The sequence below is a fragment of the Streptomyces wuyuanensis genome (genome assembly GCF_900103455.1).
GTDB classification, from domain to species: domain Bacteria; phylum Actinomycetota; class Actinomycetes; order Streptomycetales; family Streptomycetaceae; genus Streptomyces; species Streptomyces wuyuanensis.
In genome coordinates, this window is record NZ_FNHI01000028.1 from 1 (window position 1) to 111,528 (window position 111,528).

A 111,528-nucleotide genomic window follows, 5' to 3' on the forward strand; every position below is an offset into this window, starting at 1 on the left:
CCACAACCGCCAGGTCCGCCCCATGGGCGCCGGCCTCGAACTCCACGGCCTCCGCAAGGACGGCACCGAATTCCCCGTCGAGATCAGCCTCAGCCCCCTCGAAACCGCCGACGGACTCCTCGTCTCCGCCGCCGTCCGCGACGTCAGCGAACGAAAAGCCGCCGAGGAACGCTTCCAGGCCCTGTACGAGCAGCAGCGGCACGTCGCACTGACCCTGCAGCGCAGCCTGATGGGCACCCCGCCGGCCGTACCCGGGCTGGACACCGCCAGCCGCTATCTGCCCGCCACCCAGGGCGCGGGCGTCGGCGGCGACTGGTTCGACCTCGTGCCCCTCGGTGCCGGACGGGTCGGCATCCTGATCGGCGACGTCATGGGGCGGGGCCTGGAGGCGGCCGCGATCATGGGGCAGCTGCGGTCCGCGGCGCACGCCCTCGCCAAGACCGGGATGCAGCCCCGGCAGCTGATGCACGCGCTCGACTCGATCGTCGCCGAGCTCGACGGGCCCGACCAACTGGTGACCTGCTGCTATCTGGTCGTGGCGCCGGACGCGGGCGAGGTGACCGTCTGCTCGGCCGGTCATCTGCCGGCTCTCGTCGCCGAGCCCGGCGGGGGCGTACGGTCCCTGGACGCGCCGGTCAGCGTGCCCCTGGGCGTGGGAGAACATCTGCACCAGCAGACGACGGTGGCCGTGGCTCCCGGGTCGAGCCTGATCCTCTTCACGGACGGCCTGATAGAGACACCGGCGGGAGACATCGAGGAACAGCTCGACGCGCTCATCGACGCACTTGACTCGGCGTTCGCCTCGGCGCACGACCTGGAGGCGGTGGTGGACAAGGTCCTGTCGTCGGTCCTGCCCGCCACCGAGGACCACCACGACGATGTGACGCTGCTCCTGGCCCAGTTGCCGGCGGCCCCGCTGGCCTCGACTGCGACGGAGTTGCCGGCCACCCCGGCGTCGGTGTCCCGGGCGCGTACCTTCCTCGCCAAGTCCCTGGTCGACTGGGGCTGCGCCCAGGTCGCCGACGACGCGCAGCTGCTGGTGTCCGAGGTGGTCACCAACGCGATCCAGCACGGGCAGGGCCCGGTGCGCCTGCTGATCCGGCGCAACAGCACCGAGCTCACCGTGGAGGTGAGCGACCACAGCCACCACCTGCCCCAGCCCCGGCTCGCAGCCGCCGACGACGAGTCGGGGCGGGGCCTGATCCTCGTCGAGACCCTGGCGGGCAGCTGGGGCGTGCGGCCGACGGACGACGGCAAGACGACGTGGTTCACGCTGCTGCTGGGGCCGGTGTAGCGGGTCCCAGCCCGGCACGCCCGGCCGTACGCACGCGCCGGGGCGGTGCTGGCGGTGCCCCTGCGACCGGGGCCGCCGTGGCGGCCCCCTGCCCGGCACACGGGCCGTGCGCACGCGCTTCCGCCGGGGCGCAAAGACCGAGGGCGGCACCCCTGGATCCAGGGGTGCCGCCCTCGGTTTCAGGACGGTCGATCAACCTTCAGGTCGATCTAGAAGTCCATGTCACCGCCCGGCATGCCGCCCGGAGCGGCCGCGGCGGCCTTCTCCGGCTTGTCGGCGATGACGGCCTCGGTGGTGAGGAACAGCGCGGCGATCGACGCGGCGTTCTGCAGCGCGGAACGGGTCACCTTCGCCGGGTCGATGATGCCCTCGGCGATGAGGTCGACGTACTCGCCGGTCGCGGCGTTCAGGCCGTGGCCCGGGGTCAGGTTGCGCACCTTCTCCACCACGACGCCGCCCTCGAGGCCGGCGTTGACCGCGATCTGCTTCAGCGGGGCCTCCAGGGCCAGCTTCACAGCGGCGGCACCGGTGGCCTCGTCGCCGTCGAGCTCGAGCTTCTCGAACACCTGGGAGGCCTGGAGCAGGGCCACGCCACCACCGGCGACGATGCCCTCCTCGACGGCCGCCTTCGCGTTGCGGACGGCGTCCTCGATGCGGTGCTTGCGCTCCTTGAGCTCGACCTCGGTCGCGGCACCGGCCTTGATGACGGCCACGCCGCCGGCCAGCTTCGCGAGGCGCTCCTGCAGCTTCTCGCGGTCGTAGTCCGAGTCGGAGTTCTCGATCTCGGCGCGGATCTGGTTGACCCGGCCCTGGACCTGGTCGCTGTCACCGGCACCGTCGACGATCGTGGTCTCGTCCTTGGTGATGACGACCTTGCGAGCGCGGCCCAGCAGGTCCAGGCCCGCGTTCTCGAGCTTGAGGCCGACCTCCTCGGAGATGACCGTGCCACCGGTGAGGATGGCGATGTCGCCGAGCATGGCCTTGCGGCGGTCGCCGAAGCCCGGGGCCTTGACGGCGACGGACTTGAAGGTGCCGCGGATCTTGTTGACGACCAGGGTCGACAGGGCCTCGCCCTCGACGTCCTCGGCGATGATCAGCAGCGGCTTGCCCGACTGCATGACCTTCTCCAGCAGCGGCAGCAGGTCCTTCACCGAGGAGACCTTGCCGTTGTAGATGAGGATGTACGGGTCCTCGAGGCCGGCCTCCATGCGCTCCATGTCGGTCGCGAAGTACGCCGAGATGTAGCCCTTGTCGAAGCGCATACCCTCGGTGAGCTCCAGCTCCAGACCGAAGGTCTGGGACTCCTCGACGGTGATGACGCCTTCCTTGCCGACCTTGTCCATCGCCTCGGCGATGAGCTCGCCGATCTGGGTGTCGGCGGCGGAGATGGAGGCGGTGGAGGCGATCTGCTCCTTGGTCTCGACCTCCTTGGCCTGGTCGAGCAGCGCACCGGAGACGGCCTCGACGGCCTTCTCGATGCCGCGCTTCAGGGCCATCGGGTTGGCACCGGCCGCCACGTTGCGCAGGCCCTCGCGGACCAGCGCCTGGGCGAGGACGGTCGCGGTGGTCGTACCGTCACCGGCGACGTCGTCCGTCTTCTTGGCGACTTCCTTGACCAGCTCGGCGCCGATCTTCTCGTACGGGTCCTCGAGCTCGATCTCCTTGGCGATGGAGACACCATCGTTGGTGATCGTGGGGGCGCCCCACTTCTTCTCGAGGACGACGTTCCGGCCCTTGGGGCCAAGGGTGACCTTGACGGCGTCGGCGAGCTGGTTCATCCCGCGCTCGAGACCGCGCCGTGCCTCCTCGTCGAACGCGATGATCTTGGCCATGTGAAGTGGTCCTCCCGGACTGGGGTGGATTGCTCCGGACCGCGCTGGTGCCCGCGACGGACGGCCTGCACGCCTTGTGGTTCCTTGCCCCACCCGGCCTGCGGACCTCACCGACCCGGTCCTTAGTTGTCACTCTCACTCGTAGAGTGCTAACGCCAATGATTAGCACTCGGACCCGGCGAGTGCAAGGCGCGACCGCGACTCGGGCGTCCGTTCCGGACGTCCGGCGCGTGCGGGCCCGGTCACGGCGGTGGCACGCGCCGGGGCTCAGCGAGTCGCGTCCGGACACGGCGGAGGGTCCGTGCCCCTGGCACGGACCCTCCGTCACGTTGCTGCAGTCAGTCGGCGCTCAGCCGGCTACGCGGACCATGTCCGCCTGCGGCCCCTTCTGGCCCTGCGAGATCTCGAACTCGACTCGCTGACCCTCCTCCAGGGTGCGGTATCCGTCCATCTGGATCGCGCTGTAGTGGACGAAAACATCCGCACCACCGTCGACCGCGATGAAGCCATACCCCTTCTCCGCGTTGAACCACTTGACGGTGCCCTGAGCCATGCCTAACTCCCCTATTACTGGCCCTTGCACAGGACCGCACTTCGCGGACCCGGGTCAGACCTCACCCAGCGGCGTTCCCGGTGCCCGGAGGGGCACGGGGAGGACCATGGGCGTGCGCCGGAACGCGTCGACCGCGGCTGAATGTATCTGTCCAACTGCCGTCTGCAACAGGTCAATCGGACGAGAATTCCGGGCAGGACCGAAAGGATGACTTATAGGAAATGCGAGCATTCTTGGGCAAGTCGGGCCGGACAAAGCGCACTTACTGCGCATCATGCTCAAGCACTTTGGCTGTTTCTTGTCGTGCGCGAACGCATTCTCATATGCGCCTGGCACACGCGATGGAGGGGCCTTCCCCAACTCTATCGCGGTCAACCATGCGGAAATGCCCCCTCCGGCGAGCTTGCGGAGGGGGCACTTCTGCTGACTCTGCGTGGCGATCAGCCGCCCGCCACCGCGGGGATGATCGACACTCCGGCGCCGTGCGGCGTCGCCGTCTCCAGGCCCTGCTCGAAGCGCACGTCGTCGTCGTTGACGTACACGTTCACGAACCGGCGCAGCTTGCCCTGGTCGTCCAGCACCCGGGCCGCGATGCCCGTGTGGTTCTTCTCCAGGTCGGCGATGACCTCGGCGAGGGTGGCGCCCTCGGCCGGGACCTCGGCCTGCCCGCCCGTGTAGGTGCGGAGGATGGTGGGGATGCGGACGTTGACGCTCATGCGAGACCAGCCTCTCGGAAGGAGTCCAGGTTGGGACGGATGACTGCGGACATACCCGTGGTCGGGGCCACCGCGTCGAGGGTCTTGAGGCCGTCACCCGTGTTGACGACCACCGTGGTCAGGGACGGGTCGATCACCCCGGCCTCGATCAGCTTCCTCGCCACGCCGAGGGTGGTGCCGCCCGCGGTCTCGGTGAAGATGCCCTCGGTACGGGCCAGCAGCTTGATCGCGTCCACGATCTCCTCGTCGGTGACGTCCTCCACGGCACCACCGGTGCGCCGGCAGATGTCCAGCACGTACGGGCCGTCCGCCGGGTTGCCGATCGCCAGGGACTTGGCGATGGTGTCCGGCTTCTGCGGCCTGACGACGTCGTGGCCCGCCTTGAAGGCCGCGGACACCGGGGAGCAGCCCTCCGCCTGGGCGCCGAAGATCTTGTAGGGCCGGTCCTCGACCAGACCCAGCTTGACCAGCTCCTGGAGTCCCTTGTCGATCTTGGTGAGCTGGGAGCCGGAGGCGATGGGGATGACGATCTGGTCCGGCAGCCGCCAGCCGAGCTGCTCGCAGATCTCGTACGCCAGCGTCTTGGAGCCCTCGGCGTAGTACGGGCGGAGATTGACGTTGACGAAGCCCCAGCCCTCGCCCGCCGGGTCGCCGATGAGCTCGGAGCAGAAGCGGTTGACGTCGTCGTAGTTGCCCTCGATGCCGACCAGCTCGCCCCCGTAGACGGCGGCCATGACGACCTTGCCCTGCTCCAGGTCGTGCGGGATGAACACGCAGGAGCGGAAGCCGGCCCGCGCGGCGGCGGCGCCGACCGCACCGGCCAGGTTGCCGGTGGAGGAGCAGGAGAGCGTCGTGAAGCCGAAGGCGCGGGCGGCCTCGATCGCCTGGGCGACGACCCGGTCCTTGAACGAGTGGGTCGGGTTGCCGGAGTCGTCCTTGACCCACAGACCGCCGGTGACGCCCAGCTCGCGGGCGAGGTTGTCGGCCTGAACGAGCTTGGTGAAGCCCGGGTTCAGATTCGGCTTGCTCGCCACGTCGGCGGGCACGGGCAGCAGCGGCGCGTAGCGCCAGATGTTCTCCGGACCGCTCTCGATCCGCTTGCGCAGGTCCTCGGGGTCGCCGCTCGGCAGGTCGTAGGCGACTTCGAGCGGCCCGAAACAGGCTTCGCAGGCGAAGATCGGGCCGAGGGCGAAGCGCTCGCCGCACTCGCGGCAGGCGAGCGCGGACGCGGGGCCCAGATCGACGGTGTCGGCAGAATCGGTGGTGGTGGCAACGGTCTGCACAGCCATGGAGGCGAGGCCCTTTCTCCTCATCTTCCCCGCGGTGCGTTTCACCGCGAGACGGAATTGGCACCTTCCCTAGCCGTGAGCCTCGGCCGCGGAGCGCGACGAGATCGGCTGGAGGGTTGCCGGGGCTTCAACGGGCCGTGTCCCTCTGCCCCTCTGGATGAGCGGTATTCGATTGTGTCCGCGCGGCGACCCCGACATGCATCGGCGGTCCGCGTTGTTCAAGACTGTAACCGAACCCCCGGACGCTTGAGATGGTCGTCCGATCCGCGAGATGGAGATCACGTGCTGGAAGAGGTGGAGCGCTGGCTGACCCGGCGGTCCTGGTCGGTGGCGGACCGGCCGCTGGACCGGCTGCTGTCCGCCAAGCAGGACACCACCGTCAGTGTGGTGCTCCCCGCACTGAACGAGGAGGCGACGGTCGGGGAGATCGTCACCGTCATCCGGCGCGAACTGATGACCGACGCGGTGCCGCTCGTGGACGAGCTGGTCGTCGTCGACTCGGCGTCGACGGACCGCACCGCCGAGGTCGCGGCACGGGCCGGCGCCCGCGTGGTGCACCGGGACGCGATACTCCCGCGCCTCCCGGCCGTGCCCGGCAAGGGCGAGGTGCTCTGGCGATCCCTCCTGGCGACCGGCGGCGACATCGTCTGCTTCGTGGACGCCGACCTGAAGGAGTTCTCCGCGGACTTCGTCTCCGGGATCGTCGGCCCGCTGCTGACCGACCCGGCCGTGCAGTTCGTCAAGGCGATGTACGACCGGCCGCTCGGGGACGCGCCCGGCCAGGGCGGCAGGGTGACCGAGCTGGTCGCGCGGCCACTGCTCAATCTGCACTGGCCGCAGCTCGCGGGGTTCGTCCAGCCGCTCGGCGGGGAGTACGCGGCGCGGCGTTCGCTGCTGGAGCGGCTGCCGTTCCCGGTCGGCTACGGGGTGGAGCTGGGCCTGCTGGTGGACGCGCTGCACACGGTGGGCCTTGACGCGCTGGCGCAGGTGGACGTGGGCGTACGGCTGCACCGCCACCAGGACGGGCAGGCGCTCGGCCGGATGGCGGCGGCGATCTACCGGACCGCCCAACTGCGGCTCTCCCGGGGGCACTTGGTCCGGCCCGCGCTGACCCAGTTCGAGCGCGGCGAGGGCGGGTTCGTGCCGCGGACCCACGCGGTGGACACGGAGGAGCGTCCGCCGATGGCGGACGTCGCCGAGTACGCGACCCGGGCGGGACGGCGCAACACGGGCGCGGCGTAACACGGCCCAGCCGGGATGATTGTCTACATTTCGGACTTATGGGCAATGCAAGATCAGAGGGCGCTCGGGTCTTCCGTCCGGTTCCGGCCGTGCCCGGCCGGGGCCGGACGACGGGCCGCGGGCGCGGCAGAGGCAATCGGTCCCGGTTCCCCGGGGCCCTGGCGGTCGCAGCGGGTGCCGCGGCCGCCACGACGGGCTTCGGGCCGGCGGCTTCCGCCCTGTCGGCGCCGACCCCCGATCTGGAGATCACCAAGACGGCGTCGGCGAAGAGGGTCGCCCTCGGGGACACCCTCACCTTCACCATCAGGGCGACGAACAACGGCGAGCGGGACCTCCCCGACGTGCGCTTCACCGACGATCTCGGCGGCACCATCGACGACGCCGTCTACGACCGCAACGCCCGGGCCACCTTCGGCCGGGTCGCGTACGACGAGCCCGTGCTCTCGTACTCCGGTGCCATCCCGGCCGGCCGGACGGCGACCGTCACCTATTCGGTCACCGTCGGGGGCGAGGACGGCGGCGACGGTGGCGACGGCCGGCTCGGCGGCGGCCTGGAGGTCCAGACCCCGCGGTCCAACTGCGCCGGCGGCACCAGGGACGCCCGGTGCGCGGCGACCCCGGTCGCCGAGGAGGTCGGGGAGCTCGGGGCTCCGCGGTCCGACTTCGGCGACGAGGAGAGCCACGACGACAGCCTCGAGCAGGGCCACGAGGACGGCCTGGACGAGGAGACCGCGGAGGACGGCCACCCGGAGGGGTCGGGTGTGCCGCCGGCCCTCGGCGGCCCCGGCAGCGCGGCGGGCGCCGGGCACGCGGGTCCCCCGGGCCACGGCAGCGGCAGCGGCAGCGGCAGCGGGGCCGTCGGCCAGATCGCGGCGGCCGGCCACGACAGCGAGCGGCTCTGGCTGCTCGGCGGGGTGGCCCTGGCGCTCTCGGCCGCAGGCGCCATCGCGCTCGCGGCGACGCGCGACCGGGGCAACCATTGATCAGGTGAGCCCGCCGCCGGTCCCGGCCGTCGGCCCCGGGCGGCGGGCCGGGCTCCGGCTGCTGGCCGGAACTGCACGCGGTGGGTCCCGGGCCGGCGGTCCGACGGCCGCGGGCCGGTCTCCGGCAGTCTCCGGCCACGGAGTCCGGCCGTACGTTTGAGCGGTTGCAGGAAGGGCTAGGTTTCGCGACATGGTCTCTGAGCACGAGCACGCCGCACGAGTTCTCGTCGCCTCCAACCGGGGCCCCGTCTCGTACGCCTTCCGGGAGGACGGAACGCTCGACGCGAGGCGCGGCGGCGGCGGACTGGTGTCCGGATTGTCGGCCATCGGCCCCGAGACGGACGCCCTGTGGGTGTGCTCCGCCCTCGGCGACGGGGACCGCGAGGCGGTCCGGCGCGGGATCGGCGAACCGGGCGTACGGATGCTGGACATCGACGCCGCCGTGCACGCCGACGCGTACAACGGCATCGCGAACTCGGTGCTGTGGTTCGTCCACCACATGCTCTACCAGACACCGCTGGAGCCCGTCTTCGACGCCGGGTTCCGGCGCCAGTGGGTGGCCTACGAGGCGTACAACCAGGCGTTCGCGCAGGCCCTTGCCGAGTCGGCGGCCCCGGACGCGGCCGTGCTGGTGCAGGACTACCACCTCGCGCTGGTACCGGGCATGCTCCGGGACCTGCGGCCCGATCTGCGCATCGGCCACTTCTCGCACACTCCGTGGGCCCCGCCGGACTACTTCCGGATGCTCCCGGACGACATCGCCGAGCAGTTGCTCCTCGGGATGCTCGGGGCGAACCGGCTGGGCTTCCTGACCCAGCGGTGGCTCGGCGCCTTCCAGAGCTGCTGCCGCCGGGTGCTGGCCGACCACGACGTGGACCCGCACTGGCCGAAGGACGGCCCGCCCAGCCTCGAGTACCGGCTGCGGGGGCACCGCCGCCGGCGTACGGAGCTCGGGGTGCACGGCCTGGGCGCCGACGCGGACTTCCTGCGGGAGCGGTCGCGGAGGGCGGACGTGGAGGAGCGGATGGCCGCGCTGCGCGAGCAGATCGGCGGCGAGGAGCGTGGACCGGGCCGCCGGAAGACGATCGTGCGGGTGGACCGGACCGAGCTGTCGAAGAACATCGTGCGCGGACTTCTCGCGTACCGCACCCTGCTGGACGAGCACCCGGAGTGGCGCGAGCGGGTCGTGCACATCGCCTTCGCCTACCCCTCGCGGCAGGACCTGGCCGTCTACCGCGACTACACGGCCGAGGTCTCCCGGGTCGCGGAGGAGATCAACGCCCGTTACGGGACACCGGACTGGACCCCCGTGCTCCTGCACGTCAAGGACGACTTCGCCCGCTCGCTGGCCGCGTACCGGATGGCGGACGTCGCCCTCGTGAACCCCATCCGCGACGGGATGAACCTCGTCGCCAAGGAGATCCCGGTCGTCTCGGAGGCGGGCTGCGCGCTGGTGCTCTCCCGCGAGGCCGGCGCATGCGCGGAACTCGGCGACGATGCGCTGGTGGTGAACCCGTACGACGTGACGGGCACGGCCGACGCCCTCCACCAGGCGCTGTCCATGCCGGAGGCCGAACGCGCGGAGCGCAGCAAGCGCCTGGCCACCGCCGCGACCGCACTGCCGCCGCAGCAGTGGTTCCTGGACCAGCTGCACGCCCTGGAGGCGCTGGACGAGGGCATCACGGAAGCGGACTGACACGGGGCGGGCGGGCCCGGCGGCACGTGGCGCCCCGCGCCCTCAGGCGCGGCGCTCGATGCGGTCCGCGAGGTCGGCGAGGAACGCGACGACGGCGGCGGGGCCGGGCAGCGGGAGGTCGGCGCGCTCGGCGAGTTCGGGGACCTCGCTGCCGCTGCAGACGAGCAGTCCCGGCACCCCGTCCGAGCGGAGCTTCTCCACGGCGGCGAAGGCGGCCAGATCGCCGAGGTCGTCGCCCGCGTAGACGACCGCGGAGGCGCTCACCTCGCGGACGTACTCGGCGAGCGCGATGCCCTTGTCGACGCCCGGCGGGCGCACTTCGAGGACGAGGCGGCCCGGCTCCACGATCAGCCCGTGACGCGCGGCCAGATCGGCGACCGGCTCGCGCAGCGCCTCGAACGCGGCTCGCGGGTCCTCGGCGCGGCGGGTGTGCACGGCGACCGCGCGGCCCTTCTCCTCGATCCAGGTGCCCTGCCAGACCCCCATCGAGTCGAGGAGGCCGGGCAGCTCGGCCCGGACCGCGGCGACGCCCGGGTGCTCGGGCTGGGCGTGGACGGTGCCGCTGACGGCGTCCCACCGCTCGGCGCCGTAGTGCCCCAGGACGACGAGGTGCTCCAGCCCTTCGACACCGGCGAACCCGCCGTACCGTACGGCGACCCCGGCCGGCCTGCCGGTCACCACGACGACCGACTTCACCAGCGGCGCCAGTCGGGCCAGTGCCGGCACCGTCGCGGGATGCGCCCTCGCCTGCTCGGGGTCCGGGACGATCTCCGCCAGCGTCCCGTCGAAGTCCAGTGCGACCACGCTCTCCGACGGCCGTTCGAGGACTGCGGCGAGCCCCTCACGACCGGTGGCGGTGGTCGGTTCCGGCAGTGCGTGCGAGTAGCTGCCCATGCTCCGACCCTATCGACGCGGCCCCCGCTCAGCTACGGCGCACGGCGATCTCCCCGCGCGTCACCGTCGCGCCCGCTGCGCCTCCCGGACGCGCCGCAGACGGTTCACCGTCACGGGGTCGTGGGCGAGAGCGCGCGGGTCGTCCAGGAGGGCGTTGAGGAGCTGGTGGTAGCGGGTCGGCGAGATGCCGAGCTCTTCCCGTATCGCCCGCTCCTTGGCACCGGGCCCGGCCCACGACGCCCGCTCGAAGGCGAGCACGGCGCGGTCGCGCACGGAGAGATCGTCGACGTCGTCGGTCATATCAGCAACATAACCGTCCCCCCGGACAGCGCAGTGCCCACCGGCGAACGGGTGATTCCGGCCAGGTCCCCGCCCGCCGGGCGCACGCCAGGCGTGCCACCGGGCGCCGTCGGAGCGCGCCCGGCGTGCGCGGCAGCCGGGGGCCTGCTCCGGCCCGGAGCAGCCGGCGGCCCGCCACCGCCGCCCGGCGCGCTACCGCCTGTCCGCTTCGCTCTCCGCCTTCGCCGCGTCGTTCGCGATCCGGGTCAGGACCGCCGCCGGATCACCCTTCGGCGCGACCGCGTCGCCGATGTTCCGCTTCACGCTCGCGCTGACCTTCGCCCAGGACACCTCACCGGAGGGGTACAGCTCGGACGTCGGCAGCGCCTCGAGGAACTTCCACAGGCGCTTGTGCTCGTCGTCCGCCGCCATCGCCTCGCTCGCGCTGACCGTCACCGGCAGGATGTCGTAGCGGTCGGAGAACTCCAGGACGTTCTCGTCGCTGTAGGCGAAGTCGAGGAAGCGCCCGATCTCCCTGCGGTGGCCGTTCTGCCGGAACGCCATCATCCAGTCCGCCACGCCCATCGAGGCCCGGGCCTCGCCGTCCACGCCCGGCATCGGGACCATGCCGACCTCGATGCCCTTCTCCTCGGCCCGCTGCATCAGCGTGGGATGACCGCTGAGCATGCCGACCTCGCCGCGGGTGAACGCCTCGAAGGCCTGGGCGCGGTCCAGCTTCCCGGGCGCGACGGGGCCGGTGAGCCCGGGGCCCACGAGCTTGTCCCTCAGCCAGGTGAAGGTGCCGATGTTCCGCTCGGAGTCGATCTCGTAGGAACCGCCGTTCCGGTCGCGGTAGCCGCCGCCCCCGCTCAGCATCCAGATCATGGCCTCCGCCTGGGACTCCTCGGAGCCGAGCGGCAGCGCGAAGGGGTACTTCACCCCGCGCGCCTTCAGCCGCTCCGCCGCGGCGCGGAGCTGCGACCAGTCCTGCGGGGGCTCGATGCCGGCGTCGGTGAACAGTTCCTCGTTGAAGAACAGCAGTCGCGTGCTGGCCGCGAACGGCAGACCGTACTGCACCCGCTCGGTCTGGCCCGCCTCGCTCAGCTCCGGCAGGAAGTTGGCCTGCGTGGGGATCTTGACGAGCTCGTCGACGGGGTACAGCCGGTCCTGCTCGGCATAGTCGGCGTACGCGCCGATCTGGGCGATGTCCGGAGCGTTGCCCTCGGCCACCATCTCGGCGACCTTGCGGTCGACGTCCTTCCAGGAGTGGACCTCGACGTCGACCGTGATGCCGGGGTTGCCCGCCTCGAACGCGTCGGCGAGTTCGTCCCAGTACTTCTGCGAGGAGTTCTCCGCGCCGTTCCCGTAGTCGGCGGCGACCAGCCGGAGGTTCACACCGTCCGATCCCGCGGTGTTGCCGCACCCCGTCAGGGCGATCGTCGTACCGAGTGCGACCCCCGCCGCCACCAGAGAGATGTAGCGCCGCTGCACGCTCTGTTCCCCACCTTGTTGTGCTTGATCCTTAAAGGTAGAGGTCTACACCACCTCGCGGACGATTGCGAAACGGGACCGGTCACCACTTTGTATACGTGCGCAACAATCCGAGCAGTGGACTAGACCTTTTCCCGTTCAACGCGCGAGACTGTACGCGTGAGACACGTCATCGCCCTCGATGTGGGCGGCACCGGGATGAAGGCCGCCCTCGTCGGGGCGGACGGCACTCTGCTGTACGAGTCACGCAGAGCGACCGGCAGGGAACGCGGGCCCGAGGCCGTCGTCGAGGACATCCTCGGCTTCGCCGCCGAACTGCGCGCCCACGGCGAGGAGCGGTACGGCCGGAGCGCGGCGGCGGCGGGCGTCGCGGTGCCCGGCATCGTCGACACCGCGAACGGCATCGCCGTCTACGCGGCCAACCTCGGCTGGCGCGACGTCCCCCTGCGCGCACTCCTCGGGGAACGGCTCGGCGGGGTGCCCGTCGCCCTCGGCCACGACGTCCGCACCGGCGGCCTCGCCGAGGGGCGCATCGGGGCGGGCCGCGGCACGGACCGCTTCCTGTTCGTCCCGCTCGGCACGGGCATCGCCGGGGCCATCGGCATCGGCGGCGCGATCGAGGAGGGCGCGCACGGCTGCGCCGGCGAGATCGGCCACGTCGTCGTCCGGTCCGGCGGCCCGGAGTGCGGCTGCGGACAGCGCGGCTGTCTGGAGACCCTCGCCTCGGCCTCCGCCGTGTCCCGCGCATGGGCGGCCGCGAGCGGCGACCCCGACGCGGACGCAGCCGACTGCGCCAAGGCCGTCGTCTCCGGGGACGAGACCGCGGCGCGCGTGTGGCAGGAAGCCGTCGACGCCCTCGCCGACGGGCTGGTCACCGCCCTCACCCTGCTGGACCCCCGCACGCTGATCATCGGTGGCGGGCTCGCGGAGGCCGGAGAAACCTTGTTCACACCGCTGCGGGCCGCGGTGGAGGCACGGGTCACGTTCCAGAAGCTGCCCGCGATCGTCCCGGCGGCCCTCGGCGACACCGCCGGCTGCCTCGGCGCCGGGCTCCTCGCCTGGGACCTGCTCGACACATCCGACACACTCACCACGGAGGTAACCGGCTGATGGCCGACCGGATGGTTCTCACGGGCGCCCGGGTGGTGCTGCCCACCGGGGTCGTCGAGAACGGGCGGGTGACCGTCGAGGGGACCCGGATCGCCGGGCACGCACCCGCCGACGCCCCCTCCGTCGACCTGTCCGGCCACTGGCTGGTCCCCGGCTTCGTGGACATGCACAACCACGGCGGCGGAGGGGCCTCCTTCACCTCCGGGTCGGCCGAGGACGTCCTCACCGGCGTGCGCACCCACCACGAGCACGGCACCACGACGATGGTCGCCTCCACCGTGACCGGCGACATGGACTTCCTCACCCACCGCGCCGGGTTCCTCTCCGAGCTGGTGGAGCAGGGCGACCTGGCCGGCATCCACTTCGAGGGCCCGTTCATCTCGCCCTGCCGCAAGGGCGCGCACAGCGAGGAGCTGCTGCGCGACCCCGACCCCGCCGAGGTGCGCAAGCTGCTCGACGCCGCCCGCGGCACCGCGCGGATGGTCACCCTCGCCACCGAACTGCCCGGCGGCATCGAGTCCGTACGGCTGCTCGCCGAGCACGGCGTGATCGCCGCGATCGGCCACACCGACGCCACGTACGAGCAGACCGTCCAGGCGATCGACGCGGGCGCCACGGTCGCCACGCACCTCTTCAACGCGATGCCCGCCCTCGGCCACCGGGCCCCCGGCCCGATCGCGGCGCTGCTGGAGGACGAGCGGGTCACCGTCGAGCTGATCAACGACGGTACGCATCTGCACCCGGCGGCTCTGGAGCTGGCCTTCCACCGCGCGGGCGCGGCCCGGGTCGCGTTCATCACGGACGCGATGGACGCGGCGGGCTTCGGCGACGGTGTCTACCACCTGGGGCCGCTGGCGGTCGAGGTCAAGGAGGGCGTCGCCCGGCTCGTGGAGGGCGGCTCGATCGCCGGCTCCACCCTCACCCTGGACACCGCGTTCCGCCGGGCCGCGACCGTCGACGGGCTGCCCGTCGAGGACATCGTCCGGGCGATCTCCCTGAACCCGGCCCGGCTGCTGGGCCTCCACGACAGGGTGGGCTCGATCGAGGCGGGCAAGGACGCCGACCTCGTCGTGCTGGACTCCGGCTTCCGGCTCAAGGGTGTGATGCGCAAGGGCGCGTGGGTGGTCGAGCCGTAGCGCGCCCGGAGCGCGGCGGGTTGGGGCGGTTGGCCTACGGGGGGCTGGGCCAACCGCCCGGTTTTTGGCATGATCAGGACCCGTCCGGCGAAGACGAACGCATGCTCAGGGGGTGTCACGGTGATCCTCACGGTCACGCTGAACACCGCCCTCGACCTGACCTACCGCGTTCCCGCCCTCGTCCCGCACAGCTCCCACCGCGTCTCCGAGGTCGGTGAACGGCCCGGCGGCAAGGGACTGAACGTCGCCCGGGTGCTGGGGGCGCTCGGCCACGAGGCGGTCGTCACCGGATTCGCGGGAGGCCCCAACGGCGAGACCCTGCGCGACCGGCTGGCCGGACTCCCCTTGCGGGACGCGCTCGTGCCGGTCGCCGGGAACACCCGTCGCACGCTCGCCGTGGTCGACGCCGCCACGGGTGACACCACCCAGTTCAACGAGCCGGGCCCGACCGTCACGCCCGAGGAATGGGCCGCGTTCCTCACGACGTACGAGTCGCTGCTGCGCGAGGCCGAAGTGGTCGCGCTGTGCGGCAGCCTCCCGCCGGGCATCCACGTCGGGGCCTATGCCGAGCTGGTCCGCCGGGCCCGCGCCGCCGGCGTCCCGACGCTGCTGGACACCAGTGGGGAACCGCTGCGCCGCGGCATCGCGGCCCGCCCCGACCTGGTCAAGCCGAACGCCGACGAGCTGGCCCAGCTCACCGGCTCCCGCGAGCCGCTGCGCGCCACGCACGCGGCCCGTCGCCGCGGCGCCCGCACGGTGGTCTCCTCCCTCGGCCCGGACGGCATCCTCGCGGCCACACCCGAGGGCATCTGGCAGGCCACCCCGCCCGGGAAGGTCCTCGGCAACCCGACCGGCGCCGGCGACTCGGCCGTCGCCGGGCTGCTCTCGGGCCTCGTCGATGCCCTTCCCTGGCCGGACCGCCTCGTCCGCGCCGTGGCCCTCGCCACGGCCACCGTCCTCTCCCCGACGGCCGGCGACTTCGACCGCGCCTCCTACGAGGATCTGCTCCCCCGGATCACGGTCACGGAGCACGCCCCGGCGGCGTGACGCCTTGACACCGCCCGTCCCCGGCCCGGTCGGCAGAGGCAGAGGCAGAGGCAGAGGCAGAGGCAGGGAGAACGACGAAGCGCCCCGGCGGAAGCGGATTCCGTCCGGGGCGCGACTCACGACGCGGCGGCGATCAGTTCGGCGCGCCGGTCCTGACCTCGAGGTAGTCGAGGATCGCGTCGCACTGGTTGCCCTGCTCGCACGAGAGCTTGATCTCGTTCTGGCCCTTCTTCAGGTTCACGGGCGCCCAGGTGGTCTGCCAGTTCTTCTCCCAGTTCGGGTCCTTGGAGCCGATGAAGTTCTTCAGACCGATGGGGTTGCTGTTCGCCTTGCCGTTGACCGAGAGGGTCGCGTTGGCGTCCTTGGCGGGGATGGCGTACCGCACGTAGAGGCGGTACTGGCCCTCCTGCTCGATGTTCGCGTTCCACGTCACCGAGGCGCCGACCGCGTTGAAGCCGGTCACATAGGCGCCGTCGGCGCCCTCCGCGCCCTTGATGTCCTTGGCGAGTACCGCCGGCGGGCCGAGGCGCAGCGTCGCCGCGTCCTGCTTCGGCAGCTCGACCGGCTTCTCCCCGTCGTCCTTCCCGGGGTCGTCGCTCGGGCCGACCTCGTCCGCGGGAGCGGTGTTGTTCTGGCCGGCCCGGGGGTTCTCGGTCTTGTCGTCACCGTTCGTCATCAGCGCCACGGTGATACCGATCACCACCACGGCCACGACCGCGACGGCGCCGATGAGCAGGCCCCTGGTGTTCGGCCCGCGACCCCGGCCGTTCCCGCCGCCCGAGGGCATCGGGACCTGGCGGGTCGGGGCGCCGCCGGGGTAGGTCTCGGGCGCCGCGTACTGGGGGCTGGGCTGCTGGCCGTACTGGGCCTGGTGCGGGACCTGGCCGTACTGCTGCCCGGCCTGCGACTGCTGGCCGTACTGGCGCTCGCCGACCGTTCTGACCTGGTTGTACGACGTCCTGGGCACACCGGGCTGGGCGGCCGGACCGGGGTAGCCGTAGCCGCCCTGGCGGGGAGTCGAGGTGCCGCCCGCCTGCTGCCCGTCCGCGTACAGGTAGCCGAACGGATCGTCGTCCTCGGGCTTGCTCGCGCCGTTGTTCCCGGCCGTCATCCCTGGGTCACTCCTATCCTTGCTCGCCAGCCGTCGCCGACCGGCCGAGCCTACCCCGTCTGAGCTACTCCAAGGACGGCGCTCGGGGCCCGAACGGTTCCCCCGCTTCCATGGTCCGGCGCATGCGCGGACCCCTATCCGGCGCGTCTGTGGACCTTGGCCCGTGACCGCTTCTCGATGTACATCCGCTGGTCGGCGGACTGCAGCACCTCTTCGACGGACATGCCGCAGACCGCCCAACCGATTCCGAAACTCGCGCCGACCCGGACCGCCCGTCCGTCCACCCGGATCGGCGGAATGATCGCGTTCCGGAGGCGAACGGCCAGGTCGGCGGCGTCGGCGGCGCCGAGGCCGTCGGCGAGGACGACGAATTCGTCACCTCCGAGCCGGGCGACGGTGTCCCCGTCCCGCACACCGGTGGTGAGCCGGCGCGCGACCTCGATGAGGACGGCGTCGCCGGTGTTGTGGCCGAAGCGGTCGTTGATCGACTTGAAGCCGTCCAGGTCGCAGAAGAGGACGGCGAGGCCCTTGGTGCCGTCGTCGACCCCGCCGTCCGTGGCGGGCGCGACGGCATGCACATGGTGGTCGTACGGGATGCCGGGCCCGTCGAAGTCGAAGCCGTCCGCGCGGAAGCCGTTCTCGGCGTCGCCCTCGTCGTATCCACCCGCGTAGCCGCTCTCGCCGTAGCCCCCGTCCGCGTAGTCGCCGTAGGGGCAGTCGGGCACGTCCAGGGTCCGGCCGGCCTCCTGCCGCACGCCCTGGGGCCGTTCGCACAGCCGGGCGCTGAGCCGGGCGCGCAGCTCGGCGTTGTTGGGCAGCCCGGTCAGCGCGTCGTGGCTGGCCCGGTGCGCGAGGTGGAGCTCGTGCCGCTTGCGCTCCTCGATGTCCTCCACGTGCGTGAGCAGGAAGCGGGGGCCGTCCGCGGCGTCGGCGACGACGGAGTTGCGCAGCGAGACCCAGACGTACGTGCCGTCGCGGCGGCCGAGGCGCAGCTCGGCGCGGCCGCCCTCGGCGGAGGTCCGCAGCAGCGTGCCGATGTCCTCGGGGTGGACGAGATCGGCGAAGGAGTACCGGCGCATCGCAGACGCGGGGCGGCCGAGCAGCCGGCAGAGGGCGTCGTTGGTGCGGAGCAGCCGGCCGTGCTGGTCGCCGCCCATCTCCGCGATGGCCATGCCGCTCGGCGCGTACTCGAACGCCTGCCGGAACGACTCCTCGCTGGCGCGCAGGGCCTGCTGCTCGCGTTCCAGGCGGACCAGCGCGCGCTGCATGTTTGCTCGGAGCCGGGCGTTGCTGATCGCAATCGCCGCCTGGGACGCGTACATCTGGAGCGCTTCCTGGCCCCAGGCACCCGGGCGGCGCCCGTTGCGGGGCTTGTCGACCGAGATGACGCCGAGCAGCTCGCGTCCGCCGCCCGAGGCGTACATCGGCGCGTAGAGCCGGTCCTGGGGGTGCCACTCACCTTCGAAGCGCGGCTCCGGACCCTCCGTGTACCACTGCGGAACGTCGTCCTCCAGAAGCACCCAGCCCTCGGTGTGCGGTATGAAGCGCAGCTCGCCCCATGCCTCGCCCATGCCGAGCCGGCGCTCCCAGGAGGCACGGGAGCCGACTCGCCCCGTGATCAGGGCTTCCGCCGCGGTGTTCCCGGCGAACGCGGCGACGACGAGATCCCCGTCAGGGCGTACGAGATTGACGCATGCCAGCTCGTACCCCAGCCCGGCCACGATGCCGTCGGCGACGGTCTGCAGCGTGTCCGCCAGGCTGCGGGCCGTGTTGAGGTTCGCCACGACCTGATGCAGCTGCCTCAGGGTCGCAAGACGGACGTACGGCTCCGACTCGGTCTCCATCGCTCGCTCTCCCCGAGACCCTCGAACAGCTGACTCCAGGTTTCTCATCGGCTCCACTGGTGCACCCTTTTGGCGCAGCGTCCCCGCCACTGAATCACAGCGAGCTGTACACCCGGTACACAGGGTCAACAAATACTGGGCTCTGTGACCCAAGTCACAACAGATAATGATGGGGATCGCGTGCGCCGCAGGGGCGTTCCATCCTTCTTGAACGCAAATTCGGACAGGTTCCGGACCGACCGGACAGCATCCGTACGGGAACCGGCCAGGAACCGGACAGCGATTCGGACAGGAGTCCGACCGCCGGCCGCACGAGCGGGCCTCCCCGGCCCGGAGTCCTAGGACCCGGCTGGTCCTCTGGCCCGATGTGGCGGAGCGCGGGGCGCGGTTAGCGTGCGGCCGTGCCCCAGACGAGTCCCACCCCGAGTACCGCGACCATCCCCCATGCTGAGGGGGTGAGCGACGACGAGTTCCGTGCCGCCATGTCCCGGCTGGCCGCCGGCGTGGTGCTGATCACGGCGCACGAGCCGCCACTGACGGAGGACGGGCCGCGCGGGGAGGACGTCGGCATGACGGCGACGGCGTTCACGTCGGTCTCGCTCGACCCCCCGCTCGTGCTCGTGAGCCTGCGCAACGGCTCACGCATGGACGACCTGCTGGCCGAACAGCCCACGTGGGGCGCGTCGGTGCTCTCCGAGAGCCAGCGGCACATCGCCGGCCGGTTCGCCATGAAGGGGCGCATCAGCGACCGGCTCCTCTTCGAGGACATCGCGTACACCCGCGGGGAGGTGTGCGGCGCGCCCCTGATTGGCGGGGCGCTGGCGGTCCTCGAATGCCGAACCGAACAGCGCGTCGAGGCGGGCGACCACACCCTCGTGATCGGCCGCGTCCTCAAGGCGGGCCTCCCCGGCTCGGACGCCGGCCCCCTGACCTACTTCCGCGGGCGCTACCGGCACTTGGGCTGAGGCACTGCGAGGTCCCGCGATCCCGGCGGGGGACGGAGCGGAGGGGGCGGTCCGGGCCGCCCCACCCCGCGGCGACCGCGCTCGGCCCGGCGACGGGCCCGGAGGCCGTCCCGCCGCGGTCCGGGTCGGCACCGGGAGCGGCACGGGGTCCGCGGCGACCGGCCCGTACCGCCGGACTCACCAGTCGCGGGCGCTGCGGCCGCGCTTGGTCTCTCCCCGGCGCTTCTTCTCGCGCAGGCGGCGTTCGTTGATGCCGCGTGGGATCTTCGTCGGCCGGCGCGGCCGCGGGGGCGGAGCGGTGGCCTCCGCGAGCAGCGCGGCCAGACGCACCGCCGCCGCCTCCCGGTTGCGCCACTGCGAGCGGTGCTCGGACGACCGGACACTGATCACGCCGTCGTTCAGCCGGGACGCCAGGCGCTCCAGCGCCCGCTCCTTCCACACGGCGGGCAGTGCCTCCGTCGCCGCGAGGTCGAAGCGCAGCTCCACCTGGGAGTCGCTCGTGTTGACGTGCTGGCCGCCGGGACCCGACGACCGCGAGAAACGCCAGATGAGCTCGGCCTCCGGCAGGGAGACCGAGCCGCGGATGAGATAGGGCCCGGACATACGTCCCATGGTCGCGTCCACGGACGACCCGCGTCACGTTCTTTTCACGGACGGCGGGGAACCTGGTGGCACTCGGTCCGCGTTAAGGACGGTGACGGTAGCTTCGGGAAGCACGAAGCCCGACCGCACTGCACTCGACCAGGAAAGGGACCTCCCCATGGCTGTAAGCCTGTCCAAGGGCGGCAACGTCTCGCTCACCAAGGAGGCACCGGGCCTGACCGCCGTCACGGTGGGCCTCGGCTGGGACGTCCGCACGACCACCGGCACCGACTTCGACCTCGACGCCTCCGCGATCGCGGTCAACAACGGCGGGAAGGTCGTCTCCGACGGCCACTTCGTCTTCTTCAACAACAAGTCCACGCCGGACCAGTCCATCGTCCACACCGGTGACAACCGCACCGGCGAGGGCGGCGGCGACGACGAGCAGATCAACGTCAACCTGGCCGGGCTCGCGGCGGACGTCGACAAGATCGTCTTCCCGGTCTCCATCTACGACGCCGAGAACCGCAGCCAGAACTTCGGTCAGGTGCGCAACGCCTACATCCGCATCGTGAACCAGGCGGGCGGCGCGGAGATCGCCCGGTACGACCTGAGCGAGGACGCCGCCACCGAGACCGCCATGGTCTTCGGCGAGCTGTACCGCAGCGGCGCCGAGTGGAAGTTCCGTGCGGTCGGCCAGGGTTACGCCTCCGGCCTGGTCGGCATCGCCCAGGACTTCGGCGTCAACGTCTGACGCACGCGCCCCGAAGGTCCCGGCCGCCGTCCCGGCCGGGACCTTCGGCACATCTCCACGGGCACGGGCACAGCCGCCGCCCACGGAATCCGCCGTCGCCACGAGCCACGGCCCCGCCCGGACACATCCGTCGCCGGCGGCCGGATACGACGCGGGCTACGGCTTCGCGGGCCTGCCGTCGCCGTACAACCAGACGTCCCACAGCCCGGTCAGGTCCTCGCCGGTCTTCTCCTCCACATAGGCGGTGAAGTCCTCGGTGGACGCGTTGCCGTGCCGGTGCTCCTGCGGCCAGCCCTTCAGAAGGGCGAAGAACGCGTCGTCGCCGACGGCCTGCCGGACCTTGTGGAGGACCATCGCGCCGCGCCCGTACACCGGCGCGCCCAGCAGGTCGTCCGTCGGCGGTTCGGCGGGCGGGAAGGCCCAGTTGCCGTCGTCCTCGAATTCCTTCTCGAAGCGCTTCTGCGCCGGGACGCCCCGGAAGTCCTCGTCGTAGAGCCACTCCGCGTAGGTCGCGAAGGCCTCGTTCAGCCACACGTCCTTCCACGCCTTGGGCGAGACCGAGTTGCCGTACCACTGGTGGGCCAGCTCATGGACGAGGAACTCCTCGTTGAACGCGCCGGCCGGGTACACGGGCCGCGTCTGCGTCTCCAGCGCGTAGTTCACGTCGTCCGCGCGTTCGACGATCGCCCCGGTGGACGAGAAGGGGTACGGGCCGAAGTTCTCCTGCGCCCACTCCAGCACCTCCGGGATACGGGCGCGCACCTTCTCGCTCTGCGCGGAGACGGTCCTGTCCACGGCCGTGAACTCGGGCACGCCTCTCGCGGGGCGTGAGGTCTTCACGTCGTACTCGCCGATGCCGACGGTCGCGAGATAGCTCGCCATCGGCTCGGGCGAGTGCCATGCGAAGGCGGTCCTGCTGCCGCCCGCCACCGGCCGCTGGGACCTCAGCTCCCCGTTGGAAACCGCGGTGAGCCCCTTCGGCACGGTGACGGAGATGTCGTACGCGGCCTTGTCGCTGGGGTGGTGGTTGCCGGGGAACCACGCCATCGAGCCCTGCGGCTCGCCGAGCGCGAGGGCCCCGTCCTCGGTCCTCAGCCAGCCCTCCTCGGAGCCGTCCGGGTCCTTCACGGTCCTCGGGCTGCCGGAGTACCTGACGACGGTCTTGAAGGTGCTGCCGTCGGCGATCGCCTCGCGCGGGCGGACGCCCACCTCGTTTCCCGCGCGGTCGACCGCGGCCGGGGCGCCGTTCACGGTCACGCCGTCGACGGTCAGACCGTGCAGGTCGAGGTTGAAGGCGCTGAGGTCCTGGGTGGCACGAGCGGTGAGGGTCGCGGTGCCGCGCAGCCGGTTCGGCTTCGGGTCGTAGTCGAGGGCCAGGTCGTAGTGCTGTACGTCGTAGCCGCCGTTGCCCAGTTCGGGGAAGTAGGGATCGCGCAGCCCCGCCGCTCCGGGGCTTCCGCCGGCGCCGGCCCCGTCGCCGCTCTCCGTGCAGGCCGAGGCCGTGAGCACGAGGAGGGCGGCGACGGGCGCCAGGGCACGGAGGAGAGATCGCTGGTCCACATGGCGATCCTATGTGCGGAATGTCCGACTCCGTCGGGCGGTGCGGTGATCTCCCGCACGGCGGCGCAGCGGGCCCTCGGGGCGAGGAGGGCGGCGCTCCTCCGCCGGGGAGGGGCGCGCCTCCGCTCGGGCAGAGCTTCCCGGCACGCCCGGCCCGGGGAGGAGGGGCCGGCGCCGCGCTACCCGGCGAGGGCGGCGACACCGGCCCGGGCGAACCTCTCGTCGAGGTCACCGCTCGGGGCGCCCGCGACCCCGATGCCCGCGATCGGGGCACCCTTCGACCGGACCGGGGCACCGCCACCGAGGAACAGCGTGCCGGGGATGTCCTTCAGGTTCGGCGTCTGCCGGAGCCGCTCCGCGAGCTCGGAGGTGGGCGCGTTCCACGAGACCGCGGTGTACGCCTTGCGCTCGGCGGACTCGTACGACTGCGGTCCCGCGCCGTCGCCGCGAAGGACGACCACGGTGTTGCCGTTGCGGTCGACCACGGCCACGGTCACGCGCTGGTTCTCGTCCCGCGCGGCCTCCAGCACCGCCTGGGCGGCCCTGGTGGCCGCCGCGACGGTCAGGTGCGTGGTCTGGTGCAGATCGCCGTTCGCGGCATCGGCCTTCACCGCGGCCGGTACGGCGGCGGCCGGGGCGGAGGCGTTCGCGGCGACAGCGCCGACGGTGCCGGCGCCGAGCGCGGCGACGGCGACGGCACCGGTCAGGACTCGGGTGAGCGGCGAGAACTTCTTCATGGGACAACTCCTCAACGGGCGAACAGCCGGCCGGCCGAAGGCCGTGCGCACGGACACGCAGGCACACAGGGCACACGGGCACAGACATCCGCATCCGGTCGACGGCCGCCTGGCGCGGTCGGCCGACCGGCCGCAGGCAGCCGGCTGGGTCGGCGGGGCCACGGGCGTCGCCCCGCCATCGATCCTCAGGCCGGGCACGGCCCCTCACGGTCGACGGAGCGGATGCGTCCGGCCGCCGTGACGGACGACGGACGGGTCGGCCGATCGGCTGATGCGCCCCCGGCCCCGCGGGGTCACCATGGGGACATCCGTGCAGGTCGGCGAGGAGTGGTGGACGGTGTACCAGACCCCCGGCGAGCTCCGGTCCCCTGCTCGGGACCCCGACGCCCGATGGCTCGCACGCGTCATGCACGCCGCGTTCTTCCTGCTGCTCGGCGCCTCACTCGTGCGCTATCTGCTGCGGCACCCCTGGGAGGACCGCTCCCCCTGGATCGTGGGACTCTCGGCGGCGCTCGCGGGGCTGTACGTCCTGGGCCCGGTCCTCGGTTCCCGGGCCACGCCCCGCCGCCTCGCCTGGCTCGGCTCCGTCGTCGCCGTCTGGATGGTCCTCGTCGTGCTCGCGCCGAGCTTCGCCTGGTGCGCCGTGCCCCTCTTCTACACCGGCCTGCGCACCCTCCCGCCGCGCGCCGCGCTCGTGCTCGTCGCGCTGCTCACCTCCTTCGTCGTGGCCGCGCAGCTCGAGCTCGCGGACGGCGGCTTCGACCCGAACCTGGTCATCGCACCGCCGGCGGTCGCCGCCATCGCGACCGCAGTGTTCGTCCACGCGGAACGTCTCTCCGCCCGGCAGCGCGCGCTGATCGACGATCTGCTCAGGACCCGTCGTGAACTGGCCGCCACCGAGCGCCGCGAGGGCACGCTCGCCGAGCGCCAGCGGCTGTCCATGGAGATCCACGACACCCTCGCCCAGGGACTGTCCAGCCAGCAGATGCTGCTGCAGGCCGCGGACCGCGTCTGGGACGGGGACCCGGCGACCGCGCGGCGCCATGTCCGTACAGCCGAGTCCATCGCGGAGCGCAGTCTCGCCGAGGCACGCCGCTTCGTCCACGACCTCGCACCGGTCGACCTCGCGGAGGGCGGCGGCCTGGAGGAGGCTCTGCGGACGCTCGCCGAGCGGGAGTCCGCGGGCCTCCGGGTCGACGGCGCGGCGGTCCCGCTGCCCGACCGTGTCCAGTCGGCGCTGCTGCGCATCGCCCAGGGCGCCCTGGCCAACGTCCGTGAGCACGCCGGAGCGGGCACCGCCGCGCTGACCCTCACCTACCTCGGCGACCAGGTCGTCCTCGACATCGCGGACGACGGCCGGGGATTCGAACCCGCGGACGTGCAGCGGGGGGTCCGCGGCCACGGACTGCCCGCGATGCGCGCGCGGGCGCGGCAGCTCGGTGGCACGCTGACCGTCGAGTCCGCGCCCGGGGAGGGCACGGTGCTCTCGGCCGCCATCCCGCTGGCGCCCCCGATGGACCCGAAGCCGCCGAAGACCCCGGAGTCGCCATGACCGTGCGGATCCTGCTCTGCGACGACCACGCCGTCGTACGGGCCGGGCTGCTCGCGCTGCTCGGCAGCGAGCCCGGCATCGAGGTCGTCGGCGAGGCGGGCAGCGGTGAGGAGGCGGTCGCCATGGCGGCGAAGCTGCTGCCGGACGTGGTGCTGATGGACCTCCAGCTGGGCCCGGGCATGGACGGCGTGGAGGCCACCCGCCGCATCACCGCGCTGCCCGGCGTGCACGTCCTGGTCCTGACGACGTACGACACGGACGCCGACGTCATCCGGGCCATCGAGGCGGGCGCGACCGGCTATCTGCTGAAGGCCGAACGCCCCGAGGAGCTCTTCGCCGCGATCCACTCCTCCGCCCGAGGCCGCACCGCGCTCTCGGCGCCGGTCGCCGGCCGGGTGATGGACCACATGCGCGGCACCGCCCGCCCCGCGCTGACGGCACGTGAACTCGACATCCTGGGCCAGCTCGCCCAGGGCCTGGGAAACCGCGAGATCGCCCGTGCGCTGTTCATCAGCGAGGCGACGGTGAAGACCCATCTGGGCCGCATCTACGCCAAGCTGGGCGTCGACACCCGGGCGGGCGCGGTGGCGGTGGCGAAGGAGCGGCGACTGCTCCCCTGAGCGCCCGCGGTGCGCGGACGACGGCCCCTCCCCCTGCGCCGCGGCGCCCTCGGAACCTGCCGGTGTCGAGGTCGAAGGCGAGTGGCTCGGGGAGCGGGACGGCCTCGGAGAGCCTGTACGTCGCCTGGCTCCGGTAGTCGTCCCCGGAAGGCCGTGTGCTCGCCGTCGGCGGGAGGCGTCACGTGGATCTCCCCTTCTTCGATCAACTCCACGCGCCACCCCTCGGGGGCGGCCGCACCGAACACGTCGAAGGCTTCCTCCGCGGTCGTGCCGGGGATCTTGTTCCTCGCCGACATGACGAGGGACGCATAGTCGGGCGTGTCGTCCTGGGAGTCGTACGGCTCGTGCTCGGGAACTGGCAGTGCCACGGCGGGCCTCCCTCGCGCGGAGCGGCACTCCCAGCCCAGAGGGCGGCTCCCGCCCGGAATCCGTCGGCGATCACCCGAACGTGCGAACGAGCCGCTTCGCCGTGACACCATCGGAGCGTGCTCGACATCGGCTACTCCCTCTCCCGGCGCTTCCCGGACCCTCCGCAGACCGACTACCGGACCGCGGACGTCCACGCCCTGCGCCACGACCTCTTCTGCGGCGACGTCTACCTCGCCGACACCAAGGCCGACCGTGAGGTGTCCACGGCCTGGGGATGGGTGCCGGTGCTCGACTTCGCTTGGGCACTGTGCGACATCGTGGAGCGGCTGGACCGGGACCCGAAGGGCAGCCGGGCCGCGCAGCCGCAGTACGCGGAGATCGACTTCACCGAGTCGGCCGACCGCATGCTCTTCGAGCGCCGCTTCGGCTGGGTGGACGTCGAAGCCGACTGGATGCCCGGAGACGAGGCCCCGCTCACCTTCAGCCACGGCGAACTGCGCCGCGAGGCACGGGACTTCCTGCACGACCTCGTCGCCGACCTCACCGACATGCACGAGGGGCTCGCCGACAACCCCGTCGTCTGGGACCTCCAGGCCCGCTTCCCGCGCCTGCCCTGAGGCCCCGGCTCCCCCTCTCCCCCGGGCGCCCCGCCGCCGGCAGGCGTCCGCCCCGAAGCCCGCCCGCGGCACCCCGTCGCGCTCAGTCCTCCACGCGCACCCCCGCCTGCGCAGCGAACGCAGGTGCCAGGTCGAGCAGTTGGGCCGTACTGATCACCGCTCCCGACAGCCCTTCAACTCCTCGGGCGAGAACGAGCTCCGTCACCTGCCGCAGGTCGACGTCCCGCATCCGGGCGCCGCTGAAGTCCGCCCCGCGCAGCGCGCAGTCACGGAACTCCACCCGCTCCAGCCGCGCGGCACCGAAGTCCGGCTCGGACAGCACGCACCCCTCGAACACCACGTCCTTCAACCGGGCGTTGCGGAGGTTCAGGTAGTCGATCTTCCCGCCCCGCACCACGACGCGCTCCAGCTCCGCGCCGTGCAGCTGCACACCGCCCAGCCGTGCCTCCACGACCTCCGAGTCCCGCAGCGAGGCGCCCGCGAGGTCCGTCCCCACCCCGCGCACGCCCGTCAGGACCGAGTCGATGAACCGGGCGTTCACCAGCGAGGTCTCGTCCAGCACACAGTCCCGCAGCGCGCAGTCCAGGAACCGCGCGCCCGCCCCGTCCCCACCCGACAGATCCAGACCGGCCAGCTCGACCCCGTCGTGGTCGCCGTCCGGCTCCAGCCCGCCGCCCTCGTACGGACGCAGCGGCGGCAGCCGCACCTCCGGCCGCCGCGCCGCCGCCACCCGTGTCTTCCCGGACCTCCGCACCATGGGCCCATGGTGACGCACACCACTGACATCGCCCCGGCCCCGATGTCACGAAGCCGGCCCCGCCATCCGTCCCCGGGGCAGGACGACGAATGGAGCAGACCGTGGCCACCCAGCCCCGCATCACCGTCATCGGCGCCGGTTTCGCCGGACTCACCGCGGCCATAGCGGCCGCGGAGTCGGGCGCCCGCGTCACCCTCCACGAGTCCCATCGCACACCCGGCGGCCGGGCCCGCACGGCGGAGGGCCCGTACCGCACCAACGAGGGGCCCCACGCCCTCTACGACGGCGGCCCGCACTGGACCTGGCTGGCCCAGCGCGACCTCATCGGCCCGCTCGCCCCTCTCCCTCCGCGCGAAGCCGCCCGGCTGCGGATCCACCGCGGCGGGCGGCTCCGCCGCGTCCCGCCTGCCGCACTGCTGCGCCTTCTGCGGCACGGCCCGGGTGAAGCCCCCGTGGACAGCGACTTCCTGTCCTGGGCCGCGGGGCTCGTCGGCGAGAAGGGGGCACGCGCCGCGGCCAACTTCAGTGCCGTCGCGCTCTTCCACCACGACCCGGGCTCTCTCTCCGCGGCCTTCGTCCACCAGCGGCTGCGCCGCGCGGCGAAGCTCCCACCCGAGGCGCGCTATCCGCGCGGCGGCTGGGGCGGTCTGATCGAGCGGATGATCGACCACGCCTGGAACTCGGGCGTCCGGATCGAGACCGGCTCCCGGGTCGACACGCTTCCCGAGGACGGCCCGGTCGTCGTCGCCACGTCCCTCGACGCCGCCCGACGGCTCCTCGGCGACGAGTCCCTGCGCTGGGAAAGCGGCCGTACGGCACTGGTCGACCTGGCGCTGCGCACCCGCAGGGGCGACCCCTTCGCGATCTCCGATCTCGACGCCCCCGGCTGGCTCGAGCGCTTCACCGCTCAGGACCCGTCCCTCGCTCCCGCCGGGCAGCAACTCGTCCAGGCCCAGTTCCCGCTCGCCCCCGACGAGTCCCGGGCCGACGGGGTCGCACGCGGGGAGCACCTCCTCGACCTCGGCTTCCCCGGCTGGCGCGAACGCACCACGTGGCGTCGCGAGTCCGTCGCCGCGGGCCGCACGGGCGCCGTCGACCGCCCCGGTACGACCTGGCGCGACCGCCCCCGCATCGACCGCGGCGACGGCGTCTTCCTGGCGGGCGACCAGGTCGCGGCCCCCGGCCTGCTCTCGGAGGTGTCGTTCACCAGCGCCCTGGAGGCGGCGACCCTCGCGGTGCGGGCGGCACGTCTCGACCCCGACCGCGCCTGAGCGGGACCGACCGGGAGCCCGCCCGACAGGGCTTGACCTCAACCTTGCTCGAGGTTGAAGAGTGGACGCACCAACGCCGCACGGCGCCCGGTACGGAACGCCGGACACCCCGTGTCCCGTACCGATCCGGCGCCCTGGCCTCGCACCCAGCACGGGGAGCCACCATGCACGCCGTCCGTCTCCATGCCTTCGGCCCGGCCGACAACCTCGTCCACGAGACCGTCGACGACCCGGAGCCCGGCCCCGGCCAGGTCCGGATCGCCGTCGCCGCCGCCGGGGTCCACCTCCTCGACGCCGCCCTGCGCGAAGGCCTGCCGGGGCCCTTCCCCGGACCCGCCGACCTGCCCACCGTCCCCGGCCGCGAGGTCTCCGGAACCGTCGACCGCGTCGGCGAGGGCACCGACGCGGGCTGGCTCGGCAAGCGTGTCGTCGCCCACCTAGGCACGGCTCCCGGCGGCTACGCCGAACTCGCCGTCACGGACGCCGGCCGGCTCCACGAGATCGCCGACGGGCTCGGGGAGGCGGAGGCGGTCGCCATGATCGGCACCGGCCGTACCGCCCTCGGAATCCTCCAGTACACCGAACTCGGCCCCGACTCCGTCGTGATCGTCCCCGCCGCGGCCGGGGGCATCGGCACCCTCCTCGTCCAGTACGCCAAGAACGCGGGTGCCACCGTCGTCGGCCTCGCCGGCGGCCCCGGGAAGACCGCGCGCGTGGCCGCCAACGGTGCCGATCTCGCCGTCGACTACACGCTCCCCGACTGGCCCGGCGAGGTCCGCGCCCACCTCGGCGACAGGGCCGTCACCGTCGTCTACGACTCGGTCGGCGGGGAGACCGGCCGCGCCGCCGTCGACCTGCTCGGCAAGGGCGGCCGGCACATCGTCTTCGGCTGGTCCAGCCAGGGCATCCGCGACGGCTCCGCCCTCACCTTCACCGAACGGGAACTCGCCGAACGCGGCATCACGTCCGAGTCGGTGCTCGGCCCCGCCATGCTCGAGAAGGCCGGTGGCCTGCGCGCCCTCGAGACCCGCTCCCTCGCCGAGGCCACCGCCGGCCGGCTGCGCCCCGCCGTCCACCGCTTCCCCCTGGCCGAGGCGGCGGCCGCGCACCGCGCCCTGGAGACGCGCGGCACGATCGGCAAGGTCGTCCTGGTCCCGTGATCCTCCCGGTCGGCACGCGCCCCGTCCCGGCGCGCCCTCCCGGTCAACGCGCCAGCAGGCTCCGGGCGATGGACACCTGCTCCGGCCGGAGCCGCCTCTCGCCGTCCTCCGCGTCCCACAGCCCGTTCTGCAGGACCCGCCCCAGCGTCCACGCCCGTGCCCGCTCCCGGTCGAGGCCCAGCCGCTCGGTCAGCAGGTCGAAACGCCGGCTCGTCGCGTCCGCGTCGAAGCGGTTGTCGAGCGCGGGCATGAGGTCGAACCCCGGATCGCCGGCCAGCGGCTTGGGGTCGATCGCGAGCCACGGCTCCCGCTCGGCGGCCAGCACGTTGTCGTAGTGCAGGTCCCAGTGCAGCAGCCGGTCCCCGGGCTCACCCATGACCTCGCGCACCGCCGCCGCGCAGTCCCTCAGCAGCCGCCGGTCCTCCGCGTCCACCAGCGCGGCCAGCGCCCCCGGCAGCCGCTCCAGCATCCCCGCCGCGATGTCCCCGAGCCGCCGCAGCCCCTCGGCGGGCGCGGGCACCGCCGTCAGCCGCGCCAGCAGATCCGCCAGCACCTCGACGGCCCGTGTCCCGTCCGCCACGTCCGACAGATGACGCCGCTCGCCCACCGCGCTCCCGGGCCGCCCGGCACCGGGAGGCAGGCCCAGCCACTCCAGGAGCATGGTCCCCGTCGCGGCGTCGTGCTCCAGGAGCCGTACCGCCCCGGCCCCCGCCCAGATCCGCAGACCCAGCGGTTCGCCCACCGTCTCCTCGTCAGCCAGTTGCATCTTGAGCGCCGCGCGCGTGCCGTCCGCCGTCCGCACCACCGGCAGCACCAGCGAGGCGGCCCCGTTCATGGGACGCCCGGTGACACGCAGCCCCCACCGCTGGGTGAACTCCTCGGCCAGACCCGGCAGCGCCGCGACGAACGCACGACCCGCCTCGCCGTTGTACCGGAGCTGCGTCACGACCAGTTCACCGGGAATCTCGATCACGCGTGGATCGTACGACCGCCCGCCCCGGCCCACCTGGACAGTCCGACAGCCACCGGTGTACGAACAGCCCCATGACGAGCACGATCAACGGCGGCATCTCCTTCTGGTACGCGGACGACGGCATACCCGCCCCGCGCGAACCCCTGGCGGGCGACTCGACCGCCGATGTGTGCATCGTCGGTGGCGGATACACGGGGCTGTGGACGGCGTACTACCTCAAGAAGGCCGTCCCCTTCCTCAACATCACCGTCCTCGAGGCCAAGTTCTGCGGCTACGGCGCCTCCGGACGCAACGGCGGCTGGCTGTACAACGGCATCGCGGGCCGCGACCGCTACGCCCGCCTCCACGGCCACGACGCCGCCGTACGCCTCCAGCAGGCCATGAACAACACCGTCGACGAGGTGGTACGCACCGCCGCGGAGGAGGGCATCGACGCCGGTATCCACCGGGGCGGCGTCCTCGAAGTCGCCTACACGCCCGCCCAACTCGCCCGTCTCAGGGCCTTCCACGCCACCGAGGTCGCCTTCGGCGAGAAGGACCGTGAACTGTACGGCGCCCGGGAGACCGCCGAGCGCGTCCGAGTCGCCGGAGCCGTCGGCTCGAGCTGGACCCCGCACGGCGCCCGGCTGCACCCCGTGAAGCTCCTCAAGGGGCTCGCCACCGCCGTCGAGGCACTCGGCGTCACCGTCCACGAGTCCACCCCCGTCACGGAGATCAGACCCAAGCACGCCGTCACTCCCTACGGCACCGTCCGCGCGCCGTACGTCATCCGCTGCACCGAGGGCTTCACCGCCTCCCTGGCCGGCCTGCGCCGGACCTGGCTCCCCATGAACTCCTCCATGATCGCCACCGCGCCGCTCCCCGCGGAGGTCTGGGAGGAGATCGGCTGGTCCGGCCGCGAGACCCTCGGCGACATGGCCCACGCCTACATGTACGCCCAGCGCACCGCCGACGACCGCATCGCGCTCGGCGGCCGGGGCGTCCCGTACCGCTACGGCTCCCGCACGGACGACGACGGCAGCACCCAGGCGGCCACCGTCGACGCCCTCAGGGCCGTACTCGTCCGGTTCTTCCCCCAGCTCACCGGCACGGAGATCACCCACGCCTGGTCCGGCGTCCTCGGCGTCCCCCGCGACTGGTGCGCCACCGTCACCCTGGACCGCTCCACCGGCCTCGGCTGGGCGGGCGGCTACGTCGGCTCCGGCGTGGCCACCGCCAACCTCGCCGCCCGCACCCTCCGCGACCTGATCCAGCAGGACTCCGGCCAGGCCGGTCCCACCGATCTCACCGCGCTCCCCTGGGTCGGCCACAAGGTCCGCAAGTGGGAACCCGAGCCCCTCCGCTGGCTCGGCGTCCACACCCTCTACGCCGCCTACCGCAGCGCCGACCGCCACGAACTCACCCACCACACCGCGGACACGGCGCGCATCGCCACACTCGCGAACCGGATCTCCGGCCGCCGCTGACCGACGCCGAGGACGCGTCCGGAGGGCAGGCGGACAGACGGGCGGGCCCGGTGCGACATCGCGTCGTACCGGGCCCGCCCCATGTTCCGACTCCTCGGTCAGATCAGGTTGTTGTACGTGCTCCAGCCCTTGCCGATCAGCGTGCGCGGCTTGTACGGGGCGGCGGCGTTGCCGGTCCCGTTGTACAGCCACAACTGGCCGGCGCCGTCCCGGGCGACGAGGTCCGGCCTGCCGTCCTGGTTGAGGTCCCCGGCACCGTTGACGATGTTGTAGATGTTCCAGCCGTTGCCCACCTGGACCCGCGGGGCGAAGGGTGCCGCCGCACGTCCCGTGCCGGCGTACAGCCACAGCTTCCCGTAGCGGTCGACGGCCAGGAGATCGGCCTTGCCATCCCCGGTGAACTCGCCGACGCCCGTGGTCTGCGTGTACACGTTCCAGCCGCTGCCGATCCGCACACGCGGCTTGAACGGGTCGGTCGTGCCGCCCGAGCCCTCGTACAGCCAGAAGACGCCGGAGGTGTCGCGGGCCATCAGGTCCGCCTTGCCGTCGCCGGTCACGTCCCCGAGGCCGGTGATCGAGCTGTACACGTTCCAGCCGCTGCCGACGCGCGCATTCGGCTTGAGGGCCGAGTAGTCGCCGGACATCGCGTGGTACCAGAGCACGCCGGACGTGTCGCGGGCGACGATGCCGGCGCCGGTGTTGTGGGCCGTGAGCGCCGAGAGCTTCGTCATCGCGCTGTAGCGCTGCCAGCCGTCCTCGATGCTCTCGCGCTCGGCGTACGGGGCAGCGGCCTTGCCCGTGCCCTTGTACTCCCACAGCACGCCCGTCTTGTCCCGGGCGAAGAGGGCGTGCCGCTCGGGCACCGGACGGCTGCTCTGCACGGCGAACGTGCTGCTCGTCTCCGGGTTGCCGGTGCCGAAGTCGTACACCTCGTACACGGCGTTGGTCCTGACCCGCCAGGCGGCCACGTCGGCCGCGGCCTTCAGGGTGTACGTCACCGTGGTGTCGCCCGGGGCGACCTCGCACCACAGGTACTCGCCCCCGGACTCGGACAGGGTGCCGGTCACGTGGTCGCACTGGGCGCCGGCGCCGTTCACCGAGACCACGTCGACCTCGAGCTCGTCCTCGTCCCACTGCCGCTGCCCCTCGGGGGACTCGACGGAGAGCGCGAGCCTGGCCGCGTCGACCGCGTGGACGTTCACCGTGTGCGTGGCGGTCCCGCCTGCCGGAAGGTCGGGCGTGGTCAGCTTCAGGGTGTTCTGAGCGACCTGTGCGGCCGTCCGCACGGTCACCGTACGGGCGGCGTGGGTGCCGTCCGCCGGGCGGGAACCCGCCGTCTGAGCGGCCTTGATCGCCTCGCCGATGTCCGAGCCCCGGGGCGCGTAGACCACGCCGTAGTGCATCGTCGTGTCGGCCGCCGCCGACTGCGCGGCCTCCACGGTCGGGGTCGGGAACATGCTGTCGTCCGACGTCGGGCAGAGGTACACGCCGGCGACGCCGGCGGCCTTGTCGCAGTCGTCGTAGGTCGAGACGGTGAGCCCGGCCGGTGCACCGCCGCCGGTCCACGCCGGGTCCGTCAGCGGCTTCTTGCTGACGGCGTACACCAGGGTCCCGTCCGGGGAGCCCGTGACACTGCCGGGGCCGAGCTCGGCCCACCCCTCCCCGGGCTGGAGCACGATGCGGGGCCGGTGGAAGTCGAATGAGTAGCCGTCGTCCGCGACGGCGGGCGCCGCCATGGTGATTCCGGTGGTGGCCAGCAGGGCCACCGACCCCCCGATCGCGAAGAGTCTGCGCATACAGCGTTCCTCGTGTGGTGAGAGCGGCAGTGTGCTGCCGCGCAGCGCCAGGATTCCCCCCCCTGGCGCCCGGTGAAGGTACACCAGCCGGTAACGACCGCATCACCGGATATCCACCGCCCTGTTCGGAGGGAGGCCGGGCGGCGCGGATCATGGTCCGCAGAGCGCGTGTCCCGGACCGCGCGGCCCGCTGGGACCACAACTGAGACCACCGACACACGCGCCGCCCGCTCCCGCCGCCGTCGCCGCATCCGCCGAAGGAAAAGGCCCAGCTCAAGGACTACGGAGCTGGGCCATTTCGCGGAGCCCCCTGTCGGATTCGAACCGACGACCTACGCATTACAAGTGCGTTGCTCTGGCCAGCTGAGCTAAGGAGGCACTGCGCACGAGTGTAACCGGATCAGCACCCCTGGCCGCCGCGAATTCCGGCGCCCCCAACTGCTGACAGAACGGCCGTCGCAAGGTACCGTCACCCGAAGTTCACTTCGGTGGACTAGACCCATCCTTCCTTTTACTCGGATCGTCCGGCACGTTCCTGCCGGTGAAGGGACACATCACCATGGCCACTGTCACGTTCGACAAGGCGACCCGGATCTACCCGGGCTCCACCAAGCCCGCGGTCGACGGCCTCGACATCGAGATCGAGGACGGCGAGTTCCTCGTCCTCGTCGGCCCCTCGGGCTGCGGCAAGTCCACCTCGCTGCGCATGCTCGCCGGGCTTGAGGACGTCAACGGCGGAGCGATCCGCATCGGTGACCGCGACGTCACCCACCTCCCGCCGAAGGACCGGGACATCGCCATGGTGTTCCAGAACTACGCGCTCTACCCGCACATGACCGTCGCCGACAACATGGGCTTCGCGCTCAAGATCGCCGGCGTGAACAAGGCCACCATCCGGCAGAAGGTCGAGGAGGCCGCGAAGATCCTCGACCTGACCGAGTACCTGGACCGCAAGCCGAAGGCGCTGTCCGGCGGTCAGCGGCAGCGTGTGGCGATGGGCCGGGCCATCGTGCGCGAGCCGCAGGTGTTCCTCATGGACGAGCCGCTGTCGAACCTCGACGCCAAGCTCCGCGTCTCGACCCGTACGCAGATCGCGAGCCTCCAGCGCCGCCTCGGCATCACCACGGTGTACGTGACGCACGACCAGGTCGAGGCCATGACCATGGGCGACCGGGTCGCCGTGCTCAAGGACGGCCTGCTGCAGCAGATCGACTCGCCGCGGAACATGTACGACCGCCCGGCGAACCTCTTCGTCGCCGGCTTCATCGGCTCCCCGGCCATGAACCTGGTCGAGGTGCCGATCACCGACGGCGGTGTGAAGTTCGGCAACAGCGTCGTCCCGGTGAGCCGGGAGGCGCTGTCGGCGGCCGCGGACCGCGGCGACCGCACCGTCACGGTCGGCGTGCGCCCCGAGCACTTCGACGTGGTGGAGCTGAACGGCGGCGCCGCGCAGTCGCTGAGCAAGGACTCCGAGGACGCGCCGGCCGGTCTCGCCGTGACCGTGAACGTCGTCGAGGAACTCGGCGCGGACGGCTACGTGTACGGCACCGCCGAGGTCGGCGGCGAGAAGAAGGACCTGGTGGTCCGCGTCAACGGCCGGTCCGTGCCGGAGAAGGGCGCGGAGCTGCACGTCGTGCCGCGGCCGGGCGAGACGCACGTCTTCTCGACGTCGACGGGCGAGCGCCTGAGCGACTGACGCACCACGACGCTCGGCAGCGGCCCCCTCGCGGAAGGCGAGGGGGCCGCTGCCGTCTATCGATAAATACCCCGCCATATCGGGCAATTCACACACCGGCGTCAACCTGCGATTCGAATAATTCCCTCGAACCATCCCCCGCAGGGGTGACTAAATGTCTCCAAATCACTACCGGCCGCTACGCTCGCCTCCGTGACCCAGACAGCAGCCCGCCGAATCGGCCGTACTCTCGCTCTCGTCCTGCCCGTCGTCCTGGTGCTCTCCGGAACTCTGGCGGTCACCAGCGTCCCGTGGGCGAACCGCAGCACCGAGTCCCAGATGCTCACCGCGTCGTCGCAGAACGTGTCGGTCCGCGCGGCGTCCCGTGCCCCGCACGACGTCCTCCGCGAGAAGCTCCTCACGGACTTGCAGCAGAAGGACCCGGGTGTCGCGCTCACGAACCTCCAGCGCGCGGTCGAGGGCCGGCCGTCACTGGCACGGCACTGCATGACGATCGCCCGCGACCTGGGCCGTGCCGCCGTCGCACGCTACGGACCCACGCGCGCCCAGTCGTTCTCGCGCCCCGTCTGCGACACGTCCTTCGCCGCCGGCGTCTCGCAGCAGGCGCAGGGCAACTGGGGAAGCTGACGTCCCTCCCGGCCGACAGCGGCCGGGAGGCAGGGCCGGAGGACCCGCGGGTGGGGCACCGCATATCGTGCCCCTATGCAGACCCATCCGACCCAGGCCGTGGTCCTGGCGGGCGGCCAGGGCTCCCGGCTGCGCCCGTACACCGACGACCGCCCCAAGCCGATGGTCGAGATCCCCGGAACGGGGACCCCGATCATCGGCCATCAGCTTTCCTGGCTCGCCGCCGAGGGCGTGACGGACGTCGTGGTCTCGTGCGGCCATCTCGCCGAAGTCCTGCAGGAGTGGCTCGACTCCGCGGTGCTGCCGCTGCGCGTCACGACCGTGGTCGAGACGGAGCCGCTGGGCCGCGGCGGCGGCCTGAAGCACGCCGCGAAGAGCCTCCCGCACCCCGACGAACCGTGGTACGCCACGAACGGCGACATCTGGACCCGCTTCTCGTTGCGTGAGATGGCCGAGTTCCACTCGGAACGCGACGCCACCGCCACGCTCGCCCTGGCCCGCCCCCGCATTCCGTGGGGCGCCGTGGAGACGGACGAGTTCGGCCACGTCCTCGACTTCATCGAGTCGCCGCCGTCGCCGTATCTGATCAACGCCGGCGTGTACGTGTTCTCGTCGGCCTTCACGGATCTGCTGCCCGACCGCGGCGACCACGAGCGGACCACGTTCCCCCGGCTGGCACGGGAGCGCTCGCTGGCCGGGTTCCCGCTGCCGCAGGGGGCGTACTGGCGCGCGATCGACACGGCCAAGGACCTCACCGAGGCCGCGAGGGAACTCACCTCCCAGCCGCGCTGAGCCCCACGGCGGTGCATCCCTCGCCGACGCGCGCCCCGCTGCCACGCACCGCTCGCCGGCACGCGTCCTCACCCACGTCCCACGGCCGCGTGCCGGTCGTGGGACGGACGGGAAGGCGCGGACGGGAAGGGGGACCGGCCGGAGGGCGCCGTACACGAAGGGGCGGTCACCGAGCACCACTCGCGCTCGGTGACCGCCCCAGTCGCTTCAGCCGAGAAGGCCGCCGATCGGGTTCCGGTTGCCGCCGCTGCCGCCGCCGCCACCCGTACCGCCGTTGCCGCCCCCGCCGTCGGAGCCGCCGACCGAACCGCCCGAACCGCCGCCCGTGCCGCTCGGGTCCCCCGCTCCGGACGAGGAGGGTCCGGAGCTGCCGGACGGCGGGTCCACGGGCTCGGACTGGACGGGGGCCTGCTGTCCGTCGGTGCCCCGGGACTCGCTGGGCCGGCCCGCATCGCCGGCGCTGCCCGACTCGGTGGCCGTCTCGGACGGCTCGGCCCGCTCCGCGGCGGGGCTGCTCGACTCGCTCCTGGCGGGCTGGGCGCTCCGCTCGGCCTCGCGGGTCGGGCTGCGCCGGCCGGACTCGCTGGGGAGCGCGGCGCCCGGGAGGTGGTTGGTCGGGTCGACGTTCGGGCCGGGAACGGTCACGAGTTCCGTGGAGCGAACGGCGCCGCCCAGGACCGAGCCGATGAGCAGCGTCAGACCGACCACGACGGCGGCGACCAGGCCGCCACGGCGCAGCACACGGCGCCGCAGCTCCCACAGTTCGGAGCGCGGGCCGAGCTTGCGCCAGGCCTCGCTGGCGAGACGGCCGTCGACCGAGTAGACGGGCGCGCCGGCGATGATCAGCGGCGACCAGGCCGCGAGGTTCATGATGTCCGGCGCGTCGTACACCGGGACGGTCCGCCAGCTGACGGTCATGATCAGTGCGGCGGAGAGCGACGCGCCGACGACGGCCGCGACACGCTGCCACAGGCCCAGGACGGTGAGCACGCCGACGACGACCTGGAGGAACGCGACGGTGAGGCCCGCGCCGACGGGATGGGCGAGGGCGAAGTCGCGCAACGGCTCGGCGAGGGTCCAGGGCTCCAGGGACGCCAGCCACTTGATCATGGAGCCGCGCTCGCCGCCGTCGAAGTACACGGGGTCGCAGAGCTTGCCCATGCCGGCGTAGATGGAGATGAAGCCGAGGAAGACCCGGAGCGGGAGCAGGACGACTCCGAGGTTCATCCGGCGGCCGGGGTAGTACGCGTGCCGGACGCCGCCCTGCGATGCGGTCGCGGTCCGGTGGGCACCGCCGCGGCCGTCGTGACGGGCGAAGTCGGTCGCCTCCTCGGCCTCCTCGCCGTAGGGCTCGTACGCGTCGTACGCGCCCTCCGCCGGCCGCATCGGGGGCAGCAGCGGCTCCCGGCGCTGGGCGCCGATGACGGGGGTGGTGAGGGTGTCCGGGGCGGCGGCCGAGTCGACCCGGGGGATGACCTGTGTGGCGGTCCCGATGTCGAGGCCGTGACCGCTGTCGAGGATCCGGGTGTCGTCGAAGGCCCGGGTGTCGTCGAACGCGGGGCGGCCGTCGTATCCGCGTCCGGAGTGGGTGACGGATCCCGCGCTGCGCACGGCCTGGAGCAGCCCGGAGGCCCCGGGATCGCCCGGGGCGGACTTCCCGCTCCACACGACGGGTGCCCGGCGCCGCGCCACGGTACGCGCTCCGGCACCGCTGAGGGCGGGGATCCTGGCGGTGTCGACCATCCCCCGGACGGGGCGCCTGGTCTGACTCGGGCCGAGCTTCACCCGGAAGCTGGCGTGGTTCACGATGACCTGCGCCGGATCGCAGTCCACCTTGGGGGTGCTCAGGGGGAGCTGATCGTCGAATCCGGGCCGGGGCGTTCTGGTGTCCACACTCATCTAACCGAGTGACCTGTCCTTAGGACACTGCCTTGACGGCCCCGAAATGTCCGAGACCCGTCAAGATCGTTCCCGGCTCGGGCGCCGCCCCGCGGCCCCGCGCGGAGGGTGCGCCGCGCGCACGCCCCCGACGTGCGCGCGGCGCCTTCGGAACGTACGGTTCCGAAGGCATCGCCGACCTCCGTCAGCCCCGGCGGCGCGCCGCCTCGTAGAGGACGACGCCCGCCGCGACACCGGCGTTGAGGGACTCCGCCCCGCCCGGCATGGGGATCCGGACGCGGAAGTCGCAGGTCTCGCCGACGAGTCGGGACAGGCCCTTGCCCTCGCTGCCGACGACGATGACGACCGGGCCGTCGAGGGCCTCCAGCTCGCCGACCTCGACCTCGCCGTCCGCCGCGAGGCCGACCACCGTGATGCCGGCCTTCTGGTAGGCCTCCAGGGCCCGGGTCAGATTGGTGGCGCGCGCCACCGGCGTACGGGCGGCGGTGCCCGCGGAGGTCTTCCAGGCGCCGGCGGTCATGCCCGCCGCCCGGCGCTCCGGCACGACCACGCCGTGGCCGCCGAACGCCGCGACGGAACGCACGACCGCGCCGAGGTTCCTCGGGTCGGTGACCCCGTCGAGGGCGACGATCAGCGGGTCCTCGCCGTCGTCGAAGGCGGCGGCCGCGAGGTCCTCGGGGTGGGCGTACTCGTACGGCGGGACCTGCAGGACGAGGCCCTGGTGGTTGAGCCCGTTCGTCATCCGGTCCAGCTCGGCGCGCGGCGCCTCCATCAGGTGGATGTTGCCGCGCTGCCCGGCGAGCTGAAGTGCGTCACGCACCCGCTCGTCGTTGTCGATGAACTGCTGGACGTACAGCGTCGTCGCGGGCACACCGTCGCGCAGCGCCTCGAAGACGGGGTTGCGGCCGACGACCATCTCGGACGAGCCCTTGCCGCCCCGGCGGGCGACCGGGCGCCGCTGGGCCTGCTTGGCCTTGGCGTTGGCGATGCGGTTCTTCGCATGGCCCTTGCGCGCGGACGCGGGCGGGGTCGGGCCCTTGCCCTCGAGGGCGCGGCGCCGCTTGCCACCGCTGCCGACCGTCGCGCCCTTCTTGTTGGACGTGCGGCGGTTCCTGCGCTGGCTGTTCCCGGCCATGACTACCTGTTTCCCTGAATCCTCGTGGGTCCCGAGCGGTGCTTCCCGGTCCCAGGTGCGTGTGTGCGTACGTAGGAAAGTGTGCCGCCCGGGCGGCCGGGCGGCACATTGTCGCTGGTCAGCGAGGCGCGATCGTCCATCGCGGGCCGTCGGGGCCGTCCTCGACGGCGAGCCCGGACTGGTTGAGCTGGTCCCGGATCGCGTCCGCGGTGGCCCAGTCCTTGCGGGCCCGAGCGGACTCCCGCTGCTGGAGGACGAGCCGGACGAGGGTGTCGACCACGCCGTGCAGGTCCTCGCCGCGGTCGGCCTCGCCCGCCCAGTGCGGGTCGAGCGGGTCGAGACCGAGGACGCCGAGCATGGCGCGCACCTCGGCGAGCCGGGCGACGGCCTCTTCCTTGTCGTCGGCGGCGAGCGCCGAGTTGCCCTGGCGGACGGTGGTGTGGACGATGGCGAGCGCCTGGGGGACGCCCAGGTCGTCGTCCATGGCCTCGGCGAACGCGGGCGGCACCTCGGCGGCGGGAGCGACCGTCTTCCCCGCCTTCTCGGTGACCCGCTGGATGAAGCCCTCGATCCGCGCGAACGCCGACTCCGCCTCGCGCAGGGCCTCCTCGCTGTACTCGATCATCGAGCGGTAGTGCGGGGTGCCGAGGTAGTAGCGCAGGACGATGGGCCGCCAGTTCTTGACCATCTCGCTGACGAGGACAGAGTTGCCCAGCGACTTCGACATCTTCTCGCCGCTCATGGTCACCCAGGCGTTGTGCACCCAGTACGACGCGAAGTCGTCGCCGAAGGCCTTTGCCTGCGCGATCTCGTTCTCGTGGTGCGGGAAGACCAGGTCGAGCCCGCCTCCGTGGATGTCGAACGCGGAGCCCAGGTACTTGTGGGCCATGGCCGAGCACTCCAGGTGCCAGCCCGGCCGGCCGCGTCCCCACGGGGTCTCCCAGGACGGCTCGCCGGGCCGCTCCGCCTTCCACATGGCGAAGTCGCGCGAGTCGCGCTTGCCCGTCTCGTTGTCACCCGAGGGCTGACGCAGATCGTCGATGTCCTGGTTGGAGAGTTCGAGGTAGTCGGGGAAGGACCGCACGTCGAAGTAGACGTTGCCGTCGGCCTCGTAGGCGTGGCCGCGTTCGATCAGGCCGCGCATCATCTCGACCATCTCGGTGATGTGGCCGGTGGCGCGCGGCTCGTAGGCGGGCGGCAGGCAGCCCAGGGCCTGGTAGCCCGCGTTGAACGCGCGCTCGTTCTCGTACCCGATCGCCCACCAAGGACGTCCCTGGTCGGCGGCCTTGGTGATGATCTTGTCGTCGATGTCCGTCACGTTGCGGACGAACGTGACGCCGTAGCCGCGGTACTCGAACCAGCGGCGCATGATGTCGAAGTTGAGCCCGGACCTGATGTGCCCGATGTGCGGAGCGGACTGCACGGTCGCGCCACACAGGTAGATCGAGACACAGCCCGGCGTGAGCGGGACGAAGTCGCGGATCTGCCGGGCGCTGGTGTCGTACAGCCGAATAGTCACGCCTCAAGAGTAGTGGGCCGGTGGCAGTGCCCCGCGCCCTTGTGGGACGCGGGGACTGGATTTCGAACGGTGAGCCGCGCCACGGCCCGCGGCCGGTTCAGGCGAGCGGTCCGACGACCTTCCGCGGGGTGACCCGGACGACCACGCGGGGCGCGTCCTTGCCCGACTCCGGGTTGAACTCCGCGTACCTCTTGCCGGTGTACTTCACGGCCAGTTCGTCGATCAGCTCCTGGCCGCCCTCCTCGGTGAGGGTGACGGTGCCGCGGACCTCGGCGTAGGTGTACGGCGCGTCGACGGGCTGGACGACCACGGTGGCCCGCGGATCGCGCCGGAGGTTCTTCTCCTTGCGCCGCCCGAGCGTCGTGGAGATCAGCAGGTCGTTCCCGTCGCGCTTGACCCACACGGGGGAGACCTGAGGGCTGCCGTCGGGCTGGATGGTGGCGAGATCGACGAACACGGGGCCGTCGAGGATGTCCTTGAGCTTGTCGCTGAGTGCGGCGGTCACGGTGCGGTCCTTCCTGGACTTCGGCGCGCTGGGGTGCGTGCGCAGGAATTCGTTGACGTCACAACCGCATCTACCCCACCGAGGGTCCCGTACGGCTCAGGACGCGCGGAAGACGAGTGCCGTGGCGATCGCGGCCAGTCCTTCGGCCCTGCCGGTCAGCCCGAGCCCGTCGGTCGTCGTCCCGGAGACGGCGACCGGGGCGCCGGCGGCGGCGCTCAGCGCCTTCTGCGCCTCGTCCCGGCGCTTGCCGATCTTCGGACGCACGCCGATGACCTGGACCGCGATGTTGCCGATCTCGAAGCCCTCGGCGCGGACGATCCTGGCCGCCTCGGCGAGCAGCGTGACGCCGGAGGCACCGGACCACTCGGGCCGGCCGGTCCCGAAGTGGGCGCCGAGATCGCCGACGCCCGCGGCGGAGAACAGGGCGTCGCAGGCGGCGTGGGCGGCGACGTCCCCGTCGGAGTGACCGGCGAGGCCCCAGCCGTCGGAGTCCTCCCACAGGAGCCCCGCGCACCACAGCGCGCGGCCCTGTTCGAAGGCGTGGACGTCGGTGCCGATGCCGACGAGCGGCAGGGCGGGGATGTGCGCGGCGGGCGGCGTGGCCGGCCCGGGCGTGTCAGAAGCCATCGTTGGCCCTCCTGCGGGCTAGCACGGCCTCGGCGAGGACCAGGTCGATCGGGCGGGTCACCTTGAACGCCTCCTCGTGGCCGGGTACGACCACCACCGGGGCGCCGAGGCGCTCGACCATCCCCGCGTCGTCGGTGGCGCCCTCACCGCCGACGGCGACGGTCTCGTGCGCGCGCACGAGCGTGTCGCGGTCGAAGCCCTGAGGCGTCTGCACCGCGCGGAGCCTGGCGCGCTCGGGCGTGGCGAGGACGGGCTCGGGTGCGCCCTTCTCCCGCGGCTCGACCTCCTTGACGGTGTCGGCGAGCGGCAGGGCGGGGACGACGGCGGGCGCCCCGTCGAGAACCGCCGCGATCACGGCGTCGACGGTTTCGACGGGAACGAGCGGGCGGGCGGCGTCGTGGACAAGGACCGTGCCGATGGTCTCGGGCAGTACGTCGAGGCCGAGGCGAACGGACTCCTGGCGGGTGTCACCGCCCGGCACGACGAGGTAGTCGGTGCGCTCGGGCAGGGCATGCGCGTCCAGCAGGTTCTTGACCTCGGGGGCGCCGTCCGGCGGGGCCACCACGACGACGAGCGCGACGGCGCGGGAGGCGGCCATGGCGCGTACGGCGTGGATCAGCATGGGCGTGCCGTTGAGCGCGCGGAGCGCCTTGGGGGCGCCCGGGCCCAGCCGTACGCCCCGGCCGGCCGCGGGAATCACCACGGCGGTGCGGCCCGTGCGCGTCTGTTCTGACATCGGTTCCACTCCGGAGATCAAATTCGCGGGAAGTCGCGGGAAGCCGCCGGAAGCCGGAAAGGAACGGCCCCCAATTCGGCATGTCCAGCGGGAATTGACATGGCCAGGTTTGTTCCCTCGGCCGATATGGGTATGGCCTGGGCGTACCCCAACCGAGGGTTGGGGAGTGCCGGGCGCGACGCCCTCGACCGGACCCTTCCGTGACGACCGGTCGAGCCGGCTGTCCGCCCGGCCCGGCGCACCAGGAGGGCAGGGGACGGGGGGACACACACCGGGTAGGGAACAACGGGCGGTGTGCGGGATGCGCGGTGAACATGCCGCAGTGCCCGGCGACACAACCTTCCGGCTGGATCAGCGGGCACCGCGGCATTCAGTTCTGCACCGTGGACACGCCCCTGACGCCGGACCGCCGGCCTCAGGACCTGCTTCACAGCAGGACGCGCGTCAGGACGCGAGGACCTCGTCGAGCAGGGCCTCGGCCTTGTCCTCGTTGGTGTTCTCCGCGAGAGCCAGCTCGCTCACCAGGATCTGGCGAGCCTTGGCCAGCATGCGCTTCTCTCCGGCGGAGAGACCGCGCTCGCGCTCGCGACGCCACAGGTCACGCACCACTTCGGCGACCTTGATGACGTCGCCGGAGGCGAGCTTCTCGAGATTTGCCTTGTAGCGACGGGACCAGTTCGTCGGCTCCTCGGCATACGGCGCGCGCAGCACGTCGAAGACCCGGTCCAGCCCGTCCTGACCGACCACATCGCGCACGCCAACGAGATCCGCATTGTCCGCCGGCACACGAACCGTCAAGTCGCCCTGGGCGACCTTGAGCACCAAGTAGGTCTTGTCCACGCCTTTGATCTGGCGAGTTTCGATGGCCTCGATCAGCGCGGCCCCGTGATGGGGATAGACCACGGTGTCGCCAACCTTGAACGTCATGTGACAGGTACCCCTTCCGTGGCTATCCAGGGTAACACGAGAACGGCTTCTTCTGAATGGCGTTTTCGCAGGTCAGGGCATATCTCGGGGCTTGACAACAGCAACGTGGACGTGCTGCGGACGGCTTCCGGAAGACGGTATTCGCAGGTCGGAGCGGCTGCACGGGCGCCTGGAAACACGGGCGTTACGCACCTCACAACCTCCGCCCAAGCGGACGAAAGTCCCGATATGCCGGATTCTCAGCAGTCTACTTCGCGTACTCCGTTCGAGGCTCGGTCACCCGTCCGGCGGGACACCCGGGAAGGAATCTCGAATTGATCATCCGGAGATCGATGGAAGATCACCGGGGCCCGTCACGGCTTTCCGGAGGAATGGACGGCAGACCCTGAATTGATCACGATGCTTATGTGAACGACGGATGAAATCCGGCCCGGCACACGGTTCGGATCCGGCCGCGGGAGGGCGGCCGGGGCACCCCGGCCGTGTCGGGGCGGGTCGGGTGCGGGAGGCCGACGGGGGGTCGGTAACCTAAGCCCGCTGACCGATCTTCACCCCGTCCGTACGTCCTAGGAGATGCCGCCGCCGTGAGCAGCAGCCTTCGACGCGGCGCCCTCGCCGCGACTGCCCTCCTGATCTCGATCGCCTCCCTCTCCGCATGCGCCGCGGGCAACGACGCGCAGACGCTCGGCGTCAGGCCGGACAACGCCGAGACCTCGGTGGGCGACATCAAGATCCAGAACGCGACGGTGATCACCCAGCCGCAGCCCGGTGTCCAGGGCCAGGCCGCCGTGTCGGCGACCCTGTTCAACGACGGGACCAAGGAGCAGACGCTCGACTCCGTCACCCTGCCCGGCACCAAGGCCACGGTGAAGCTGTCCCCCGCCACCGGCTCCGGCCCGATCACGGTGGCCCCCGGCGGCTCGGTCGTCCTGGGCGGCAAGGGCAACCCGTCCGGCGTCGTCGAGAACAGCGCCGAGGCCGGCCGGCTGGGCGACGTCCAGCGGATCGTCTTCCGGTTCAGCGAGACCGGCGACGTCCCGGTCGACGCGTTCGTCGTGCCCGCGGCGGACTACTACCGCGACTACGGCCCGTCCAGCGTGCCGCAGCCGCCGGCCTCGTCCCCGGCCGCCAGCCCGACCGGCTCGGCCCCGGCGGAGGGCGCCCACGGCAACGAGGCCGAGGACGGCGAGAGCGGCGACCACAGCGGCGAGCACAGCGGCGAGCCCACCCCGTCGGACTCCGCCTCCGCGTCCCAGAACGCGGGTCACTGACACCCCTCCGGCACGGCGTGTGAACCCGGGGCGCCTCGCCTCGCGCACCGGCCGTGCACGGCACGTACGAAGGCGGCCCCGCCGGGACTTCCCGGCGGGGCCGCCTTCGTACGCACTCGGCCCGAACTCGGCCCGACCCGGACGGGGCCGGGGCGGGCCTACGGCTCGAACTTGTAGCCGAGGCCGCGCACCGTCACCAGGTAGCGCGGGGCTCCCGGGTCGGGCTCGATCTTGGCGCGCAAGCGCTTGACGTGGACGTCGAGGGTCTTGGTGTCCCCCACGTAGTCCGCGCCCCAGACGCGGTCGATCAGCTGCATGCGGGTCAGGACGCGGCCCGCGTTGCGCAGGAGCATCTCCAGGAGGTCGAACTCCTTCAGCGGGAGGTCGACCTTCCCGCCCGCCACCGTGACCACGTGACGGTCCACGTCCATGCGGACCGGACCGGCCTCGAGCGCCGCCGGGGCGACCTCCTCCGGCTCGCCGCGACGGCGCAGGACCGCGCGGATGCGGGCGACCAGCTCCCGCGAGGAGAACGGCTTGGTCACGTAGTCGTCGGCTCCGATCTCCAGGCCGACGACCTTGTCGATCTCGCTGTCCTTGGCCGTGACCATGATGACCGGGACGTTGGACCGGCCGCGCAGCTGGCGGCAGACCTCGGTGCCGGGCAGTCCGGGCAGCATCAGGTCGAGCAGGACGAGGTCGGCTCCGTTGCGCTCGAACTCGTCGAGGCCCTCGGGCCCGGTGGTCGCGACCGCGACCTCGAAGCCCTCCTTGCGGAGCATGTAGGAAAGAGCGTCGCTGAAGGACTCCTCGTCCTCGACGACAAGCACTCGGGTCACGGAAGGACCTCCGGGGCAGGCAGTGGTTCGCGTGGTGTGGTCCGAAGATGAGGACCGGAAGGGGAGTCGGGGTCCGAGTCCGGCCGGCGCTCCGCCCCGGCACCGGGGCCGTCGCGGTGACCGGGAGCGGCGTCGGAATCGGGACCGGAGTGGGATTCGGAATCGGGTGCTGCTGGATCGGGGTCGTACGGTCCGTCGTCGGCACGGTCGCCGCCCCGGACCTGCGTACGGTCCCTGACGGAGCCGGCCTCCGGCAACCGCAGGGTGAAGGTGGAGCCCTGGCCCTCGGTACTCCAGACCGTGACCTCCCCGCCGTGTGAGGCGGCCACGTGCTTGACGATGGCCAGGCCCAGGCCCGTGCCGCCGGTCGCGCGGGAGCGGGCGGGGTCGACGCGGTAGAACCGCTCGAAGATCCGCTCGCGGTCCTTCTCGGAGATGCCGATGCCCTGGTCGGTCACCGCGATCTCGATCTGGTCCCCGCCCGGCGCGGTGACGCGGCGCGCGGCGATACCCACGCGGGTGCGGGCCGGGGAGTAGTTCACGGCGTTCTCGACGAGATTGCCGAGCGCCGCAGCCAGCTGGCCCCGGTTGCCCCAGACGTGCAGGCCGACGGCGCCTCCACCGGTGCCGTCGCCCCGGGAGGTGCCGCCGACGGCCATGGTGATCTGCTTGGTCGACGCCGTGTGGCGGGACCGGTCGATGGCCTCCGCGACCAGTTCGTCCACGCGCACGGGCTCGGCGTCCTCCAGCGGGTCGTCGTTCTGCACCCGGGAGAGGTCGATGAGCTCCTGCACGAGGTTGGTCAGCCGGGTGGCCTCGATCTGCATCCGGCCCGCGAAGCGGGTGACCGCCTCGGGGTCGTCGGAGGCGTCCATGACGGCCTCGGAGAGCAGCGAGAGAGCGCCGACCGGGGTCTTGAGCTCATGGCTCACGTTGGCGACGAAGTCGCGCCGTACCGCTTCGATGCGCCGGGCCTCGGTGAGGTCCTCGACGAGCAGCAGCACCAGGCGGGAGCCCAGCGGAGCGACCCGGGCGGAGACGGCGAGGGCCTCGCCGCGTCCGGTGCCGCGCCGCGGCAGGTCGAGTTCCACCTGCCGTATCTCGCCGTCGCGGCGGGTGTCGCGGGCCATGTGGAGCATGGGTTCCACGGCCAGCTTGCCGCCCCTGACCAGGCCGAGCGCATACGCGGCCGAGCTGGCCTTGACGACGGAGTCGCTCTCGTCGAGCACGACCGCCGAGGAGCGCAGCACGGAGAGCACCGTGTCGACGCCGGGCGGCAGCACGGCGTCCGTGTGCAGGGAACTGCGGGTGGGCCTCGCCTGGTCGCGCTCGCTCCAGCGGAACGCCAGCATGGCGATCACGCCGGTGCACACCCCGGCGATCGCGGCCAATGCGGCGACCGCCGCGTTCACGTCCATGCATCCAGGTTATGCACGCTCGTCGCGGCTCTCCCAGCCATCCGAGTGGCACCTCGAACAGTCGTCGCCCAGAGTTCACCAAGGGGAAGGGAGCGGTTCACTTGGCAGGGTGGATCCGGACGCGTTGCGGACGGAACGTGGGAGCGTGGGGGTTCAGCCCCACCCGGACCCCCTGACGCTTTCTAGAGAGGGAACCCCATGCGGGACGCGTACCACGAGGAACTGGACTCGATCGGCGAGGGCCTCGTCGAGATGGCCAGGCTGGTCGGCTCGGCGATCGGGCGCGCCACCACGGCCATGCTCGACGCCGATCTCAAGCTCGCGGAGAGCGTGATCGCCGCGGACCAGAAGGTCGACGATCTGCAGCACGATCTGGAGGCCCGGGCGATAGCCCTGCTGGCCCGCCAGCAGCCGGTCGCGACCGACCTCCGCATCGTGGTGACCTCGCTGCGCATGAGCGCGGACCTGGAGCGCTCGGGCGACCTGGCCCAGCACGTGGCCAAGCTGGCCCGGCTGCGCTTCCCGGACTCGGCGGTCCCGCGGGACCTGCACGCGACCATCCTGGAGATGGGGCAGCTCGCGCAGCGTCTGATGGCGAAGGCCGCGGAGGTCATCATCACCAAGGACGTCGACCTGGCACTCCAGCTGGAGACGGACGACGACGAGATGGACCTGCTGCACCGCACGCTCTTCACGCACCTGATCGACGACCGCTGGAAGCACGGCATCGAGACCGCGGTCGACGTCACGCTGCTCGGGCGCTACTACGAGCGGTACGCCGACCACGCGGTGGCCGTCGCCAAGCGCGTCGTGTACCTGGTCACGGGCGAACACGCGGACGAGCTCCAGCCGGAGACGAGAGTCGAGGGCGCGTAGCGGGCGGACCGGCGGCGGGCGGCGGCGTCCGGCGGCGGGCGGCGCCCGGTGACGTCCGGCGGTGACCGGTGACGTCCGGCGGTGGGCGGCGCCCGGTGGCCTCCGGCGGTGACCGGCGGTGTCCGGTGCGGGCGGGGACCCGGGCCGGGAACGGCGGCGGGGCGGTCGGGCGGGGCGGGGCGGTCGGCGCGCCGGGCGGGGAGCGGCTCGCGGCGACTTGGCCTCCGTGCGCCGTTGATGCGCCGGGCCGAGTGGGCATGCAATGGGGAGAGGCGTCAAAGGTGCGCCTTTGAGGAGGATCCCATGGCCGACTCCCCCACGACCGACCCGCGCCAGGAAGTGTCCGTCGAAGTGCCCCTGGAGCCGCGCCGGCTCCCGTTGCTCGGTGCCTGCGGCTGCGGCTCGGGCTGTGGCTGCGGCTGCCAGTCGGGCGCGCCCTGCCAGTGCGGCTGACCGTCCGTGCGCCCGAGGGACCCGTCCGTGCGGACGGGTCCCTTCGGGCCGCCGTGGGGAAAGCGGACGTTCGCAGCGCAGGGAGCGGACGGCGCACCATACCCGGCGCGCGGTTCCTCAGGAGACGGGAGCCAGGTCCAGTACGCCGACGGTCTGGCCGCCGCTCATCTCACCGGTGGTCCGGAAGCCGAGCTTCAGATAGAACGCGCCGGGCCCGGCATCCCCCGGCTCCCAGGTCGTGAAGAGGCGGTCCCGTCCGCGCCGCCTGATCTCCTCGCCGACCGCCCCCACGGCGAACCGTCCGTACCCTCGGCCCTGCGCATCCGCGGCGATGTTCAGCCGCCACAGACCGCTGCGCCGGTCCTCCGGGAACTTGGCCGGATTCCACGCGATGTCGAGGAACGCCATGAGGAAGCCGACGAGCCGGTCCCCGTCGAACATCAGCCGCGGCCAGGCCGTCTCACCCCACGCGTACGCCTCGGCGAGCGAGACGGCGACCGGCTCGACGTTCTTCTCCTGCTCGGGCCGCACGCCCAGCTTCAGCGCGGCTTCCACGTTGTCCGGCGTGATCTTCTCCAGGCGCAAGGTCATTCGCGCACGCTAGCAACGAACGCGCCCCCGCCCGGGGGCGGTTCGTTGCCGCGCACTGCTGCCGCCCGCGCTCACCTCACGGCGACGAGGATGACCACGACGTCGTTGAAGTTCCTGTCGAAGTTGTCGTAGTACCGGTCGTAGTACCGATCGTGGTGCCGGTAGTCGCGGTAGTCGTCGTAGTAACCGCAGCCCCCGCCCCTCCAGTCGGAACATCCACGATCAGCCGTTACCTGGCTCGCGGCGAGCGCCCCGGTTGCCGGCAGCACACCGAGTGCGAGCCCTGCGACTCCTGCCGACAACGCGGCTACGATCCTGCGGCGCATTCCCATGCACCTCCGACCATGAGAATTAATCGGACTTTCAAGGCATTTCCAGCGTCCTCCCCCTACGGGGACCTGTCAAAGAGAACGGCGACCATGACCGGCGAACACACTTCCTGCTGGTCTGCGACGACGTTCCCCGGGAGATGCTGCTCACGGATCCGGGCGAGGCAGCGGTCGCGGCCCTCCGGGGCGCGGGCGGGCGAGCAGAGGTGCGGGAGCGGCCGGAGCGGGACCGCCTCGAGATCTCACGGGCGGCATCGCGACGCGGCACCTCATGCCCTCCAGCCGGGAACAGACCAGCAGAGCCGTGTCCGAGATTTTTGTGAAGTGTCTGCACCCCGAACCGTGATCAGCAAGTGGTTCGGCAGGATGCTCAAGCGCGGTTACTTCGGGGAGGGAATCCATGCACTCTGCGGATGACGTCATCAATCTGATCCATCTGGCCGACAGGCCCGGCACCAGTGGGCACAGTGTCTCTGTGCGCGTCCTGGGTCGCTCTCAACCCGGAATCCTGACCGGCCATGACCTCCTCGATTGCGAGATCGTCATCGTGGCTGAGGAGTCCCTCAATGCCTCCTTCGTGGTGACCCTCTTCCCTGAGGACCTGGAGGACTGGGAGGAGACTTTGGTGGGGCTGGAGGCCCGACGGTTCGCCACGTGGCTCAACTCCGGGCGGACTCCTTCCATGAGGTTCAAGCCCCAGGAGAGCGGCGGGCTCTTGGTGTCCGTGCACGACGGGCCGTCGACTGGGATCACGGTCACTCTCCCGTTGTTCGTGCTACCGCCGACGTGGGCCGCCGAGCAGCGCGACCTTCTCACCCGGGTGCGTGAGGTCTACCGCCCTGATGTGGTAGAGACGTCACCCGGTGCGTACGAGTGGCGGGGTGACCGCCACTCCTGACGGCCCAGAGACGACCCCGGGACAGCCATAAGCCCCCTCCTCGCGGAAAAGTCGCAGGTAGGGGGCTTAAAGCGGTCGCGTTACTTCTTCTTGCCCTGGTTCTTGACGGCCTCGATCGCCGCCGCCGCGGCCTCGGGGTCGAGGTACGTGCCGCCCGGGTTGAGCGGCTTGAAGTCGGCGTCCAGGTCGTACGCCAGCGGGATGCCCGTCGGGATGTTCAGGCCCGCGATGTCGGCGTCGGAGATGCCGTCCAGGTGCTTGACCAGGGCCCGCAGGCTGTTGCCGTGGGCGGCGACGAGGACCGTGCGGCCGGTCAGCAGGTCCGGGACGATGGCGTCGTACCAGTACGGGAGCATGCGGACGACGACGTCCTTGAGGCACTCGGTGCGCGGACGCAACTCCGGCGGGATCGTCGCGTAGCGGGCGTCGTGCGCCTGGGAGAACTCGTTGTCGTCGTCGATCGGCGGCGGCGGGACGTCGTAGGAGCGGCGCCACAGCATGAACTGCTCCTCGCCGAACTCCGCGAGGGTCTGCGCCTTGTCCTTGCCCTGCAGAGCGCCGTAGTGGCGTTCGTTCAGACGCCAGGAGCGGTGCACCGGGATCCAGTGGCGGTCCGCGGCCTCCAGCGCGAGCTGGGCGGTGCGGATGGCGCGCTTCTGGAGCGAGGTGTGCACCACGTCGGGGAGCAGACCGGCGTCCTCGAGCAGCTCGCCGCCGCGGACAGCCTCCTTCTCGCCCTTCTCGGTGAGGTTGACGTCCACCCAGCCGGTGAACAGGTTCTTCGCGTTCCATTCGCTCTCGCCGTGGCGGAGGAGGATCAGCTTGTACGTCGCGTCGGCCATGGGGCCGAGCCTAATCGACGCCCGTCACGGCCGACGATTGACGTCCGGCGTCAATTCACTGGCCTTCCGGAGCAGCCCGCTTGTAAGTTGCTGATCGCCGCAGAGCCACTTACACCGCCCCGGGGGGATGCCCGTATGTCCGTAGCCGCGCTCAGACGGGCCGCGAGGGAGAGCGTCTCGGGTCTGCCCCGGGCGTTCTGGTGGTTGTGGACCAGCACCCTGGTCAACCGGCTCGGCGCCTTCGTCGCCACCTACACCGCCCTGTACCTCACGCTGGAGCGCGGCTACTCCGCCTCGTACGCCGGCCTCGTCGCGGCCCTGCACGGCCTCGGCGGCGTCGTCTCGTCGCTGGGCGCCGGGGTCATGGCCGACCGGCTGGGGCGGCGGCCCACGCTGCTGCTCGCCCAGACCTCGACCGCCGCCTCCGTGGCCCTGCTCGGCTTCATGGAGCACCCGGTGGCGATCGCCGCCGTCGCCGGTCTCGTCGGCATGACGAGCAACGCCTCCCGTCCGGCCGTGCAGGCGATGATGGCGGACATCGTCCGGCCCAAGGACCGGGTGCGGGCCTTCTCCCTCAACTACTGGGCGATCAACCTCGGTTTCGCGATCTCCTCCGCCGGCGCCGGGCTCGTCGCCGAGTACAGCTACCTCGCCGGCTTCCTCGGCGAGGCCGCGCTCACCCTCGTCTGCGCGGTCGTCGTCTTCGTCAAGCTGCCGGAATCCCGGCCGGAGCGCACCGCCACGGGGGACCCGGCCGAGCCGGAGATCAGCCTCGGCACCGTGCTGCGCGACGGGCGCTACATGGGGGTGGTCGGGCTGTCCTTCCTCCTCGCCCTCATCTTCATGCAGAGCTCGGTCGCCCTGCCGGTCGCGATGGGCATGGACGGCTGGTCGCCCTCGGACTACGGCTTCGTCATCGCCCTCAACGGCGTGCTCATCGTCGCCCTGCAGATCCCGGTCACGCGTCTGATCGAACACCGCGACCCGCAGCGCCTGCTGGTCGTCTCCGCTCTTCTCGCCGGCTACGGCTTCGGCCTCACCGCGTTCGCCGGCTCGCTCGGCGTCTACGCGCTGACCGTCGTCGTGTGGACGCTCGCGGAGATCGTCAACTCCCCCACGCAGATGGGCCTGGTGGTCAGGCTGTCCCCGGTGCACGGCCGCGGCCGCTACCAGGGGGTCCACACCCTCTCCTGGTCGGCGGCGGCGCTGCTCGCCCCGCTGATGGCCGGCTACGCCATCGACCACTTCGGCGCCGCCTGGCTGTGGGCGTCGTGCGCGGTCATCGGCACCGTGGCGGCGCTCGGCTACTGGCTGCTGATGCGCGGGCTGCCGGACGGCCCCGCCGCGTCCGGGGACCAGGCGCCGCCCTCCGCGGTCCCGGTGCAGCCGGCCCCACCTGCCGAGCCCGTGGCGACAGCCGCCGTACCCGCCACCTCCGTGCCGACGGCATCCGTACCGGCAGAGCCCTCCTGCGAGGGCGGGACGGGGGCCGAGATCAGGATCGCCACCGGGACCGAGACCATGGCCGGGGCCGGGCCCGAGGCCGGGACCGGAACCGGCACGGCGGACGCAGCGGCAGTCGGGAAGTCCGCCGTCTGACGGGCGCGGCGGCGGGCCGGGAGGGGTTCACCGGGCGGAGGCTCACGGTTCGCGGTCCGACGGGGGACGACCGGAGCCCGCGGAGAATCGGCCGCCCGCCGGATCGCTCCGCCGGCGGATTCAGCCCACCCGCGGCCCGCGGTGTCAGCCGCTGTGTCACCCCGCCCGCGGAGTCAGTCCGCGGCCCGCTGGGTCAGATGCGTGAACGCCTCGAGATTGCGCGTGGACTCGCCGCGCGCGACCCGCCAGGCGTACTCCTTGCGAATGGCGCCGGCGAAGCCCAGCTCCAGCAGGGAGTTGAACGCGCCGTCCGCGGCCTCCAGCACCGTCCCGAGCAGCCGGTCGAGCTCCTCGGAGCCGACCGCCGACAGCGGGAGCCTGCCGACGAGGTAGACGTCACCGAGCCGGTCGACCGCGTAGCTCACCCCGTACAGCTTGAGGTTGCGCTCCAGCAGCCAGCGGTGGACACCGGCCTCGTTCTCGTCGGGGTGGCGGATGACGAAGGCGTTGACGGACAGGGTGTGCCGGCCGACGCGCAGGGAGCAGGTCGTGGCGAGCTTGCGCGTACCGGGGAGGGTGACGACGTAGGAACCGGGCTCCGGGGACTCCCACTCGAGTTCCGCGTCCTTGAGGTACGCCTCGATGATCTGCCGTGCGTCAGCCATGGTGGGAGCGTACGCGACGGCGGTGTTCGTGCATCGCGGCCGTGTAGACGTCGGCGGTGGCCGAGGCCGCCGTGTCCCAGCCGAAGGATCGGGCGTGCGCGGCCGCGGCCGCGCCCATCCGGCTCGTCAGACGCGGATCGTCGACGAAGCGGCGCAGTGCTCGGGCGTAGTCCGCCGGGTCGTGGCCGGCCACCAGGAAGCCGGTCCTGCCGTCCCGAACGGCCACCGGCAGGCCGCCGACCGCAGCCGCGACGACCGGCGTGCCGGCCGCCTGCGCCTCTATGGCGACCAGCCCGAACGACTCGCTGTGCGAGGGCATGACCAGCACCGATGCCGCCCGGAACCAGTCCGCGAGCCGGTCCTGCGCGACCGGTGGCCGGAACTGCACCACATCGGCGATGCCGAGCCGGGCCGCCAGCTTCTGCAGGCCCTCCGGCTTGGCCAGCCCGCTGCCGCTCGGGCCCCCCACTATCGGTACGACCATGCGGGACCGCAGCGAAGGGTCCTCCTCCAGCAGCAGCGCGACGGCCCGCAGTAGCACGTCCGGGGCCTTCAGCGGCTGGATGCGGCCGGCGAACAGCGGGATCACGGCGTCCTTCGGCAGACCCAGACGGGCCCTCGCAGCCGAGCGGCCGTCGGCGACCCGGAAGCGGTCGAGGTTCACGCCGGGGTGGACGACGGCGACCTTCGCGGGGGCGGCGCCGTAGTGGCGGATCAGTTCCCCGGCCTCTTCGGCGGTGTTGGCGATCAGCCGGTCCGCCGCGTCGACGATCTGGGTCTCGCCGATCACCCGGGCCGCCGGCTCGGGGGTGTCGCCGTCGGCGAGCGCGGCGTTCTTGACCTTGGCCATGGTGTGCATGGCGTGGACGAGGGGGACGCCCCAGCGTTCGGCGGCCAGCCAGCCGACGTGGCCGGACAGCCAGTAGTGGGAGTGGACGAGGTCGTAGTGGCCGGGCCGGTGGCCGGCCCACGCCCGCATGACACCGTGTGTGAACGCGCACAGCTGCGCCGGCAGGTCCTCCTTCGCCAGGCCCTCGTACGGACCGGCGTCGACGTGCCGGACCAGTACGCCCGGCGCCAGTTCGACGGCCTGGGGCAGGCCCCCCGTGGTGGCGCGGGTGAAGATCTCCACCTCCACGCCGATGGCCGCCAGCCGCCTGGCCAGCTCCACGATGTAGACGTTCATTCCGCCCGCGTCGCCGGTGCCCGGCTGGTGCAGGGGCGAGGTGTGCACGCTGAGCATGGCCACCCGGCGCGGTCGGCGGTGGTGGCCGGGCAGCCGCAGCCGGGGCGGCACCGCCAGGGTGCCGGCGAGCCGGGACAGGTACTGGCTCACGGGGACGGTCCTCTCGGCTCTGGTGCACGGGCATGACGAACAGAGGACAACCAGGGCCCTCCAAAGCCGCTCAACAGTGGAACCATCTCGTTCATTTCCTGTCCCCCTCCCCCTTTGCCCAATCGTTGCCAAGGGCGGGCCGGTGATCCCGAGGGATGCGAGAGCCTGCGCGCCGGTGGCCCGCCGCGCTGCGGGAGGGCCTGCGGCCGGTGGGCCCGCGACGCTCCCTTTTCCTCCGGTTTACCCTCGTGTGCATGCCGCCGCGCCCCGTCACGCCCTCCTCCCGCCCCGTGGGCACGGTGACCCGCGGCACCACCAATCCGAACCGGCTGCGCCGCATGGACCGCTGGATCGCCGCGGTGCACGGCCCGGCGCTGCGCCGCTCGACGGTCGCGCCCGTCGCGGTCGACCTGGGCTACGGGGCCGCCCCCTGGACCGCGGTGGAACTGCTGCAGCGACTGCGCGCCGCCGAGCCCCGTACCCGGGTCGTGGGTGTCGAGATCGAGCCGGCCCGGGTGGAGGCGGCCCGTCCGTACGCGCGGGACGGTCTGAGCTTCGTGCACGGCGGCTTCGAGGTCCCGCTGCCCGGTCCGGTCAACCCACTCGTCATCAGGGCGGCGAACGTACTGCGCCAGTACGACGAGGATCAGGTCGCCGAGGTGTGGCAGCGGCTGTGCGCCCGTCTCGCCCCCGGCGGCCTCCTGGTGGAAGGGACCTGCGACGAGATCGGCCGGCGGCACGTGTGGGTGGCGCTCGGGCCCGAGGGCCCCAGGTCCGTCACCTTCGCCACCCGTCTCGGCTCGCTGGACCGGCCTTCCGACCTGGCCGAACGGCTGCCCAAGGCGCTGATCCACCGCAATGTGCCGGGCGAGCCGGTCCACGCGTTCCTGCGGGACTTCGACCGGGCGTGGGCTGCCGCGGCACCTTACGCGTCGCTCGGTGCACGGCAGCGCTGGATCAGGGCGGTGCGCCTGCTGGCCGCGGACTGGCCGCTGACGGACGTCCGTACGGACGGGCGGCGGCGGTGGCGGCAGGGCGAAGTGACCGTCAAGTGGTCGGCGCTGGCGCCCGGTTCCGTCTGACGGGTGCCGCCGACGCCCGGGCGGGGCACGTCCCGCTGACGGACCGCTCCCGACAGGTTGCGGCCGGCGGGGGGGCTTCTCCGGGGCGGGGATCGGCGGAGGGGGATCGGCCGGCATGGTGCTACCTCTCCGGAGCGGGGCGCGGGGGCGCACGCGCCGGGCGCGCAGGAGGCCACCCGGAACACCGCGGCCGGAACGGGGAACGCAGCCCGGGGTTCGTTCGTCGGAGGGGTGGAAGTGATCTACGGCTGGTCCATCCGCGGGAACAGGGGGGTGCGTGAAGGGTGACGGACCCGACTGCGGACGGGTGACAGAAGTGACCGGGGCGGACTTGCTCTGTCGCTTTGACGCGGGCCATGGCACCATCGCGTCGAAAGCCGTAAGTTACTGACGGTAAATCATATTTAGAGAGCCGAGAGTCGTCTGGCGTTGTCCGGAGGGGGACTTGTGAACCGACGCCGTTGTGCCGCCGCCGCCATCACGGTGGTGAGCGCCGTGACGCTGCTGGCCGCGCCGGGCCAGGCTTTCGCCGTGCCCCAACCGCCCGAACCTCCCAGGAAGAGCCTCGAAGAGGTGCGCAAGGAGCTCGACGAGCTCTACCGCAAGGCCGCTTCGGCCACGGACGCGTACAACCTGGCCGAGGAGCAGGCCGACCGCCAGTCGGCCCAGATCGTGAAGCTGGCCCAGGAGATCGCCAAGGGGCAGGCCAGGATCGACGACCTCAAGGACCGGGCCGGCGCCACGGCCCGCGCCCAGTACCGGGGCGGCGGACTGCCGCCGGAGGCGCAGTTCGTCCTCACCGACGACCCGCAGCTCTTCCTCGACGCCGCCGGACGCATCAAGGCGGGCGGCAAGGCGACGAAGGACCTCCTCGGCGAACTGAACCGGACCCAGGCCGACTTGCAGGCGTACAGCAAGCAGGCCAGCACCCAGTGGGCGCTGCTGGAGGCGAACCGGGTCAAGAAGGAAAAGCACAAGAAGGAGATCAACAAGCAGATCGCCGCGGCCCGGACGATAGAGGCACAGCTCCAGAAGGAAGAGCTGGCGCGACTGCAGAAGCTGGAGCAGGAAGCCGCGTACCGGGCCCAGACGGCCTGGCTGGACTCCGGCGTCCTCGAGGAGGTCAACGGCCGGGCGAGCGATCAGGGCAAGGCCGCCGTCGCGTTCGCCACCAAGCAGATCGGCAAGCCCTACGTATGGGGTGCGGAGGGGCCGGGTTCCTACGACTGCTCCGGACTCACCTCACAGGCCTGGGCGGCCGCCGGGCGCGGCATTCCGCGCACCTCGCAGGAGCAGTGGCGGCTGCTGCCGCGCGTCGACATCAAGGACATGCGCCCCGGCGACCTGATCATCTACCACGCCGACGCCAGCCATGTGGGGATGTACGTGGGCGACGGCGCGATCGTCCACGCACCCCGCCCCGGGCGGAACGTGACGCTCGCCGGCGCGGGCTCGATGGCGATCCTCGGGGTCGTCCGTCCGGACAAGTGAGCGAAACCACAACAAGAAGGACGGAGTGAGCCGGGTCACGCGGGAGTTGCGTGACCCGGCTCACCTGCGCCGCGTGACGTTCGTCATCAGCCGGGGAGCAACTACGCCCTGATGCGCGGCATATGCCAACCACTCTTCCCGGAACGCCATTCCCCCGCACCCCCCGCTACCGCTATGGTCCCGGTCTGGTGGGACGTCGTTCGTCGCCCCACCGCGCCCTCGGGGGGAGGGAAGGAAACACACCGATGTCCGTACCCGTTCCGCGCCAGCGGACCGGCTCAGCAGTCACCGTAGGCCCCATCGCCGCAGCGCCCGCCACCGCAGGTCCCATCGCCGCCGACCCCGTCTCGGAGTCCGCGGGCGGCGGCGACCTGATGCTCCTCGTCATCGAGGACGACCCGGCGGGCACCTTCACCGTCCCCGAGCTGCTGGGCGCCGCCGGTACGCGCGTCCGTATCCGCACGGCCCGCAACCTCACCGAGGCCGAGCGGCTCCTCACGGACGACATCCACTGCATCCTCGTCGACCTCGCGCTGCCGGGCTCCGCCCGCGACCGCGCCGAGGGCGACGAGCTCGCCGTGCTGCGCCACGTCCTGCGGATCGCGCCGAAGCACGCCGTGCTGGCGCTGACCGCGGACGCCGACTCCGAGCGCGCGGCCGAGGCCGTACGGGTCGGGGCACAGGACTTCCTGCACCGGGACGAGCTGGACGGACGGGTCCTCAGCCGGGCCATCCGCTACGCCGTCGAGCGCAAGCGCGCCGACAGCGCCCAGGTGAAGCTGGCCGAGTCGCGACTGCGGGCGCAGGAGAACGCCCGACTCGAGCGCGGGCTGCTGCCCACGCCCCTGCTCCAGGGCAGCGACCTGCGGTTCGCGGCCCGCTACCGCCCCGGACGCTCACGCGCCCTCCTCGGCGGTGACTTCTACGACACGGTCCGCACCCCGGACGGCACGGTCCACGCGATGATCGGCGACGTCTGCGGGCACGGCCCCGACGAGGCCGCCCTCGGCGTGGAGCTGCGCATCGCCTGGCGGGCGCTGACGTTCGCCGGGATGTGCGGCGACGAGCTGCTCTCGACGCTCCAGCAGGTACTGGAACACGAGCGCGAGAGCGACGAGATCTTCGCGACCCTCTGCACGGTCGACATCGCACCGGACGGCCGGCGGGCCGGCCTGTGCCTGGCCGGGCATCCCTCCCCGCTCATCGTCCGCAAGGGCCGGCCCGCGCGGCTGCTCCCGTACGAGAACGGGGGGCCGGCCCTGGGCCTGCTGCCGCGTGCCCGCTGGCCCCGCCGTCAGGTGGAGCTGGGCGCCGCGTGGAGCCTGATGATGTACACGGACGGCCTGATCGAGGGCCGGACCGGAGCGGGCGGGGACCGGCTGGGCCAGGACGGCATGGTGGACATGGTCAACCGCCAGCTCGCGGCCGGGCTCGGCGGCGAGGCGCTGCTGGAGGCCGCGGTGGCAGAGGTGCGCGAGCTGAACGGCGGCGATCTGACCGACGACGTGGCCGTGCTGCTGCTGGACCGCGACCGGCCGCACGGCTGAGGCCCGGCGGGGGCCGGGCCTCTGGGTGCCTGCCTCGGATCCTCCGAGTGCCTGCGTGCTCGCTGGTGATCGGTGCTCCGCGCGTGGTCGGTGCTCCGCGCGTGGTCGGTGCTGCGCGTGCCGTGGGCGCCTTCGGGGCACCGCGGACGCGCCGCCGTCCTACCGTCCGCCGTTGTAGGGCCCGTACGGCCCGTCGCTGCTGGATCCGCCGCGCCGGCCGCCACCCGACACCTGCTGGAGCGCGGGGCGGACGTCGACCAGGAAGACGATCGTCGCGATCAGCCCGGCGATCTGCAGGAACAGCATCGGTACGAACAGGTTCACGGCGACCGTGACACCGAGCAGAATCAGCCAGAACATCTTCGACTGCTTGTCGGCCGCACGGTACGCGTCCTCGCGGGCGAAGGCGGCGAAACCCAGCGCGACCAGGGCGAGGATGAGCATGGCCAGATTGAGCAGCCAGAGAATCGTGCCGAATCCCTCGAGCAACATGCTGTGCACCGCCTAGTGGGTTGAAACGCGTCACGACCACGGTACGGCCAGGACAAGGCCAACGTACCCGCACAACGGGCCGGGAACCCCGAAAGGTGCCCGGCCCGTGGACGTGCGCCCCGGAACGCCGCCGCGAGGCCGCGCGGGGCGGTACCGCTACTTCCCGGCCTGCGGGCTGGTGGACTTCTTCGCCACGGGCTTGCGCGGCGCGGGCTTGCGGGCGGCCGGCGGCGCCGGCTTCCTCTCCTCCGCCTTGGCCGCCGGCTTGGCCGCGGGCTTCGGGGCGGCCTGGGTCTTCGCCGCACCGTTCGTGGCCTTCGGCGCCTCGGCCTTGGGCGCGGGCTTCGGCTCCGCCTTGGGCTCGACGGCGATCGCGATCTCGGTGATCTCCTCCGCGGCCTCGCCGCGCCACGACTTCACGGCCTGCTCACCGTGCTCGGCGACCTTCTCGTAGGTCTCGCGGGCCCGGACCGCGTACTCAGCGGCCACGCCCACGCTGCGCAGGGCCAGGTCCTGCGCGTTCTCGCCGATCTTCTTCAGGTCGGTGTCCAGGCTCCCGAGCACCTCGGTCACCTTGGCCTGCACGGTGGCCTGGGCCTCGCGGGCCTGAGCCACCACCTTCGCCTGCACGGCCTTCGGGTCGGTCTCCCGTACGGACTCGATACGGGCGGGCGCCTCGGCGCGCAGCTGCTCGATCAGCGCGGGCACCTTCTTCGCCTGCTGCACGGCGAGGTCGGCCGTGCCGGCGGCGAAGTAGAGGGGGGTGGGGTCGGTGAGGGTCTTGCGCAGGTCATCGGTGATGGCCATGACTGTGGTCCTCCCGGATCGCAGATTCGTCGGTTCAGACTTCGGGTGATGAGGGTTGGTCGGCACCACTTCCTGCGGCCGTACGGGGGCCGTCCTCAGAGGTGTCCTTATCCGTATCGGCGGCGAAGCCGTTCTCCTTGCGGAACGATTCGTAGATCTGCAGCAGTACCTGCTTCTGCCGCTCGTTGATCGAGGGATCGGCGAGGATGACGGCCCGCGTCTCCAGCTCGTCCCGCTCGCGCTCGTCGAGGATCCCGGCCCGGACGTACAGCGTCTCGGCGGAGATCCGCAGCGCCTTGGCGACCTGCTGCAGCACGTCGGCGCTCGGCTTGCGCAGCCCGCGCTCGATCTGGCTCAGGTACGGATTGGACACCCCGGCGGCGTCGGCGAGCTGCCGCAGCGACAGCTGCGCGTTGCGCCGCTGCTCGCGGAGATAGTCACCGAGACTGCCGACGTTGAGGGATGCCATGGTGTCGATGGTGCTGCATCGTTGCTAACAATTGCAAGCACCTGCTTGCAAAAGTGCGCTCCATCACCCGGGCGGCCGACCGGGAACCGGATGCGGCGTGGCCGCGTCGAGGGCCGCCGGTGCGGCGGGAGCCGGGGCGCTGACGGGCGTCCCCGGCCGGGCGGGGGTCTGTACCGTGGCCGGTGTGTCCCGTGTACCCCTCTCCGACCTCGTCAGGCTGCGCCGGGCCCGTGACGCGATGGACCGCGACTACGCACAGCCCCTGGACGTACCGGCGCTGGCGCGCATCGCCCTCATGTCGCCGGGCCACTTCTCGCGAAGCTTCCGGTCGGCATACGGCGAGACGCCCTACGGCTATCTCATGACGCGCCGGATCGAACGGGCCAAGGCGCTGCTGCGGCGTGGCGACCTGTCGGTGACGGAGGTCTGCATGGAGGTCGGCTGTACCTCGCTCGGCTCCTTCAGCTCGCGGTTCACCGAGCTGGTCGGCGAGAGCCCCAGCGTGTACCGGGCCCGCGACCACGGCGACGGCGCCGCCATCCCGGCCTGCATCGCGAAGATCCACACCAGGCCGATCAGGAACGGAGAAGCGAAGAGCCCCGCCGGTCCGTAGCGTGACGGGCATGGACATCAAGCTTTCACAGTGCTTCATCGCCGTCGACGACCACGACAAGGCGCTCGCCTTCTACCGCGACGCACTCGGCCTCGAGGTGCGCAACGACGTCGGGTTCGAGGGCATGCGGTGGGTGACCGTGGGCTCGCCCTCGCAGCCGGACGTGGAGATCGTCCTCGAGCCGCCGCTCGCGGATCCGAACGCCACGGACGCCGACCGCCAGGCGGTGGCCGAACTGCTGGCCAAGGGGCTGCTGCGCGGCGTCATCTTCCGAACCGACGACGTCGACGCCACGTTCGAGCGGATCCGCGCCGCGGGCGGCGACGTACTGCAGGAGCCCATGGACCAGCCGTACGGCGTCCGCGACTGCGCCTTCCGCGACCCGGCCGGGAACATGCTCCGGTTCAACCAGCCGCGCGCCAAGTAGCCGAGTAGGGGACACACAGGGGGCGGCGACGACCGGGACGGGCCGGGCCGGCGGGCGGGCGGTTCCAGGGGCAGGGCGGAGCGATTCCAGGGGCAGGGCTAGCGTTCTGCCATGCCGCTGCCCGACTCACTCCATGTGCGCTCCACCCGGCTCGCCTACGACACCGTCGCCGCCGACTACGAGGACCTTGTCCGGGACGAACTGGCGACGAAGCCCCTGGACCGGGCCATGCTCGGGGCGTTCGCCGAGGTGGTGAGGGCGGCGGGGGCAGGGCCCGTGGCCGACGTGGGATGCGGACCCGGGCGGATCGCGGCGTATCTGGCCGGGCTCGGCGTGGACGTGTTCGGGGTCGACCTGTCACCCGAGATGATCGCGGTGGCCCGTCGGACGCACCCGGACCTGCGTTTCGAGGTGGGGAACATGACCGCGCTCGGGTCGGCGGACGGCGCGCTCGGCGGGATCGTCGCGTGGTACTCGACGGTGCACACCCCGCCGGAGGCACTGCCGGACGTCCTCGCCGAGTTCCGGCGGGTCCTCTCCCCGGGCGGTCGGCTGCTGATCGCCTTCAAGGCGGGTGACGAACGCAGGCACCTGGACCACGCGTACGGACACGAACTCTCGCTCGACGTCTACTGGATGCCCCCGGAACGGATCGCCGCCGTGGTCGCGGGGGCCGGGCTCGAAGTGGAGGCCACGCTGGTGCGCGAGCCCGACGAGCGGGAGCGGCCCCGGCAGGGACGGCAGGCGTTCCTCATGGCGCGCCGCACCTGAGTCGCCGCGACCGCCTCCACACACGCACCGCACCCGCACCCACGGCCGTCGCCGGCTTCGTACCTTCCCCCCTCCGCGCCACCGTCCGCGTTCCGCCGTCCCGTCCCGCCGCCCTTCAGGAAGCCGAGAATGACCCAGGTCATCGCCGTCGCCGTCATCACCGTCCTGGCCGTCATCAGTCCCGGCGCCGACTTCGCCATGACCGTGCGCAACAGCTATCTGTACGGCAGGACCGCCGGGCTGCTCGCGGCGGCCGGCATATCCCTGGGCGTCCTGGTGCACGTCGCCTACACCATGCTCGGCGTAGGGCTGCTCGTGAGCCGCAGCCCCGCCGTGTTCACGGTGATGAAGCTGGTCGGCGCGCTCTACCTCGTCTACATCGGCGTGAGGACCTTCACCGCCCGCACCCGCCTGGACATCGATCTTTCCGGGCCGGGCGGACTCTCGCGGACGCAGGCTCTCCGCACCGGCTTCCTGACCAATGCGCTCAACCCCAAGACCATGCTGTTCGTGGTGAGTACGTACACCCAGGTCGTGACCGCCGGGACGCCCCTCGCCCAACGGATCGGGTACGGGTTGTTCATGTCCCTGGCCCATCTCGTCTGGTTCAGCCTGGCCGCGCTGTGTTTCTCCCACGAGACGCTGCGGGCCCGGATGCTGCGCCGGCAGGCGGTGCTGAACCGGGTCATCGGTTCGGTTCTGGTCGGCCTGGGCGTGGCGCTCGCCCTCACCCCCGCAGCGTGAGCGGCCCGTCCGCATGAGCGCCGGTTCCGCATGAGCGCCGGTTCCGCATGAGCGCCGGTTCCGCGTGAGCGCCGGTTCCGCATGAGCGCCGGTTCCGCGTGAGCGAACGGCCGCGTGGGCTCCGCCTAGACGTGCGGGACGCCCGACAGGAGGGCCATGTCCTCCTCGGTCAGCCGCAGCGCGCCCGCCGCCACGTTCTCCTCCAGATGGGCGGGATCGCCCGTGCCCGGGATCGCCAGTACGTGCGGGCCGAGGCCGAGCGTCCAGGCCACACGGACCTGTGCGGGGCTCACGCCGTGGGCACGGGCGACGGCGAGGACGGGGTCGTGCTCCGTTCCGACGACGCCCGCTTCCCGGCCCCGGCCCGCGATGGCGAAGAACGGCACGTACGCGACGCCCTGTTCACCGCAGGCGGCGATGAACTCGCGCTCCTCGCGCGGCACTCCGACGGTGCAGGCGTTCTGGACGCAGACGACCGGCGCGATCGTACGCGCCTCGGCGAGTTGGGCCGGCGAGACGTTGGAGACGCCGAGGTGACGGACGAGTCCGGCCTCCCGGAGCTCGGCCAGGGCGCCGAAGTGCTCGGCGACGGAGCCGGTCGCCTTGCTCCTCGGGACACGGAGGTTGACCACGTCGAGATGGTCGCGGCCGAGTTGGCGGAGGTTCTCCTCCACCTGGCCGCGGAGCTGGGGCGGCGAGGCCCAGCACCAGTCGCCGGACGCGTCCCGCCCGGCCCACACCTTGGTGGCGATGACGAGGTCGTCGGCGTACGGCGCGAGCGCGGTGTTGATCAACTCGTTGGCCGACCGCAGCGACGAGAAGTAGAAGGAGGCCGTGTCGATGTGGTTCACGCCGAGCTCGACCGCGCGACGCAGCACGGCGATCGCGCGGCGCCGGTCGCTCGGTCCGCCGTCGGCGTTCGCCGTCAGGCGCATCGCGCCGAATCCGAGCCTGTTGACCGTGAGGTCGCCGAGCTTCCAGGTGCCGGCCGCTGTCGCGTTGATCGTCTCCGAGGTCATGGGCGGAGTCTGACACGCCGCCCCCGGACCCGGGAGCGAGAACATCCACTTCTGGATAATCTGCCACGGATCGAATTGTTACGCTTGCACCATGACGGCCATGGCACCCGCCCGCACGGAACCCGACCTCTCCTATCTCCTGGACCACACCAGCCATGTGCTCCGCACCCGAATGTCGGCCGCGCTGGCCGAGATCGGACTGACCCCGCGGATGCACTGCGTACTGGTCCACGCCCTGGAGGAGGAGCGAACCCAGGCCCAGCTCGCCGAGATCGGCGACATGGACAAGACCACCATGGTCGTCACGGTGGACGCGCTCGAGAAGGCCGGGCTCGCCGAGCGACGGCCGTCCCGGTCGGACCGCCGCGCCCGGATCATCGCGGTGACGGAGGAAGGTGCGCGAATCGCCGGACGAAGCCAGGAGATCGTCGACGCCGTGCACCAGCAGGCGCTGTCGTCCCTCCCCGGCCCGGAGCGCGGGAGCCTGCTGCGCGCCCTGACCCTGCTGACCGAGGGGCACCTCGCCACCCCTGTGGAGAGTCCGCGCCCGGCACGACGGGCGCGCCAGCGCGAGAAGTGACATGCAGGAGAAGTGACGTGCAGGAGAGGGACTTGCGCGAGAAGTGACTTGCGCGAGAAGCGATGTGGACGGACGCGGCGTTGGAGAGCGCACGAGCAGGCGGGGCCAGGGGGTGACGGAAGGAGCGGAGAGGCAACGGAGCGCAAAGTGGGTCCGTAAAAAATAGTCCGCAACAAAACCTTCTGCTACGGTCTTTCGTAGTCGGCGCGGTCCGCTGCCCGTGTGCGTGAGCCGCCGGCGTGTGCATCTCGGCACCCATCGACGGGAGAGACCGCATGTCCGCAGTTCCCGCTCCGCCCAAGGCCACCTCCGGCACCGCCACGACCGCCCTCCGATCGCGCTGGGTCGCCCTCGGGGTCGTCGCCACGGGCCTGTTGATGACGATCCTCGACGGCAGCATCGTCACCGTCGCCATGCCGGCCATCCAGCACGACATGGGCTTCTCGCCCGCGGCGCTCAGCTGGGTCGTCAACGCGTATCTGATCCCGTTCGGCAGCCTGCTCCTGCTCGCGGGGCGGCTGGGCGACCTCATCGGCCGGAAGCGGATGTTCCTCGCCGGGACCGCGGTCTTCACGGCTGCCTCCCTGCTCGCGGGCCTCGCCTCGTCGCCCGGGGTGCTGCTCGCCGCCCGGCTCCTCCAGGGCGCCGGAAGCGCGATGGCCTCCGCCGTCGGGCTGGGCATCCTGGTGACCCTGTTCACCGAGGCGGCCGAACGTGCCAGGGCCGTCGCGGTGTTCAGCTTCACGGGGGCGGCGGGCGCGTCGCTCGGGCAGGTACTGGGCGGGATTCTCACCGACGCCCTCGACTGGCACTGGATCTTCTTCATCAACCTGCCGATCGGACTCGCCGTGCTCGCCCTCGCCGTGCACGCACTGCCCGCCGACCGCGGCCCGGGACTGCACGAAGGAGCCGATGCCGCCGGCGCGGTCCTGGTCACCGCCGGGCTGATGACCGGCATCTACGCGGTCGTCAAGGTCGAGCAGTACGGCTGGTACTCGGCCCACACGCTCGGTCTCGGCGCGACGGCCGCCGCCCTGCTCATCGCGTTCGCCGTCCGCCAGGCCACCGCCGCGACCCCGCTCGTACCGCTGCGGATCTTCCGCTCCCGCCGTGTCGCGGGCGCCAACGCGGTCCAGATGCTGATGGTGGCCGCGCTGTTCTCGTTCCAGATCCTCGTCGCGCTGTACCTGCAGAAGGTCCTCGGGTACGGCGCCGCCGGCACCGGTCTCGCGATGCTGCCGGCGGCCGTGGCCATCGGCGCGGTGTCCCTGGGCGTCTCGGCCAGGCTCAACGCCCGCTTCGGGGAACGCGATGTGCTGCTCGCCGGGCTCGTCCTGCTGATCGGGATGCTGGCCCTGCTCTCCCGCCTGCCGGTACGCGCGGACTACGTCACCGATCTGCTGCCCCTGATGCTGTCGGCCGCGGGATTCGGCCTGGCTCTGCCGGCGCTGACGACGCTCGGCATGTCGGGCGCGGGGGACGACGACGCCGGGCTGGCGTCCGGGCTGTTCAACACCACCCAGCAGATCGGCATGGCCCTGGGCGTCGCCGTCCTGTCCACGCTGGCGGCGGGCCGCAGCGAACGCCTCCTGGCCGACGGCACGTCCGCGGCCGCGGCCCTGACCGCGGGCTACCGGCTCGCGTTCACGGTGGGCGCGGGCCTTCTCGTGGCGGCGTTCGCCGTCGCACTCCTGACCCTTCGCCGGCCGGTGGCGCGAAAGCTGCCCGAGGCCGACCGCACCCCGGCCCCGACTCCGCCTGCGAGCCCCTCGACTCCCTGACCGCAAACTCCCGGAACTCCCTGACCGGGCACTCCCTCACCGGAGACCTTCATCTGCCCCGCCGACCGGGGGCCACGCCGGTGCCGTCCGGCCGGCCTCCCCACCACCGCCTTGGTCCCCGTCCCCGCCCGACCGCCGACCGGCCCCCGCCTCCCGGTCGGCGGTCAACCGGTGCCAGTGGCGTCTCGTACGTCCGCCCATCGTGCCCCGCCAACGGCGCCCACCGCATTCCGATAGGCGGCCGGAAATCAGTGTTGCCCAGCGCGCCCGTCCCGCATTAGGTTGGGCGCGTGACTGCCGGGTCGGCCATGGGCCAAGAACGAGTAGGGCACCCGGCCTTGGCGTGATGCCGAGGCGGGCGAGAGGCCCGCCTTTTCTGCTTTCCACGGCGCGTGCTGCCGCACCGCCGTTCTCGCGATTGCCGCACCCGGTGCGGCCGCGCGCCGACGCACCCCGTACGCCCCGCCCGACGGCACACATGCCCGCGCACCTGCGGAGGCCTGTGCCCGCAGCGCATGTACGGACCGTGCGGCCTCCGCGCCTGCGCGTACCGCGCACCCTTCCTTTCCCCCACCCGTCAGGCGTCGACGCGCCCTGCCCCGGGTGAATTCGCCATGCCCGAAACCGCGAAAGCACAAGAAGAAAGCAGAGAATGCCGAACGATTTCAACCAGCAGGTCATCGATGAGTTCCGCGCCAACCGCGGCCGTGTCGGGGGCTATTTCGAAGGAGCCAGGCTGCTCCTTCTGACGACCACCGGGGCACGGTCCGGCGCCCCGCACACCACCCCCGTCGGCTACCTCCCGGACGGCGGCGAACGCGTTCTCGTCATCGCCTCCGCCGGCGGCTCGCCGAAGCACCCCGACTGGTACCACAACATCGTCGCGAACCCCCGGCTCACCGTCGAGGACGGCGTCTTCACCTACGAGGCCCGCGCCGTGGTGCTCGACCCGGAGGAGCGCGACGGCGCCTTCGCCCGTGCCGTGGAGGCGGATCCCGGCTGGGGGGAGTACCAGGCGAAGACCGGACGCGTGATCCCGGTCGTCGCCCTCGAGTCGGTCGAGAACGGCCCGCCGAACATGGGCACCGCGTCCATGGGCGAGGCCATCAAGGCGGTCCACGACGCATTCCGGCGCGAACTCGCCCTCATCCGCGACGAGATCGCCACCGCCGGCCCGAGGCTCGGCGCCCAGCTCCGGATCAACTGCCTGACGCTCTGCCAGGGCCTGCACAACCACCACACCGGCGAGGACACCGCCCTCTTCCCCTTCCTCGCCGGGCGGTACGAGGAACTCGCCCCGGTGATGGACCGGTTGCGCGAGGAGCACGGGAAGATCGCGGCGCTCCTGGACGAACTGCGCCGCGTCGTCACGGCGGACGGCACCGAGCCCGGGCTCGTTCAGGCCGAAGTCGGACGGCTCACCGACGAGCTCGAGACACATCTCGCCTACGAGGAGGAGCAGTTGATCCCCGTTCTCGACGCCGCCGCCTGACCGGGCGCCGGGCCGGTGACCCGGCGCGCGGCTCAAACACGTGCCCGGGCTCCGGCCCTGCTGGTATCCACGGGTGATGCCCCTCAGCACATCCGCTTGGCGCCCCGACTTCTTCCGGTACGTCGTCGGCCGCGGTGTGTCCACCGCCGGGACCGCCCTCGTCAACGTCGTGATCGCCTTCGCGGTCCTCGCCGCCGACGGCGACGGACTCTCCGTCGGGCTCGTACTGGCCGGCTCCGTGCTGACGCAGACGCTGCTGATCCCGGTGGGCGGGGTGGTGGCGGACCGGGTGGACCGCCGGACGGTGGTCGTGCTGGGCAACGCGGCGCTCGCCGCCGCGCACGGCACCATGGGGCTGTTGCTGCTCCTGGCCCCCGAGCGGGTCGCGGTGTGGATGTTCGCCGCCGCCGCGGCGACGACGGGTGCCGCGAGCGCCGCCGTCCAACCGGCGTTCCAGGGGCTCATCGTGCAACTGGTGCCGCCGGCGGCGCTCCAGCACGCCAACGCGAGTCTGCGTCTGGTCCTGAATCTGGCGCGCATCGCCGTACCCGGCCTGGGCGCGATGCTCGGCGCGGCCTTCGGGCACGGGCAGGTGCTGCTCGCCGCGGCAGTGGCGTTCGGTGCGTGCTGCGCGGTACTGGCGGGCCTGCGGGTGGTGACGCCACCGCGCGCGGTCGGTGCCGTGCTCACCGGCGCCCGGGAGGGCTGGGAGGCGTTCCGCAGTCGGCCGTGGATGTGGGGGTACGCGCTCGCCGGAGCCGTCGCCGTACCGCTGTGGCTCGCCGGGTACCAGCTCCTCGGCCCACTCGTCCTCGCCGGCCGGGCGAACGGCCAGGCCCACTGGGGCTGGGCCGTTTCGGTTTTCTCCGGGGGCATGGTGCTCGGATCGCTGATCGCGCTGCGCTGGCGGCCTCGGCGCGTGATGCTCGCCTGTGTGCTGGTGCAGCTGGTCTGGCCGCTGCCGCTCGCCGTGCTGGCCGCGCATCCCGAACTCCGCTGGCTGCTCGCCGCCATGCTGGTCAGCGGCGCGAGTCTGGAGCTCGCCGTGGTGCTCTACGAGACGGCCAAGCAGCAGCAGGTCCCGGAGGAACTGATCGGCCGGGTCAGCTCGCTGTCGATGTTCGGCGAGACCGCGCTCGTACCGCTCGCGTACGTCCTGGCCGGGACCGTCGCCGACCGCATCGGCTCGACGCCCGTGATGTGGATCTGCTGCGCCGGCATCCTCGCCGTCACCGTGGCCCTGCTGCCGGTACGCGATGTGCGCCGGCTGCGGCGGCTTCCGGCCGCCGGGCGGGGTGCGGCGAAGGTTCCCGAGCGGTCCATGAGCGAGGCGGACTGAGACCGGAACGGGCGGGGACGGGGCTCACCCCTCCCCGTCGGCCCTGCGTCCCTCGATCAGGACCGCCACACCGTCCAGGATCCGCTCCAGCCCGAAGGCGAACTCGTAGCCGGGCTCGTCGGGTTGGGTCATCACTCCGGAGCCGAGCAGCCGGGCCACCGACGGGTAGCGGTCCGGGTCGGCGAGGCGGGCGAGGGTGTTCTGGTGGCGGGCCATGAACTCCTCGGGGGTACCGCCGGCCCTGACGGCCGTGTCGAGCTCCGCCATCATCGTGGCCTCGCTGCGGACGAACCCACTGACCAGCAGGATCACCGAGATCTTCGCGCCGTCGTCGAGCCCGGTGGTCTCCAGTGCCACCAGGCCCTGTTCCCACCAGGCCACCATGTTCGGCGTCGCGGGCGGGCCGGAGACCGGGATCCGCAGCGCCCACAGATGGCTCAGCAGCACCTCCCGCTGCGCCCGTGCCCAGGCGGTGAGGGCCTCACGCCAGTCCGCGTCGCGGGGTGCCGGGGGCGGCGGCCCGAGAGCGGCCTCCTGCATCAGTACGTAGAGCTCGTCCTTGGCGGCCACGTAGCGGTAGAGGGACATGGTCGACACGCCAAGGGCCTTCGCCACCCGGCCCATGGAGACCGCGGGCAGCCCCTCCTCGGCGGCGATCGCCACGGCGGCCCCGACGATCCGGTCGAGGCTGAGGCCCGGCTTGGGCCCCTTCGCGGGCCGCTCCCGCAGCCCCCACGCGGCCTCGATGCTCGCGGGCAGCCCGGTACGGCCGGCTCCCGCGCCGCGATCCGCCATCGGTCGCACCTCCGCTCTCCTGGCACCTTGACGCACATCCTAGTAATGCGTAACTCTTACGCAGTAACGCGTATGCCATACGCAGTACTGACCACAGGGGGGTACCGCCGTGAAACCGAGCGCGCACGAACCGCATGGACCGCGCAAACCGCAGGCACCGCAGGAACCGCACGACCACCGTGAACCGCACACACCCGACGAGCCGCACACACCCGACGAGCCGCGCCACGCGCCCCACCCGCGCCCCGGCCGCCGTCGCCCCGGCCCGTCCGGCCCGTCCGGCCGGTCCGGCCCGTCCGGACCAGGGAGCGGGCGGCACCCGATCCCGGCCATCGAGGCCACGGCCCTGCAGAAGTCCTACGGCGACGTCCGGGTCCTCGGCGGCGTCGACCTGCGCGTCGAACGCGGCACCGTCTTCTCGCTCCTCGGCCCCAACGGCGCGGGCAAGACCACCACCATCCGCATCCTCACCACGCTCACCGGGGCGGACGCCGGCACCGCCCGCGTCGCCGGACACGACGTCGTCGCCGAGCGGTCCGCCGTACGCCGGGCCATCAGCCTCACCGGACAGTTCGCCGCCGTCGACGAGATGCAGACCGGCGAGGAGAACCTGCGCATGATGGCCCGGCTCAGCGGCGCCTCCAGGGCAGCCGCCCGGAGCCGCGCCGCCGAACTGCTGGAGCGCTTCGACCTCACCGCGGCGGCCCGGCGGCCCGCTCGTACCTACTCGGGCGGCATGCGCCGGCGGCTCGACCTTGCCGCGGGCCTCGTCGGCAACCCCGAGGTGATCTTCCTGGACGAGCCCACGACCGGACTCGACCCACGCAGCCGACAGCAACTGTGGGAGGTGGTACGTGAGTTGTCGACCGACGGAGCCACCGTCTTCCTCACCACCCAGTACCTGGAGGAGGCCGATCAGCTCGCGGACCGCATCGCCGTGATCGACGGCGGGCGGATCGTCGCCGAGGGCACCTCGCACGACCTCAAGAGCCGGGTCGCGGGCCACCGCCTCGACCTCGTCCTCAGCAGCCGCGCCGCGTACGAGCGCCTCGCCGCACGGGCGGTCCTCAGCATCCCCGAGACTCTGACCCTCGGCGTGCCGACCGACGGCACGGCGGTTCACGTACGGGCGCTCCTGGACGAACTCGACCCGGGACGGGGCGATGTGGCCCGCTTCTCCCTGCACACCGCGACGCTCGACGACGTCTTCCTGACCCTCACCCGTACGCCGCCGCGGACGGCCACCTCGTCCGCCGTGTCCACCGAGTCCACCGAGGAGGCCACCCGTGTCTGACGCGCTCACCCTGACGGGCCGCGCCCTGCGCCTCAGCAGGCGCAACGTCGACGCCGTCATCACCAGTCTGATGCTGCCGGTAATGCTGATGCTGATCTTCGTCTACTTCTTCGGCGGGGCCATCGAGACCGGCACGGCGTACGTCACCTACGTCGTCCCCGGGGTGCTGCTGCTGTGCGCGGGCTTCGGCGCGTCCACCACGGCCGTGACGGTCAGCGAGGACATGAAGGGCGGCATCATCGACCGCTTCCGCTCGCTGGACATCGGCGGCCTCCCCATCCTGACCGGCCACGCCGCCGCCAGCACGGCCCGCAACCTCGTCTCGACCGCCCTCGTCCTCGGCGTCGCCTTCGCGATCGGCTTCCGCCCCTCGGCGAGCCCGGCCGGCTGGCTCGCCGCGGCCGGCATCCTGCTCGCCTTCGTCATCGCCGTGTCCTGGCTGTCGGCGGCGATCGGGCTGCTCGCGAAGACCCCTGAAGCAGCCGGCGGATTCACCTTCTTCATGATGTTCCTGCCATACCCGAGCAGCGCGTTCGTACCGATCGAGACGATGCCGGACTGGCTGCACGGCTTCGCGGAGCACCAGCCGGTCACCTCGGTCATCGAGTCCCTGCGCGGCCTGCTGCTGGGCCGGCCGGTCGGCGACTCGCCGTGGATCGCGCTGCTGTGGTGCGCGGGGCTGCTGGCCGTGGGGCTGGTGGGCGCGTCGTCGCTCTTCAGGTGGCGGACGAGGTGAGCCGGGGGTGGCGCTTGCACCAGGCTTGCAGGGCGTCGGCGATCTGCCACGGCTCGGGTACGGAGCCCAGCCCGAGCGGACCGGCACCGCGCAGCAAGACCCGGTGCAGGCGCCCGGCAGTCTCCTCCAGCCGCGTCCTCTCGGCACCGGATCCGGTGCCGGGGGCCGGGCCGTGCACGGTCAGTGCGGATCGGATGACGTCCGTGAACACCGACTGTGCCTCCTTGAAGGCCAGCAGCAGCCGCAGGTCGCGCCGCCATCCCAGGGAGGCCCCCGGCCGGGCCCGCTCCACCCGGTGCGCCCACTCCCGGGCGACCGCCACGGCCTGCCGGTCCGGGTAACCGGCCAGATGGAGATGGGTCGCCAGGTCGTAGAGAGGATCGCCGGCGATCGCGAGCTCCCAGTCGATCGTCCAGAGCGTCCGCCGGGCGTCCAGGACGAGGTTCTCCCGATGGAGGTCCCCGTGCAGGAGGCAGAAGGGGCGCTCCCGCAGCCCTTCGGCACGGTCCAGGAGCCGCCGCAGGGAGACGTCCGTGACGCCCAGAACCTCGAACAGGTCCCCGTATTCGGGCTCGTTGTCCTGGTAGACCCGGGTACCGACGAACCGGATGAGCCCTCGCAGAAAGCCCGCGGTGTCCCCGTCGCGAGGCCGGTCGGCCGGATCACAGGTCCGTTCGAGGTCCAGGTCGGCCGGTCTGATCACCACCAATTCGGTGAACAGCCGCAGGAGTTGCCCGACGACCTCCCGGGGCAGCCACCCCTCGCGTCCGTACCTGGTGCCCAGTGTGGCGCCCTCCACGAACCGTTGCAGCGGAACGCCCTCCACCTCGACGAGCTCGGGCACGCTGCCCACCCGTCCGCGGAGTTCGCCGATCAACCGCTCCTCGGACGCGAAGCATCTACGGTCGAACCAGAGGAGTCCCGGCTTGGGCTCGCGGCACTTCCAGCGCACCGTGCCGTCCACGCCGAGGGCCTCGGCCACCTCGGGCGGCAAGGGGATCACGTACGTCTCGTGGTGATGGCCCTCGATCGGCCCTTCGACCCGGTTTTCGTCACGGCTCAGGGTGATGGCTCGCCGACGTGCGGCGGACATCGGTTCGCCCATGGCCGCAGCCCTCTTGCCCAGTGGTACCGAAGTGAGGAGTGCACGCTACCGCCTCACGGCTCCCCCCGTCCCACGTACCCGCGCAGCGACCCGCCGTGGAGTCCTCGAATGCCCCGTGCGGGTGACGGAGGGCCGGCACGCCGCGCGTGCACGCGACCCGTAGGACCGGTAGGAGTCGAGCATCCGTTCCCGGCGCCCTAGGCGAGCCGGCGCCCCCGTCGCACGATCGCCAGCACCGGTTCCAGTGAGTCCACGACCACCGTCGCACCGGCCGCGCGGAGTCGTTCCGCGCGGCGGGCGTCCTGGGCGTAGCCGAGGAAGTTGACGCCCGCGGCGCGTGCCGCGAAGAGGTCCGACGGGGTGTCGCCGATCATCAGGGCGCTCGCCGGGGTGGCGCCGAGGGAGTCCAGGGCGCGCAGCACACAGTCCGGGTCGGGCTTGAGGAGGCCGAGGTCCGGGGCACGGCCGTGGACGTGGCGGGCGAAGCAGTCGCGCAGCCCGCGTCCGCTGAGGTACTCCTCCGCCGCCCGGGGCGAGTTGTTGGTGGCGACCGCCAGTCCGTCCGCGACCGCGCTCCAGGTGCGGATCAGGGGATCCGCCCAGGCGGTGGGCCAGGCGCTCCGGGTGGCGAGCAGTTCCTGGCGGGTGAGTTCCCGCTCCAGACCCTCGACCACGTCGCTGCCCGGATGCAGCCTGGCCACCGCCCGCAGCACGTCGTGCGGGTCCTCGGCGGCCCGCTGCTCGTCCGTGAGCCGCACCTCGCCGCCGTGCCGGTCCAGCCAGCCGACCAGGCTCTCCGCGACCCCGGAGGCCGGGTGGCGGGCGAAGAGGCGGCAGATGGGGCCGTCGAAGTCGAAGAGGACGTGGTCGGCCCCGTTGATCAGATCCTCGATGGTCTCCGCCACGTGCGCCGCCTGTTCGTCGAGTACCGCATCAGTAGTCACGAAGAGAGTGTCAGGTTCATGGCGATGGTGTTCCAGAGCGCGTCGAACCACTTGCCCGACTGTTCCACGAAAGCGGCGTCCCGGGGCCCGTTGCCGGCGTCGAAGGGGAAGAGGAGCGACTGCGTGCCGAGGGTGTCGTACATCTCCACGGTGGTCGCCTCGATCTCCTCCTCCCGCTTGGTCACCGTGTAGTACGCGAAGAGGGCCTCGGTGCCGTTGAGCACGTAGAGCTTCACCGGCGGGGTGAACGGCAGCGCGCGGAAGGCGACGGTGACGTCGACGCCGTGGGAAACGCGCAGCGCCTGGAGGTTGTGGCGCAGCACCATGCCCTGGGCGTTGCGCTGCGCCAGCCAGCGCTGGTGGATCAGGTCGTCCTCGTCCGTGTCGGCGACGGACGTCGGAAAGGCGAGGTCGATGTTGCGGTCGGGCAGCAGCAGCCGCACCTCGACGGCCTCGGGCCGGATCCGCCCCTCGTGGATCAGCCGCAGCGGTTCCGCCAGCGCCAGCATGAGCGTCTCGGCCGTAAGACACAGGGCGTCGACGCGCACCTCGGGCACCGAGAACGCCTTCGCCAACTGCGGGGCCAGGGCGACCATCGTGGGCTGCGGCCTGATGTCCTCGCCGTCGCCCGGGCCATCCGGACGCTCGGCGACCCGGGCGGGGGCACCCCGGGTGACATGGGTGAGCAGGCCGTCCTCCTGGAGGATCCTGAGTGCCTGCCGTACGGTGCCCCGCTCCACGCCGAACTCCTGGATGAGCTGGGACTGCGTGGGCATGTGGTCGCCGGGCCGGAGCACACCACTGTCGATCCGGCCACGCAGCACATCGGCGATGTCGTGATGTGTCGGCTTTCTTACGTTCACCGTGCCGTTCTCGTGGTTCACAACTCGACGCTACAACTCTTCGCGAGTTATGGGCAGTTACCGAACACGGGTTAGTCGACATTGCCAAGTGGGGACAACTCAATTGAGTTGGCGCCAACTTGCGAGACATGGTCGAAGTGATGCCGCACCGCCCCGAGTTGGCCTACTTCGACGACTGCGCTCCTCCCCGACCCCAAGGAGGGACCTGCCATGCCACTCATCGCCTTCGCCCTCGAGGAATTCGTCCAGTGGCGGTTCGGCCTCATGGGCGTGATCGGCCTGGGGCTGCTCAGCTTCGGCCTGCGCGCAAGGAACGCCGCGTGCACCGGCGTGGGCAGCGTCGTGCTGGCACTGCTGCTGCACTCCGCCTCGGTGTGAAGCCGGCGGGCGGCTCCCCGGCCGCCCGCCCGGTTGGACCGGCCGGCCCCGCCCACGCACGGTCGGGATCGTCCGGTTCCGGTCCGGCGCTCAGAACATGTCCGGGCACCAGGCCCGCCGCCGCGCCCGGAACAACGCGTCCGCCAGGGCCGCCGCGCCCGCGCGCTCCTCCGTCACCCGACCCAGATCCGTCAGCCGCAGCACCGATTCGTCCCCCAGGTACAGCGACCCCAGCGCCCCCAGGTCCATGGCGAGATCGGCCGGCAGCCCGGTCGGGGAGCACCGCGCCGCACCTCCGGGAGACACCTCCAGCCGGAACCGGCCGCCTGCCAGGCCCAGCGGGTCGTGCACGTCCAGCACCAGCGTGCCGGGAGCGTCGTACGTACGTGCCTCCAGCGCCCGCTCGACGTCCAGCAGCCGGACCCACAGGAAGTCCGCGCAGGTGACGGTCCGGGCAGCACGCGGGTCGGGCAGCAGCAGCGGAAGCAGATCGTCCGGGGCCCGCCGGCCCGTCCTCACCGTGGTGACCCAGTCCACCGAGCACACGAACTGCCACAGCGCCCGCTCGGCGGCCGGCGACACCGCGATCAGCTTCTCCACCGCCAGCGCCGTGTCGGGCTGACCGGCGTCGGACCAGCCGGACGCCTCGGCCCGGTAGACCGCCAGGCCCTCCACCTCGCCGGCCGCCGAGCGGTACAGCGCGTAGAACGGCTCCTTCCAGGGCTCCGGTCCGGCCTGGGCAACGCCCGTGTTCACCTGCCACCAGCGCTCGTCGCGGTCCGTCGCCCCGGCCCGGCCCGCTCGGAAGCGGTCGTACAGCTCGGGGCCGAGCTTGCGAACCTCCTCGCCGTCGGCCAGATCGATCCGGCCGCCGTCCTCGGGGCCCGACCAGCGCGGGTCGAGCCCGGTGCGCGAAACGTCGACGCTCCACTCCGTGAACCAGGTCGCGGGACCGAAACCGTACCTCCCGTAGATCGGGAACTCCGCCGCGATCAGCGTCGACACGATCTCGCCGCGCTCCTTGGCGGCCGCGAGATCCGCGGTGATCATCCTGGTGAGCAGTCCGCGCCGGCGGTGCGTCGGCGAGACCGTGACGTTCGAGACGGCGTTCGCCGGTACGGCGGCGCCGCCCGGGACCGTGAGCCCCTGCGTGTAGGAGCGGTACGTCGCCACGCAGCGGCCCGCCTCGAAGGCGCCCTGCACCCGGGTCAGATCGAAGTGCGGCAGCCGGTCGGCGACCAGTTCCTCGCTCACCACCGGGGGCTTGAGGAACCCGGTCCTGCAGGCGCGCAGCCAGTCGGCGAACTCGGACTCGGTGACGGGGCGCACTTCTGGGCTCATGACACCCACGCTATGTCTCCCCGCCCCGCCCGTCACAGGGATTACGGCGACGTCCGCCGACGCCCGCCCGCTCCCGGCGCCCGGACCACCCGGAGGCCCGGCGAGCGGCTCGCCGGGCGAGGCGGCCCGTCATCCCACCGCCGTCAGAACACCGCCCGTACCCCGCCCACCGGCTCACCCCCGCCGAGCAGTGGGGAGTCCGCGATCCGCGCCACCACCGGGTCGTCCACGCCCAGCCGTTCCAGCAGCCGGGCCAGCACCGGCCCCAGCGCTCGCGCGCCTCCGTCGTCGATCTTCAGCGCGAGGGCCCGGCCGTCGGGGAGGGCCACCGCCTGGACCGCCTCGGCGCCCACCTTCGACAGCGCGCCCGGCACCGCCCGCATCAGCCAGGTGTCGTGCCGGTGAGTCCCGGCGACGTACTCGGGATGGGCGCGCATCGCGTCCGCCACCCGCCGCTCCACCGACCCCTCCGGCGCCAGCACGTACGACCGGAACGCCCTGGCCAGGCCGGCCAGGCTGATCGCCATCAGCGGTGCTCCGCAGCCGTCCGTACCGACCGCGGCGACCGGCTCCCCCGCGGCCTCCTCCACCACATCGCGCGTCAGCAGCTGCAGCGGGTGGGACGGGTCGGCGTAGCTCTCCAGCGGCCAGCCGTTGACGCGGCACGCCGCGAGCATCGCCGCGTGCTTGCCGGAGCAGTTCATCGCGACCCGGTCGCGGGGCCGGCCGGCCGCCAGGTACCGCTCCGCCTCGGCCTGGTCGAGGGGCAGCGACGGCGGGGTCCGCAGATCACCGGGGGCCAGCCCGTGCTCGGCGAGCATCGTGCGGACGAGGTCGACGTGGAACGGCTCACCGGAGTGGCTGGCCGCGGCCAGCGCGAGCCTCTTCCCGGACAGGTCCACACCCGCCCGCAGCACGGCCGCGGCCTGCATCGGCTTGTTCGCCGAACGGGGCAGGACGGGCACCGCCGGTTCACCGAGGGCCAGTTCGACGCCCCCGTCGGCCGCCAGGACCACCAGGGATCCCCGGTGCCGGCCCTCCACGAAGCCGGAACGGACGGCCTCGGCGAGGACCGGGTGCGGCGCGGGCGCGGCCCTGGGCACGCCGGCGGACACCGACGGGGTGACGGTCATGTGCGGCAGCCTCCCGGGAAGGGCCGGCCGGCCCGAACCGCCCGCCGCGTACGGGCGGTTCGAGCGACCGGCGTTCATTCGGGCGACCGGCGTTCAGGTGAGCAGGTCGTCCACTTGCGCTTCGCCCTCACGGTACCTGCGGGCGATCTCCGCGCTGCAGTCGTCCGCGGTGCGCTGCAACTGCTGCCGCTGACCGGAGACTTCCTGCTCGTAGTCCGCGAGCCGCCCCATCGCCGCGCGCAGTTCGTCGTCCGTGCGCGCGTCCAGGTCGGACAGCTCGACCTCGGAGAGCATCTCCGCGGCCAGCAGCCGGTACTCCTCGCCGCGCGGCACGGACAGGGTGACGTGCCGGGCCGAACTGCCGCGCCGCGACGGCGGGTCGGCGAGGATCCGCGAGAGCCGGTCGACCACGGCGGCGTCCGGACCGGTCCTCTCCGGGCCGCCGGTCGCGGCGGGGAGCAGCGGCGACGGCGGTGCCGAACGCCGGGACAGCTCCGCGCGCAGGATGTCGATCCGGCCCTGCAGCAACCGCCGTACGTAGCTCAGATCGGCCTCGTCCCGCTGGGACTCCTTGCGCAGCGCCCGCAACTCCGGCAGCCGCAGGGCGGCGAGATCGCGCGCGCCGGAATCGGGACAGCCGTCGCCGGTGCGCTGCGCGGGCGGGCGGACGGTGCCGGCCCCCGAGCAGGCACCGCGGGTCATCTGTACGGGACCGGGCGACTGCCCGGCGCCAGGTGTGCTCATGCGTGAATCAGTCCCCTCGACCGGTGCCTGAGGTCTCCCCGGGCCCGGAGGGCCGAGGGGATGCACCGACTCCGTGCATCGTGCCACTACGGACGGTGCCCATGCAGGCGGTCTGCACCCGTTCAGCCCCCGATAGGTTGGTCCGTATGCGTGCAGTGGTGCAGAGGGTCGACGGCGCGAGCGTCGTGGTGGCCGGTGAGACCGTGGGGGAGATCGTCGGCGAGGGGCTGTGCGTCCTGGTGGGGGTGACGCACGACGACACGCCCGAGAAGGCGGCGCAGCTGGCCCGGAAGCTGTGGTCGGTACGGATCCTCGAGGGCGAGAAGTCCTGCTCGGACGTGAACGCTCCGTTGCTGGTGATCTCCCAGTTCACCCTCTACGGGGACGCCCGCAAGGGCCGCCGCCCCACCTGGAACGCCGCGGCGCCCGGCGAGATCGCCGAGCCGCTCGTCGACGAGGTGGTGGCGCGGCTGCGGGAGCTGGGGGCACGGGTGGAGACGGGCCGGTTCGGTGCGCAGATGCGGGTCTCGCTCACCAACGACGGGCCGTTCACCGTGCTGCTGGAGGTGTAGGGCGCGATAGCCGGGCCGGACCCGTGGGCCGCACCGCCCGCGGCGCGGCCCACGGCTACGGCTACGGCTACGGCTACGGCTACGGCTACGGCTACGGCTACGGCTCGACGATGACCTCCTGGGCCGCGGCCGTGTTCCCGGCCAGCAGTTCCGCGTCCACCGGCACGTTCCGCTTCACCAGCGCGAGCGCGATCGGCCCCAGCTCGTGGTGGCGGGCCGAGGTCGTGATGAAGCCGAGCTGACGGCTTTCCTCCCCGTCCACGGCCAGCCGTACCGGCGTGCCGTGCCCCGGCAGATGCACCTCGCTGCCGTCGAGGTGCAGGAAGACCAGCCGGCGCGGCGGCTTCCCCAGGTTGTGGACGCGCGCCACGGTCTCCTGCCCCCGGTAGCAGCCCTTCTGCAGGTGCACGGCGGGACCGATCAGCCCGATCTCGTGCGGAATGGTGCGGTGGTCGGTCTCGAAGCCCAGTCGCGGCCGGTGCGCCTCCACACGCAGGGCCTCGTGGGCCAGCACGCCGATCGCCGGACCGTTGTCCGCGGCGTACGACTCCAGCGCGGCACGCGGCAGGAACAGGTCGCGGCCCTGCGGGGTCTCCCGTACGACCACGCCCTCCGGGACCTCGGCGATCGAGCCGGCCGGCAGATGCACGACCGCGAACTCGTCCGTACGGTCGGCGACGTCCACCTGGTAGAAGAACTTCATCGACTCCAGGTACGCGAGAAGCGCCTCCTGGGTCCCCGGTTCGACGTGCGCCCACACCGTCTCGCCGTCGTCCACGAGGTACAGCGCGTGCTCGATGTGGCCGTGTGCGGAGAGGATCAGCGCTTCGGTGGCCTGCCCGGCGGGCAGCTCGCTGACGTGCTGGGTGAGCAGGAGATGCAGCCAGTCGAGCCGGTCCTTCCCGGACACGGCTATCACGCCGCGGTGCGAGAGGTCGACGAGCCCGGTGCCGTCGGCCAGGGCACGCTGCTCGCGGAACAGATCGCCGTAGTGGGCGGCGACACCCTCGTCGAGTCCTTCGGCGGGAACGGCGCCGGGCAGGGACAGCAGAGGGCTGATCGTCGAATGTCGCTGCATGACCCCAAGCCTACGACTGGCCGCCGGTGGTCTTCCCCGCGCACTTCTGGCACTGGCCGAAGATCGCGAAGTGCTTCATGTCGGTGGTGAAGCCGAACTTCTCGCGGAGTTCGGCGGTGAACCCGGCGGCCACGTCGACGTCGGCCTCGATCACGTCCCCGCAGTCACGGCAGACCAGATGGAGGTGGTGGTGCCGGTCGGCCAGGTGGTAGGTGGGGGCGCCGTGCCCGAGATGGGCGTGCGAGACCAGGCCCAGCTCCTCCAGCAGCTCCAGGGTCCGGTAGACCGTCGAGATGTTCACCCCGGACGCGGTCTTGCGCACCTCGACGAGGATGTCGTCGGGCGTCGCGTGCTCCAGCGCGTCGACGGCTTCGAGGACGAGCTGGCGCTGCGGGGTCAGGCGGTAACCGCGCTGCCGCAGATCACTCTTCCAGTCGGTGCTCACCACGCGTCCAGTGTAGGCAGCACCGGGCGGGGGTGCGGAGGGACGGCGATCCGTCCGCACCCCTGGTCTCCGCCGGAGCCGCGGGAAGGGCTACCCGTGCCGCGGCCCAGGCGGGCAGGTCACTTGAAGAAGGCGATGCCGTCGTCCGGGAGGTCGCCGAGGTCCTTGGCCCATGCCTCGACCTGCTCGGGCGTGACGACCTTCTTCAGATGGGCCGACATGTACGGCCGCAGCGGCACCTCCGGGGTGGCCTTCTCGCCGACCCACATCAGGTCGCCCTTGACGTAGCCGTAGAGCCTCTTGCCACCGGAGTACTGCGGGGAGGCGGGGGTGCGCGCGACCGCGTCCGTCGCCAGGTCGATCTGCGGCTTCTTGTCCGCGAGATCGCCGTACCAGATCTCCACGACGCCCTGGTCACGGACCATGACGATCTCGACCTTGCGGTCCTTGTCGATCCTCCAGTAGCCGGACTCGCTCTCCAGGGGGCGGACCTTCCTGCCTTCGGAGTCCAGCACCCAGCTGTGCGAGACGTACTCGATGAAGTCGCGGCCGTCGTGGCTGAAGGTCACGGACTGGCCGAAGTTGCACTTCTCCGAGCCTGGGAAGTCGGACACGCCCGCGCCTTCCCAGGTGCCGAGGAGGAACGCGAGCGGCACGAGGTCGGGGTTGAGGTCTGACGGGATCTCGATCATGGCTGGCTCTGTCGGTCGGGGGATACGGGACTAGCGCTGGCCCTGGTACAGCTTCTTCACGGCCAGGCCGGTGAAGGCGAGCACGCCGACACACACCAGGACCAGCAGAAGTTCGAAGAAAACAATCACGGGTGCTCCTCGGATGAGCGCGAAGGCAGATCGGGCCGCACCCCAGCTTAGTGGGCGGGGGCACGGCCCTCTCTGCGAGGTCAGCCCAGCAGCTGGTTCTGGAGGACGACGGTCTGGTGGAAGGGGACGGACAGGGCCTCGCCCTTCCTCGTGTGGACGATGAGCGCGACCGTGTCGCCGGCGACGACATACGCCTGGCGGGTGTGCTCGGGGCCGATCGGCTTCGACTCGGTGTAGACGGACACCGCGGACCTGCCGTCCGCCGCGGACCCGCTCTCCCACTTCTCGTCGACGCCCACCTCGTCGGGGGCCGACGCCAGCGCGGTGTCCGGCGACAGTCCGCCCCCGATCTTGCGGTCCATGTAGTCGTCGGCCATGTCCGCGGAGTTGAAACGGAGGAGGTAGACACGGGACGTGGTGCCGTCGGGCATGGTCCAGCCGCGGGCCGCGATGTGCCGCACGGCGGAGTCGTCCAGCGCCTGCCGGAGGCCGGCCCGGCGGTCCTCGACGTACTCCGACACGTACCGGTCCGTGGACACCCAGCCGCCGTTCAGCTCCTTGTCCACGGTGGCTCCCACCGGGGCCGGCAGCAGGAGATCGCGCAGGTCGGCGTGGTGGATCTCGTGCCGGTTGCCGGAGGTGAAGGGCCGGGGGCTGCCCTCGGGGAGGGCGGGCAGCGCCAGGCGCGGGTAGTCCCAGCGGCCGTCGCTCTCCGTCGCGAGACCCGGCACGTCCGTGCGTTCCATGGACGTGATGCCGTACGCGGTGCCGGCGCCGAGTCCGCCGCAGACGAGAACGGCCGCGGTCCAGCGCGCGACGGCCCGGAGGGCCCGGCGCTTCCCGGACCGGCCGGCGGCCACGGGGGCGCCGGCAGCCACGGCGCCGGACGCCGGAGCCTCGGGTGGGGGCGGTACGGCGGCGACTGCGCGCTCGACGTCCGCGGACGGGGCGGCGGGCGGGGAGTCCGCAGCCCCGTCCGCGGACGGCTGATCGGCCGGCGCGGCGTCGGCGCGGGCGGGTGCCGGCTCCGCCGGGGCGGACGCTCGCGGTTCGGCCGCGTCGGGCCGGGGTTCCGTGGCCGCCTCCGCCGGGGCGGGGTCGTGCTCGGCAGGGGCCGCCGCGGACGACGGGTTCGGCCGGATCTGCTCGGTCATACGTACTCTCCAGGCGAGGCGATGTGGTCGAGTTGCTCCTGCACGAGGTCGGCCACGGCGTTCTCGTCGAACGAGGCGGCCGTTCCCTGCGCCTCCACGCTCACCAGCACCTCGGCGTCGTACGCGAAGCACTGCATCCCGCCGAGCCGCTCGTCCTCGCCGGGGCCTTCGCCCTTGGCACGCTTGTCCTGCTCGACCAGGAAGCAGGCCGAGTTCCGGTGGCCGGTGATCTTCGGCCCCTTGGAGAGTTTCAGCATCTTCGCGAGACCGGTCTGGACCTCGTACGCTTCCCGCACCCGGGTCTTGTCCTTCACCCGCGTGAGCTCGATGGTGACGACGACGTCGTCCTCGTAGACGCCGCCGCGCTCCGCGAACTCGGTGGCGTACGAGCGGAGGGCGATCCCCCTGAGGCCCAGCCGGTTCACCCGCTTCTCGTACTCGCGGCGGTTCTTCCCTGACAGACCGCTGCCCCACTCCTTCATCACGGCGATCGCCTGCTGGGCGTTGAGCTCGACGTCGTTGCCGTGCTCGCCGATGTCCGGACCGAGCCGGAAGCCGTCCGGAACCGGCAGCAGCAGCTTGCCGAGCGGAGTGGACGCCTGCCCGCGCCAGGCCTCGGCCGCCGGATCGTTCGCGGCTTCCTTCGCCGGCTCGGCCCACACGCTGGTGGGGACCGTGCGGTCCGCGTCGCCGACGGTGACGGCGGTGTAGGCGGCCGCACCGCCAACCGAGCCCACGACGAGTACGGCGGGCAGCACGACACCGGTGAGTACGGATCTCAAGACAGACGCTCCAGCTGTCGCTCGGCCAGCGAGCGGATCTCGGTCCTGCCGATCCGCTTGGTGTCGAAGATGTTGATGTCGACCATGACGTCCCCGCGCTGGAAGACGGCCCTGGCCCGGTACAGGGGCAGGTAGCCGGCCTCCCGCTCGACGGGGAACAGGTAGTAGCGGCCGTTGCCGCTGCCCTTGAGCGGGGCGCCGTCGTTGCCCGCGTGCTCGGGGTCCGGGAGGTACCCCAGCTGGCTCTCCGCGTGGTGGATGGCGCCCTCGCCCGAGCGGAACTGGACGAGGCTGACGTCCACGTCCTTGTGCTCGCCCTGCGACCAGGCCACCCGGGCGACCCTGCGCAGGTCCGATTCCGTCAGCCTGGCGAACATTCCGGCAGGTCCTTCGAAGTACTGCGCGTAGGTCGCGGTGTCCACCCACCCGTCCCCCGCCCCCGCTTCGGAGGCGCGCGCGCCCTTCGGACTGGGCACCAGCAGCTTGCGCAGATCCCCGTCCGTCTTCACCCTGCGGTCCTCGGCGGCACTCAGCGGATCCGGGACGTCGGCCGCGGGCAGCGGCTTCGCCGGGTAGGCGAGGCCGGGCTGATTCAGCGCGGGCAGCGGCGTCGGGGGCCGGTCGGCCTGGACCTTGTAGCCGACGGCCGTCCCCCCGCTGATGCCGATCACGGCGGCGACGGCGAGGAGCAGGGCGGTCCGGCCGCGCCGCCGCGGCGCGGGACCGGGTGGTACGGGAACGCCGGGCGACGCGGGCTCGCCCGCGGGTTCGGGTGCCTCCTCGGGTGCGCCGGCCGCCTCCCGGGCGCCCGCCGACGAGGGAGCATCCTCCGGCCCGGTCGGCGCGTCGGGCGTCGCCGGTCCCGGCTCCGGCTCCGGCTCAACCTCCGGCTTCGGCCCGATGGGTTCGGCGGGCCGCCGCCCGGTGTCGTCCGGCGCGACGGCCGGCGCTTCCGCTTCCGCCTCCGGTGCGCCCGGCTGCGGCTGTGTTGTGTGCAGTTCCAAAAGGGTCCCCCACGAGACCTGCAGGCGCAGATTCCGTTTGCCTGCGCTCACACAACTGACCCGCGCCCCCGATCATGGGTTGTGGCCGCGCCGATTACAGTTCGGCATATGGCGAAGAAGCTCGTGATCAAGGTGACCGCCGGGGCCGACGCCCCCGAACGCTGCTCCCAGGCCTTCACGGTCGCCGCCGTCGCCGTGGCGAGCGGGGTGGAGGTCTCCCTCTGGCTGACGGGCGAGTCGTCGTGGTTCGCCCTGCCGGGCCGGGCCGCTGAGTTCGAGCTTCCGCACGCGGCGCCGCTTCCGGACCTGATCGAGTCGATCCTGGCGGCGGGGCAGATCACCCTGTGCACGCAGTGCGCGGCCCGGCGCGAGATCACGGAGAAGGACGTGATCGACGGCGTGCGGATCGCGGGTGCGCAGGTCTTCGTCAGCGAGGCGATGGCCGACGGGACCCAGGCGCTCGTCTACTAGACGGCCGCGGGCCCGTCGAGGGCGCGCGCCGCCGTCACGGCCGCGGGCCCGAGCCGCCGTCACGGCCGCGGGCCCGAGCCCGGCTTCCGCTTGCCGTCCAGCTCGTCCCACCACTCGTCGGACTGCGGGTCCCCGGACGGGTCGTCCCACCAGCGGTCCTCGGGGCCGCGCCGGTTCGCCACCACCGCCGCGAGCGGCGGGATCACCATGGCGACGACGCACATGCCGACGGCGACCGGTACCGACCAGAGGCGCACGAAGGCCCAGGCGGACACGAAGAGGACGAGACATCCGCCCATGAGCAGGAAGTAGGCGTGACGGCGCCGCGCGTACATGCCTCCAGCGTAGGACGCGCCGCCGACGACGGCACGAAGGGCCGCACCCACGTCCAGGAAAGCGTCCAACCCCCTGGGGTGCGGCCCTTCGGCCGGTTCGGTCCGCGCTCGCGTCAGACGGCGATGGCGACCTCGGAGAGACCACCCGTCTGCGCGACGACCGTACGGTCCGCCGTGGCACCGGGGACCAGGGCGCGCACGGTCCACGTCCCCTCGGCCGCGTAGAAGCGGAACTGTCCGGTCGCCGAGGTCGGGACCTCGGCGGTGAACTCGCCGGTCGAGTCCAGCAGACGCACGTAGCCGGTGACCGGCTCGCCGTCGCGGGTCACCTGACCCTGGATGGTGGTCTCACCGGGCTTGATCGTCGAGGCGTCGGGGCCGCCGGCCTTCGCTCCACACATGCTCTATGTCCTTAAGGTCGAGGGGTCCGGAGGTCCGGGCTTACTTGTTCGCGCCGAGCTCGATCGGCACGCCGACGAGGGAGCCGTACTCGGTCCACGAGCCGTCGTAGTTCTTGACGTTGCCGACACCGAGCAGCTCGTGCAGGACGAACCAGGTCAGCGCGGAACGCTCACCGATGCGGCAGTAGGCGATGGTGTCCTTCGCCAGGTCGACCTGCTCCTCCTCGTAGAGGGCCTTGAGCTCGTCGTCCGACTTGAAGGTGCCGTCGTCGTTGGCGTTCTTCGACCACGGGATGTTGCGGGCGCTCGGCACGTGGCCGGGGCGCTGCGACTGCTCCTGCGGCAGGTGGGCCGGGGCGAGCAGCTTGCCGCTGAACTCGTCGGGCGAACGGACGTCGACCAGGTTCTGGGCGCCGATGGCGGCGACGACGTCGTCGCGGAAGGCGCGGATGGACGTGTCCTGGGCCTTGGCCTTGTACTCGGTGGCCGGGCGCTGCGGGACCTCGGAGCCGTCGACGAGGTCGCGGGAGTCGAGCTCCCACTTCTTGCGGCCGCCGTCGAGGAGCTTCACGTCCTGGTGGCCGTAGAGCTTGAAGTACCAGTACGCGTAGGAAGCGAACCAGTTGTTGTTGCCGCCGTAGAGGACGACCGTGTCGTCGTTGGCGATCCCCTTCTCCGACAGCAGCTTCTCGAAGCCGGCCTGGTCCACGAAGTCACGGCGGACCGGGTCCTGGAGGTCCTTCTGCCAGTCGATCCGGACGGCGTTCTTGATGTGGTTCTTGTCGTAGGCCGAGGTGTCCTCGTCGACCTCGACGACGACGACCTTCGGGTCGTCCAGGCGGGCCTCGACCCAGTCGGCGTCTACCAGGACGTCGCTGCGGCTCATGCTGTTTCTCCTCCGGGGCAGTGTGCGGCGGGTGGTGCGCTGGGGTGACGCGCGGGGATGTGCGGGTACGCCGCAAGGGCGTCGGGCACAAGGGTTGGCCCTGATCCGTGGCAGGTCAGAAGGCCCGGGGAATACGGAAGTCGACGCTTCCGCTCAGATGGCGCGACAGAGCATGGCGGCGACACGGCACAGGTCGACTGCCCGCCGCTTCGTGAGATCCGCCTGTCGCTTCATGGGTCCGATCGTAGGGACGAGTCGGCGGCCATGTCACCGGCGTGTCGCATTCTGATACGCGATCGTCCGAATGGCGGGATGGATGCCCCGCCCGGAGCCCTTCCGCGGCACTGCCGGGGTCCGCCGCCACGACGGCATCTGCGGACCGGACATCACCGTCTCAGCATCCGGCCACGGCACGTCCGGCGTCGCGGTGCCGGACGCGCGAGAATCCGCGTCACGGCGGCCCGTGCCGGCGGCGGCCGTGCGCGGGCGGGGCTCAGCCGGTCAGCGGAACGTTCGTGCCCGAGACGGTGATGACGAGGCCGTCCTCCTCCGCCTGCACCTTCTCAAGCTTCATCCCCTGCGGCAGCCCGCTGATCTTCCGGTCGAAGTCGGTCTTCTGCCGGATCAGATCCTCGAGCCGCGGGATGCCCTCACCCGGTACCTCGTCGGCCCGCACCCGGATCGTGTCGCCGTCGACGAGGCTGACGGTGGAGACAACGCTGCGGGAGATCGTGCGGCCGAGGACGTTGACCGAGCCGGTGACCTTCACCTTGCCGTTGCCGCCGTAGGCCGGCGTCACGTCCTCGTCGGACGCCTCGGCGAGATCGGCGTACGAGATGCGGGCGGTGCCGGTCGCGGTCGTGGCGGTGGCGCTGGAGAAGCCGGCGCCGAGGCGCACGTCGTGCAGGGCGGCCGAGAGCTCGGATATGACGACCCGGCGTCCGTTGGCGCTGGTCTCGATGCCCCGGAGGGTGACGTCGACGCGCTCGAGCTCCTTGCCGGCGACCTGGGTCAGGAACGGGAAGCCCGCGATCGACACCTCGGCCGCCCCGGACAGCCCCTGGCGCGCCTTGACCTTCTCGGCGGCCTCCGACTCGGCGTAGCCGAGCAGCAGCCGGTCGGCGGCGACGAAGAGTCCGCCGAGGATCACCGCGGTGATCAGCAGTATTCGCAGTGCGCGCACGCCTGGTTCTCCCACCCCTGTCGCCGCCCCGGACGGAAGCGGACTGAATGATCGACGTACCGCGGCACGCCATTGGTTCCCGTCCGGCCGGGGCGGGTCCTCACCCGAGCGCGCGGCCGAGCAGGTAGACGATCGGCGCCGCGGCGGTGAGCGGCAGCGCTACACCGGCCGTCATGTGCACGAAGCGGGACGGGTAGTCGTAACTGGCCACCCGCAGGCCGACGAGCGCGCAGACGCCCGCCCCGAGGGCCGGCAGCGCGGCCTGCGCACCGGCTCCGGTGACCGCGCCCGCCGCGATCCCGGCACCCGCCGCGGCCAGCAGGGCCACCGTCACCGAGGCGGCGCCGGGGAGCGGGAGCGCCCGGGCCAGTGCCGCGACGGCGACCGCCGCTCCGCCGGCCGCGACCGCGTCCGGGGCTGCGGCGAGGAACCCGGCGGCGACGATCGTCAGCGCGGCCGAGGCGATCGTCGCCATGAGCCCGTACATCCGCTCGTCCGCGGCCGCGTGGCTGCGCAGCTGCAGCACGAGCGTGAGGAGGACCCAGACGCCGAGGGTGCCGACGATCGCGGCCGGGGCGTGCTCCCGCCCCGCGGCCAGCAGCACGGCGTCGGCGGCCAGACCGCCGGCGAAGGCGAGTGCGATGCCCTGGCGGGCGGGCCACATGCCGTTCAGCCGGAACCAGCCGGCCGCGGTCAGGCCCTGCAGCGCGATCAGCGGGACCAGCAGCAGGTACGGGGACACCCCGGCGGTCGTCGCGAGCAGCAGACCGGTGACGGCCGTGAGCCCGGCGGGCTGCATCCCGGGCGGGATGATCGGCGACCGGCCCTCGGCGCGGGCGCGCTGGGCGTCGGTGATGCGGGCGTTGCCCATGGTGGTGGGCGCGCCGTACGCCGGCTCGGCACCGGCGGGGGACCCGGCCGGGGCGGACGGTTCGGCGGCCGGGCCGTACGCGGCGCCCTGCGGCCCGTACGCCACGGGCGCACCGGGCGCCGGGGCCGCGGCGGGGCCGGCGGGAACCGGGCCGGTCGCACCGGGAACGGCCGGCGCCTCCGGCGGCAGCGGGTACGCCGCCGGCGCCGCGCCCACCGGCGGCAGGTACGCGGTGTCCGCGGCGGCCTGGGGGTACTGGGTGCCCTGCGGATACGGCGCGGGCTGTGCGGGCTCGACCACCGGCTGGTACTGCGTGTCCCAGGTCTGCCCCTCCCACGTCTGGGTGACGTTGGGGTCCGGCGGGTTCTGCGCGTAGGGGTCGTGCGCGCCGTACGGATACTGCTGATCGCTGCTCATGCTGTGCGGTTCACCCTCCTGCGAACGGCGGGAGCACCTCGACCGTGCCGCCCTCGGCCAGCCGTACGGTCTCATGCCCGCGGGTCCCCACGGGCGCGCCGTCGACGAGGAAGGAACACCGCTGGAGCACGTGGACGAGTTCGCCCGGGTGCCTCTCGCGGACGGCGTCCAGCGCCTCGGCCAGGTTCTCCGCGGCGTACGGCTCCTCGGCCACACCAGCGGCGGCCTTGGCCGCGGCCCAGTAGCGGATGGTCCCCGCTGCCATCGCGGCACTCCTCTCTCCGGCTCGTCGACTGTCCATCATGGGCTATGCGCGGACGAGCCAGTCCGCGAGGCGCCCCAGGAGCGCGTCGTCCGCCGCGTTCTCCGCGTGCCCCATGCCCGGTTGCAGCCACAGCTCGGACGGTCCGGCCGCGGCCAGCATCCGGGGGTGGTCCAGCGGGAAGTAGGCGTCGCGGTCGCCGTGGACGATCAGCAGCGGGGTCGGGGCGATCAGCGGCACGGCCTCCACCGGGGAGAGCGGAACCGGGCTCCAGTCCTCGGGATGGATCCGGGTGCGCAGGCCGTAGCGCCCGACGAGGCGTCCCGCCGGCCGGGTGATCACCCAGTGGACCCGGCGCATCGGCGCCGTGCCCCGGTAGTACCAGCGGGCGGGCGCGCTCACGGCCGCCACGGCGTCGGTGCGGCCCTCCGGTGCGTCCGCGGCGAGCCAGGGCTCGCGCGCGTCACCGCGCGGATGCTCCCGCCCGTCACCCGCCCGCCCGGCGTCCGTGTCGGCCACGGCGCGCTCCCGGGCGCGTCCGGCGTACGCCGCTCCGTACAGCGCCGCGTGCCGCAGCACCACCGAGCCGCCCATCGAGAAGCCGACCGTGACGACGCGCCGGTGCCCCAGGGACCGCGCCCACGCGACCGCCGCGGCCAGGTCCAGCACCTCCCGGTCGCCGACGGTCGAATGCCCGCCGGACCGGCCGTGTCCGCGGAACGAGAAGGTGACGACGGCGGCGCGGCCGGCGAGGACCCGAGCCGCCCGGCGCACCGCCGGACGGTCCACCGAGCCGGTGAATCCGTGCGCGACGACGATCGCCGTTCCGCCGTCCACGGCAGTGGTCGCGCTCCCGGAGGCACTCCCGGACCGGGCCGTGCAGGGCTGGTGGAGGGCCTCCAGGAGCACCCCGTCGGCGGTCCTCAGCGTTGCGCGCAGAAGACCCGGGGTGATCGAGGAAACATCCACACTGTGAAATCGGCCCTCCGACCCGGAACTCATGTGGGCTATTCTGCTTGGCAGAGGATCCGGGCGACGCAGCCCCCGGGTCCTTTTGTGTTTCCAGGCCGTTGTTACAGACAGGTGAACGAAACGATCGCGGAACCCCGGGGCGCGGGGGCCGCGGCCGGGCAAGAAGCAGTTGCCGCACACTCCCCCACCGCCTCCGGGCGTGGGAGGGGCCCCCTCTCGCAGGGACGAGGAGGAACCGACGTTATGGGCGAGCGAACCGTGCACGACCGAAAAACGACGACCCGGGCAGGGGAATCGGCCGGGGCGGGTGGGGCGCGATGAGTTCTCTGCTGCTCCTCACCAACGCCCTCCAGCCGTCGACGGAGGTGCTTCCCGCTCTCGGCCTGCTCCTCCACAACGTACGCGTGGCCCCGGCGGAGGGCCCGGCCCTCGTCGACACCCCGGGCGCCGACGTGATCCTGGTCGACGGCCGGCGCGACCTCCCCCAGGTGCGCAGCCTCTGCCAGCTGCTCCGCTCCACCGGGCCCGGCTGCCCGCTCGTGCTCGTCGTCACCGAGGGCGGCCTCGCGGCCGTCACCGCCGACTGGGGCATCGACGACGTGCTGCTGGACACCGCCGGTCCCGCCGAGGTCGAGGCCCGGCTCCGGCTGGCGATGGGCCGCCAGCAGCTCACCGCCGACGACTCCCCCATGGAGATCCGCAACGGTGATCTCTCGGTCGACGAGGCGACGTACAGCGCGAAGCTGAAGGGGCGGGTCCTGGACCTGACCTTCAAGGAGTTCGAACTGCTGAAGTACCTGGCCCAGCACCCCGGCCGGGTCTTCACCAGGGCCCAGCTCCTCCAGGAGGTCTGGGGCTACGACTACTTCGGCGGGACCCGCACGGTCGACGTCCACGTGCGGCGGCTGCGCGCCAAGCTCGGCCCCGAGCACGAGTCCCTGATCGGGACCGTGCGCAACGTGGGCTACCGCTTCGTCACCCCGGAGAAGGCCGAGCGCGCGTCGGAGGAGACGGCCGCGGCGAAGGCGAAGAAGGCGTCCGCCGCGTCCTCCGCGTCCTCCGCCCCGGCAGCGGACGCGGCCGAGGACGTCGAGGCCGCCGTACGCCCTGCCCAGAGGTAGGTCACCACGCGTAGACTGCGCGCGTGGCCAAGGTGACGCGGGACGATGTGGCGCGACTGGCGGGTACTTCGACCGCTGTCGTCAGCTACGTCATCAACAACGGACCCCGGCCGGTCGCCCCGGCCACGCGCGAGCGCGTACTCGCCGCGATCAAGGAGCTGGGCTACCGGCCCGACCGGGTCGCGCAGGCGATGGCCTCGCGGCGCACCGACCTCATAGGCATGATCGTCCCGGACGCCCGGCAGCCGTTCTTCGCGGAGATGGCGCACGCGGTCGAACGTGCCGCGGCCGACCGCGGCAAGATGGTCCTGGTCGGCAACTCGGACTACCGCGACGAGCGCGAGGTCCACTACCTGCGGGCCTTTCTCGGCATGCGGGTCGCCGGCCTGATCCTGGTCAGCCAGGGACCGAGCGAGCGGGCCGCGGCGGAGATCGAGGCCTGGGACGCCAGGGTCGTGCTGCTCCACGAGCGCCCCGAGGCGATCGACGACGTCGCCGTCGTCACGGACGACATCGGCGGCGCCCAGCTCGCGACGCGGCACCTGCTGGAGCACGGTCACCCGTACGTGGCGTGCCTCGGCGGGGTCGAGGAGACCCCGGCGGTGGGCGACCCGGTGGCCGACCACGTCGAGGGCTGGCGGCGCGCGATGCTGGAGTCCGGGCGCTCCACGGAGGGCCGGCTGTTCTCGGCGCCGTACAACCGCTACGACGCCTATCGCGTGGCCCTGGAGCTCCTGTCCGGCCCCGACCGGCCGCCGGCGATCTTCTGCGCGACGGACGACCAGGCGATCGGTGTGCTGCGGGCGGCCCGCGAGCTGCGGATCGACGTGCCCGGCGAACTGGCGGTGGCGGGCTTCGACGACGTCAAGGAAGCCGCGCTGACCGATCCGCCGCTGACGACGATCGCCTCCGACCGGCCCGCGATGGCACGTGCGGCGGTGGACCTGGTGCTGGACGACGGTCTGCGGGTGGTCGGATCACGGCGGGAGCGAGTCAAGCAGTTCCCCTCGGCCCTGATCGTGCGCCGCTCCTGCGGCTGCGGCGGCTGACCGGATCCCACGGCGGGGGCCGCCCCGGCGCGAGCGCGGTCCCGGCATCCGGTCACGGGCCTGCTTCCCGTCCCCGGTCGGCGGCTTCCTTATATGGGGCATACAGGCTTCTGTCGGGCTTCTCAGGGCTCCCTCAGCGCACTCTCATGTACGGGCCCGAGAGTCGTCACCATGACGGACCACTACCGCAGCGGCGGCGACGACGGCACCCATCACACCCCCTCGTACCCGTACGCGGGCTTCGGCGACGGGGCCTACCCGCCGCCGCCCCCGCACGCTCCCACGGCGGGCGTCGCGGCGCCCGCCCCCGCGCACCGGGCACGAGCCAAGCGGCCCGTCGCCCTGATCGCGGCCGTGGCCATCGTCGCCGCGGCCGTCGGCGGCGGGGCGGCGACGCTCGTGGAGCGCTTCACCCCAGGCAACGCGCCCGGCGCCTCCAACGGCGTCAACGGGACGACGGTGTCCCAGAGCAGCAAGGGCACCGTCGCCGGTGTCGCCCAGGCCGTCTCCCCCAGCATCGTGGAGATCAAGGCATCTTCCGGCTCCGGCGAGTCCACCGGCTCCGGCGTGATCATCACCGCGGACGGCGAGATCGTGACCAACAACCACGTGATCGCCGGCGCGGACACCGTCAAGGTCCGGCTCAGCGACGGCAGGACGTACACCGCGGATGTCGTCGGCACCGACCCCGACAAGGACCTCGCGCTGGTCGAGGTGCGTGGCGCCAAGGGCCTGAAGGCGGCCGCCCTCGGCGACTCCAGCAGTGTGAAGGTCGGCGACCAGGTGGTCGCGATCGGCTCCCCCGAGGGCCTGACCGGTACCGTGACCAGCGGAATCGTCTCGGCGCTCGACCGCGACGTGACCGTCGCCAAGCAGGACGGGCAGGGACAGGGGCGGCAGGACCCGCGGGGCAACTGGCCCTTCGAGTTCGGCGGCCAGGAGTTCAACGGCGACACCGGCGACTCCAGGACCACCTACAAGGCCATCCAGACCGACGCCTCCCTCAACCCCGGCAACTCCGGCGGTGCGCTGATCAACATGAACGGAGAGATCATCGGCATCAACTCGGCCATGTACTCGCCCAGTTCGGCGAGCGGTTCCACCGCGGGCAGCGTCGGGCTCGGGTTCGCCATCCCCGTCGACACCGTCAAGGCGGACCTGGACGGCCTCCGCTCCGGCGGCGGCGCCTGAGCGCGTGCGAGGCTGGGGCCATGACCTCCACACCGGATGACGGCGGGCGCGTCCTCGTCGTCGACGACGAGCCCGCAGTACGCGAGGCCCTCCAGCGCAGCCTGGCGTTCGAGGGGTACGCCACCGAGGTCGCGGTCGACGGCGCCGACGCGCTCGCCAAGGTGGAGTCGTACCGGCCCGACCTGATCGTGCTGGACATCCAGATGCCCCGCATGGACGGACTGACCGCCGCGCGCAGGCTGCGCTCCGCCGGCTCCACCCTGCCGATCCTGATGCTGACCGCCCGGGACACCGTCGGCGACCGCGTCACCGGCCTCGACGCCGGAGCCGACGACTACCTGGTGAAGCCGTTCGAGTTGGACGAGCTGCTCGCGCGGATCAGGGCACTGCTGCGGCGCAGCTCCTACGCGGCCGCCGCCGACGGGGACTCCGGCGAGGTGCTGTCCTTCGCCGATCTCCGTATGGATCTGGCCACCCGCGAGGTCACCCGCGGCCCGCGCCGGGTCGAGCTGACCCGTACCGAGTTCACCCTGCTGGAGCTCTTCCTGGCGCACCCGAGGCAGGTGCTGACCCGTGAGCAGATCCTCAAGACCGTCTGGGGCTTCGACTTCGAGCCGAGCTCCAACTCGCTGGACGTCTACGTCATGTATCTGCGCCGCAAGACCGAGGCGGCCGGGGAGCCCCGTCTGGTCCACACCGTGCGGGGAGTGGGCTACGCCCTGCGGGAGGGGTCCCCGGAGTGATCCGCAGATTCCGCGCCCTGCCGCTGCGGTCACGGCTCGCGCTGCTGACGGCGACGGCCGTGGCGGCTGCGGTCGCGGCCGTCGCCGTGGCCTGCTGGCTGCTGGCCCGGGCGCAGCTGCGCGACGAGCTCGACACCTCACTGCGGAACACCAGCGCGCCTCCCGACTCGATCGCGGCCGCCGCCGCGTGCCGGCCGGCGGCCGAAGCCCCGGGCGACGCCAAGGCGTTCGCGTACGTGCAGGTGGTCTTCGCCGACGGCACCCGGTGCGTCCCGCCCTACACGGAGCCGGTGAAGGTACAGGCCGACGACCTCGCGGTGGCCCGGCGGCTGAGGGACGACGCACTGCACGGCAGCACCACGGACGACGGCGACGAGGTGCGGGTGCACACCGAACCGACCGTGGTGCGGGGCGCGCCGGCCGCCGTCATGGTCGCCAGGCCGCTCAACGAGATCGACACCGCGCTGAACCGGCTCGCCTTCCTGCTCACCTTCCTCGCCGGAGCCGGAGTCGTCGCCGCCGGAGCCGCCGGCCTGTGGGTGGCCCGCACCGGCCTGAAGCCCGTCGACCGGCTCACGGACGCCGTCGAGCACATGGCCAGGACCGAGGACCTGACCGTACGGATCCCGGTGGAGGGCGAGGACGAGATCGCCCGGCTGTCACGCTCCTTCAACCAGATGACCGCCGCACTGGCCTCGTCCCGCGACCGGCAGGCGCAGCTCATCGCGGACGCCGGACACGAACTGCGCACCCCGCTGACCTCGCTGCGGACGAACATCGACCTGCTGGTCCGCAGCGAGCAGACCGGCCGGGCCCTGCCGCCGGACGACCGGGCGGCGCTGCTGGACTCCGTGAGGGCGCAGATGTCCGAGCTGGCCGCGCTGATCGGCGATCTGCAGGAGCTGTCCAGGCCGGACAGCGCCGCGCTCGGCCCGGTCCAGGTCGTCGCGCTGCACGACATCACCCGGACCGCGCTGGAACGGGTCCGGCTGCGCGGTCCCGAGCTGAGGATCGAAGCCGAGCTGCGGCCCTGGTACGTAAGGGCCGAGCCGGCGGCGCTGGAGCGGGCCGTCGTCAACGTGCTGGACAACGCGGTGAAGTTCTCGCCGCCGCGCGGGTCGGTGGAGGTGGGACTCGACCGCGGTGTGCTGACGGTCCGCGACCACGGTCCCGGAGTGCCGCCGGAGGAACTCCCCCACGTCTTCGAGCGGTTCTGGCGCTCCCCTTCCGCCCGCGCGCTGCCCGGCTCCGGCCTGGGGCTGTCGATCGTGGCCAGGACCGTGCGGCAGGCGGGCGGCGAGGCCGAGCTGCGTCCGGCGGAGGGCGGCGGCACCGTGGCGGTGCTCCGTCTGCCCGGGGCGCCCACCCCGCCGCCGGAGGCGCCGTCAGTTGTGCCGGATGAGCGAGTCGACCAGCCCTGACCGGGTGCCGGGGAAGTCGAGCGCGACGATCCCGAGTCCCTTCCAACCGCTCGCCGTGCCGTCCAGGAACCGGTGGACGCGGGGGTTGAGGTCGTCGGAGTTCCACCTCGGCGGGAGATACGCCGAGGTGCTCACGAAGTTGACGTACAGCTTCCCGGGCTGCGCGACGGCCTTGCGCAGATGGGCCTCCACCTTGGGGTACTTGTCCCACGGCGGGGCGTTCCAGTCGTCCTGGGTGTCGAAGGCCCCGCCGTCCCACCACTTCAGTCCGGGCAGGCCCCCGTTGTCGGCGATCAGGACGACCTTGCCGCGCGCCTGGCCGAGGGCGGGGAGGGTGTCGCCGATGTGGAACAGCGAGCGCCAGCCGCGTACGTCGAGGTAGTGGTCGAAGATGGCGCGGAAGGTGGCGTCGCTCTCTCCCGAGTACTCCTGCTTCACCCGCATCAGCACGGTCTCCGAGGGGTGGGCGCGCAGGAAGTCGCGGCAGGCGACGAGGACGTCGCCGAACATCATGTTCTGGTATGAGGGCCCGTGGTGGATGGCGAACGAGCCGTCGATGGCCCGGCACCGCACGTCCAGGAACCGGATCCCCGAGTCCAGCTGCTGCGCGATGGTGGTGTTCTGGCACTCCGACCAGGGGCCGCCGAAGCGGGCTCCGGAGTCGTGGGTACCGGGGATGGTGAGCGTCCGCAGCGCCCTGCCGTCGTCGAAACCGGCCATCCAGTCCTGCGGGCCGAGCGCCCGCCGCGGCGCGGCCGCCGCCGGGCCCGGTGCGCCGATGAGAACGGACGCGGAGGCAACCGCCGCGCCCGTGAGGAAACCACGTCTGGTCAAGGACATGCCTGCTGTCTCCTTCGTCGGCCGCCGCGATGTGGGGGGGTCGCGGTCGGCACCCGGATAATTGCAGACATGCCCATGACACAAAATGAGTTGGGCGGAAAACGCGGGAAAGATCCGAGGGGCGGCGGACCGGTCGGTCCACCGCCCCTCGGCATGCGCCGGGTTCAGCAGGTCACTTGACGACCGTGATCCGGCCCGTGGCCGGCGGCGCCAGCGGGGCGGCCGGGGTGGAGTGCGCGGCGAAGTAGGCGTTGAGGAGGTCCAGGTCGGACGCGCCCACCAGCTTGTTCTTGTGCTCCTTCAGCACGGCGAAGCCGTCGCCGCCGCCCGCGAGGAACTCGTTCATCGCGACGCGGTAGGTCTTCGCCGGGTCGATCGCCTCACCGTTCAGCTTCACCGAGCTGGTCACGATCCGGTCGGCACCGGTCTTCGTCATGTCGAGGGTGTAGGTGAAGCCCTTCGAGACCTGGAGGATCTTCGGCGCGGCCTGGTTGGGGCCGCTGACCTGCTGCTGCAGCGTGGTGATCAGCTGGGCACCGGTGAGGTCGACGGCCGTCATCATGTTGGTGAACGGCTGCACGGTGAAGGCCTCGCCGTAGGTCACGACGCCGTCGCCCTCACTGCCGGACGCCTTGTGGACCAGACCGGCACGGATGCCGCCCGGGTTCATCAGCGCGAGCTGCGCGCCGCCCTTGTCGGCCGGGGCCATGCCCTCCAGTTGGGCGTCCGCGATCAGGTTGCCGGCCGGACGCTCGGGCGCGTCGGCGGGGTTCTCGATGTCCGCGGAGATGTAGCCGACGGGCTTGTTGGCGATCGGCGCGGCCAGCGTGTTCCAGCGGTCGATGAGCTGGGTCATGTCGGCGGCCTTGGGCACGTCACGGGTGACGACGTGGTTGGCGGACGCGACGGACGTGCGCACGATGTCGCGGGTGCGGCGGTCGTACGTGAGCGTCGTGTCGGTGTACAGCTTGCCGAACGAGGCCGCCGAGGTGACCGTGCGCGGCTTCCCGGACGGGTCCGGGATCGAGCACGCGTACGCCTGGTGGGTGTGGCCCGTCACGAGGGCGTCGACCTGCGGGCTGACCTTCTTGGCGATGTCCACGATCGGACCGGAGATGCCGTCGCCGGGGCCCGGGCTGTCGCAGTTGTAGTTGTACGAGGCAGAGGCGGGGGCGCCGCCCTCGTGCAGCAGCGCGACGATCGACTTCACGCCCTTGCGCTCGAGCACCTTGGTGTACTTGTTGATCGTCTCGATCTCGTCGCCGAACTTCAGGCCCTTGATGCCCTCGGCGCTGACGATGTCCGGGGTGCCCTCCAGGGTGACGCCGATGAAGCCGATCTTCACCCCGTTCTTCTCCCAGACGAAGTACGGGTCCAGGACCGGACGGCCGGACTTCTCGTTGGTGACGTTGGCCGCGAGGTACGGGAAGTCCGCGCCGCGGAACGTCTTCGGCTTGCCGTTGGCCTTCTTCTCGTAGCAGCCCTCGACCGGGTGGCAGCCGCCGTACTGCAGCCGGGCGAGCTCCTTGGCCCCCTCGTCGAACTCGTGGTTGCCGACGGAGGTCACATCGAGCTTCAGCTTGTTCAGCGCCTCGATGGTCGGCTCGTCGTGGAAGAGGCCGGAGAGCATCGGCGAGGCGCCGACCATGTCGCCGGCCGCGGCCGTGATCGAGTACCTGTTGCCCTTGCGGGCCTCGCGCAGATGAGTGGCGAGGTACTCGGCGCCGCCCGCGTCGATGGTGCGGGTGGTGCCGTCCTCGTTGGTGTGGGTGACCCGGCCCGCCGAGCCGGCGGGCGGCTGCAGGTTGCCGTGCAGGTCGTTGAAGGACAGCAGCTGGACGTCGACGGTGCGGCCGTAACCGTATCCGTGGTCGTGGCCGTGTCCGTTGCCGCGATCGTGCGCCCCGGCGGGCATCGCGGCGACCAGTGCGCCGACGGTGGTCAGTCCGGCGGCGGCCGCGAGTACCCTGCGGCGCTTCTGGTGCGATGTCGCTGACATCTGTCCCCTTGTCAGTTCAGCGTGAAACGACTGTCCTCAGCCGGGCAGCCTAGAGTCAACGCGCGTAGCGCGACAGGGGGTACCGGGTTACGAGCTGGTATCCGATCGGGTTCGTCCCGGCGCCGTACCCTCGTCGTATGACTGACGCAGCTCCCGCCGCCATCGAGCCCGGCCGCCAGATCCAGACGCTCGACGAGCTCACCCCCGAGCTGGCCGACGACGTCATCGGCCTGCTGTCCGTCGCCGCCCGCGCCGACGGGGTGCAGGCGGTCTCCGAACAGGGCCGGCTCTATCTGCGCCACGGCAGGCGCGAGGGAGTGCGGCACTTCGTGCTCACCGTCGCCGGGGACCTCCGCGGGTACGCCCAACTGGAGGGCACCGACCCGGTGGAGGCCCCGGCCGCCGAGCTGGTCGTCCACCCGGCGCACCGCGGCCGCGGCCACGGCCGGGCCCTCGGCAACGCGCTGCTCGCCGCCTCCGGCAAGCGGCTGCGGATGTGGGCGCACGGCGGAAAGTCGGCGGCCCGCCATCTCGCCCAGGTGCTGGGGCTGACCCTGTTCCGTGAACTGCGCCAGCTGCGCCGCCCGTTGAGCCCCCTGGACATCGCCGAACCGGCCCTCCCGGAGGGCGTGACCGTCCGCACGTTCGTCCCCGGCCGGGACGACGCCGCCTGGCTCGCGGTCAACGCCGCCGCCTTCGCCCACCACCCCGAGCAGGGCTCGATCACCCAGCGCGACCTCGACGACCGCAAGGACGAGGCCTGGTTCGACCCCAAGGGCTTCTTCCTCGCCGAGCGCGGAGGCGAACTCGTCGGCTTCCACTGGACGAAGCTCCACGCGGAGGACCAGCTCGGCGAGGTCTACGTGCTCGGCATCCGCCCCGACGCCCAGGGCACCGGCCTCGGCAAGGCCCTCACCGCGATCGGACTGCGCCATCTCGCGGCGCAGGGGGTGCCGACGGCCATGCTGTACGTCGACGCGGACAACCCGGCGGCCCTGCGGGTGTACGAGCGCCTCGGGTTCACCACGCACGAGGTGGACCTGATGTACCGCACGGAGACCTGAGCGGCCCGCACCGCGCTGGGCCGAGCGCGTCCGCATGGAGGCGGGACCAGGGGGCGGTTGACACCGCCCCCTCTCTTGCACCATCCTTTCACTACTTGATTAGTGAAAGGGTGGTGAGCATGATCGAGTACCGGATCGACCGGCGCAGCGGCATCGCCACCTACGTCCAGATCGTCCAGCAGACGAAGCAGGCCCTGCGTCTGGGCCTGCTCCGGCCCGGCGACCGGCTGCCGACGGCCCGCGAAGTGGTCGAGGCGACCGCCATCAACCCGAACACGGTGCTGAAGGCCTATCGGGAGCTGGAGCGCGAGGGCCTGGTGGAAGCCCGCCGCGGACTCGGCACGTTCGTCCGCAGGACGCTCGGCGCCGCGGGCGCCGACACCCCCCTGCGCGGCGAGCTCGCCGACTGGGCGGCGCGGGCCCGCGCGGCCGGACTGGACCGGGACGACGTGGCCGCGCTCTTCACCGCGGTGCTGGACGAGCACTTCACGCAGACCCAGGGGGACGACACATGACCGACACCGCCATCGAGGCGGCCGGACTCGGCAGGAGCTTCGGAGGCCGCCGGGCCCTGCGCGACTGCACCTTCCGGCTTCCCACGGGCCGCGTCTGCGCGCTCGTGGGCCCCAACGGAGCGGGCAAGTCCACGCTGCTCACACTGGCTGCGGGCCTGCTGCGGCCGACCGAGGGCACCATCCGGATCCTCGGCACCGGCCCGGCGGACGCCCGCGAACGGATCGCGTACGTCGGCCAGGACAAGCCGCTGTTCCCCCAGCTCACCATCGCCGAGACCCTCTGGCTGGGCCGTGAACTCAACCCCGGCCGCTGGGACGACACCGCCGCCCGGCGGGTCGTCGACGCCGGCGGCCTCGATCCCGCGGCCCGTGTGCGGGCCCTGTCCGGCGGACAGCGCACCCGCGTCGCCCTGGCCCTGGCCCTCGGCAAGCGAGCCGAGGTCCTGCTCCTCGACGAGCCGACGGCGGACCTCGACCCCCTGGCGCGGCGCCAGTTGACGGGCCTGCTGCTGGCCGACGCCGGCGAGAACGGCACGACCGTGGTGATGTCCTCGCACATCCTCCCAGAGCTGGAGAACGCCTGCGACCATCTGGTGCTCGTCGACCGCGGCAGCGTCCGCCTCGCCGGCGGCATCGACGAACTCCTCGCCGCGCACCGCCTGGTGACGGGTCCCGCGAGCGCGGACCTGGCGCCGCACACCGTCGTCGAGTCCCGCACCACCGGACGCGGACTGACCGCGCTCATACGCCCCGGCGGCACCCTCTCCGGCGACTGGCAGACCGTCGAGCCCTCCCTGGAGGACCTGCTCCTGGCCCATCTGCGCTCTCCCGCGGCACCCGCCCTGCTCACCCCGCCGGCCGAGGCGACCGCCCGATGAGCGCCCCGACCTCACCCCTGACCGGCACCCTCCGGGTCCTCGTGCGTCAGCACCGGTCGGCGCTCCGGACGCTCCTCGCCCTCTTCGCCCTCGGCTGCGGCGGCCTGGCGGCGGCGCGCCTGTGGTTCACCTCCGGACACGGGCGGCCCGGGGCGTTCGGTCCCGAGGACCTGCTGCTGGGGGCGCTCGACCGGGGAAGCACCCTCCTCGTGCTCGCGCCGCTGCTCATCGCCGCGTACGTGGCCGGGCCGCTCTTCGCCCGCGAGACGGAGACCGGGACCCACCAGGTCGCCTGGACCCAGTCCGTCTCCCCCCTCCGCTGGACGGCCACGAAACTGGTGCTCGCCGCGACGGCCGTCGCCGCCGCGTCGGCGGCCTTCGTCGCCGTCTTCCGCTGGAGCCGCGCCCCGGTCAGCGGCAACGCCTTCCTCCCGCTCTGGTCCGGCCCCGTCTACACGGCGTACGGAACCACCGCCACGGCGTACGCGCTGCTGGCCGTCGGCGTCGGCGCGCTCACCGGCCTGCTGGTCCACCGCGCCCTCGCGGCGATGGGCGTCGCGGGCCTGGTGACCGGGACGGTGATGATCGTCCTCGGTACCGTCCGGCACACCCTCTGGCCGACGGAGACCATCACCGGCCGGCCCCTGCCCCACCCCCGCGACACCTGGTGGGTGGAGGCCGGCAGCCTCGGCCCGACGGGCGAGCGCACCTCCTCGGTCATGTGCCCCGGCTACTGGGACCCGTGCGACGGCGGCGGGACGGGCGTCACCGACTTCGCCAGGACCCACCCGCCCTCCCACTTCTGGCCGATCCAGCTCGTCGAGACCGGCATCGTGCTGGCGCTCGCCGCCGCGGCCACGTACGCCGCCTTGCGCGTGCTGCGCCGGCGGCACGGCTGACAACTCCCCGCCCGCGCGGGCGTGGTGGACGGGGGTCACCACATCCGCGCGGGTGGTGGGCATGACACACGAGGTGCCCGGGGGTATCCCGTACGTCATGTTCTCGTTACCGGCCATTCAGGGACGCTTGCGACCCTCACGGAATGCAGCCCGCTGTGCCGCCCGCCCCGCGAAACGGGCGTTCCGACCCCATCAGGCCCCGTTCCGGCGCGCCCGGTCACCCTTTTGCGCGGAACAATGGGGCCATGAGCCAGCAGCCCGCCGAGGTACCGGTCCAGAACGCCCAGCCGTCCGTCGGATCCATCGCCGCGCACCGCCCCCACACGGTGGCCGCCGCGGTCTCCGACCTGGAGCCCGACATCGACGCCGACCTCGATGCCTACGAGGGCGAATCCGAGGACGCCGAGCTGCCCCAGGGGCGGTTCCTGGACCGCGAGCGCAGCTGGCTCGCGTTCAACGAACGGGTCCTGGAACTCGCTGAGGACCCTGCCACACCGCTGCTCGAACGAGCGAACTTCCTCGCGATCTTCGCCTCGAACCTCGACGAGTTCTTCATGGTCCGGGTGGCCGGACTGAAGCGCCGCATCGCGACCGGCGTCGCCACCCGCTCCGCCTCCGGACTGCAGCCCCGAGAGGTCCTGGAGCTGATCTGGAACCGCTCCCGCGAGCTCATGGCCCGGCACGCCGCCTGCTTCCAGCAGGACGTCGCCCCGGCGCTCGCCGACGAGGGCATCCACCTCATCCGCTGGCCCGAGCTCACGGAGAAGGAGCAGGCCCGCCTGTTCACCCTCTTCCGCCAGCAGATCTTCCCGGTCCTCACCCCGCTGGCCGTGGACCCCGCGCACCCCTTCCCGTACATCTCGGGCCTGTCGCTGAACCTCGCCGTGGTCGTCCGCAACCCGGTGAGCGGCCACCGCCACTTCGCCCGGGTGAAGGTGCCGCCGCTGCTGTCCCGCTTCCTCGAGGCCTCGCCCCAGCGGTACGTGCCGCTGGAGGACGTCATCGCGGCCCACCTGGAGGAGCTGTTCCCCGGCATGGAGGTGCTCGCGCACCACATGTTCCGGGTGACGAGGAACGAGGACCTCGAGGTCGAGGAGGACGACGCCGAGAACCTCCTCCAGGCCCTGGAGAAGGAGTTGCTGCGCCGCCGCTTCGGCCCGCCGGTCCGGCTGGAGGTCGAGGAGTCCATCGACCCGTACGTGCTGGACCTGCTCGTCCGGGAGCTGAAGATCTCCGAGTCCGAGGTCTACCCGCTGCCCGGGCCGCTCGATCTGACCGGGCTGTTCGGGATCGTCTCGCTCGACCGGCCCGAGCTGAAGTACCCCAAGTTCATCGCCGGCACCCACCGCGACCTCGCCGAGGTCGAGTCGGCGTCGGCGCCGGACATCTTCGCCGCGCTGCGCGAGCGGGACGTGCTGCTGCACCACCCCTACGACTCCTTCTCCACCTCCGTGCAGGCCTTCCTGGAGCAGGCGGCGGCGGACCCGGACGTCCTCGCGATCAAGCAGACTCTGTACCGGACGTCCGGCAAGTCGCCGATCGTGGACGCGCTGATCGACGCCGCCGAGTCCGGAAAGCAGGTGCTCGTCCTCGTCGAGATCAAGGCCCGGTTCGACGAGCAGGCCAACATCAAGTGGGCCCGAAAGCTGGAGGAGGCGGGCTGCCACGTGGTCTACGGCCTCGTCGGCCTGAAGACCCACTGCAAACTGTCGCTGGTCGTGCGCCAGGAGGGCGACACCCTGCGCCGCTACTCGCACGTCGGCACCGGCAACTACCACCCGAAGACCGCGCGGCTGTACGAGGACCTCGGTCTGCTCACCGCGGACCCGCAGGTCGGCGCCGACCTCTCCGACCTGTTCAACCGGCTCTCCGGCTACTCGCGCCGCGAGACCTACCGCCGGCTGCTCGTCGCCCCGAAGTCGCTGCGCGACGGACTCGTCGCCCGGATCAACAAGGAGACCGTCCACCACCGGGCCGGCCGCCCCGCGTACGTCCGCATCAAGGTCAACTCGATGGTGGACGAGGCGATCATCGACGCCCTGTACCGCGCGTCCCGGGCCGGTGTCCCGGTCGACGTCTGGGTTCGCGGAATCTGCGCGATCCGGCCGGACGTCCCGGGCCTGTCCGAGAACATACGAGTCCGTTCCGTCCTCGGCCGCTTCCTCGAGCACTCCCGGATCTTCGCCTTCGGCAACGGCGGCGAACCGGAGGTGTGGATCGGCAGCGCGGACATGATGCACCGCAATCTCGACCGCCGTATCGAGGCACTCGTCCGGGTCACCGACCCGGCCCACCGCGCGGCCCTGACCCGGCTGCTGGAGAGCGGCATGTCCGATTCCACCTCGTCCTGGCACCTCGGCCCCGACGGCGAGTGGACCCGTCATGCGACGGACGCCGACGGGCAGCCGCTGCGGCACATCCAGGAGACGCTCATAGACGCCCGGAGGCGCAGGCGTGCACAACCATGACCTTCCCCTGGCGCCGCGGGGGACCGGCGCCGACCAGGTCCTGGCCGGATATCTGCACAGGCAGGCCGGCGACTTCCTCCGCAGTCTGCGGCTGCACGGCGAGAGCGGTGCGGACACGCAGAGCGCGGCGGAGGCCGCCAGGTCCCTGCGGCGGGCCGCCCGCCGTATCCGCGGCACCCTCCACACCTTCCGTCCCCTGCTGGACCCGGCCTGGGGGGACCAGCTCCGGACCGAGCTCGGCTGGCTCTCCGGTGTCCTCGCCGAGGAGCACGCCTGTACGGCCCGGCTGAGCCGGCTGCTCGACGCCCTGGCCCGGCTCTCGGGCACCCAGCCGGTACCCGCGGCGCGGGCCGCGGACGGCGACTCGGGCACGGACGCGCCGGCGGAGGTCGTGTCGGCCGCCTCCGCCGGACCCCCACCCGCCGCCGAGCGGCCGGGCCGGGGCTCCCTGACCGTCGGCGGCGCCCGCGCCGGGGCGCTGCTGGAACGGCAGCTCACCCTCGGCCGCACCCGGGCCCACTCCGCCGCCCTCCAGGCACTCGGCTCCGCACGGTTCCACGCGGTCGCGGACGCCGTCGCCCTGCTCGCCTCCGAGGTGCCGCTGGCCACCCCCGCCGGGGAGCCCGGCGCCGTCCTCGCGGCCCATGCGGAGGGCGCCGAGCTCAGGCTGCTCGACGCGGTCACCGCACTGCCGCTGGCCCGCGCGTCCCACCCGTACAACGCGGAGGCCCTGGTCCACGGCCTCGCCACCGCCTCCGCCGGCGAGTCCCAGGACGCGCCCTGGCACCGGGTACGGCATCTGCTGCGGTTGCACCGGTACGCCCAGGAGGTGCTGCACGCGGGAGACGGCGCCGGCCCCGGCCGTCGGCTCTCCGCCGCCGGCCGCACCCTGGACCGGCACCGCGACGCCGCGGAGGCCGCCGCGGCCGCGGCCTCCGCCGCGCGCACGCCCCGTATCGCGCCGGCCACCGCGTACGCCCTCGGCGTGCTCCACGCCGACCAGCGCCACGAGGTCGAGGCCGCCCGCTTCGACTTCCAGCGGGCGTGGCGGGAGACGCCCCCCGGGACGGACGGGCCCCGGGACGAGCACGCGCTGGCCGCGCCGTGAGCACCGCCCCCGACGGCACCGTCCTCGCCGCCGGCTGCGTCCTGTGGCGGCGCTCCGGGCAGGCTGCCGGCGGGATCGAGATCTGCCTGGTCCACCGGCCCAGGTACGACGACTGGTCGCATCCGAAGGGCAAGCTCAAACCGGGCGAACGGGCCCTGGAGGGCGCGCTGCGCGAGGTCCGCGAGGAGACCGGCCACCAGGGGGTGCCGGGCCCGGTGCTGCCGACGGTCCGCTACCTCGTCGCAGGCCGCCCCAAGCAGGTCAGCTACTGGGCCGCAGAGGCCCCTTCACCGGGCGACTTCACCCCCGGCCGCGAGGTCGACCGCATCGCCTGGCTGCCCCCGGACGCCGCCCGCCGCCGGATCACCGAGCCACGCGACCGCACCCTCGTCGACGCCCTGCTCAAGGCCCTCGGCACCGGCTGACCACGGGCCGCGTACCCCGTCCGGACCACGGCGCCGCCGCTCCGGGCCCGGGGCCGAACCCGCCGTACCGCAAGGGCGGCCGGAACCCGCGACACCGCCGGTCCGGGACCCGCCGTGCCGTACCCGCCGGGGCGCGAGGTCACGCCCCGATAAAGGCGGAACTTCTTTGTCCGGCAGGGTTCACCTCCCGTTCACCACGGCCCGTCGGCCGCTTCACCTGATCTGCCTAATTTCGGGCTTACCCGGTGACCGGCACAGTGCCGCGCCACCCACCCCGACACACGCCGCCGTAGAACGACAAGGGCAGACCGAGCCCTCGTCCGCGCACCCGGCGGCTTCTGGAAGGAACACCCGAAAGTGAAGCTTCAGCGCAAGAACGGGCTTCGCGCCACCGCGCTCGGTGCCCTCGCCGTGTCCGGCGCCCTGGTCCTCACGGCGTGTGGTTCGGACGACAACACCGGCGGCACCGGCGGCACCGGCGAGAAGACGAGCGCCGCGTCGAACATCAAGTGCGACGACGCCAAGGGCCAGCTCCTGGCGGCGGGGTCGACCGCACAGAAGAACGCCATGGACCTCTGGGTGAAGAACTTCCAGGCGGCCTGCTCCGGCGTCGAGGTCAATTACCAGGCCATCGGCTCCGGCGGTGGCATCACCAAGTTCACCCAGGGCCAGGTGGCCTTCGCCGGATCCGACTCCGCGCTGAAGCCCGAGGAGGTCGAGGAGTCCAAGAAGGTCTGCAAGACGGGCCAGGGCATCAACCTGCCGATGGTGGGCGGCCCGGTGGCCATCGGCTACAACCTCAGCGGCGTGGACAACCTCGTCCTCGACGCCCCCACCCTGGCCAAGATCTTCGACACGAAGATCAAGAAGTGGAACGACCCGGCGATCGCCAAGCTCAACCCGGACGTCAAGCTCCCCGGCACCACGATCCAGGCGTTCCACCGCTCGGACGAGTCCGGCACCACCCAGAACCTGCACAAGTACCTCAGCGAGGCCGCCCCGGCCGACTGGAAGCACGACCCGAAGTCGAAGTCGTGGGAGGCCCCCGGCGGCCAGGCCGCCAGCGGCTCCTCCGGCGTGGCTTCCTCCGTCAAGGGCACCGAGGGCGCGATCGGCTACTTCGAACTGTCCTACGCGACCGCTCAGAAGATCAGCACGGTCAAGCTCAGCACCGGCGCCTCCGCCCCGGTCGAGGCCACCACCGAGAACGCCTCGAAGGCCATCGCCGCCGCCAAGGTCAAGGGCACCGGGAACGACCTCGCCCTCAGCCTCGACTACAAGACCCAGGTCGACGGCGCCTACCCGATCATCCTGGTCACGTACGAGATCGCCTGCGACAAGGGCAACAAGGCGGAGACCCTGCCCGCGCTGAAGGCGTTCCTGAACTACACCGTCAGCGACGAGGGCCAGAAGGTCCTCTCGGACGCCGGCTACGCGCCGCTGCCGACCGAGATCGCGGCCAAGGTCCGCGAGATCGTCCCCACCCTGTCCTGACCCGACCGGGGCCGGTCCGTCACACCACGACGGGCCGGCCCCGGCATCCGGTGCACCGCCGCCGGGAGCCTCACGGCTCCGCAGACCGGAGAAACCATTGATGGCAACCACCATTCAGACCGACGCGCCGCCTCCACCGGGGCCGGCCGCAGCAGCGCCCAAGCCCAAGACCCGCCCGGGAGACCGTGTCTTCCTGGGCCTGTCCCGTGGTTCCGGCATCGCCCTGCTGATGATCATGGCCGCGATCGCGGGCTTCCTCAGCTACCGTGCCTTTCTCGCCATCTCGAAGGACCAAGGGAACTTCCTCACCACCTTCGAGTGGAACCCGGCCGGCGACCCGCCGGTCTTCGGCATCGCCGTCCTGGCCTTCGGCACGATCGTCTCCTCGGTCATCGCCATGGCCATCGCCGTGCCCGTCGCCGTCGGCATCGCGCTGTTCATCTCGCACTACGCGCCGCGCAGGCTCGCAGCGCCGCTCGCCTACATCGTGGACCTGCTCGCGGCCGTCCCGAGCATCATCTACGGCCTCTGGGGCGCGATCTTCCTCGTCCCCTACCTCGACGGCCTCAACCAGTGGCTCGACGAGTACATGGGCTGGACGTACATCTTCGACAAGGCCGGCGACGGCCCCGCGCGCAATCTGTTCACCGTCGGCATCCTGCTGGCGATCATGATCCTTCCGATCATCACCAACGTCACCCGTGAGGTCTTCCTCCAGGTCCCGAAGATGCACGAGGAGGCGGCGCTCGCCCTCGGCGCCACCCGCTGGGAGGTCATCCGCATGTCGGTGCTCCCCTTCGGCCGCTCCGGCATCATCAGCGCCTCCATGCTCGGCCTGGGCCGCGCGCTCGGCGAGACCATGGCCGTCGCCGTGGTCCTCTCCCCGAGCTTCCTGATCTCCGGTCACCTGCTCGACCCGGGCGGCGGCACCTTCGCCCAGAACATCGCCTCGAAGTTCAACGAGGCCAACGAGTTCGGCCGCGACGCCCTGATCGCCTCCGGCCTGGTTCTCTTCGTCATCACCCTGCTGGTCAACGGCGCGGCCCGGTGGATCATCGCCCGTCGCAAGGAGTACTCGGGGGCCAACGCATGAGCCACGTCGTCCAGGATCGGCGGCCGGTCACCACCGTGCGCGTCAACCACCTCTCCCACGCCCGGCTTCCCCGCTGGGCGCAGCCGGCCATCGCCGCCGGCGCCGTCGCCGCGGGCATCGGCCTCGGTACGGTCGCGGGCTGGCAGAGCCGAACCCAGTGGGGCATGCTGGCCGCCCTGCTCTTCGTGCTCGCCAGCTACCTGATCACCGCGAAGGTGGAAGGCAAGCGCCAGGCCAGGGACCGGGTCGCCACCAGCATCGTCTGGGTCGCCTTCGTCCTCGCCGTCGTCCCTCTCGTCTCCCTGTCGTGGGTCACGGTCAGCAACGGCCTGGAAGTCCTCGACCCGTACTTCCTCAGCCACTCCATGAACGCGGTCCTCGACGCCGAGACCGGCGGCGGGGTGTACCACGCCCTGCTCGGCACGATCGAGCAGGTCCTCATCGCCACGCTGATCGCCGCCCCGGTGGGTTTGCTCACCGCGGTCTACCTCGTCGAGTACGGCGGTGGAAGGCTGGCCAAGGCCGTCACCTTCTTCGTCGACGTCATGACGGGCATCCCGTCCATCGTCGCGGGCCTGTTCGTCCTGGCCACATGGAATCTGATATTGGGCTTCGGGCCCTCCGGATTCGCAGGCGCGCTCGCGCTCGCCATCCTGATGATGCCGGTCGTCGTCCGCTCCACCGAGGAGATGCTCAAGCTCGTCCCGAACGAGCTGCGCGAGGCCTCGCTCGCGCTCGGCGTCCCCAAGTGGCGGACGATCCTCAAGGTGGTCATCCCCACCGCGATCGGCGGCATCACCACGGGCGTCATGCTCGCGGTGGCCCGCATCACCGGTGAGACGGCTCCCGTGCTGCTGCTCGTCTTCGGCACGAAGCTGATCAACCCGAACCCCTTCGAAGGCGCCCAGGCGTCCCTGCCGCTGTACGTGTACGAGCAGTACGCCGTCGGCACGGACGCCTCCATCTCCCGCGCCTGGGCCGCCGCCCTCGTGCTGATCGCCTTCGTCATGATCCTCAACCTGGTGGCCCGCGGCATCGCCCGCTGGAAGGCCCCGAAGACCGGCCGCTGAGCGCGCGGCGATTTGGAAGTGACTGAGTAATGGCCAAGCGAATCGACATCAGCGGACTGTCCGCCTTCTACGGCTCCCACAAGGCGATCGAGGACATCTCGATGACCGTGGAGCCCCGCTCGGTGACGGCCTTCATCGGCCCCTCCGGCTGCGGCAAGTCGACGTTCCTGCGCACCCTGAACCGCATGCACGAGGTCACCCCCGGCGGCCGTGTCGAGGGCAAGGTGATGCTGGACGACGAGAACCTGTACGGCAAGGACGTCGACCCCGTCGCGGTGCGGCGCACCGTCGGCATGGTGTTCCAGCGCCCCAACCCGTTCCCGACGATGTCCATCTTCGACAACGTCGCCGCCGGCCTGCGGCTGAACGGCTCGTACAAGAAGAACCAGCTCAACGACGTCGTCGAGCGTTCCCTCAAGGGCGCCAACCTCTGGAACGAGGTCAAGGACCGCCTCAACAAGCCCGGCTCGGGCCTCTCCGGCGGCCAGCAGCAGCGGCTGTGCATCGCCCGCGCGATCGCGGTCGAGCCGGACGTCCTGCTGATGGACGAGCCCTGCTCGGCGCTCGACCCGATCTCCACGCTGGCGATCGAGGACCTGATCGGCGAGCTGAAGGAGCGCTTCACGATCGTCATCGTGACGCACAACATGCAGCAGGCGGCGCGCGTCTCCGACCGCACGGCGTTCTTCAACCTCGCGGCGGTCGGGCAGCCCGGCAAGCTCATCGAGATAGACGAGACGGAGCGGATCTTCTCCAACCCGTCCGTCCAGGCGACCGAGGACTACATCTCGGGCCGCTTCGGCTGAGCACCCCCGTACTGCCCTGCGGTGCTGCATGGCGGTGCCACCGCAGGGCGAACGGTCGGCCCCCTCTCATCCGAGCGGGGGCCGACGTTTTGCGCTCCGGCGGTTCCGGGGGGCTTCCGGGCGCGAGGCGTGCGCGGGCGCCCGCGACCCGCGCCACCGGACGCCGTACGCCCGGACCCGGCCGGGCACGAGCCTCAGCCGGGGAGACCCCCCGGGAACGAGGTCCGGGGGAGAACGAGTTCGGAACGAGGTCCGGGAGAGTCGGACGACGGACGCACGGGCCGCGCGACAGGAAAACACCGCGCCCCGAAGCGGGGCGCGGTGCACGCGGGAGTGTCACCCCCCGGCCTTCGGACCTTCGCGGTCCGGCACTAGCCGAACGCCAGGTTCACGACCCAGAAGCTCAGGGCGGCGACGAACGCCGCTG

112 protein-coding genes, 1 tRNA gene and 1 riboswitch (1 of these 114 only partly in view) are annotated in these 111,528 nt (G+C 72.1%); of the genes, 55 read left to right on the top strand and 58 right to left on the bottom strand.

Annotation, left to right across the window (positions count from 1 at the left end; genetic code table 11):
- Positions 1–1,294, top strand: a 1,294-nt coding sequence (locus BLT82_RS31425; RefSeq protein ID WP_107490285.1) for an ATP-binding SpoIIE family protein phosphatase, incomplete at its 5' end; no start/stop codon positions are given.
- Between the two features lie 209 nt (positions 1,295–1,503).
- On the opposite strand, the gene groL is transcribed toward BLT82_RS31425, so the two are convergent.
- The 4 genes from groL to thrC form a co-directional block, all read right to left on the bottom strand.
- Complete coding sequence (gene groL / locus BLT82_RS31430; protein WP_093661032.1) at positions 1,504–3,126, bottom strand: chaperonin GroEL; 1,623 nt, start codon at positions 3,124–3,126, stop codon at positions 1,504–1,506.
- A gap of 349 nt (positions 3,127–3,475) precedes the next feature.
- Positions 3,476–3,679, bottom strand: coding sequence for a cold-shock protein (locus BLT82_RS31435; protein ID WP_003986833.1), 204 nt, complete (start codon positions 3,677–3,679; stop codon positions 3,476–3,478).
- Positions 3,680–4,119: 440 nt separating this feature from the next.
- Entirely contained in the window at positions 4,120–4,395 is a 276-nt protein-coding gene (locus BLT82_RS31440) for a MoaD/ThiS family protein (RefSeq protein WP_093661034.1), read from the bottom strand.
- Positions 4,392–5,684, bottom strand: a complete 1,293-nt coding sequence (gene thrC / locus BLT82_RS31445) for a threonine synthase (protein ID WP_208868101.1) — start codon at positions 5,682–5,684, stop codon at positions 4,392–4,394. Before thrC ends, BLT82_RS31440 begins: the two co-directional genes overlap by 4 nt.
- 17 nt (positions 5,685–5,701) lie before the next feature.
- Positions 5,702–5,848: riboswitch (SAM riboswitch) on the bottom strand.
- Positions 5,849–5,966: 118 nt separating this feature from the next.
- On the opposite strand from thrC, the gene BLT82_RS31450 reads away from it, so the two are divergent.
- The 3 genes from BLT82_RS31450 (at position 5,967) to BLT82_RS31460 (ending at position 9,605) form a co-directional block, all read left to right on the top strand.
- On the top strand, positions 5,967–6,926 hold the full coding sequence (locus BLT82_RS31450) for a glucosyl-3-phosphoglycerate synthase (protein ID WP_093661036.1): 960 nt from the start codon (positions 5,967–5,969) through the stop codon (positions 6,924–6,926).
- A gap of 38 nt (positions 6,927–6,964) precedes the next feature.
- A complete protein-coding gene (locus tag BLT82_RS31455; RefSeq protein WP_093661038.1) occupies positions 6,965–7,909 on the top strand; it encodes a DUF7927 domain-containing protein in 945 nt (314 codons plus the stop codon).
- A 190-nt stretch (positions 7,910–8,099) separates the two neighbouring features.
- Positions 8,100–9,605: an alpha,alpha-trehalose-phosphate synthase (UDP-forming) gene (locus BLT82_RS31460; protein ID WP_093661040.1), complete on the top strand. Its 1,506-nt coding sequence runs from the start codon at positions 8,100–8,102 to the stop codon at positions 9,603–9,605.
- Between the two features lie 42 nt (positions 9,606–9,647).
- Here the strand turns inward: BLT82_RS31460 and otsB are convergent, their stop codons facing one another.
- The 3 genes from otsB to BLT82_RS31475 all read right to left on the bottom strand — a co-directional run bounded on the left by otsB (position 9,648) and on the right by BLT82_RS31475 (position 12,269).
- Positions 9,648–10,499, bottom strand: coding sequence for a trehalose-phosphatase (gene otsB, locus BLT82_RS31465; RefSeq protein ID WP_093661042.1), 852 nt, complete (start codon positions 10,497–10,499; stop codon positions 9,648–9,650).
- A 60-nt stretch (positions 10,500–10,559) separates the two neighbouring features.
- Positions 10,560–10,799, bottom strand: a complete 240-nt coding sequence (locus tag BLT82_RS31470) for a DUF3263 domain-containing protein (protein WP_093661044.1) — start codon at positions 10,797–10,799, stop codon at positions 10,560–10,562.
- Positions 10,800–10,991: 192 nt separating this feature from the next.
- On the bottom strand, positions 10,992–12,269 hold the full coding sequence (locus BLT82_RS31475; protein WP_093661046.1) for an extracellular solute-binding protein: 1,278 nt from the start codon (positions 12,267–12,269) through the stop codon (positions 10,992–10,994).
- Positions 12,270–12,428: 159 nt separating this feature from the next.
- Between BLT82_RS31475 and BLT82_RS31480 the strand changes: the two genes are divergently transcribed.
- From BLT82_RS31480 to BLT82_RS31490, 3 genes are all read left to right on the top strand, one after another.
- Positions 12,429–13,379, top strand: a complete 951-nt coding sequence (locus BLT82_RS31480) for an ROK family protein (RefSeq protein WP_093661048.1) — start codon at positions 12,429–12,431, stop codon at positions 13,377–13,379.
- Entirely contained in the window at positions 13,379–14,515 is a 1,137-nt protein-coding gene (nagA, locus tag BLT82_RS31485; RefSeq protein WP_093661050.1) for an N-acetylglucosamine-6-phosphate deacetylase, read from the top strand. Before BLT82_RS31480 ends, nagA begins: the two co-directional genes overlap by 1 nt.
- A gap of 120 nt (positions 14,516–14,635) precedes the next feature.
- The gene (locus tag BLT82_RS31490) at positions 14,636–15,562 is read left to right on the top strand and encodes a 1-phosphofructokinase family hexose kinase (protein ID WP_093661052.1); all 927 of its coding nucleotides are present in this window, start codon (positions 14,636–14,638) and stop codon (positions 15,560–15,562) included.
- Between the two features lie 133 nt (positions 15,563–15,695).
- Here the strand turns inward: BLT82_RS31490 and BLT82_RS31495 are convergent, their stop codons facing one another.
- Complete coding sequence (locus BLT82_RS31495; protein ID WP_093661054.1) at positions 15,696–16,673, bottom strand: CBM35 domain-containing protein; 978 nt, start codon at positions 16,671–16,673, stop codon at positions 15,696–15,698.
- 134 nt (positions 16,674–16,807) lie between these two features.
- Positions 16,808–18,517, bottom strand: coding sequence for a diguanylate cyclase CdgB (gene cdgB, locus BLT82_RS31500; protein WP_093661056.1), 1,710 nt, complete (start codon positions 18,515–18,517; stop codon positions 16,808–16,810).
- 401 nt (positions 18,518–18,918) lie between these two features.
- On the opposite strand from cdgB, the gene BLT82_RS31505 reads away from it, so the two are divergent.
- Positions 18,919–19,482: a flavin reductase family protein gene (locus tag BLT82_RS31505; protein ID WP_208868102.1), complete on the top strand. Its 564-nt coding sequence runs from the start codon at positions 18,919–18,921 to the stop codon at positions 19,480–19,482.
- A gap of 177 nt (positions 19,483–19,659) precedes the next feature.
- Here BLT82_RS31505 and arfB read toward each other — a convergent pair whose 3' ends face one another.
- Complete coding sequence (arfB, locus tag BLT82_RS31510) at positions 19,660–20,094, bottom strand: alternative ribosome rescue aminoacyl-tRNA hydrolase ArfB (protein ID WP_093661237.1); 435 nt, start codon at positions 20,092–20,094, stop codon at positions 19,660–19,662.
- A 148-nt stretch (positions 20,095–20,242) separates the two neighbouring features.
- Here arfB and BLT82_RS31515 point away from each other — a divergent pair, with 148 nt between their 5' ends.
- Positions 20,243–20,818, top strand: coding sequence for a TerD family protein (locus BLT82_RS31515; RefSeq protein ID WP_093661060.1), 576 nt, complete (start codon positions 20,243–20,245; stop codon positions 20,816–20,818).
- A 156-nt stretch (positions 20,819–20,974) separates the two neighbouring features.
- Here the strand turns inward: BLT82_RS31515 and BLT82_RS31520 are convergent, their stop codons facing one another.
- Positions 20,975–22,378 (bottom strand): M1 family metallopeptidase, encoded by a 1,404-nt coding sequence (locus tag BLT82_RS31520; protein WP_093661062.1) that lies wholly within the window; start codon positions 22,376–22,378, stop codon positions 20,975–20,977.
- Positions 22,379–22,557: 179 nt separating this feature from the next.
- Positions 22,558–23,115, bottom strand: coding sequence for a GlcG/HbpS family heme-binding protein (locus BLT82_RS31525; protein WP_093661064.1), 558 nt, complete (start codon positions 23,113–23,115; stop codon positions 22,558–22,560).
- A gap of 406 nt (positions 23,116–23,521) precedes the next feature.
- Between BLT82_RS31525 and BLT82_RS31530 the strand changes: the two genes are divergently transcribed.
- The 3 genes from BLT82_RS31530 to BLT82_RS31545 all read left to right on the top strand — a co-directional run bounded on the left by BLT82_RS31530 (position 23,522) and on the right by BLT82_RS31545 (position 26,273).
- Positions 23,522–24,667 (top strand): sensor histidine kinase, encoded by a 1,146-nt coding sequence (locus tag BLT82_RS31530; RefSeq protein WP_244529807.1) that lies wholly within the window; start codon positions 23,522–23,524, stop codon positions 24,665–24,667.
- Positions 24,664–25,287: a response regulator gene (locus BLT82_RS31535; RefSeq protein WP_093661066.1), complete on the top strand. Its 624-nt coding sequence runs from the start codon at positions 24,664–24,666 to the stop codon at positions 25,285–25,287. The genes BLT82_RS31530 and BLT82_RS31535 overlap by 4 nt, the downstream gene beginning before the upstream one ends.
- Before the next feature lie 485 nt (positions 25,288–25,772).
- On the top strand, positions 25,773–26,273 hold the full coding sequence (locus BLT82_RS31545; RefSeq protein ID WP_093661070.1) for a hypothetical protein: 501 nt from the start codon (positions 25,773–25,775) through the stop codon (positions 26,271–26,273).
- 82 nt (positions 26,274–26,355) lie between these two features.
- Here BLT82_RS31545 and BLT82_RS31550 read toward each other — a convergent pair whose 3' ends face one another.
- Complete coding sequence (locus tag BLT82_RS31550; RefSeq protein ID WP_093661072.1) at positions 26,356–27,030, bottom strand: pentapeptide repeat-containing protein; 675 nt, start codon at positions 27,028–27,030, stop codon at positions 26,356–26,358.
- A gap of 89 nt (positions 27,031–27,119) precedes the next feature.
- Here BLT82_RS31550 and BLT82_RS31555 point away from each other — a divergent pair, with 89 nt between their 5' ends.
- Both BLT82_RS31555 and BLT82_RS31560 read left to right on the top strand, forming a co-directional pair.
- Positions 27,120–28,301 (top strand): NAD(P)-binding protein, encoded by a 1,182-nt coding sequence (locus BLT82_RS31555; protein ID WP_093661074.1) that lies wholly within the window; start codon positions 27,120–27,122, stop codon positions 28,299–28,301.
- Between the two features lie 164 nt (positions 28,302–28,465).
- Positions 28,466–29,461 (top strand): zinc-binding dehydrogenase, encoded by a 996-nt coding sequence (locus BLT82_RS31560; RefSeq protein ID WP_093661076.1) that lies wholly within the window; start codon positions 28,466–28,468, stop codon positions 29,459–29,461.
- Between the two features lie 43 nt (positions 29,462–29,504).
- On the opposite strand, the gene BLT82_RS31565 is transcribed toward BLT82_RS31560, so the two are convergent.
- The gene (locus BLT82_RS31565) at positions 29,505–30,467 is read right to left on the bottom strand and encodes an aminoglycoside phosphotransferase family protein (protein ID WP_404205617.1); all 963 of its coding nucleotides are present in this window, start codon (positions 30,465–30,467) and stop codon (positions 29,505–29,507) included.
- A gap of 38 nt (positions 30,468–30,505) precedes the next feature.
- Here BLT82_RS31565 and BLT82_RS31570 point away from each other — a divergent pair, with 38 nt between their 5' ends.
- Positions 30,506–31,900 carry an NAD(P)/FAD-dependent oxidoreductase gene (locus tag BLT82_RS31570; protein WP_093661080.1) on the top strand — a complete coding sequence of 465 codons (1,395 nt, stop codon included), beginning with the start codon at positions 30,506–30,508 and terminating at the stop codon, positions 31,898–31,900.
- Between the two features lie 98 nt (positions 31,901–31,998).
- Here BLT82_RS31570 and BLT82_RS31575 read toward each other — a convergent pair whose 3' ends face one another.
- Together BLT82_RS31575 and BLT82_RS31580 are read right to left on the bottom strand one after the other, a co-directional pair.
- Positions 31,999–33,696, bottom strand: coding sequence for an FG-GAP repeat domain-containing protein (locus BLT82_RS31575; protein ID WP_093661083.1), 1,698 nt, complete (start codon positions 33,694–33,696; stop codon positions 31,999–32,001).
- 304 nt (positions 33,697–34,000) lie between these two features.
- Positions 34,001–34,074, bottom strand: a tRNA-Thr gene (locus tag BLT82_RS31580).
- A gap of 181 nt (positions 34,075–34,255) precedes the next feature.
- On the opposite strand from BLT82_RS31580, the gene BLT82_RS31585 reads away from it, so the two are divergent.
- The 3 genes from BLT82_RS31585 (at position 34,256) to BLT82_RS31595 (ending at position 36,811) form a co-directional block, all read left to right on the top strand.
- The gene (locus tag BLT82_RS31585) at positions 34,256–35,392 is read left to right on the top strand and encodes an ABC transporter ATP-binding protein (protein WP_093661241.1); all 1,137 of its coding nucleotides are present in this window, start codon (positions 34,256–34,258) and stop codon (positions 35,390–35,392) included.
- Positions 35,393–35,584: 192 nt separating this feature from the next.
- Positions 35,585–36,019, top strand: a complete 435-nt coding sequence (locus tag BLT82_RS31590) for a hypothetical protein (protein ID WP_093661084.1) — start codon at positions 35,585–35,587, stop codon at positions 36,017–36,019.
- A 75-nt stretch (positions 36,020–36,094) separates the two neighbouring features.
- On the top strand, positions 36,095–36,811 hold the full coding sequence (locus BLT82_RS31595; RefSeq protein ID WP_093661086.1) for a nucleotidyltransferase family protein: 717 nt from the start codon (positions 36,095–36,097) through the stop codon (positions 36,809–36,811).
- Positions 36,812–37,018: 207 nt separating this feature from the next.
- On the opposite strand, the gene BLT82_RS31600 is transcribed toward BLT82_RS31595, so the two are convergent.
- The 7 genes from BLT82_RS31600 to BLT82_RS31630 all read right to left on the bottom strand — a co-directional run bounded on the left by BLT82_RS31600 (position 37,019) and on the right by BLT82_RS31630 (position 44,159).
- A complete protein-coding gene (locus BLT82_RS31600) occupies positions 37,019–38,710 on the bottom strand; it encodes a DoxX family membrane protein (protein WP_093661089.1) in 1,692 nt (563 codons plus the stop codon).
- Between the two features lie 184 nt (positions 38,711–38,894).
- Positions 38,895–39,845: a 23S rRNA (guanosine(2251)-2'-O)-methyltransferase RlmB gene (rlmB, locus tag BLT82_RS31605; RefSeq protein WP_093661091.1), complete on the bottom strand. Its 951-nt coding sequence runs from the start codon at positions 39,843–39,845 to the stop codon at positions 38,895–38,897.
- Between the two features lie 118 nt (positions 39,846–39,963).
- A complete protein-coding gene (gene cysS / locus BLT82_RS31610) occupies positions 39,964–41,364 on the bottom strand; it encodes a cysteine--tRNA ligase (RefSeq protein WP_093661093.1) in 1,401 nt (466 codons plus the stop codon).
- Positions 41,365–41,461: 97 nt separating this feature from the next.
- Complete coding sequence (locus tag BLT82_RS31615) at positions 41,462–41,869, bottom strand: PPOX class F420-dependent oxidoreductase (RefSeq protein ID WP_093661094.1); 408 nt, start codon at positions 41,867–41,869, stop codon at positions 41,462–41,464.
- Positions 41,870–41,965: 96 nt separating this feature from the next.
- Positions 41,966–42,496: a 2-C-methyl-D-erythritol 2,4-cyclodiphosphate synthase gene (gene ispF, locus BLT82_RS31620; RefSeq protein ID WP_093661096.1), complete on the bottom strand. Its 531-nt coding sequence runs from the start codon at positions 42,494–42,496 to the stop codon at positions 41,966–41,968.
- Positions 42,486–43,232, bottom strand: coding sequence for a 2-C-methyl-D-erythritol 4-phosphate cytidylyltransferase (gene ispD / locus BLT82_RS31625; RefSeq protein WP_093661098.1), 747 nt, complete (start codon positions 43,230–43,232; stop codon positions 42,486–42,488). Before ispD ends, ispF begins: the two co-directional genes overlap by 11 nt.
- Positions 43,233–43,676: 444 nt before the next feature.
- Positions 43,677–44,159, bottom strand: coding sequence for a CarD family transcriptional regulator (locus BLT82_RS31630; protein WP_017945956.1), 483 nt, complete (start codon positions 44,157–44,159; stop codon positions 43,677–43,679).
- A gap of 584 nt (positions 44,160–44,743) precedes the next feature.
- Between BLT82_RS31630 and BLT82_RS31640 the strand changes: the two genes are divergently transcribed.
- The gene (locus BLT82_RS31640) at positions 44,744–45,430 is read left to right on the top strand and encodes a DUF461 domain-containing protein (protein WP_093661100.1); all 687 of its coding nucleotides are present in this window, start codon (positions 44,744–44,746) and stop codon (positions 45,428–45,430) included.
- A gap of 158 nt (positions 45,431–45,588) precedes the next feature.
- On the opposite strand, the gene BLT82_RS31645 is transcribed toward BLT82_RS31640, so the two are convergent.
- A complete protein-coding gene (locus BLT82_RS31645) occupies positions 45,589–46,269 on the bottom strand; it encodes a two-component system response regulator PhoP (RefSeq protein WP_064067557.1) in 681 nt (226 codons plus the stop codon).
- Positions 46,266–47,687, bottom strand: coding sequence for a two-component system sensor histidine kinase PhoR (locus tag BLT82_RS31650; protein WP_093661102.1), 1,422 nt, complete (start codon positions 47,685–47,687; stop codon positions 46,266–46,268). Before BLT82_RS31650 ends, BLT82_RS31645 begins: the two co-directional genes overlap by 4 nt.
- 198 nt (positions 47,688–47,885) lie before the next feature.
- Between BLT82_RS31650 and phoU the strand changes: the two genes are divergently transcribed.
- Both phoU and BLT82_RS37365 read left to right on the top strand, forming a co-directional pair.
- Positions 47,886–48,563, top strand: a complete 678-nt coding sequence (gene phoU, locus BLT82_RS31655) for a phosphate signaling complex protein PhoU (RefSeq protein WP_093661104.1) — start codon at positions 47,886–47,888, stop codon at positions 48,561–48,563.
- 303 nt (positions 48,564–48,866) lie between these two features.
- Complete coding sequence (locus BLT82_RS37365) at positions 48,867–49,016, top strand: hypothetical protein (RefSeq protein WP_167746138.1); 150 nt, start codon at positions 48,867–48,869, stop codon at positions 49,014–49,016.
- A 117-nt stretch (positions 49,017–49,133) separates the two neighbouring features.
- Here the strand turns inward: BLT82_RS37365 and BLT82_RS31660 are convergent, their stop codons facing one another.
- Both BLT82_RS31660 and BLT82_RS31665 read right to left on the bottom strand, forming a co-directional pair.
- Complete coding sequence (locus tag BLT82_RS31660; protein WP_093661106.1) at positions 49,134–49,607, bottom strand: GNAT family N-acetyltransferase; 474 nt, start codon at positions 49,605–49,607, stop codon at positions 49,134–49,136.
- A 71-nt stretch (positions 49,608–49,678) separates the two neighbouring features.
- Positions 49,679–49,909 (bottom strand): hypothetical protein, encoded by a 231-nt coding sequence (locus BLT82_RS31665; RefSeq protein ID WP_093661243.1) that lies wholly within the window; start codon positions 49,907–49,909, stop codon positions 49,679–49,681.
- A gap of 427 nt (positions 49,910–50,336) precedes the next feature.
- Here BLT82_RS31665 and BLT82_RS31670 point away from each other — a divergent pair, with 427 nt between their 5' ends.
- Positions 50,337–50,834, top strand: a complete 498-nt coding sequence (locus BLT82_RS31670; RefSeq protein WP_093661108.1) for a DUF5959 family protein — start codon at positions 50,337–50,339, stop codon at positions 50,832–50,834.
- An 80-nt stretch (positions 50,835–50,914) separates the two neighbouring features.
- On the opposite strand, the gene BLT82_RS31675 is transcribed toward BLT82_RS31670, so the two are convergent.
- Positions 50,915–51,676, bottom strand: a complete 762-nt coding sequence (locus BLT82_RS31675) for a phosphoglyceromutase (RefSeq protein WP_093661110.1) — start codon at positions 51,674–51,676, stop codon at positions 50,915–50,917.
- 135 nt (positions 51,677–51,811) lie between these two features.
- Here BLT82_RS31675 and BLT82_RS31680 point away from each other — a divergent pair, with 135 nt between their 5' ends.
- Positions 51,812–53,275, top strand: coding sequence for an MDR family MFS transporter (locus BLT82_RS31680; protein WP_093661112.1), 1,464 nt, complete (start codon positions 51,812–51,814; stop codon positions 53,273–53,275).
- Positions 53,276–53,448: 173 nt separating this feature from the next.
- Here BLT82_RS31680 and BLT82_RS31685 read toward each other — a convergent pair whose 3' ends face one another.
- Positions 53,449–53,940: a type III secretion system chaperone family protein gene (locus tag BLT82_RS31685; protein ID WP_093661114.1), complete on the bottom strand. Its 492-nt coding sequence runs from the start codon at positions 53,938–53,940 to the stop codon at positions 53,449–53,451.
- The gene (gene mshA / locus BLT82_RS31690) at positions 53,933–55,276 is read right to left on the bottom strand and encodes a D-inositol-3-phosphate glycosyltransferase (RefSeq protein WP_093661116.1); all 1,344 of its coding nucleotides are present in this window, start codon (positions 55,274–55,276) and stop codon (positions 53,933–53,935) included. The genes BLT82_RS31685 and mshA overlap by 8 nt, the downstream gene beginning before the upstream one ends.
- A gap of 254 nt (positions 55,277–55,530) precedes the next feature.
- On the opposite strand from mshA, the gene BLT82_RS31695 reads away from it, so the two are divergent.
- From BLT82_RS31695 to BLT82_RS31705, 3 genes are all read left to right on the top strand, one after another.
- Positions 55,531–56,358, top strand: coding sequence for a class I SAM-dependent methyltransferase (locus tag BLT82_RS31695; RefSeq protein WP_093661245.1), 828 nt, complete (start codon positions 55,531–55,533; stop codon positions 56,356–56,358).
- A gap of 447 nt (positions 56,359–56,805) precedes the next feature.
- Entirely contained in the window at positions 56,806–57,849 is a 1,044-nt protein-coding gene (locus tag BLT82_RS31700; RefSeq protein WP_093661118.1) for a C40 family peptidase, read from the top strand.
- A gap of 245 nt (positions 57,850–58,094) precedes the next feature.
- Positions 58,095–59,396, top strand: a complete 1,302-nt coding sequence (locus tag BLT82_RS31705; RefSeq protein WP_093661120.1) for a PP2C family protein-serine/threonine phosphatase — start codon at positions 58,095–58,097, stop codon at positions 59,394–59,396.
- Between the two features lie 159 nt (positions 59,397–59,555).
- On the opposite strand, the gene BLT82_RS31710 is transcribed toward BLT82_RS31705, so the two are convergent.
- From BLT82_RS31710 to BLT82_RS31720, 3 genes are all read right to left on the bottom strand, one after another.
- Positions 59,556–59,888 (bottom strand): DUF2516 family protein, encoded by a 333-nt coding sequence (locus BLT82_RS31710; protein ID WP_093661122.1) that lies wholly within the window; start codon positions 59,886–59,888, stop codon positions 59,556–59,558.
- Between the two features lie 156 nt (positions 59,889–60,044).
- Positions 60,045–60,695, bottom strand: coding sequence for a hypothetical protein (locus BLT82_RS31715; RefSeq protein WP_093661124.1), 651 nt, complete (start codon positions 60,693–60,695; stop codon positions 60,045–60,047).
- A 34-nt stretch (positions 60,696–60,729) separates the two neighbouring features.
- Positions 60,730–61,164, bottom strand: a complete 435-nt coding sequence (locus BLT82_RS31720; RefSeq protein ID WP_093661126.1) for a helix-turn-helix domain-containing protein — start codon at positions 61,162–61,164, stop codon at positions 60,730–60,732.
- Positions 61,165–61,402: 238 nt separating this feature from the next.
- On the opposite strand from BLT82_RS31720, the gene BLT82_RS31725 reads away from it, so the two are divergent.
- The 4 genes from BLT82_RS31725 (at position 61,403) to BLT82_RS31740 (ending at position 63,719) form a co-directional block, all read left to right on the top strand.
- Positions 61,403–61,777, top strand: a complete 375-nt coding sequence (locus BLT82_RS31725) for a helix-turn-helix transcriptional regulator (protein WP_093661247.1) — start codon at positions 61,403–61,405, stop codon at positions 61,775–61,777.
- 10 nt (positions 61,778–61,787) lie between these two features.
- Entirely contained in the window at positions 61,788–62,204 is a 417-nt protein-coding gene (locus tag BLT82_RS31730; RefSeq protein WP_093661249.1) for a VOC family protein, read from the top strand.
- Positions 62,205–62,315: 111 nt separating this feature from the next.
- Positions 62,316–62,975 (top strand): class I SAM-dependent DNA methyltransferase, encoded by a 660-nt coding sequence (locus tag BLT82_RS31735; protein WP_093661128.1) that lies wholly within the window; start codon positions 62,316–62,318, stop codon positions 62,973–62,975.
- Positions 62,976–63,104: 129 nt separating this feature from the next.
- A complete protein-coding gene (locus tag BLT82_RS31740; protein ID WP_093661130.1) occupies positions 63,105–63,719 on the top strand; it encodes a LysE family translocator in 615 nt (204 codons plus the stop codon).
- A 125-nt stretch (positions 63,720–63,844) separates the two neighbouring features.
- Here BLT82_RS31740 and BLT82_RS31745 read toward each other — a convergent pair whose 3' ends face one another.
- Positions 63,845–64,738, bottom strand: a complete 894-nt coding sequence (locus BLT82_RS31745) for an aldo/keto reductase (protein ID WP_093661132.1) — start codon at positions 64,736–64,738, stop codon at positions 63,845–63,847.
- Between the two features lie 91 nt (positions 64,739–64,829).
- On the opposite strand from BLT82_RS31745, the gene BLT82_RS31750 reads away from it, so the two are divergent.
- From BLT82_RS31750 to BLT82_RS31765, 4 genes are all read left to right on the top strand, one after another.
- Positions 64,830–65,318: a MarR family winged helix-turn-helix transcriptional regulator gene (locus BLT82_RS31750; protein ID WP_093661134.1), complete on the top strand. Its 489-nt coding sequence runs from the start codon at positions 64,830–64,832 to the stop codon at positions 65,316–65,318.
- 275 nt (positions 65,319–65,593) lie between these two features.
- Positions 65,594–67,099: a DHA2 family efflux MFS transporter permease subunit gene (locus BLT82_RS31755; RefSeq protein WP_093661136.1), complete on the top strand. Its 1,506-nt coding sequence runs from the start codon at positions 65,594–65,596 to the stop codon at positions 67,097–67,099.
- A 652-nt stretch (positions 67,100–67,751) separates the two neighbouring features.
- Positions 67,752–68,591, top strand: coding sequence for a nitroreductase/quinone reductase family protein (locus BLT82_RS31760; RefSeq protein WP_093661138.1), 840 nt, complete (start codon positions 67,752–67,754; stop codon positions 68,589–68,591).
- Between the two features lie 76 nt (positions 68,592–68,667).
- Positions 68,668–69,930, top strand: coding sequence for an MFS transporter (locus BLT82_RS31765; RefSeq protein WP_093661140.1), 1,263 nt, complete (start codon positions 68,668–68,670; stop codon positions 69,928–69,930).
- 24 nt (positions 69,931–69,954) lie between these two features.
- On the opposite strand, the gene BLT82_RS31770 is transcribed toward BLT82_RS31765, so the two are convergent.
- Positions 69,955–70,725 carry a TetR/AcrR family transcriptional regulator C-terminal domain-containing protein gene (locus BLT82_RS31770; RefSeq protein ID WP_093661142.1) on the bottom strand — a complete coding sequence of 257 codons (771 nt, stop codon included), beginning with the start codon at positions 70,723–70,725 and terminating at the stop codon, positions 69,955–69,957.
- Positions 70,726–71,047: 322 nt separating this feature from the next.
- Here BLT82_RS31770 and BLT82_RS31775 point away from each other — a divergent pair, with 322 nt between their 5' ends.
- Together BLT82_RS31775 and BLT82_RS31780 are read left to right on the top strand one after the other, a co-directional pair.
- Positions 71,048–72,019 carry an ATP-binding cassette domain-containing protein gene (locus BLT82_RS31775; RefSeq protein ID WP_093661251.1) on the top strand — a complete coding sequence of 324 codons (972 nt, stop codon included), beginning with the start codon at positions 71,048–71,050 and terminating at the stop codon, positions 72,017–72,019.
- Positions 72,012–72,755: an ABC transporter permease gene (locus BLT82_RS31780; RefSeq protein ID WP_093661144.1), complete on the top strand. Its 744-nt coding sequence runs from the start codon at positions 72,012–72,014 to the stop codon at positions 72,753–72,755. Before BLT82_RS31775 ends, BLT82_RS31780 begins: the two co-directional genes overlap by 8 nt.
- Here BLT82_RS31780 and BLT82_RS31785 read toward each other — a convergent pair.
- From BLT82_RS31785 to BLT82_RS38320, 3 genes are all read right to left on the bottom strand, one after another.
- Positions 72,736–73,860, bottom strand: a complete 1,125-nt coding sequence (locus BLT82_RS31785) for a phosphotransferase (RefSeq protein WP_093661146.1) — start codon at positions 73,858–73,860, stop codon at positions 72,736–72,738. The genes BLT82_RS31780 and BLT82_RS31785 overlap by 20 nt on opposite strands.
- Before the next feature lie 197 nt (positions 73,861–74,057).
- On the bottom strand, positions 74,058–74,804 hold the full coding sequence (locus BLT82_RS38315; protein WP_244529804.1) for an HAD family hydrolase: 747 nt from the start codon (positions 74,802–74,804) through the stop codon (positions 74,058–74,060).
- The gene (locus BLT82_RS38320; protein ID WP_244529805.1) at positions 74,801–75,688 is read right to left on the bottom strand and encodes a winged helix-turn-helix domain-containing protein; all 888 of its coding nucleotides are present in this window, start codon (positions 75,686–75,688) and stop codon (positions 74,801–74,803) included. Before BLT82_RS38320 ends, BLT82_RS38315 begins: the two co-directional genes overlap by 4 nt.
- 189 nt (positions 75,689–75,877) lie before the next feature.
- Here BLT82_RS38320 and BLT82_RS37380 point away from each other — a divergent pair, with 189 nt between their 5' ends.
- Complete coding sequence (locus BLT82_RS37380; RefSeq protein WP_167746140.1) at positions 75,878–76,045, top strand: hypothetical protein; 168 nt, start codon at positions 75,878–75,880, stop codon at positions 76,043–76,045.
- Positions 76,046–76,135: 90 nt separating this feature from the next.
- Here BLT82_RS37380 and BLT82_RS31795 read toward each other — a convergent pair whose 3' ends face one another.
- The 3 genes from BLT82_RS31795 to BLT82_RS31805 all read right to left on the bottom strand — a co-directional run bounded on the left by BLT82_RS31795 (position 76,136) and on the right by BLT82_RS31805 (position 79,263).
- Positions 76,136–77,386 (bottom strand): GNAT family N-acetyltransferase, encoded by a 1,251-nt coding sequence (locus tag BLT82_RS31795; RefSeq protein WP_093661255.1) that lies wholly within the window; start codon positions 77,384–77,386, stop codon positions 76,136–76,138.
- 143 nt (positions 77,387–77,529) lie between these two features.
- Positions 77,530–78,519, bottom strand: a complete 990-nt coding sequence (locus BLT82_RS31800) for an asparaginase (RefSeq protein ID WP_093661257.1) — start codon at positions 78,517–78,519, stop codon at positions 77,530–77,532.
- A 93-nt stretch (positions 78,520–78,612) separates the two neighbouring features.
- A complete protein-coding gene (locus BLT82_RS31805) occupies positions 78,613–79,263 on the bottom strand; it encodes an RsiG family protein (RefSeq protein WP_093661148.1) in 651 nt (216 codons plus the stop codon).
- A 146-nt stretch (positions 79,264–79,409) separates the two neighbouring features.
- Between BLT82_RS31805 and dtd the strand changes: the two genes are divergently transcribed.
- Complete coding sequence (gene dtd / locus BLT82_RS31810; protein WP_093661150.1) at positions 79,410–79,835, top strand: D-aminoacyl-tRNA deacylase; 426 nt, start codon at positions 79,410–79,412, stop codon at positions 79,833–79,835.
- A gap of 97 nt (positions 79,836–79,932) precedes the next feature.
- Here the strand turns inward: dtd and ygfZ are convergent, their stop codons facing one another.
- The 6 genes from ygfZ to BLT82_RS31845 form a co-directional block, all read right to left on the bottom strand.
- Complete coding sequence (ygfZ, locus tag BLT82_RS31815) at positions 79,933–80,913, bottom strand: CAF17-like 4Fe-4S cluster assembly/insertion protein YgfZ (protein WP_093661152.1); 981 nt, start codon at positions 80,911–80,913, stop codon at positions 79,933–79,935.
- Positions 80,914–80,923: 10 nt separating this feature from the next.
- Positions 80,924–81,361 (bottom strand): Fur family transcriptional regulator, encoded by a 438-nt coding sequence (locus tag BLT82_RS31820; RefSeq protein ID WP_208868103.1) that lies wholly within the window; start codon positions 81,359–81,361, stop codon positions 80,924–80,926.
- 116 nt (positions 81,362–81,477) lie between these two features.
- Positions 81,478–82,050, bottom strand: coding sequence for a heme-binding beta-barrel domain-containing protein (locus tag BLT82_RS31825; protein WP_093661156.1), 573 nt, complete (start codon positions 82,048–82,050; stop codon positions 81,478–81,480).
- A gap of 209 nt (positions 82,051–82,259) precedes the next feature.
- Positions 82,260–83,333 (bottom strand): hypothetical protein, encoded by a 1,074-nt coding sequence (locus tag BLT82_RS31835; protein ID WP_093661158.1) that lies wholly within the window; start codon positions 83,331–83,333, stop codon positions 82,260–82,262.
- Positions 83,330–84,115, bottom strand: coding sequence for a hypothetical protein (locus BLT82_RS31840; protein WP_093661160.1), 786 nt, complete (start codon positions 84,113–84,115; stop codon positions 83,330–83,332). Before BLT82_RS31840 ends, BLT82_RS31835 begins: the two co-directional genes overlap by 4 nt.
- Positions 84,112–85,170, bottom strand: a complete 1,059-nt coding sequence (locus BLT82_RS31845) for a hypothetical protein (RefSeq protein WP_342029433.1) — start codon at positions 85,168–85,170, stop codon at positions 84,112–84,114. Before BLT82_RS31845 ends, BLT82_RS31840 begins: the two co-directional genes overlap by 4 nt.
- Before the next feature lie 57 nt (positions 85,171–85,227).
- Here BLT82_RS31845 and BLT82_RS31850 point away from each other — a divergent pair, with 57 nt between their 5' ends.
- Entirely contained in the window at positions 85,228–85,590 is a 363-nt protein-coding gene (locus BLT82_RS31850) for a DsrE family protein (RefSeq protein ID WP_093661162.1), read from the top strand.
- A 59-nt stretch (positions 85,591–85,649) separates the two neighbouring features.
- Here the strand turns inward: BLT82_RS31850 and BLT82_RS31855 are convergent, their stop codons facing one another.
- The 8 genes from BLT82_RS31855 to BLT82_RS31890 all read right to left on the bottom strand — a co-directional run bounded on the left by BLT82_RS31855 (position 85,650) and on the right by BLT82_RS31890 (position 90,947).
- The gene (locus BLT82_RS31855) at positions 85,650–85,925 is read right to left on the bottom strand and encodes a DUF3099 domain-containing protein (protein ID WP_093661261.1); all 276 of its coding nucleotides are present in this window, start codon (positions 85,923–85,925) and stop codon (positions 85,650–85,652) included.
- Between the two features lie 113 nt (positions 85,926–86,038).
- Entirely contained in the window at positions 86,039–86,326 is a 288-nt protein-coding gene (locus tag BLT82_RS31860) for a DUF1416 domain-containing protein (protein WP_017945923.1), read from the bottom strand.
- A 40-nt stretch (positions 86,327–86,366) separates the two neighbouring features.
- Positions 86,367–87,212 carry a sulfurtransferase gene (locus tag BLT82_RS31865; RefSeq protein WP_093661164.1) on the bottom strand — a complete coding sequence of 282 codons (846 nt, stop codon included), beginning with the start codon at positions 87,210–87,212 and terminating at the stop codon, positions 86,367–86,369.
- Between the two features lie 153 nt (positions 87,213–87,365).
- Complete coding sequence (locus BLT82_RS38895) at positions 87,366–87,446, bottom strand: putative leader peptide (RefSeq protein ID WP_352103060.1); 81 nt, start codon at positions 87,444–87,446, stop codon at positions 87,366–87,368.
- A gap of 259 nt (positions 87,447–87,705) precedes the next feature.
- Positions 87,706–88,395, bottom strand: a complete 690-nt coding sequence (locus tag BLT82_RS31875; RefSeq protein ID WP_093661166.1) for an LmeA family phospholipid-binding protein — start codon at positions 88,393–88,395, stop codon at positions 87,706–87,708.
- Positions 88,396–88,495: 100 nt separating this feature from the next.
- Positions 88,496–89,758, bottom strand: a complete 1,263-nt coding sequence (locus BLT82_RS31880; protein WP_455431880.1) for a hypothetical protein — start codon at positions 89,756–89,758, stop codon at positions 88,496–88,498.
- On the bottom strand, positions 89,694–89,948 hold the full coding sequence (locus tag BLT82_RS31885) for a MoaD/ThiS family protein (RefSeq protein ID WP_093661170.1): 255 nt from the start codon (positions 89,946–89,948) through the stop codon (positions 89,694–89,696). The genes BLT82_RS31880 and BLT82_RS31885 overlap by 65 nt, the downstream gene beginning before the upstream one ends.
- 42 nt (positions 89,949–89,990) lie before the next feature.
- A complete protein-coding gene (locus BLT82_RS31890; protein ID WP_093661172.1) occupies positions 89,991–90,947 on the bottom strand; it encodes an alpha/beta hydrolase in 957 nt (318 codons plus the stop codon).
- Positions 90,948–91,234: 287 nt separating this feature from the next.
- Here BLT82_RS31890 and BLT82_RS31895 point away from each other — a divergent pair, with 287 nt between their 5' ends.
- From BLT82_RS31895 to BLT82_RS31915, 5 genes are all read left to right on the top strand, one after another.
- Positions 91,235–92,038: a response regulator transcription factor gene (locus tag BLT82_RS31895; RefSeq protein WP_093661174.1), complete on the top strand. Its 804-nt coding sequence runs from the start codon at positions 91,235–91,237 to the stop codon at positions 92,036–92,038.
- Positions 92,039–92,061: 23 nt separating this feature from the next.
- The gene (locus BLT82_RS31900; RefSeq protein WP_093661176.1) at positions 92,062–93,087 is read left to right on the top strand and encodes a LacI family DNA-binding transcriptional regulator; all 1,026 of its coding nucleotides are present in this window, start codon (positions 92,062–92,064) and stop codon (positions 93,085–93,087) included.
- 171 nt (positions 93,088–93,258) lie between these two features.
- Positions 93,259–94,278, top strand: coding sequence for a S1C family serine protease (locus tag BLT82_RS31905; protein WP_093661178.1), 1,020 nt, complete (start codon positions 93,259–93,261; stop codon positions 94,276–94,278).
- A 20-nt stretch (positions 94,279–94,298) separates the two neighbouring features.
- Positions 94,299–95,021 (top strand): response regulator transcription factor, encoded by a 723-nt coding sequence (locus BLT82_RS31910; protein ID WP_093661180.1) that lies wholly within the window; start codon positions 94,299–94,301, stop codon positions 95,019–95,021.
- Positions 95,018–96,442, top strand: coding sequence for a HAMP domain-containing sensor histidine kinase (locus tag BLT82_RS31915; RefSeq protein WP_093661182.1), 1,425 nt, complete (start codon positions 95,018–95,020; stop codon positions 96,440–96,442). Before BLT82_RS31910 ends, BLT82_RS31915 begins: the two co-directional genes overlap by 4 nt.
- Here the strand turns inward: BLT82_RS31915 and BLT82_RS31920 are convergent.
- Both BLT82_RS31920 and BLT82_RS31925 read right to left on the bottom strand, forming a co-directional pair.
- Positions 96,407–97,282: a phosphatidylinositol-specific phospholipase C gene (locus BLT82_RS31920; protein ID WP_093661184.1), complete on the bottom strand. Its 876-nt coding sequence runs from the start codon at positions 97,280–97,282 to the stop codon at positions 96,407–96,409. The genes BLT82_RS31915 and BLT82_RS31920 overlap by 36 nt on opposite strands.
- Before the next feature lie 172 nt (positions 97,283–97,454).
- On the bottom strand, positions 97,455–99,281 hold the full coding sequence (locus BLT82_RS31925) for a bifunctional metallophosphatase/5'-nucleotidase (protein WP_093661186.1): 1,827 nt from the start codon (positions 99,279–99,281) through the stop codon (positions 97,455–97,457).
- A gap of 137 nt (positions 99,282–99,418) precedes the next feature.
- Here BLT82_RS31925 and mshD point away from each other — a divergent pair, with 137 nt between their 5' ends.
- The 11 genes from mshD to pstB all read left to right on the top strand — a co-directional run bounded on the left by mshD (position 99,419) and on the right by pstB (position 111,101).
- Complete coding sequence (mshD, locus tag BLT82_RS31930) at positions 99,419–100,345, top strand: mycothiol synthase (protein WP_093661189.1); 927 nt, start codon at positions 99,419–99,421, stop codon at positions 100,343–100,345.
- 119 nt (positions 100,346–100,464) lie between these two features.
- Positions 100,465–100,860 (top strand): GntR family transcriptional regulator, encoded by a 396-nt coding sequence (locus BLT82_RS31935; protein WP_093661263.1) that lies wholly within the window; start codon positions 100,465–100,467, stop codon positions 100,858–100,860.
- Complete coding sequence (locus BLT82_RS31940) at positions 100,857–101,738, top strand: ABC transporter ATP-binding protein (RefSeq protein ID WP_093661191.1); 882 nt, start codon at positions 100,857–100,859, stop codon at positions 101,736–101,738. Before BLT82_RS31935 ends, BLT82_RS31940 begins: the two co-directional genes overlap by 4 nt.
- Positions 101,735–102,637: a hypothetical protein gene (locus BLT82_RS31945; RefSeq protein WP_093661193.1), complete on the top strand. Its 903-nt coding sequence runs from the start codon at positions 101,735–101,737 to the stop codon at positions 102,635–102,637. Before BLT82_RS31940 ends, BLT82_RS31945 begins: the two co-directional genes overlap by 4 nt.
- Positions 102,638–102,882: 245 nt before the next feature.
- The gene (locus BLT82_RS31950) at positions 102,883–105,105 is read left to right on the top strand and encodes an RNA degradosome polyphosphate kinase (RefSeq protein WP_093661195.1); all 2,223 of its coding nucleotides are present in this window, start codon (positions 102,883–102,885) and stop codon (positions 105,103–105,105) included.
- Positions 105,092–106,213, top strand: coding sequence for a CHAD domain-containing protein (locus BLT82_RS31955; RefSeq protein ID WP_093661197.1), 1,122 nt, complete (start codon positions 105,092–105,094; stop codon positions 106,211–106,213). The genes BLT82_RS31950 and BLT82_RS31955 overlap by 14 nt, the downstream gene beginning before the upstream one ends.
- Positions 106,210–106,638: an NUDIX hydrolase gene (locus BLT82_RS31960; protein ID WP_093661199.1), complete on the top strand. Its 429-nt coding sequence runs from the start codon at positions 106,210–106,212 to the stop codon at positions 106,636–106,638. Before BLT82_RS31955 ends, BLT82_RS31960 begins: the two co-directional genes overlap by 4 nt.
- 357 nt (positions 106,639–106,995) lie before the next feature.
- Positions 106,996–108,132, top strand: coding sequence for a phosphate ABC transporter substrate-binding protein PstS (gene pstS, locus BLT82_RS31965; protein WP_093661201.1), 1,137 nt, complete (start codon positions 106,996–106,998; stop codon positions 108,130–108,132).
- Between the two features lie 100 nt (positions 108,133–108,232).
- Positions 108,233–109,225 carry a phosphate ABC transporter permease subunit PstC gene (pstC, locus tag BLT82_RS31970; protein WP_093661203.1) on the top strand — a complete coding sequence of 331 codons (993 nt, stop codon included), beginning with the start codon at positions 108,233–108,235 and terminating at the stop codon, positions 109,223–109,225.
- Entirely contained in the window at positions 109,222–110,295 is a 1,074-nt protein-coding gene (gene pstA / locus BLT82_RS31975; RefSeq protein ID WP_093661205.1) for a phosphate ABC transporter permease PstA, read from the top strand. The genes pstC and pstA overlap by 4 nt, the downstream gene beginning before the upstream one ends.
- Before the next feature lie 29 nt (positions 110,296–110,324).
- Positions 110,325–111,101, top strand: a complete 777-nt coding sequence (pstB, locus tag BLT82_RS31980; protein ID WP_093661207.1) for a phosphate ABC transporter ATP-binding protein PstB — start codon at positions 110,325–110,327, stop codon at positions 111,099–111,101.
- Positions 111,102–111,472: 371 nt separating this feature from the next.
- Here the strand turns inward: pstB and BLT82_RS31985 are convergent, their stop codons facing one another.
- Positions 111,473–111,528, bottom strand: partial view of an inorganic phosphate transporter gene (locus tag BLT82_RS31985; protein WP_093661209.1) — the 3' portion only. 943 nt of this gene lie beyond the right edge of the window; 56 of the gene's 999 nt are visible here — the last part of the coding sequence; its start codon lies beyond the right edge, outside the window; its stop codon occupies positions 111,473–111,475.

Coding starts and splice junctions, on each gene's coding strand:
- BLT82_RS37365 (WP_167746138.1), top strand. CDS start 48,867: ATGGCCGACTCCCCCACGACCGACCCGCGCCAGGAAGTGTCCGTCGAA.
- BLT82_RS31920 (WP_093661184.1), bottom strand. CDS start 97,282: ATGTCCTTGACCAGACGTGGTTTCCTCACGGGCGCGGCGGTTGCCTCC.
- BLT82_RS31905 (WP_093661178.1), top strand. CDS start 93,259: ATGACGGACCACTACCGCAGCGGCGGCGACGACGGCACCCATCACACC.
- nagA (WP_093661050.1), top strand. CDS start 13,379: ATGGCCGACCGGATGGTTCTCACGGGCGCCCGGGTGGTGCTGCCCACC.
- BLT82_RS31945 (WP_093661193.1), top strand. CDS start 101,735: ATGAGCGCCCCGACCTCACCCCTGACCGGCACCCTCCGGGTCCTCGTG.
- BLT82_RS31535 (WP_093661066.1), top strand. CDS start 24,664: ATGACCGTGCGGATCCTGCTCTGCGACGACCACGCCGTCGTACGGGCC.
- pstC (WP_093661203.1), top strand. CDS start 108,233: ATGGCAACCACCATTCAGACCGACGCGCCGCCTCCACCGGGGCCGGCC.
- BLT82_RS31670 (WP_093661108.1), top strand. CDS start 50,337: ATGCACTCTGCGGATGACGTCATCAATCTGATCCATCTGGCCGACAGG.
- BLT82_RS31695 (WP_093661245.1), top strand. CDS start 55,531: ATGCCGCCGCGCCCCGTCACGCCCTCCTCCCGCCCCGTGGGCACGGTG.
- BLT82_RS31585 (WP_093661241.1), top strand. CDS start 34,256: ATGGCCACTGTCACGTTCGACAAGGCGACCCGGATCTACCCGGGCTCC.
- BLT82_RS31675 (WP_093661110.1), bottom strand. CDS start 51,676: ATGGCCGACGCGACGTACAAGCTGATCCTCCTCCGCCACGGCGAGAGC.
- BLT82_RS31550 (WP_093661072.1), bottom strand. CDS start 27,030: ATGGTGCGGAGGTCCGGGAAGACACGGGTGGCGGCGGCGCGGCGGCCG.
- cdgB (WP_093661056.1), bottom strand. CDS start 18,517: ATGGAGACCGAGTCGGAGCCGTACGTCCGTCTTGCGACCCTGAGGCAG.
- BLT82_RS31460 (WP_093661040.1), top strand. CDS start 8,100: ATGGTCTCTGAGCACGAGCACGCCGCACGAGTTCTCGTCGCCTCCAAC.
- BLT82_RS38895 (WP_352103060.1), bottom strand. CDS start 87,446: ATGAAGCGACAGGCGGATCTCACGAAGCGGCGGGCAGTCGACCTGTGC.
- groL (WP_093661032.1), bottom strand. CDS start 3,126: ATGGCCAAGATCATCGCGTTCGACGAGGAGGCACGGCGCGGTCTCGAG.
- BLT82_RS31435 (WP_003986833.1), bottom strand. CDS start 3,679: ATGGCTCAGGGCACCGTCAAGTGGTTCAACGCGGAGAAGGGGTATGGC.
- BLT82_RS31595 (WP_093661086.1), top strand. CDS start 36,095: ATGCAGACCCATCCGACCCAGGCCGTGGTCCTGGCGGGCGGCCAGGGC.
- BLT82_RS31855 (WP_093661261.1), bottom strand. CDS start 85,925: ATGTACGCGCGGCGCCGTCACGCCTACTTCCTGCTCATGGGCGGATGT.
- BLT82_RS31650 (WP_093661102.1), bottom strand. CDS start 47,687: ATGGACGTGAACGCGGCGGTCGCCGCATTGGCCGCGATCGCCGGGGTG.
- ispF (WP_093661096.1), bottom strand. CDS start 42,496: ATGGCTTCTGACACGCCCGGGCCGGCCACGCCGCCCGCCGCGCACATC.
- BLT82_RS31755 (WP_093661136.1), top strand. CDS start 65,594: ATGTCCGCAGTTCCCGCTCCGCCCAAGGCCACCTCCGGCACCGCCACG.
- BLT82_RS31770 (WP_093661142.1), bottom strand. CDS start 70,725: ATGGCGGATCGCGGCGCGGGAGCCGGCCGTACCGGGCTGCCCGCGAGC.
- BLT82_RS31835 (WP_093661158.1), bottom strand. CDS start 83,333: ATGACCGAGCAGATCCGGCCGAACCCGTCGTCCGCGGCGGCCCCTGCC.
- BLT82_RS31715 (WP_093661124.1), bottom strand. CDS start 60,695: ATGGCCATCACCGATGACCTGCGCAAGACCCTCACCGACCCCACCCCC.
- BLT82_RS31795 (WP_093661255.1), bottom strand. CDS start 77,386: ATGAGCCCAGAAGTGCGCCCCGTCACCGAGTCCGAGTTCGCCGACTGG.
- BLT82_RS31720 (WP_093661126.1), bottom strand. CDS start 61,164: ATGGCATCCCTCAACGTCGGCAGTCTCGGTGACTATCTCCGCGAGCAG.
- BLT82_RS31825 (WP_093661156.1), bottom strand. CDS start 82,050: ATGATCGAGATCCCGTCAGACCTCAACCCCGACCTCGTGCCGCTCGCG.
- BLT82_RS31705 (WP_093661120.1), top strand. CDS start 58,095: ATGTCCGTACCCGTTCCGCGCCAGCGGACCGGCTCAGCAGTCACCGTA.
- BLT82_RS31685 (WP_093661114.1), bottom strand. CDS start 53,940: ATGGCTGACGCACGGCAGATCATCGAGGCGTACCTCAAGGACGCGGAA.
- thrC (WP_208868101.1), bottom strand. CDS start 5,684: ATGGCTGTGCAGACCGTTGCCACCACCACCGATTCTGCCGACACCGTC.
- BLT82_RS31660 (WP_093661106.1), bottom strand. CDS start 49,607: ATGACCTTGCGCCTGGAGAAGATCACGCCGGACAACGTGGAAGCCGCG.
- BLT82_RS31515 (WP_093661060.1), top strand. CDS start 20,243: ATGGCTGTAAGCCTGTCCAAGGGCGGCAACGTCTCGCTCACCAAGGAG.
- otsB (WP_093661042.1), bottom strand. CDS start 10,499: ATGGGCAGCTACTCGCACGCACTGCCGGAACCGACCACCGCCACCGGT.
- BLT82_RS31440 (WP_093661034.1), bottom strand. CDS start 4,395: ATGAGCGTCAACGTCCGCATCCCCACCATCCTCCGCACCTACACGGGC.
- BLT82_RS37380 (WP_167746140.1), top strand. CDS start 75,878: ATGCCACTCATCGCCTTCGCCCTCGAGGAATTCGTCCAGTGGCGGTTC.
- BLT82_RS31935 (WP_093661263.1), top strand. CDS start 100,465: ATGATCGAGTACCGGATCGACCGGCGCAGCGGCATCGCCACCTACGTC.
- BLT82_RS31765 (WP_093661140.1), top strand. CDS start 68,668: ATGCCCCTCAGCACATCCGCTTGGCGCCCCGACTTCTTCCGGTACGTC.
- rlmB (WP_093661091.1), bottom strand. CDS start 39,845: ATGGCCGGGAACAGCCAGCGCAGGAACCGCCGCACGTCCAACAAGAAG.
- BLT82_RS31890 (WP_093661172.1), bottom strand. CDS start 90,947: ATGAGTTCCGGGTCGGAGGGCCGATTTCACAGTGTGGATGTTTCCTCG.
- arfB (WP_093661237.1), bottom strand. CDS start 20,094: ATGGGACGTATGTCCGGGCCCTATCTCATCCGCGGCTCGGTCTCCCTG.
- pstA (WP_093661205.1), top strand. CDS start 109,222: ATGAGCCACGTCGTCCAGGATCGGCGGCCGGTCACCACCGTGCGCGTC.
- BLT82_RS31885 (WP_093661170.1), bottom strand. CDS start 89,948: ATGGCAGCGGGGACCATCCGCTACTGGGCCGCGGCCAAGGCCGCCGCT.
- BLT82_RS31895 (WP_093661174.1), top strand. CDS start 91,235: ATGAGTTCTCTGCTGCTCCTCACCAACGCCCTCCAGCCGTCGACGGAG.
- BLT82_RS31785 (WP_093661146.1), bottom strand. CDS start 73,860: ATGGGCGAACCGATGTCCGCCGCACGTCGGCGAGCCATCACCCTGAGC.
- ygfZ (WP_093661152.1), bottom strand. CDS start 80,913: ATGCAGCGACATTCGACGATCAGCCCTCTGCTGTCCCTGCCCGGCGCC.
- BLT82_RS31740 (WP_093661130.1), top strand. CDS start 63,105: ATGACCCAGGTCATCGCCGTCGCCGTCATCACCGTCCTGGCCGTCATC.
- BLT82_RS31805 (WP_093661148.1), bottom strand. CDS start 79,263: ATGAGCACACCTGGCGCCGGGCAGTCGCCCGGTCCCGTACAGATGACC.
- phoU (WP_093661104.1), top strand. CDS start 47,886: ATGCGGGACGCGTACCACGAGGAACTGGACTCGATCGGCGAGGGCCTC.
- BLT82_RS31730 (WP_093661249.1), top strand. CDS start 61,788: ATGGACATCAAGCTTTCACAGTGCTTCATCGCCGTCGACGACCACGAC.
- BLT82_RS31950 (WP_093661195.1), top strand. CDS start 102,883: ATGAGCCAGCAGCCCGCCGAGGTACCGGTCCAGAACGCCCAGCCGTCC.
- BLT82_RS31470 (WP_093661044.1), bottom strand. CDS start 10,799: ATGACCGACGACGTCGACGATCTCTCCGTGCGCGACCGCGCCGTGCTC.
- BLT82_RS31850 (WP_093661162.1), top strand. CDS start 85,228: ATGGCGAAGAAGCTCGTGATCAAGGTGACCGCCGGGGCCGACGCCCCC.
- BLT82_RS31555 (WP_093661074.1), top strand. CDS start 27,120: ATGGAGCAGACCGTGGCCACCCAGCCCCGCATCACCGTCATCGGCGCC.
- BLT82_RS31865 (WP_093661164.1), bottom strand. CDS start 87,212: ATGAGCCGCAGCGACGTCCTGGTAGACGCCGACTGGGTCGAGGCCCGC.
- BLT82_RS31630 (WP_017945956.1), bottom strand. CDS start 44,159: ATGACGTTCAAGGTTGGCGACACCGTGGTCTATCCCCATCACGGGGCC.
- BLT82_RS31735 (WP_093661128.1), top strand. CDS start 62,316: ATGCCGCTGCCCGACTCACTCCATGTGCGCTCCACCCGGCTCGCCTAC.
- BLT82_RS31455 (WP_093661038.1), top strand. CDS start 6,965: ATGGGCAATGCAAGATCAGAGGGCGCTCGGGTCTTCCGTCCGGTTCCG.
- BLT82_RS31710 (WP_093661122.1), bottom strand. CDS start 59,888: ATGTTGCTCGAGGGATTCGGCACGATTCTCTGGCTGCTCAATCTGGCC.
- mshD (WP_093661189.1), top strand. CDS start 99,419: ATGACTGACGCAGCTCCCGCCGCCATCGAGCCCGGCCGCCAGATCCAG.
- BLT82_RS31860 (WP_017945923.1), bottom strand. CDS start 86,326: ATGTGTGGAGCGAAGGCCGGCGGCCCCGACGCCTCGACGATCAAGCCC.
- ispD (WP_093661098.1), bottom strand. CDS start 43,232: ATGTCAGAACAGACGCGCACGGGCCGCACCGCCGTGGTGATTCCCGCG.
- BLT82_RS31940 (WP_093661191.1), top strand. CDS start 100,857: ATGACCGACACCGCCATCGAGGCGGCCGGACTCGGCAGGAGCTTCGGA.
- BLT82_RS31570 (WP_093661080.1), top strand. CDS start 30,506: ATGACGAGCACGATCAACGGCGGCATCTCCTTCTGGTACGCGGACGAC.
- pstB (WP_093661207.1), top strand. CDS start 110,325: ATGGCCAAGCGAATCGACATCAGCGGACTGTCCGCCTTCTACGGCTCC.
- BLT82_RS31680 (WP_093661112.1), top strand. CDS start 51,812: ATGTCCGTAGCCGCGCTCAGACGGGCCGCGAGGGAGAGCGTCTCGGGT.
- dtd (WP_093661150.1), top strand. CDS start 79,410: ATGCGTGCAGTGGTGCAGAGGGTCGACGGCGCGAGCGTCGTGGTGGCC.
- BLT82_RS31575 (WP_093661083.1), bottom strand. CDS start 33,696: ATGCGCAGACTCTTCGCGATCGGGGGGTCGGTGGCCCTGCTGGCCACC.
- BLT82_RS31880 (WP_455431880.1), bottom strand. CDS start 89,758: ATGAGACCGTACGGCTGGCCGAGGGCGGCACGGTCGAGGTGCTCCCGC.
- BLT82_RS31800 (WP_093661257.1), bottom strand. CDS start 78,519: ATGACCGTCACCCCGTCGGTGTCCGCCGGCGTGCCCAGGGCCGCGCCC.
- BLT82_RS31600 (WP_093661089.1), bottom strand. CDS start 38,710: ATGAGTGTGGACACCAGAACGCCCCGGCCCGGATTCGACGATCAGCTC.
- BLT82_RS31750 (WP_093661134.1), top strand. CDS start 64,830: ATGACGGCCATGGCACCCGCCCGCACGGAACCCGACCTCTCCTATCTC.
- BLT82_RS31525 (WP_093661064.1), bottom strand. CDS start 23,115: ATGAAGAAGTTCTCGCCGCTCACCCGAGTCCTGACCGGTGCCGTCGCC.
- BLT82_RS31495 (WP_093661054.1), bottom strand. CDS start 16,673: ATGACGGCCGGGAACAACGGCGCGAGCAAGCCCGAGGACGACGATCCG.
- BLT82_RS31725 (WP_093661247.1), top strand. CDS start 61,403: ATGGACCGCGACTACGCACAGCCCCTGGACGTACCGGCGCTGGCGCGC.
- BLT82_RS31760 (WP_093661138.1), top strand. CDS start 67,752: ATGCCGAACGATTTCAACCAGCAGGTCATCGATGAGTTCCGCGCCAAC.
- BLT82_RS31745 (WP_093661132.1), bottom strand. CDS start 64,738: ATGACCTCGGAGACGATCAACGCGACAGCGGCCGGCACCTGGAAGCTC.
- BLT82_RS31530 (WP_244529807.1), top strand. CDS start 23,522: ATGCACGCCGCGTTCTTCCTGCTGCTCGGCGCCTCACTCGTGCGCTAT.
- BLT82_RS31560 (WP_093661076.1), top strand. CDS start 28,466: ATGCACGCCGTCCGTCTCCATGCCTTCGGCCCGGCCGACAACCTCGTC.
- BLT82_RS31910 (WP_093661180.1), top strand. CDS start 94,299: ATGACCTCCACACCGGATGACGGCGGGCGCGTCCTCGTCGTCGACGAC.
- BLT82_RS31925 (WP_093661186.1), bottom strand. CDS start 99,281: ATGTCAGCGACATCGCACCAGAAGCGCCGCAGGGTACTCGCGGCCGCC.